A 106,129-nucleotide genomic window follows, 5' to 3' on the forward strand; every position below is an offset into this window, starting at 1 on the left:
ATATCACTATTTCAAATGACTGTATTAAATAAAAAGGAGGAGCAACTATAATGAAAAAGATAGGAAAGACAAACTGGCTATTAACCGGTGTACTTATTTTAGGAACTATAACAGTATTCTTCCCTTTATATATGGCATTGATTATTGCTTTTAAGAAACCTAGTGAAATGACTAATGATGTGGCAGGTTCGCTAACACTTCCTGAAAAATTTAGTTTTAGTAACTTTAGTAAGGCCATGGAAGTAACAGATTTTTGGCACTCTTTATCCAACAGTCTTCTGATTACAGTTGTAACTATTATCTTGGCAATATTAATTCACAGTATTGCTGGATATGTTATAGGAAGAAGTATGAATAAGAAAAAGGGGTATAAATTAACATATTTTTATATAGTAAGTGGTATGTTTGTTCCTTTTTCAATCTTAATGATGCCTCTCGTAAAACAAACAGCTCAAATGCATTTAGGAAATCGTGCTGGCGTTATTATTCTTTATTTAGTATTTTATATGCCAATGAATATATTGCTTTATTCAGGATATATGAAGAATATTCCTACAGCTCTTGAAGAAGCAGCGGAAATAGATGGAGCTACTACTTGGAAAACTTATTGGAAAGTTATTTTTCCAATGATGATGCCTATGCATGCAACAGTAGCAATATTAACAGCTCTTGGAACATGGAATGATGTGATGACTCCATTAGTTATTATGTCAGGGACAGGCGAAAATACTCTTCCATTAGCACAATTAAATTTCCAAACACAATTTGGTACAAATTATAATTTAGCATTTGCATCATATATATTAGCCTTAATTCCAATTTTAATTTTCTATATAATTTGTCAAAAACAAATTTTAAATGGAGTTGCTAATGGTGCAGTAAAAGGATAAAGGAGAAGTAATATATGAAACTTAAAAATGAAATTATGTTGATAACTTATGCTGATAGCTTAGGAAAAAATTTAAAGGATTTGCACACGGTATTAGATAAGTATTATAAAGAAGCAGTGGGAGGAGTACACATTCTTCCTTTCTTTCCTTCTTCGGCAGATAGAGGTTTTGCACCAATGTGTTATGATAAAGTTGATGAAGCATTTGGAAATTATAATGATATTGAAAAAATTGGAAAAGACTATTATTTTTTTTTGCACCAGGGATTCCACAAATATATTATGTGGGAATGTTAGCTGGTGAAAATGATTTAGAGCTTATGGAAAGAACAAAAAATGGACGTGATATTAATAGACATTATTATTCGTTAGAAGAAATAGAAGTTGAGCAAGAGAGACCTGTTGTAAGAAAGTTAAAAGAATTAATGGAATTAAGAAACAATCATCCAGCCTTTAATTTAGATTGAGATATTAAGATTCAGTGTGAAGGCTCAAAAATGAGAATTACTAGATCTTATAATGCTGATAAAATTGTACTTGTAGCAGATTTAATGAACTATGAATTTGAAATTCAATAAGTAGTAAGGGAGAAAGATATATGGCTATTAAAATAGAGAATAGATTATTTCAAATTGAAACAGAGCATACGTCATATCAAATGAAGGTAGATAAGTATGGCGTATTAACCCATCTTTGGTATGGTGCAAAAACTGAATGTTCTATGGATTATTTATTAGATTATCCAGATGTGGGTTTCTCTGGCAATATATATGAAGCAGAAAATCAAAGAACTTATTCACTAAATACATTACCACAGGAATATTCAACTAGCGGTGTTGGGGATTTTCGTATACCAGCTATTACTGTGACCCATGATGATGGTAGTAGGGCGTTAGATTTAAGATACAGTGGGCATAAAATAAGTAGAGGAAAATATAATATTGATGGTTTACCAGCTGTATATGCAACGGAAGAAGAGGCCGAAACTTTAGAAATAGTGATGGAAGATACAGCTACTAATATTGAAGTAATATTAATGTATGGAGTTCTACCAAAGAAGGATATTATTACAAGAAGTACGGTAATAATCAATAATGGAACTACACCAATTACCATAAATAAGGCTCATAGTTTATGCCTTGATTTACCAGAGGGAAACTGGCAAAGCATTCATTTCCATGGAAGACATGCTATGGAACGTCAAATGGAAAGATGTGAGCTAATTCATGGCATTGAAGAATTCAGTAGTAGCAGGGGAACATCAAGCCATCAGCAAAATCCAACTATTCTTTTATGTGAAAAAGAATGTACAGAAACAAGTGGATTTTGTGTAGGAGCAGCCTTAATGTATAGTGGTGGTTTCCAAACACAAATTGAAAAAGATCAATTAAAGCAAGTTCGTGTTGTAATGGGGATAAATCCTGAAACATTTTCTTGGAAGTTAAATGCCAGTGAAAGATTTAATACACCAGAAGTGATATTATCTTGTTCAATGGAAGGAACAGCTAAATTATCACAGCAATTCCATAAGATAATTAGACATAATGTATGCAGAGGAAAATATCAGTTATCTCAAAGACCAATCTTAATTAATAACTGGGAAGCAACTTATTTTGATTTTGATGAAAAGAAAATATTAGATATTGCTAAAGAAGCTTCAAAAATTGGTATTGATATGTTTGTTTTAGATGACGGATGGTTTGGTAAACGAGATTCAGACAATTCAGGCCTAGGTGATTGGTATGTCAATGAAAACAAGATTAAAGGTGGTTTAGCTACTTTAATTTCTAAAATTAATGATTTAGGAATGAAATTTGGTATTTGGTTTGAGCCAGAAATGGTTTCAGAAGATAGTAATTTATATAGAGAACATCCGGAATGGGCCATTAAGATACCAGGAAGAAATCCTATGAGAAGTAGATATCAATTGGTTCTTGATATGTCAAATCCAGAGGTAATTGAATATTTATATAATTCTATTAGTGATATATTAAAAAACAATAATATTGAATATGTAAAATGGGATATGAATAGAAGTATTAGTGATTGGTATAGTACTTGTTTACCAAGCAGTAGACAAGGTGAGCAGCCTCACAGATATATACTTGGCTTATATGAACTGTTGGAAAGATTAATAACTGACTTCCCACATATTCTTTTTGAAGGATGCAGTGGTGGTGGGGGAAGATTTGATGCCGGAATGCTATATTATTCTCCACAGATATGGTGTAGTGATAATACCGATGCTCATGAAAGAACTTTTATCCAGTATGGAACAAGTTTCTTTTATCCAATTTCTACAGTGGGATCGCATGTGTCAGCAGTACCAAATCATCAAACTGGCAGAATAACTTCCCTTGATACAAGAGGAATAGTTGCTATGGCAGGTAGTTTTGGTTATGAGTTAGACTTAAGCACTTTAACTGAAGAAGAAAAAGAGACTATGAAAGAGCAAGTTAAAAAGTATCGTCAGTATCAATTATTAATTCACAATGGAGATTATTATCGTTTGACTAATCCTCATAATAGTAGAATAGCAGCATGGCAGTGGAATGATAATACTAATGGCAATGTTTTAGTGCAAGGAGTTGTTTTTAGAGCTGTAGCTAATATGGTGAGAGATAAAATTAAGCTTATGGGCGTAGATGCTTTAGCAAAATATAAACTTAAAGGTACCGGTGAAATATATTCAGGCATGGCACTGATGACTGGTGGAATTCTTATACCACGTACTACAGGTGATGATGCTGCTTTTGAACTTTTCTTTGAAAAACTAGCCAATGATGAAGAAAAATAATTGGAATAAGAATAGTAAATAAAAAATAATATATTCATAGTAATAAAAAAGAGATGAGGATATGAAAAAGAAAACAATTTTATCTTTAATACTATGTGCAGCAATGATGATTACATGTACGTGTGGTAATTCAAAGGATAAAGAGAGATTTACTCCAGAAGTAAATGAGACAACTGGAGGTGAAGTTGAAGATGTAAGTGGGGTTGCAGCATATATAACAGCTAATGCACCTATAGCAGATAATTGGCAGGAAATGCTTGAGAAAGAAATCAATAGTACTTATGGAGAAAAAATAAGTAAAGTAGAATATTTAGAAGGTGACTTGTACACTGCATATGTTATAAAGGATGGAAAAGAAGTACCTTATGTTACAGTAAATGCAAGAACAGGGTATTTTCATGGATAAATAAGAAGCAGCAGTAGAAATACTGCTGTCTTTTATATAGTTTATAACAGAACATAATTTATAATATATAATAAGGTTAAATGATAAAGGATGTGATATGGAGATGGGTTCAAATAAATGTACTTTAAGAAAAGAAATTAAAAATGAAATAGCAAAATACATAGACAATGAATTTATGAATGAAACCATGAAGGAAATTGTTAATTACATAAATACTACTAGTAAAGTTCTAATTGATGATTCTAATTGATAAAATATGATATAATAAATAAAAACTGTAACGAAGAGGTAAATATATGAGTAAAATATTAGTTTTAGCTGAAAAACCTTCAGTAGGAAGAGATTTAGCAAGAGTTTTAAAATGTAATCAAAATAAAGGTTCATATATAGAAGGAAACAAGTATATAATTACTTGGGCAATGGGACACTTAGTTGGACTTATGGATCCAGAAGGATATGATAATAAATATAAAGAATGGAAGATGGAAACACTGCCAATGCTACCAAAGCATATGAAGCTTACCGTACTTAAAAAAACTGCTAAGCAGTATAATGAAGTTAAAAAGCTTATGAATAGAAGCGATGTTAGTGAAATAGTTATTGCCACAGATGCAGGAAGAGAAGGAGAGCTTGTAGCTAGATGGATTATTGAAAAGGTAGCAGTTAATAAGCCACTTAAAAGATTATGGATTTCATCACAAACTGACAAAGCTATCTTAGATGGTTTTAAAAACTTAAGGCCTGGTAGAGACTATGACAATCTATATAAAGCAGCTGTTTGTAGAGCAGAGGCAGATTGGTTAGTAGGTTTAAATGTGACTAGGGCTTTAACTTGTAAGCATAATGCTCAATTATCAGCAGGTAGAGTTCAATCTCCAACACTTGCCATGATAGTAAATAGAGAAGAGGAAATTAGAAGTTTTAAGCCTAAAACATATTATACTTTAGGGGCTAATGCCAATGGATATAAATTATCATGGGTTAATAAGGATAATAACTCAAGAATATTTGATGAAGAATTTGCCAAGAAAATTGAAAGTAAGCTAAGAAGTGCTGAAGGGAAAATTGTAAATATAGCAGAAGCTAATAAAAAGAAATACGCGCCAGCTTTATATGATTTAACTGAGCTACAAAGAGATGCTAATAAGATTTGGGGATACTCAGCAAAGCAAACCTTAAGCATAATGCAAAGGCTTTATGAAAATTACAAGATATTAACTTATCCAAGAACTGATTCAAGATATATTACTACTGATATAGTTGCCACTATTCCAGATAGATTAAAGGCTATTGCCATTGGAGAATATAGAGCAACAGCTGATACACTACTTAAAACTAAGATAAATGGTCATAAGGGATTTGTAGATAATTCTAAGGTAAGCGATCACCATGCAATTATTCCTACAGAACAAAAACCTAATTTAGCACTACTTTCTTCAGAAGAAAGAAAAATCTATGATTTAGTAGTTAAGAGATTCTTAAGTGTAATGCTGCCACCATTTGAATATGTGCAAACTACCATTGAAGCTAATGTATCAGGTGAAAAGCTAATAGCTAAAGGTAAAGTTGTTAAATCAAAGGGATGGAAAAAGCTATATGATCATTTAGAGGAGGATAATAGCGAAGAGGATATTAAAGAACAGGTACTTCCACAAGTTAATAAAGGTGATAAAGTTAATTTAACTAAGGTAGAATTAAAGACTGGGCAAACTAAACCGCCGGCAAGATTTACGGAGGCTACACTTTTATCAGCTATGGAAAATCCTCATAAATATATAAATGTAGGAAAAGAGGCAGCTAAAACATTAGGTGAAACAGGTGGACTAGGAACAGTTGCCACAAGAGCTGATATTATTGAAAAGTTATTTAACTCTTTTGTTATAGAAAAGAAAGGTAAAGATATAATACCAACGTCAAAAGGAAAACAACTTATAGAGCTTGTACCAGCAGATTTAAAATCACCACTTTTAACAGCTAAATGGGAAAAACAGCTTGATGAAATAGCTAAAGGTAAGAGAAATGATCATGGATTTATTAAAGATATGAAAAATTACTCTGTAGCTTTAGTTGAAGATGTAAAATCAACAAATTCTAAGTTTGTTCACGACAATAAGACTGGTAAAAAATGTCCTAACTGTGGAAAATACCTTTTAGAAGTTAAGGGTAAAAACGGTACAATGAACGTTTGCCAAGATCGAGAATGTGGTTATAGAGAAAGTGTATCTAGAACTACTAATGCAAGATGTCCTGAATGTAAGAAAAAATTAGAAATTAGAGGACAAGGTGAAGGAAAAATATACGTTTGTACGGGAGCTAATTGTAACTTTAGAGAAAAAGCTTCTTCTTTTGAAAAGAGATTTGATAAAAAAGGAAAAGTAGATAAAAGAGAGACTCAAAGAATCATGGCAAAAATGAAAAAAGAAGCAGAAAAGGAAGCAATGGAGGATAATCCATTTGCAGCTTTACTTGGAAATATGAAATTTGATAACAAGTAACAAAAATAAATTATTATATATATTTATTTATTAACTGAAATCGCTAATAGAAATAAATATAATTATAATCTAATAACAAATAAGTCATATCAAAATTTATTTTGATATGACTTATTTGTTTTATTGTTCTTTTTCCACAATTACAGGAATTATCATAGGTTTTCTTTTAGTTTTTGTATATAGGAATTGTCCAAGTGAACTTTTAATCTTAGATTTAATTGAATACCAATCTACAATATCATTAGCTAGACAGTTTTCTACTTCACGTTCTATTAATGTAGTAGCTTCACTCAATAAATCATTAGAGTCTTTTACATAGACAAATCCTCTGGAAATTATGTCAGGTCCTGAAATGATTTCTTTTGATTCCTTATCTATTGCTAGAACAGCAGTAAGGATACCATCTTGAGATAAGACTTTTCTATCTCTTAATACGATATTTCCTACATCTCCAACACCACTGCCATCAACATAAACAGTTCCAGTATGAATAGATTTTGCTTTTACAGCTTTTTTACCTGTAAGTTCAAGAACATCACCATTATCTAAGAGGAAAATATTTTTTTCGTCCATACCTAAAGATTTTGCCAATTCAGCATGTTCTTTAAGATGTCTATATTCACCATGTACAGGAACAAAATATTTTGGTTTTATCAGAGAATGAATAAGTTTTAATTCTTCTCTACATGCATGACCAGATACATGGACTTCTTCCATGGCATCATAGATAACTTCTGCACCTTTGCTTATTAATATATCAATAAGCTTTGTAATGAGTTTTGTATTTCCAGGAATAGGAGAAGCAGAAATAATTATATAATCTCCTTCTTTTAAACCTATATTTTTATGGCTACCTGATGCTATTCTTGATAAGGCAGACATTGGTTCTCCTTGGCTTCCTGTAGTGATAATAGTAACCTTGTTATCAGGATACTTATGTATATCATCAAGTTTTATAATAGTATTTTTAGGAACTTTTAAGTATCCTAAATCCATGGCAATTTGTGAAATCTTCTCCATACTTCTACCACTAAATGCAACTTTTCTTCCGTATGTTATAGAAGAATTAATTACCTGTTGAACTCTATGTACGTTAGATGAGAAAGTAGCAACTATTACTCTTCCTTTAGCATTTCTAAATAATCTTGTAAGATTTTGTCCAATTATAGTTTCAGATATAGTAAAGCCTTCTCTTGTAGCATTTGTACTATCAGCCATTAATAAAAGAACTCGTCTCTTACCTATTTCAGATATACGTTGTAAGTCGATAACTTCTCCATCTACAGGTGTATAATCTATTTTGAAATCACCAGTATGGAAGATTACGCCTTGAGGAGTTGTTATTGCTAGTGAACATGAATCAGCTATACTGTGACATGTTCTGATGAATTCACAGGCAAAGTGCTCTGTCTTTATAGGTTCCTTTAAGGTAATTTCGTTTAATGAGCAGCTTGATACCATATTAAATTCAATTAGCTTGCTTTCGATAAGGCTTAAAGTGAATTTACTTGCATAAACTGGAACATTAATTTCCTTTAATATATATGGAAGAGCACCTATATGGTCTTCATGACCATGTGTTATAAAGATACCTTTAACCTTTTCTCTATTTTCTAAAAGATAAGATATATCTGGAATTACTAAGTCTATTCCGTACATCTCATTGTCCGGGAAAGAAAGACCGCAATCAATTACAATTATTTCATCTTCATATTCAATTGCAGTGATATTTTTCCCGATTTCGCCTAATCCGCCTAACGGAATTAATTTTACTTTGCTTTTTTTAGTTCTCATATAATCTCCAATTCTTAACGCAATTTATAATAATTATTATTAAAATCTATAATTTTTCCATATTATATTAGTAGTTTAATTATATATAATGGTTTCTAATTAATCAATAAAATTTTATTAACTTAAAATAATATAAACTTAATTATATTCTTTTTTTTATTCTATGGAAAAAATTTTTGATAAATGAGGTTGATTTTAAGTATAACATAAAATTAACTATGAAATAAATAAATTTTAATATATAATAGTCATAATTACTTTTATGAAGGTAATCATTGTTTAGGTTTTACAATATACTGATAAGGAGAAATAAGGATGAAGAAAATAATTATGGTTATTATTGTTATATTAGCATTGCTTTGTGCTTTAATTTTAGGAATAGGTGGCAACTATTTATATAATCTTGCTGTGAACCCTAGTGTTTCGAAAGATATGGTTTTTAATTCATCAAAAAATGATGTGGCACAAGAAGAAACTAGTGGTGATGTTACTGAAGAAACAAAAAATTGGCTGGAGGATGAGAGTGGATATAGTGATGTATATATCACGTCAGATGATGGACTAAAGCTTCATAATTATAAGATTATTAATGAATATACCAGTAATAAGTGGGTTATACCAGTACACGGATATACATCTAATGGAGTTGGGATGGCTTTTTATGCAGAGAAATTTTATAATATGGGATATAATGTAATGATTCCAGACTTAAGAGGACATGGAGAAAGTGAAGGAGATTATATAGGTATGGGGTGGGATGATAGAAAGGATATCATGAATCTTATAGATTATATAATTGCTGAAGATAGCAAAGCAGAAATAGTACTGTTTGGTGTTTCAATGGGAGCAGCAACAGTGATGATGGTTTCAGGAGAAGAGCTTCCTTCAAATGTAAAAGCGGTTATAGAAGATTGTGGATATACGTCAGCTTGGGATCAATTTGCCTATCAGTTAAAAGTATTGTTTAATTTACCAGAATTTCCAATGATGAATATTGCAGATATTATATGTAAGATAAGAGCAGGGTATTTTATTAGCGATGCTTCAGCAATTAAGCAAGTAAAGAAATCAGTGACTCCAACACTATTTATTCATGGAGATAGTGATAGCTTTGTACCTTTTGAAATGCAGGAAGAATTATATGAGGCGTGTAATGCTGAAAAGGAAAAGGTTGTAATAGAAGGTGCAGCACATGCAAAAGCTTCTTCTACTAATCCAGAATTGTATTGGACAAGTGTAGTTGATTTCTTAGAAAAATATGTAGAATAGTTAAAGTTAAGTTGTTATAATTAAGATGTAAAAATAATTGTGTATACTTTTATGAAAAAATTATTTTTATAATAAAAAAATTATAATATACATTGACATTAATAAAATAAAGATATATTATATTAGTATAATATAAATGAATAGAATTTTAGAAGACAACGGCGTTTTCAAATGTTTAGGTATCTTGTTTTGAGATAGATATCTAAAATATTTGAGGACGCCTTTTTTGTTTGATGGAGGTACTGTAATGAGTAGATTAAATGAAATATTTGGTTCAAATGTATTTAATGATTCTGTAATGAAGGAATGTTTACCAAAGGCTACTTATAAAGCGCTAAAAAAGACTATTGAAGAAGGCAAAGAATTAGAGCTATCAGTGGCAGAGGTTGTAGCTTCAGCAATGAAAGATTGGGCAATTGAAAAGGGAGCAACACATTTTACTCATTGGTTTCAACCAATGACTGGAATTACAGCAGAAAAGCATGATGCATTTATTAATCCAACAGGTAATGGAGAAGTTATTTTAGAGTTTTCAGGTAAAGAACTGATTAAAGGCGAGCCTGATGCATCTTCATTTCCTTCTGGTGGTTTGAGAGCTACATTTGAAGCAAGGGGATATACTGCATGGGATTGTACATCTCCTGCTTTTGTAAAAGATGATACACTTTGTATTCCAACAGCTTTCTGTTCTTATAACGGTGAAGCATTAGATAAGAAAACTCCGCTTTTAAGGTCTATGGAAGCTATTTCAAAGCAAGCGGTAAGAGTGCTTAGAGCGTTAGGCAATACAAACACCAAAAGAGTTATTACTACAGTGGGACCAGAACAAGAGTATTTCTTAATAGATAAAAAATTATATGATCAAAGAAAAGATTTAATTTTAACCGGGAGAACTTTATTTGGTGCTAAAGCTCCCAAAGGTCAAGAACTAGAAGATCATTATTTTGGAACTATTAAAGAAAGAGTTTCAAACTATATGAAAGAAGTTGATGAAGAACTTTGGAAGCTTGGGATATATGCTAAGACTAAGCATAATGAGGTTGCACCAGCACAACATGAATTGGCTCCTGTATTTACTACTACTAATATAGCAACAGATCATAACCAACTTACAATGGAAGTAATGAAGAAGGTAGCATTAAGACATGGTCTTGTATGTCTTTTACATGAAAAACCTTTTGCAGGGGTTAATGGTTCAGGAAAGCATAATAACTGGTCTATGGCTACAGATGATGGAATAAATCTTTTAGAGCCAGGAAAGTCACCGGAAGCAAATGAACAATTCTTGTTATTTTTAGTGGCTGTAATTAAGGCAGTTGATGAATATGCTCCACTTTTAAGAGCTTCAGCAGCTAATGCAGGTAATGATCATAGACTTGGAGCTAATGAAGCACCACCAGCAATAGTGTCTATGTTCTTAGGGGAGCAACTTACTAATATACTAGAGCAAATTGAAAATGGGGACGAGCTTGCAGTAACAACAAATAAAAAGTTAAGAATAGGGGTAGCAACTTTACCAGTTCTTCCTAAAGATGCAACAGATAGAAATAGGACTTCTCCTTTTGCCTTTACAGGAAATAAATTTGAATTTAGAATGTGCCCATCATCAGGTTCAATAGCTGGTCCAAACTTTATTCTTAATACTATAGTGGCGGAAGTACTTTCAGAATTTGCTGATAGGCTTGAAAGAGCACATGATATAGAATCTGAAGTTAATGACATAATTATTGAAACTGTTAAGAAGCATAAAAGAATTATCTTTAATGGCAATGGATATTCTGAGGACTGGATTGAAGAAGCGGCAAAAAGAGGACTTCCTAATATAGCAACAACAGTTGAAGCAATAAAGTCATTGTTAGATAAAAAAAATATTGAAGTATTAGAAAAACACAAGGTGCTTACAAGGGAAGAGGTTCATTCAAGATATGAAATAATCTTAGAAAACTATAGTAAGACAATTAATATTGAAGCATTGACTATGCTTCAAATGATTAAGAGAGAGATATTACCAGCAGTAATAAATTTTGCAGGAAAACTAGCTAAAGGAATTAATGAAATGAAATCTACTGGATTATCACTTAGATTAAATTGTCAAGATGAACTTTTAGAAAAAATATGTATTTTGACAAATAGTGTCGATGAAAAGGTAAAAGTTCTTGAAAATGTTCTTATTAAGGTTGAAGGTATTGAAGAAAGTTATGAACAAGCATATGCTTATAAGTCTGAAGTTGTTGTAGCAATGGATGATTTAAGAGAGGATATTGATGCTCTTGAAACAGTAGTAGGAAAAGAGTATTGGCCTTTACCAACTTATACAGATTTATTATTCAGCATTTAGTTAAAACGTAGATAGAATTTATCTGAAATTTTTATGAATTCCATCATTGGTATAGATATATTTGATATAACTACAGATGATGGAATTTTATATTCTGTAATAAAATTTAAAAAAATTAAAATATTACAGAATAGAATGTCTAAAAATGCCATAAGATATTAATGTTGCTTGATATTATAAGATATACATAATATAATGAATAATGATATGAAACCAACAGAGGGGGAAGAACATGAAAACAAAAGGCAGAAGTACAATACTGTTTATACTATCCTTTATTGTTATAATCTTTTTAGCATTTGCAGGTTTTAAAGGTTTTGAAATAGGTGGATGGGAAGTTAAAAATTTTGAAAAAAGTATCACTAAAGGACTAGACTTACAAGGTGGAGTATCTGTCCTAATGGAAATAAAAAATGAAAATGTTAGTGCTGAAGATTTAGAAAAAACTCGTGAATTAATTGACTTAAGGGTTAATAAATTGGGTGTTGCCGAAACTACAGTTATCACAGAAGGAAGCAACAGAATAAGAGTAGAAATTCCAGGACAATATGATTCTAAACAATTAGTTGACAGTTTATCTGCTACTGGCGAATTAACATTTAAAGATTCAGATGGAAATGTTGTTATAAGCGGTTCAGATATTGAAAGTGCAAGTGTAGTTATGGATAACCAAACTAATAAACCAGTAGTATCATTAAAGCTTAATGCAGAAGGAAAAAATAAATTTGCACAAGCAACAGCTGCAAATATTGGTAAAACAATAAGTATTTATATGGATGATGAATTAATATCAAAACCAAAAGTTCAAAGTGCAATAACAGATGGTGAAGCTATAATATCTGGTAGTTCAAATGTTGAAGAAGCTAAAACATTAGCAAGTTTAATCAATGCTGGAGCATTACCAGTAAGTATAGAAGTGGCATCAATTAGTAATGTTGGAGCTCAATTGGGGGAAGAAGCTTTACCTAATGCTATTAAAGCAGGGGTTATTGGTATAGCAATTATCTTTATATTCATGATTGTATACTATAGAGTTCCAGGAATTATTGCTTCAATGGCATTAACTTTGTATACAACATTAGTGCTTTTAATATTTGCAGAAAATGGTGTTGCACTTACATTACCAGGAATTGCAGCATTCTTGCTTACAGTTGGTATGGCAGTAGACGCTAATGTACTTATATTTGAAAGAATAAGAGAAGAATTAAAGAAGGGATTATCAGTAAAAACAGCAGTTGATAAAGGATTCCATAATGCATTATCTTCAATTTTGGATTCAAATATCACTACTATAATAGCTGGTTTAGTTCTTTACTATATGGGAACTGGAACTGTAAAAGGATTTGCAGTTACATTAATGATTGGTATAGTGGTAAGTATGTTTACAGCGTTAGTTGTAACAAAGACATTAATGAAATTAGGAGTTAACATGGGATTGTTAAAAACTCCAGCTCACTTTAGAGTAAAGAGGGGGTAAGAAAATGATAAAAATTGTAGAAAAGAAGAAAATATGGTTTTCAATATCCCTTACAGTAATATTATTAGGATTAGTTTTATTATTCACTAGAGGGTTAAATTTTGGAATAGATTTTAAAGGAGGAACTAAGCTACAGATAGAGCTTGGGGAAAAGCTTGATACAGCAGCACTGGATGAAATCATAAAAAAATATGATTCATCCGCATCTTGTAAAATTGTTAATAATACTCAGTATGAAATAAAATCAACAGCATTAGATGAAACAACAACTTCGGAACTTTTAAAAGAAATTAAAGAAACTTTTGGACTTGATGATACAGCATTGGTAGAGCAAAATCAAATAGGGGGTGCTGTTGGTAAGGAACTTACTAGAAAATCATTAATTGCAGTTGGAATATCATGTATAGCAATGCTTATTTATATAGCTATAAGATTCCAACTTGCTTTTGGTGTTGCAGCAATCATCGCTTTATTACATGACGTTCTTGTAACACTAACTGTATATTTAGTTTTCGATATAAATGTAAATACTCCATTTATTGCAGCGATGCTTACAATTGTAGGTTATTCAATCAATGATACAATTGTTGTATTTGATAGAATAAGAGAAAACTCAAAAGGTATGAGAAGATCAAACTACACTGAAATAGCTGATAAGAGTATTAATCAAACTTTATCTAGATCAATTAATACATCTTTAACAACATTAGTAATAATTGGTGCTGTAAATGTATTTGTGCCAAGTGTAAGAGAATTTGCTTTCCCATTATTTATTGGTATTGCAGTAGGAGCATATTCATCAATATTTATAGCATCACCATTATGGGTATTAATTAAGGAAAAAAAGAATAAGCATAATGCAGCAAAAGTAACTTAAGGTAATTTACAAAAAGCAGTCGTTCAAATGAATGGCTGCTTTTATTGCGAAAATAGTAGATAAATAGTATATAAGTAAGAAAGTTGGGAAAAAATTATTTTTTTATATAAAACATTTGTAAAGTTCATTAATATACATTATAATATAACTGTTTTCTTAAATATTGTGGAGGAGTTTGTCATGCGTAAGTTTTGGGAAAGTATATATAGTCCAAATTACATAAGTGGATATAATCCCTTTTTACTTAAAGATATGAATAGAGCAATTGAGCGAATGGTATCAGCAATAAATACTAGAGAAAAAATTGTTTTATATGGGATACCGAATGTAGATGGATTATGTGCTATTTCATCCCTTATACTGGTTTTGAAATATTTAAATGCAGATATTGAATATGTAGTCCATGATGATTCTTCGGGAAATTCAAAAATCAATTGTCAAGATATAGTGAATAATGTTCATTTTTTAGGTGGAGAGTTACTTATAAATTTAGGAATAGATTTAAATTCAAAAGAAGAAGAAGAATTATGCAAAAATCTTGGAATTGATATTATTTCAATTGAGAATAAAAATATAAATACTGATAAAGAATACATATATATAAATCCATGTCAAAAAGGATGTCAATATAGATATAAAAATTTATCTATAAGTGGACTAACATTCAAATTAATGCAGGCTATTGCAATTTATTATAATATAAAAAGTATAAATAAGTATTTAGATTTGATTTTGATTGGAGAAAAATGGGCTAATGTACCATTGAAGGGTGAAAATGGTGTAATATTAAAAGAAGGAAAGAAATTTTTAATAAATACCAATAACTATGGGTTAAGAGCAATAATGGATGCATATGATACTGTTGAAATAGATGATGAATTTATTTGTAAGATAACGGATGTAATTACACCAACAATAAATGTAGTTACAATGATGGATAATGCTCGTATTATAATTGAATTATTAATAACAAATAAAAAGGAACGAGCACAACAAATTACAAAGTATTTAAATAAATCCAGAGAGAATATATAATTATGTATATATAAATATTAGTGATATTGGAGGAAGATTATATGGATCTTAAAGAAAAGATAAGAGTCATTGAAGGGTTTCCTAAAGAAGGAATAAGTTTTAAGGATATTACTACTTTAGTAGCTGATGGAGAAGCATTTAAAGAATCAATAGATAGAATAGCAGAACATTTAAGAGATAAAAATGTAGATGTAATATTAGGACCAGAAGCTAGAGGGTTTATCTTTGGAGTGCCTGTAGCATATGCTTTAGGTGTAGGATTTGTTCCTGTAAGAAAGAAAGGAAAATTACCAGCAGAAACAGTTTCTGTGGATTATTCATTAGAATATGGTGTTGACGTCTTAGAAATTCATAAAGATGCTATAAAAAAAGGGCAAAGGGTAGCTATAGTTGATGATTTATTAGCTACAGGAGGAACTGTTGATGCAGTTGCTAAGCTTGTTGAAAAAGTAGGGGCTGAAGTTGTAGCACTAGATTTTGCTATTGAACTTACTGAATTAAGAGGTAGAGATAAATTAGAAGGTTATGAAATTATGTCATTAGTACAATATGATGTGTAATTTTATTGAAAATAAATGAATTATAATATATAATATTAATAAAAAAATGGCTGGTTAGTTAACCAGCCATTGACTTTAGAGTAATAAATTTATCTTAAGGAGATAAATCTTAATGTTAGAGATGTTAGTAAAAAAAATTAAAGAAAACTGTGTAAATATTAATATGGATATGGTAAATAAAGCTTTTAATTTAGCTTTTGAAGCCCATAAGGAACAAAAGAGAGATTCTGGTGAGCCATACATAATACATCCAATAGAAGTTGCTACTATTTTGGCAGAATTAGGAATGGATACAAGTACTATTGTAGCAGGGCTTTTACATGATGTTATCGAAGACACTGAATATACTTATGATGATATAAAAAAAATATTTGGTGAAGAAGTAGCTAATTTAGTTAGTGGAGTAACTAAAATAACTAAGATGGAATATAAGTCTAAAGAAGAACAGCAAGCAGATAATTTTAGAAAGATGCTTCTTGCTATGGCTGATGATATTAGAGTAATAATAATCAAATTGGCTGATAGACTACATAATATGCGAACACTTAAGTATAGGAAAAAAGAAAAACAAAAGAAAACTGCTATGGAAACGTTAGATATTTATGCACCACTTGCACACAGACTAGGAATTTCTAAGATTAAGTGGGAACTAGAAGATTTATCTTTTAGATACATTCATGAAGAAGAATATTATGACTTAGTTAAGCAAGTTGCAGAAAAAAGAGCAGAAAGAGAAATATACATTAAAAATATTATTGAAGAGATGTATAATAAGCTTGAAGAAGCTGGAATTGACTCAGATATTGATGGTAGACCAAAGCACTTTTTCAGTATATATAAGAAAATGGTCAATAAAAATAAGAGCATAGAGCAAATATTTGATTTGACAGCCATAAGAGTTCTTGTAAACACTGTGAAAGATTGTTATGAAGTCTTAGGTATAGTTCATACAATTTATAAACCTATTCCAGGAAGATTTAAGGATTATATAGCAATGCCTAAACCTAATATGTATCAATCACTTCATACAACAGTAATTGGTCCACAAGGAAAGACATTTGAAATTCAAATAAGAACTTTTGAAATGCATAGAACAGCAGAATATGGTATTGCTGCACACTGGAAATATAAAGAAGGCGATAACAATAGTGAAACTAAGGAAAAGAACTTTGAGAGCAAGCTAGTATGGCTTAGAGATATGCTTGAATTCCAAAAAGAAACAGCAGATGCAGAGGAATTTATTGAAGGGTTTAAAATAGATTTATTTACTGATGAAATCTTTTTATTTACTCCAAAAGGTGTAGTTATTGATTTGCCAAATGGAGCAACACCAATTGATTTTGCTTATAGAATACATACTGATATAGGTAATAAATGTGTAGGGGCAAAAGTTAATGGTAAAATAGTACCTTTAGATTATAAGCTTAAAACTGGAGAAATTGTTGAAGTATTAACGTCAAATAATGCAAAAGGCCCTAATATAGATTGGCTTAATATTGCTAAAAGTAATCAGGCTAAAAGTAAGATAAGATCTTGGTTTAAAAAGTCTAAGAAGGAAGAAAACATCAGTAAAGGAAAAGAAGTATTTGAAAAAGAACTTAAGAAACAAGGTGTTCATTTTGTAGATATTGCAAAAGGGGAAACTTATGAAAAGTTTGTTAAGAGAAATAATATTAATTGTATGGATGACTTATATGCTTTGATAGGTCTTGGAGCAATTTCAGCATCGTCTTTTATATGGAAGCTAAAAGATGAAAATAAAAGTAAAGATGAAAAGGTTATTGAGGAAAATACAAACAAAATTATTGAGGAAAATATTTTTAAGGCAAAAAGAAAAACTGTTGATAATACAGTAGGAATTACCGTAAAAGGTGTTGACAATATAATGATAAGATTTGCGAAATGCTGTAATCCAGTTCCAGGTGATGATATAATGGGGTATATTACCAAGGGAAGAGGGGTTTCTGTACATAGAGCAGATTGTGGAAATTTAAAAAGCTTGATCATGGAAGATGGAGCTAAAGTAGTCGATGTTTCTTGGGGCAGTTCAAATGGAAGAGCTTATATTGCTGAAATACAAGTTAAGGCTGAGGATATAGGTGAATTACTTACTGATATAATGGGAGTAATATCAGAGCTTAATCTTCAACTTAATGCTGTAAATGCAAAATCAGCTAAAGGTAGAATAGCATATGTTAATATAAAAGTTAAAATAGATTCAGTGGATATTTTAAAGAATCTTATGAGAAAGATAAGGCATCTTAAAGGCGTTATTGATGTATATAGAGTAAATAATTAAAGGAAGAAAAATATGAGAGCAGTAGTACAAAGAGTTACAAGTTCTAAAGTAGTGGTGGACGGAAAAATTGTAGGATCTATTAATAAGGGAATCAATGTGCTTATTGGAATAAGCTGTGATGACAATGAAGTAGATTTAAAATATATCAAAGATAAAATAATAAATTTAAGGATTTTTGAAGATGAAAACTTTAAGATGAATAAATCTTTAATGGATATTGGTGGAGAAATGCTTGTGATTTCACAATTTACCTTATATGGAGACTGTAGAAAAGGTAGAAGACCTAATTTTATGGCTGCTTTAGGTGGAGAAGAATCAAAAAAATTATATGATAAATTTATTTTAATGCTTAAAGAATATGGTATAAAAGTTGAAACAGGAATTTTTGGAGCTGATATGAAAGTTGACATTCAAAATGATGGACCTGTTACTATACTATTAGATAGCAAAAAGAACTTTTAGTAAAAGGGATGGTGTTTTGTATGATAATTAAGACTTTTCCTGTAGGGATGCTTCAGGAGAATTGCTATATAATAATAAATGAAGAAGTAAACGAAGCTGTTACTGTTGATCCAGGTGATGAAGGAGAGAGACTTATTGCCAATATAGAAAGACTAGGTTGTAGCTTAAAAGCGATTTTATTAACTCATGGTCATGCAGACCACGTAGGGGCAGTTGTTGATTTAAAAAATAAATTCAATGTGCCTGTTTATATAAATGAAAAGGAAATCCTTTGTATGCAAAATGATAATACTGTGTTTGGTAAATTACCAGAGTGTTATGATTTTATAAAAGATGGAGATGAATTGGCAATTGCAGGATTGAAAATCAAATGTATCCACACTCCAGGACACACTTTAGGAGGAATGTGCTTCCTAATAGATAATGAACTATTTACTGGTGATACATTGTTCCAAGGAGCTGTTGGAAGAAGTGATTTTTATGGAGGAAACCATGTTGAGCTTATTAACAGTATAAATGAAAAGCTTATGATACTTGATAAAAAAATAAATATATATCCAGGACATGGACCAAGTTCAACTTTAATGTATGAAGCAATGAGAAACCCTTTTTTACAAGATGATTTGTTTTAAACAAAGGAGAAGAAATGGAAATTAAAATAGCGTTAAATGACCATAAATATAGATATGATGTTTATCAAATGTTTAATATATATTTTGCCTTAGATGAGCTGAAATTTGTGGAAGATGGTGAATATATAATTAATATTGAAGAAGATAAAATAGTCTTTGCTTTTAAGGAATACTGTAAGGAAAGATTAATTGGTGAAAATATAAAAGAAGATATTAAAAAGGTAGTATTTGAATCTTTAAAGGATATTACAGGCGAAGAATATCCTTGGGGAATACTTGTAGGAATTAGGCCATCTAAAATTGCTTTAAAATACTTAAATGAAGGAAAAAGCAATGAAGAAATAATAGATATTTTCAAGGAAAAACATTTAGCAGCAAGAGAAAAAGCAGAGCTATGTATTGAAGTGGCTAAAGCGGAGGAAAGTTTCGTAAATAAAGATGAAAAGAAAATAGCTATTTATGTTGGGATGGCATTTTGCCCTACAAGATGCTTCTATTGTTCATTTGCAGCTAACCCAATAATGGGCAACAAAAAGATGGTAAATCCATATCTAGAAGCGATTACAAAAGAAATAAGAGCAATGAAAGAATATGTTAATCTTAAAGGGTTAGCAATTGAATCAGTATACTTTGGTGGAGGTACTCCTACTGCAGTAAATAATGATGAGTTTGAAGAAATAATGTCAGAAGTTTATGATGCTTTTGTGAAAGATAAGAAACTTGTGGAATTTACTGTGGAATGTGGAAGACCTGATAGTATAACAAGAGAAAAACTTTTAACAATGAAAAAATTTAATGTTACAAGAATAAGCATTAATCCTCAAACAATGAATGACGATACATTAAAGATGATTGGAAGGGGACATGACTCTGCTAGTGTTATTGAGAAGTTCAATATGGCTAGAGAAATGGGCTTTGATGATATAAATATGGATATGATTATAGGACTTCCAGGAGAAGGTATCAAAGAAGTTAAGCATACTAAGGATGAAATACTTAAGCTTCATCCAGATAGTCTTACAGTACATGGACTATCATTAAAAAGAGCATCAATTCTTTATGAAAACTTCATACTTAAAAAGGGTATCCAAGTGAAAAAGCAAAAGGAACTGGCAGATATGTATGAAGAAAGTAGAATTTTAGCTTCAGAGCTAGGATTAAAGCCATATTATATGTATAGACAAAAAAATATGATAGGTAACATGGAGAATTTAGGGTATTCTAAAAAGGGAAAGGAATGTATTTATAATATTCAAATGATTGAAGATAAACAAACAATCATAGCACTAGGAGCAGATGCTGTTACTAAAGCTGTATTTTTAAAAGAAGATAGAATTGAAAGGTTTGGTAATGCAAAGGATCTTAGAGAATATATTAGTAGAATTGATGAAATGATTGAAGGTAAAATTAAGTTATTAGATAGCCTATATAAATAATAAGAGGATTTTTTATGGACAAAAACATATACACAGTGTGTAGATATGATAAAAGGAGGAATAGTGTAAATGGAAGTTCAAGCACCAAAAGGTACCAAGGATATGTTACCACAAGATGCGTATAAATGGCATTTTGTTGAAAATAAATTTAGAGAAATAGCAAAGTTTTATGGGATGAGAGAAATCAGAACGCCAATGTTTGAGCATACTGATTTATTTTTAAGAGGTGTAGGAGATACAACTGATATAGTACAAAAGGAAATGTATACTTTCAATGATAAAGGAAATAGAAGTATTACTTTAAAACCAGAAGGTACTTCGCCAGTAGTAAGAGCATTTATTGAAAATAGACTATTTAATGAGGCACAGCCTACAAAGCTTTATTATGCAATACCATGCTTCAGATATGAAAATGTGCAAAAGGGAAGACTAAGACAGTTCCACCAATTTGGAACAGAAGTTTTTGGTTCTAAAGAGCCATCAATGGATGCTGAAGTAATAGCTTTTGCCATGGAATTTTTAAAGAGCCTTGGTTTAAAAAGCCTAAGCTTAAACATAAATAACTTAGGATGTCCTAACTGTAGACCTAAGTATAATGAAGCATTAAAGAAATTCTTAGAAGAAAACTATGATGATTTATGTGGATTATGTCAAAGTAGATTTGACAAAAATCCAATGAGAATTTTAGACTGTAAGAACAAAAATTGTGGTGAAATTACAAAAAATGCACCGATAATATTAGATTATATGTGTGAAGAATGTGATAGTCACTTTGCTGAAGTTAAGAAATATTTAGATATATTAAATATACCGTATACAGTAGATCCAGGAATAGTTAGAGGATTAGATTACTATACAAAGACTATTTTTGAAATATTAAATGATGATTTTACTGTTTGTGGTGGAGGAAGATATGATAGACTTATAGAGCAACTTGGTGGTCCAGAAATGCCGGCAGTAGGCTTTGGTCTTGGAATAGAGAGACTTCTACTTACACTTAAAAATGAAGGTATTGAAATTCCAAGTGAAGGATTATATGATTTATATGTAGGAGCTAGAGGAGAAGAAGGAAAGCTTGCATCATTTAAGCTGGCAAATACTTTAAGAACTAGAGGTATAAAAACTGAAATAAATCATATGGGAAGAAGCTTAAAGGCAGAAATGAAGTACGCTAATAAAATTGGAGCTAAGTTTACTGTAGTTTTAGGTGATGATGAGCTTCAAACTGGAAATGCAAAGCTTAAGAGAATGAGTGATGGTGAGCAGTTTGAAGTGAATTTAAACAATATAGAAGAAATAGTAGCAATACTAAATAGTTAGGAGGAGTTTATAATGGGTGAGGCACTAGGTGGCTTAAAAAGAACTATGATGTGTGGTGAACCTAGAGAAGCAAACATAGGAAGTAAGATTACTCTTATGGGATGGGTTCAAAGAAATAGAAAGCTTGGAGGTCTTGAATTTATAGACCTTAGAGATAGAACTGGAATAATGCAAATTGTTTTTGGTGAGGAAATAAATGTTGAAAGCTTTGAAAAAGCTAAAAGCGTTAGACCAGAATACTGTATAGCTGTTACTGGAGAAGTTGTTAAGAGACAATCTCCTAATGAAAATATGCCAACAGGAATGGTTGAGTTATTATGTGAAGAAATAAAAATTCTTTCAGAATCAGATACTCCACCTATATATATAAAAGAAGATTTAGATGCAGCAGAGAATATAAGATTGAAATATAGATATTTAGATCTTAGAAGGCCTGATATGCATAAAATATTTGCTATAAGAAGCAAAACTACTAAGGTAATAAGAGATTATTTAGAAGAAAATAATTTCTTAGATGTTGAAACTCCAGTTTTAGGAAAATCAACACCAGAAGGTGCAAGAGATTATTTAGTACCATCAAGAAACTATCAAGGAAAATTTTATGCACTTCCACAATCACCACAATTGTATAAGCAATTATTGATGATGTCTGGCTTTGATAGATATTATCAAATAGCTAAATGCTTTAGAGATGAAGATTTAAGAGCTAACAGACAACCAGAATTTACTCAAGTAGATATGGAATTAAGCTTTGTAGAGCAAGATGATGTAATGGCATTAAATGAAGGTTTAATTGCTAGAGTATTTAAGGAAGTAGTAGGAGTAGATGTACAATTACCAATAAAGAGAATGACATTTAATGAAGCTATGGAGAAATACGGTAGTGATAAACCAGATTTAAGATTTGGTATGGAAATTACAAATATTACTGAAGCTGTTAAAGATATGGACTTTGTAGTGTTTAAATCAGCTATAGAAAATGGTGGTTCTATTAGAGCATTATGCTTAAAAGGTGGAGCATCACTTGGAAGAAAACCAATTGATAAATTAGGAGAATTTGTTAAGACTTATAGAGCAAAAGGTCTTGCATGGATTCAATTAAAAGAAGAGGGAGTTAAATCTTCTTTAGCTAAATTCTTAACAGATGAGGTAACAGAAAACATAGTTAAAACTATAGGAGCTGAAACTGGTGATGCAATATTCATCGTTGCAGATAAAGATTCTGTTGTATTACAAAGTTTAGGTGCATTAAGATTAGAACTTGCTAAGCAATTTGATTTAATAAAAGATAAAAATGAATTTAACTTTACTTGGGTTACTGAATTCCCATTCTTTGAATACAGTGAAGAAGAAGAAAGATTTAAAGCTTGTCACCATCCATTTACATCACCAATGGATGAAGATTTAGAATTTGTTGAATCTGATCCAGCTAGAGTTAGAGCTAAAGCTTATGATTTAGTATTAAATGGTGAAGAACTAGGTGGAGGGTCTATCAGAATTCATGATTCTGCCATCCAAGAAAGAATGCTTAAAGCATTAGGATTCACTGAAGAAAGAGCTTGGGAATCATTTGGATTCTTATTACAAGCACTTAAATTTGGAGCACCACCACACGGTGGATTAGCATTTGGTTTAGATAGAATGATAATGTTCTTAGCTGGAACTGAAAATATTAAGGATGTTATTGCTTTCCCTAAAAACCAAAATGCCTTCTGTTATTTAAGTGAGGCACCAAACGTAGTTGATGAAAAGCAAATTGAAGAATTAGGATTAGTAATTGATAAAAAAGAAGAAGAATAATTTTAAACGGAGCTATTGCTTTAAAGGCATAGCTTCTTTATTTTATCCTTAAGCATAAAAATAATATATTTGCAAAAAATATTAATAAGCTTTTTTATGCTAAAACTTAGGAGGGATTATAATGAAGAACAATTCTATGAATAAGATGAAGAAAGCCATGAAAAAGAACATGAAAAAAAGTAATGTATTAGTTGAAATGGCAGAAGACTTTAAAGATTTAATTACCGATGCTAAAATATATAAGAAATTAACTAAAAAAAAATAATATGTTTTTTTGACCATGGCCCTAGAAAATCTAGGGCTATATTTATTAATTGATTTTTTATTGATTTGTAAATTTAATAAAAAATGATACAATATAACCTATATAGTTAAGTGTAGGAGTGAAAGAAAATGGATAATGATAAATATAGAAAAGATATTTCCAACAGACTTAAGAGAATTGAGGGGCAGGTTAAGGGAATACAAGGTATGGTAGAAAAGGATGCTTGTTGTGATGATATACTTATTCAGATTTCAGCTATAAGATCTGCTATTAATAAAGTTGGTAGTATGATGATAGAGCATTATGCAAATAATTGTATGGGTGTTGAAAAAGATAGTATTGAAGAAGCGAGAATAAAAAAGCTCGTTAAAACTATAAATACATTTATAAAATAATGATGAATTATATAAATATAGTTCATCATTATTTTATATTATTAAATCATTAATGCTTATTGCTGATTAAAGCGCTTACTGGAATGATTTCTTTTAACTCTGAAAATAAGTGAAGTAATGGTGGATATAAAAATTACACCTAAAGCAAGAGTACCAGCATTAGCTAAGGTATTTATTCCTAAATGAACAGCATTTTGTAGGTCACCATTAATGGTAGCAAGCATTGTATAGTACATGCCGCTTCCAGGAACTAACGGAAATAACGCACAAATTACAAAAGAAGTAACCGGAGTTTTAAAGATTCTAGCTAAAACTTCGCTATATGTACTAAATACTAAAGCTGAAATGAATAATGAGGAAACTTCGCTTAGGCCTAGTGATAGCGGTAAGGAATAGCAATACCAGCTTAGTCCTCCTCCTAAGGCGGCAAAAAGAAGCTTTTTACCTTTTATATTAAAAAGTATTCCAAAACCAAAGGTTATTATAAATGAAACAAAAGACATACGTAATAACATATTAAATACCTCCTAGAACTCTCATACAAATACTTAAACCTGCACCTGTACCTACTGCAATAGAAATAGCAATGAAAAATGCTTCAGCTGCTCGTGTAAGGCCAGAAACCAAATCACCTGCTATAGTATCCCTTATGGCATTAGTAATGGCAAGACCAGGTACTAGAAGCATTATAGAGCCAATGATAGTTTGATGTATACCACTAGCAAGACCAAGCTTTTGTAGAATTACTGCTAAAATGGCAGTAAGGGCACCTGAAATTACATTAATAAAGAAAAAGTTTATTCTAAGTTCGTTGCCTTTTAGAGTAATAAGCCTAATTAATAGCCCTATAATAAAGGCTGAAAACATATCTTTTATTGTGCCACCAAAAAGGATTGCACATGAGCCAGCACCAAAAGCCGAAAAGAATAATGTCACCATAGATGAATATCTTTCCCCTTCATTTATTTTTATGAGCTCTTCTTTAAATTGATCAACAGTTAGATTTCTACTTAGAATATTTCTAGACAAGTCATTTACCTTATCTATTTTGTTCAAATCAACTGTTCTGCTGACCACTCTTTTAGTTAAGGAGTATATTTCTCCTTTATGTAATATAGAGGTCATTATTCCAGTAGGAGTAACAAAGCTTTCTGCTTGTTCCGCTCCAAAGGTTTTGCAAATTCTCAAAATAGTATCTTCTACACGATAAGTTTCTCCGCCACTTTCCAAAATAATTTGACCTGCAAATGTTGCAACTTGTAAAATTTCGTTCATGGTTTTATCTCCTATTGTTTTTTTATAACTATATGTATTATAACATATAAAATAAATAGGTAATATATATAAAAATATAGTTGAATATATTATTGATTATATTTATAATTTTAATAAAATATAAAAAATGGGGTGAAAATATGGATTTTAAAAATTTAGTAAAAGTTGATGAAGAGATTTATAGTTTAGTTGAAAAAGAACTAGAAAGAGAGCAAGATGGTATTGAGCTTATTGCATCAGAAAATTTTGCATCAGAGGCAGTAATGGAAGCAATGGGATCATATTTAACAAACAAATATGCAGAAGGGTATCCAAGTAAACGTTATTATGGCGGTTGTCAAGTAGTTGATGAAGTTGAGGAACTAGCGAGAGAAAGAGCTAAAAAGCTTTTTGGAGCAGAACATGCAAATGTACAACCACATTCAGGGTCACAAGCAAATATGGCAGTATACTTTACAATATTGCAGCCAGGGGATACTGTATTAGGAATGAACTTAAGCCATGGTGGACACCTTACTCATGGTTCAGCTGTTAACTTCTCAGGGAGATTATATAACTTTGTTTCTTATGGAGTTAATAAGGAAACTGAAAGGATAGATTATGAGGAAGTAAGGAGGCTAGCATTAGAATATAAACCTAAACTTATAGTAGCAGGAGCCAGCGCATATTCTAGGATAATAGATTTTAAAAAGTTAAAGGAAATCTGTGATGAAGTAGCAGCATATTTTATGGTTGATATGGCCCATATAGCAGGACTTGTAGCAACAGGAGCACATCCTTCACCAGTACCATATGCAGATTTTGTTACTTCAACAACTCATAAGACACTGAGAGGACCTAGAGGTGGACTTATATTATGTAAGGAAAAGTATGCAAAAGCATTAGATAAAAATATTTTCCCAGGTATTCAAGGGGGACCGTTAATGCATACTATAGCTGCAAAAGCGGTATGCTTCAAAGAAGCACTTCAGCCAGAATTTAAGGAATATATAGATAGAGTAGTGAAAAACTGTAAGGTATTAGCAGAAGAATTAGTAAAATATGATTTTAAATTAGTATCTAATGGAAGTGATAACCACTTAATTCTTATTGATTTAAACAATAAGGATATAACAGGAAAAGATGCAGAAAAGCGTTTAGATAGTATTGGAATAACAGTGAATAAGAATACTGTGCCAAATGAAACAAAGAGTCCATTTGTTACTTCAGGTATAAGAATAGGAACAGCAGCTGTAACAACTAGAGGCTTTGATGAAGAGGATATGAAAGAAGTGGCAGCTTTAATAAATGATGCAATAGAAAATAAGGATGAAGACTTATCATCATTAAAAAATAGAGTAAAAGCATTATGCAGTAAGCACCCTTTATATTAATAATGATATAAGCATAGGAGGAAACAATGAAATTAATTTCTTGGAATGTAAATGGATTAAGAGCATGTGTACAAAAGGGATTTTTAGAATATTTTAATAGTGTTAATGCAGATGTGTTCTGTATTCAAGAAAGTAAGCTTCAGGAAGGTCAAATAGAACTAGATCTTCCAGGTTATGAGCAATATTGGAATTATGCAGAGAAAAAAGGATATTCAGGAACAGCAATATTTACAAAGAAAAAACCTTTAAGTGTAAAATATGGTCTTGGAATTGAAGAACATGATCATGAAGGTAGGGTAATTACCTTAGAGTTTGAAGATGAATATGTTATAACTGTTTATACTCCTAATTCACAAAATGAACTGGCTAGACTTGATTATAGAATGAAGTGGGAAGATGATTTTAAAGAGTATTTAAAAGAACTTTCAAAAAAGAAGTCAGTAATCGTATGTGGAGATTTAAATGTAGCACATAAGGAAATAGACTTAAAGAATCCTAAGACTAACCGAAAAAATGCAGGATTTACAGATGAAGAAAGAGAAAAGCTTACTGATTTATTAAAGGCAGGCTTTATTGATACATTCAGATATTTTAAGCCAGATGTTACAGGGATTTATTCTTGGTGGTCATATAGGTTTAATTCAAGAAAGAATAATGCTGGATGGAGAATTGATTATTTCCTAGTATCAGAAGATATGAAGGATAGATTGGTTTCAGCAGATATACACACAGAAGTTCTTGGCTCAGATCATTGTCCAGTAGAACTAGTAATAGAATAATTTACTCAAAATAGACATAAGCTAAAATTTAGTTTATGTCTATTTTTATGGAAAATGTCAATGGAACGAAAGAAAAAAGTATAAAAAAACATATTTTGTTGAAACTATGTAATAAGTAGAGGATTTTGAAAAAATTAAGGAGGTATAAGTGATGTATTGGATAATTAGGGGAGAAGGAAATGGAGTATGCATAAAAAATCTTATGAAACTCATAATAGTTTTGGCTTTGGTTATAGTAAGTACTAGCTCTCTTTTTACATATGCCTATGAGCCTGCAGAAGCTTCTAATGAAAATGTTAATAATAATTTTAAAGTATGTATTGATCCAGGTCATCAAGCTAAATATGATTCTAGGGGGGAGCCAGTGGCACCTGGAAGCAGTACAAAGAAAGCTAGAGTGTCAGCAGGTACAAAAGGAGTTGCCACTAAGAAGAATGAGTATGAAGTAAATTTGGAAGCAGCATTATTATTAAGAGAAATGCTTAATAATAAAAGTTATAATGTAATAATGACAAGGGATAATAACGATGTAAATATTAGCAATATAGAACGTGCAGAGATAGCTAATGAAAATAATTCAGATATTGCCATCAGGATACATTGTGATAGTTTACTAGATAGCAGTAAGACTGGAGCTACAATTCTTGTGCCTAATAAAGAATGTGAATGGACAAAAGAGATATATGAAAATAGTTATACATTTGCTACAATACTACAGGAAAAATTAAAAGAAGGAAATATTAAGGTGAATGGAGTATTTGAAAGAAAGGATATAACAGGATTCAATTGGTCTAAGGTACCAGTTATAATTTTAGAGATGGGGTTTATGAGTAATTATAATGAAGATACTATGCTATCTAATCCTAATTATCAAAAAAAGATTATGAATTGTGTATCTGAAGCAATAGATGAATATCAAAATGTTATGATAAAAAGATAAATTTATTTCATAAAGCATAAAAATAGGAATAAAAATATAAAAAGAGGATAAAATATAAGATAAATATTATTTTCCAAAATAATAATGTATAGGAGGTATTTGGTGAAAAGGTATAATTTAATTTATTATTGGCAAAACTTCTTGGCTAATCAAGATGATGTCTCACTTAAACCTAATGCATACGTTATAAAGTTTTGTATAGTAAATAAATATAGTTATGATTATTATTGTAATTGGTATTCGTTTGCAAAAGTGGAAAAATTAATAAGTTTCTTAAAATGTGTAGTAATACCTTCAACATATATAACAAAGGCATTTGGCAAAGATGAAAATACAATATTTCTAGATGCTTTAGATAAATATGAGTGTATGGAGTATTTGGAAAGAGCCAGTGTTTTTGATAAAAGAGAATTATTAAGAAGAGTAAATAGGGAATATGATTTTTTAAGTAGAGTTGAAAAATGTAATTTAGGAATTGAAGGAGTTAAAAAGTATTTAGAATTAATTAATAAATACAATGATAAAAACAGCAAAATATTTCTTGAATTAGAATTTTATAAAAATGTAAATATGATTGGTAAAGGGTTAATAGATGAATATGAAAAGGAAAATATGCTCGATGACTTGGAAGAAAATATGGCTTTAAACAAAAATGAAATATTATCAATGTTTGAAAATATAGATAAGAATATGTTTATGTTAAAAAAACTCAATACTTATTTAAATAATACGCTTACATTCTAGTAAAAAACAAGAGATTAATAAATATCTCTTGTTTTTTTATATGAATAATGAAGGTAAATAGATATTGCATATTAACAAGAACAAAATAAAATGGTATATTAATATAAGTTATATAAAGTATTAGAGATACTTTTATTAAAAATTAGAAATGAGAGATGTGATTAAATGGATAAAAATAGATTTTTACCTATTTCTAAAGAAGATATGAATGAAAGAGGTTGGGAGCAGTGTGATTTTATTATTGTAACTGGTGATGCATATGTAGACCATCATAGCTTTGGTACTGCTATCATTTCAAGAGTTTTAGAAAATGAAGGTTATAAAGTAGGGATAATAGCACAGCCAGATTGGCATAGCACTGATGATTTTATGAAGCTTGGTAAACCAAGACTAGGATTCCTTGTTAATGCAGGAAATATGGATTCAATGGTAAATCATTATACTGTAAGTAAAAGAAGAAGAGAAAAGGATCTTTATTCACCAGGTGGTGAAATGGGATTAAGACCAGATAGAGCTACTATTGTTTATTGTAACAAGATTAGAGAGGCTTATGGCAAAATAAATATATGTATAGGTGGAGTAGAAGCTAGCCTAAGAAGATTTGCTCATTATGATTATTGGTCTGATAAAGTTAGAAAATCAATCTTAATAGATAGTGGTGCAGACCTTTTAATTTATGGAATGAGTGAAAAGCAAATAGTTGAAGTAGCTAGATGCATGAATGAAGGTTTTGATGCTAAGTACATACGACACGTGCCAGGAACGTGTTATTTAGTAGACTCAATGGATGAAGTTTACGAAGAACATATAGTTATTCCATCATATAAAGAAGTGACTGCCGATAAAATAGTTTATGCACAGGCTTTTAAAGTTACATATCAAGAGCAAGATCCTATAAGAGGAAGAACTATTGTTCAAGATCAAGGCGACAAGATACTTGTAGTTAACAAGCCAGAAGTAATTTTAAATAGAGAAGAACTTGATGCAGTATATGCACTTCCATATACTAAAGAATATCATCCATCATATAAGGAAGCAGGTGGAATTCCAGCTTTAGAAGAAGTAAAGTTCAGTATTATGAGTTCAAGAGGATGTTTTGGAAATTGTTCATTTTGTGCCATCACATTCCACCAAGGAAGAGCTGTAGAAAGTAGAAGTGAAGAGTCTATAGTTCAAGAAGCTAAAGAAATGACAGAAATGCCAAACTTTAAGGGATATATCCATGATGTTGGAGGTCCTACAGCTAACTTTAGAAAGCCAGCATGTAAGCATCAATTAACTATAGGTGCATGTAAGGTTAAACAATGTTTAAGTCCAAGTCCTTGTAGAAACTTAGAAGTTGATCATAAAGAATTTTTAAGTGTTCTTAGAAGTGTAAGAAGTTTGCCAAAGGTTAAAAAGGTATTTGTACGTTCAGGTATCAGATATGACTATGTAATGGCAGATAAGGATGATACATTCTTCAAAGAATTAGTAGAACATCATGTTAGTGGCCAGTTAAAAGTAGCTCCAGAACACGTATCTGAAGAAGTATTAAAATATATGGGTAAACCAGCTGGTAGAACATATGAAGATTTTAGACAAAAGTTCTTTAAGATAACAGAAAAGTTGGGAAAGAAACAATATATAATTCCATACTTGATGTCAAGCCATCCAGGTAGCACATTAAAAGAAGCAATAAACCTTGCTGAATACTTAAGAGATATTAAGTATCAACCAGAGCAAGTACAAGATTTCTACCCAACACCAGGAACATTATCAACAACAATGTTTTATACAGGACTTGATCCAATAACTATGAAGCCAGTTTATGTACCTAAAACTAAGGAAGAAAAGGCTATGCAAAGAGCACTTCTTCAATTCAGTAATCCTAAAAATTATAATATAGTTTATGATGCATTAATGAAGGCTGGAAGAGAAGACTTAATTGGTAATGGACCTAAGTGCTTAATAAGATCAAAAGAGCAAAGATATATGGATGTTCATGGCTTAGGGTACAAAGGAAAGAGCAAAGGAAAGTCTAAAGATAATAGTGGTAGAGGAAGTAAAAACTCTAAAAATTATAAAGACTCAAAAAAATCAAAAAATAAAAAATCAAATGATACAAGGGATAATAGAAATCCTAGAGATTCAAGAGATACTAAAGCACCTAAGAAATCAAGAGGAAGCTTTAAGGAAAGACAGGCTGCAAAAAATAGAAGAAGCAGATAACAAAAAGATACTACATATGAATGTCAACTGAAAAATGACTTTCATATATAGTGTCTTTTTTGTTTTGTATTTTATAATTACAACAAAATAATGTAAAATATGGTATAATTAATTAAAAAATAAGAAGAAATATGATGAATAATCTATATGTTATTAGTCTATTGGGAGAATAGTCTAAAATAAATAAATCTATTCTCTTATACTCAAAGAGCAATTAATTATTTGAGAAATGGAGAATAATATGAAGTTGAAAAATTAAAGTGAGGATAGTATAAATGATTATAGCTAAAAAGATTGTTATAAAGGGAATAGTACAAGGAGTTGGCTTTAGGCCATTTATCTATAAGAATGCCTTTAAAAATAATTTAAAGGGCTTTGTAAACAATACTAGTAAAGGTGTTTTTATTGAAGTGGAAGGTTACCATGAAGATATAATTTCTTTTATTAAGGAAATAAGAGAAAAACCACCAGTTTTATCTAAGGTTACAGATATAAAGATAATAGATAAGGAAATAGAGGGATACACGGATTTTAAAATAATTGAAAGTGTGGAAGAGGAAGAAGCAATAACGTTACTTTCACCAGATATAGCTACTTGTGATGATTGTCTTAGAGATATCAGTGATGTAAATAATAGACGCTATAGATATCCTTTTACTAATTGCACCAATTGTGGACCAAGATTTTCAATTACTAAGAAAGTTCCTTATGATAGAGGTAATACTACCATGAGTGTTTTTGAAATGTGTACTGTCTGTAGAGTAGAGTATACTAATCCTATAGATAGGCGTTTTCATGCTCAGCCCAATGGATGCTCTAAGTGTGGTCCAAAAGTCTTTATTTGTGATAAAGAAGGACAGGAAATTATCTCTAAAGATCCCATAAAGGATATTGCAAAAGAAATAAAGAATGGTAAGATTGTAGCTATTAAGGGAATTGGTGGGTTTCATCTAGCTTGTGCTGCAAAAAGTGCTAAAGTTATAAATGAAATTAGGAAGAGAAAGAAAAGACCTGGTAAGCCTTTAGCTGTAATGATGAGAGATATTGAGACAGTTAAAAAATATTGTCACGTAAATGAATTGGAAGAAAGAATACTGCTTGGTAATAAAAAACCTATTTTACTTTTAGATAAAAAAAGAAATTCTCTTTTACCAAGGGAGCTTACTAATTATCAAAATGGAAAATTAGGTGTAATGCTTCCATATACGCCAGTACATCATATTTTATTTAGCGAGGATATTGATGTATTAGTAATGACTAGTGCTAATATAAGTGGTGAGCCTATGGTGTATAAAAATCATGAAGCAATAGAAAAACTAAGAGGAATTGCAGACTTTTATTTAATGAATAATCGTGATATCTATATTCCCATAGATGACGCTGTTTCTAGAGTAGTTTTAGGCAAGGAAAGAGTTATGCGTATTGCCCGTGGATATGCACCTAAAGCAATGGAAATAAAAAATATGGCATATACTATTGCCTTAGGATCTAATAGCAATAATACATTTGCTATATCTAATGGAGAAAATGTTTTTTTAAGTAATTATATTGGTGATTTAGTAAATTATAATACTTGGCAGCATTATATAAACTCATTAGAACATATGAAAAAAATTTATAAGATTAATCCTAAAAGCTATTTTTATGATCTTCATCCGAATTTTTATCAAAATGAACTATTAAAAGAAATAGAAATTAGGAAAATTGGAATACAGCATCATCATGCACATATAGTATCATGTATGGCAGAACATTCTTTAGAGGAAGAGGTAATAGGAGTTGCTTTTGATGGTACAGGCTATGGCACTGATGGAAAGCTATGGGGAGGAGAGTTTTTTATTTGTGATAGAGAAAGATTTAAAAGACTTGCCCATATAAATTATATTGCCCTTCCAGGAGGCGAAGGCGCGATTAGAGAGCCATGGAAGATGGCCATAAGTTATTTATATGATACTTTTAAAGAAAATTATACTGTTTATTTGCCTAAGCATTTACAACAAAAGAAACATAAAATTATTACTGAGATAATAAAAAAAGATATCAATTCGCCTAAAGCTAGCAGTATAGGAAGACTCTTTGATGCAGTTGCAGCATTATTAGGATTTGACGATAAAATAACATTTCAAGGAGAAGCAGCTATAGATTTAGAGAATATATCCTGCAAGGACGATGAGTCATTTTATCAATATAATATTTGCTTGGAAGAAGGAAGCTATATAATCGATTGCAAGCCAATAATTAAATCTGTAGTAATTGATATAATAGATGGCATAGATAAAGAACTTATAGCCAGGAGATTTCATAATACTGTTATTGAATTTACCACTGTATTATGTGAAATATTAAGAAAAGAATATCATTTATCTTCAGTTGTATTAAGCGGTGGGGTATTTCAAAATGAAATACTACTAATCAATATATATGAAAAATTAATTAAAAAAGGCTTTAAGGTCTATATAAATGAACAAATTCCTGCCAATGATGAAGGAATAAGTATAGGGCAGATGGTAATAGGTAATGAGATATTAAAAAAGGAGCTTGTTGTTTAGCAAGCCCTTTTTAGTTACTATATAAAAGTTTTGTTATATGCTATTTATCAGTGTTTTTAGTAAAACATAGCTTACATACATTTACCTTGTTGCCAGCACTATCATTAGCTGTCCATGCAAGTTTTACTCTTTTTCTACCACAAAGAGGGCATGTACCTCTCCAGTCAGGAGTAGCTGCTTTAAGATATTTTCCTCTTCTTTGTTTTGCCATAGTATCACCTCCTTAAATTTAATTAATATGGTAAAAGTGTTCTTTAAAGTATATTCATAACTATCTAATAATTGAATAAGAAATATGAAAATTAAGCAAAATAAAATTATTATGATAGCAAGGAGATGATGATGTGAAAAAGATTGACATTGCGTTGCAAAAGACAGTAGCAAAGAGAATGATTGTTGATGGTGAACCCTGGGAAAAGATAATGGATGAAACTCATTTAAGATTGAAGGATTTAAAGAGAATTCAAAGAGATGAAATAAATCCTCATTTTTAATATATAGGAGGGATGAAAAATGCAGAATGATAATAAGAGGACATATAACAAGGAAAATTACTTAAGAAATGGAACTAAGAGACAAAATCAATATGCAAAAAACAGCTTTAATAATAATGTTCAAGAACCAGCTTTAAATGAAAGTGGAGAAGAAGCTAAAAGAAGAGGATTTTAAAATAGCTATTGCTACAGTACTAAATATTTAGTGCTGTAGCTTTTTTGTGATACAAAATAAATGTTAAGTAATATTTTTTACCAACTATGTAATATGAGGAAATATGAAACATATATTTATATTGTAAAAAAGTTTAAATGGGAGGAATCATATGAATTTAATAGTTTTAGCTCCTGTAGGAGCAACGGTGGCATTATTATTTGCAGCATATTTTACTTATACAATTTTTAAAGTAGATGAAGGCACTGACAGTATGAAGCATATTGCAGAAAGTATACGTAAGGGGGCAAATGCTTATTTAAAAAGGCAGTATATTGCTGTAGGTAAATTTTTTGCAGCAATTTTTGTCTTGCTTTTAATTCTTTCTTATTTTGATTATGTATCTATATTTATTCCATATGCCTTTATAACAGGAGGATTTTTCTCTGCACTTAGTGGATATCTTGGAATGAAAATAGCTACTAATTCTAATGCAAGAACTGCTAATGCTTGTACTAAGAGTTTGAACAGTGGTCTAAGAGTAGCCTTTTCTAGTGGAGCAGTAATGGGTTTGGTAGTAGTTGGGCTTGCACTTTTAGATATAAGTGCATGGTACTATATTTTAAATTGGTATTATAATGGTGATGCATCATCTATTGCTTCAACAATGCTTACATTTGGAATGGGTGCCTCTGCCATGGCTCTTTTTGCCAGAGTAGGTGGAGGTATATTTACTAAGGCAGCTGATGTAGGTGCAGACTTGGTAGGAAAGGTAGAAATAGGAATACCAGAAGATGATCCAAGAAATCCAGCTGTTATAGCAGACAATGTTGGTGATAATGTTGGTGATGTTGCTGGAATGGGAGCAGATTTATTTGAATCATATCTAGGTGCAATAGTTTCCTCCTCAGCACTGGCTATTTCAGCAGGACTTAAAGGTAATGGTGTAGCACTTCCTCTTATTATCGCAGCAATTGGAATCATAGCATCAATCATTGGTACTTTTTTTGTTAAGGCAAAAGAAGATGTGTCTCAAAAATCACTTCTTGCAGCTTTAAGACGAGGGACATATTCTTCTGCAATAATTATTGCAATTGTAGCATATTTTTTAGTTTCTAATGTTTTAGGAAGTAAATATATAGGCATATATTTTTCTATACTTTCAGGACTTATAGCAGGTATTTTAATTGGCTTCTTAACTGAATACTATACCAGTGATAATTATAAACCAACTAGAGCTATTGCAGAATCCTCAGAAACAGGTTCAGCTACAGTAATTATTACAGGATTATCTGTAGGAATGAAATCCACAACTTTTCCAGTAATAGTAGTAGGGTTATCAATACTTATAAGTTATGTGGTGGCAGGAGGGCTTGATAGCTATAGTTTAGGGCTTTATGGTATTGGGATTTCCTCAGTGGGAATGCTTTCAACTTTAGGAATAACTTTGGCCACAGATGCTTATGGACCTGTAGCTGATAACGCTGGAGGAATTGCTGAAATGGCAGGATTAGATCCATCTGTAAGAGAAAGGACAGATGCACTAGATTCTTTAGGAAATACTACAGCAGCAACAGGAAAAGGATTTGCCATTGGCTCTGCAGCCTTAACAGCACTTGCTTTTATAGCAGCTTATAAAGATTCAATAGAGCAACTAGTAGAAAGTAACCTTGATTTAAGTTTTCAGTTTGATCTTTCAATTTTAAATCCTAATGTTTTAATAGGTTTGCTTATAGGTACCATGGTTACTTTTGCCTTTTCTTCTTTCACTATGAGTGCAGTGGGTAGGGCTGCTAGTAAGATTGTTATTGAAGTAAGAAGACAGTTTAAGGAAATCAAAGGATTAATGGAAGGTAAAGTAGATCCAGATTATGCATCATGTGTTGATATATGTACTAAATCAGCATTAAGGGAACTTGTAATAATTGCAGCCATTTCACTTATTACACCAATTGCAGTTGGTCTTATCCTAGGGCCTAATGGGGTGGCAGGTTTGCTTGGTGGAGCAACTACCAGTGGTTTTGTTTTAGCAGTTATGATGTCAAACTCAGGTGGAGCATGGGATAATGCTAAGAAATATATTGAAGCAGGTAATTTTGGAGGAAAAGGTTCAGAAAATCATAAGGCAACAGTAGTAGGAGATACAGTAGGAGACCCATTTAAAGATACTTCAGGACCAGCTTTAAATATTTTAATTAAGCTTATGTCAGTAATAGCAATTGTTTTTGGTATGGTAATACTTAAGTTTTCAATTTTTTAATCATTAAGTGAAAAGGGAGCAATTTTTATATTGTTCCCTTTATAATATTAATAATGAACATCTAAAAAATGAAATCTAATGTTGTCATTGCTCCATCCTAAATCATATGGAACCAGTAGTCTATCAGTATTATGACATGTAACTAGAGGATAACCTTTAGAATCTAATCCAGTGACTGTAGAAATATGTGTAATTCTTCCTTTTTTTTCGTAACCTACAAAATCTCCAGGCTTTAAATTAAAGGCTGCTTTATAGATATCATTATAGCTTCCTTTGGCAATATATGATGCTCTATCGCTATTAACCATGTAATTTTTAAATTCCTGAGCATTAACCCAAGCTTTAGTACCAGACTTTCCAGAATAACTCCAAGAAGAGTTTTTCTTAAATTCTCCTCCCTCATATAGTATTTGAGAAGCAAAGTTAGCACAATCACCACCATCAGGATTAAAGTTTTTGTAATTCTTATTATACTTAAATAAATGTTCTTCATCATCGGATACACCACAATAAGTATGGGCGTAATCAATAGCTTTTTTTGTTCTTTCATCAGGTGTATATTTAGGTGCTTTATGTGATAAAATGTAATTTTTAATTTCATTAGATTTTATGTTGTTTAAATCTAGTGAATCAGCTAAAGGGTCTGTATACCATTCTTTTTCAATGATAAATCTGTTATCATCACTTTTTTTTAAATTCAAATAATGGCATGTGCCTAGTTTAAATCTATTTTCTATACATGGCTCATCTTCATATTTGTAGAAAAATTCTGTGGAAACATAACAGATAACTCCATATAAATTTTTCTCTTTTTCAATGGCTTTACTTATATTCACAATAGAATTAATCCTACTAAAATTAGCTCCTTGTTTTTCACACCAGTTGGAAAAGTATTTAATTTTCTTGATTTCATTTTCATAAGCCCACTGACCAGTTTTTTTATCCAAATTATAAAAAGATTTTAAACCTTCACTATCATTAGATAAGATAGATGAATTTCTATTGAGAAATAAGTTATCTAGTAAGGGTTTAAACTGAGACTTTAAATCTTTGTTATCTTCAATGAGATTATTTTCGTCCTCCAGGGTAGTAATATCATCTCTAGGTATATTATAACTGTAGCAAGGAATGGAGCACATATTTAAAAGCAAGTAAAAGAAAGAGATTAATTTAACTAATAAACTAATTTTCAAAGATATCAAACCTTTCTATAGCATTTTAGAATGAAAAATACTAATGAATTCAAATATTTAATTATATTTTATGCAATTATAGAATTTTTATAGGTGTTAAATTAATCTTGTAAATGATGTGGAATATGGAAATGGAAAATCATAAAATAATTAAAGTTAAATATAAAGGAGTAGGATTATGTCAAAGAAGGATTTAAGTAGATTATATGATAATGCCTTTACGATACCTTTTAATGATGAGGATAAAATTGTCTTTATGTCAGATGTGCATCGTGGTGATGGAACATATTACGATGCCTTATTAAATAATAGAAATATATATTTGACAGCACTTAGATATTATCTTAGAAATAATTTCATTTATGTAGAAGTGGGAGATGGTGATGAACTATGGAAAAATAGGGATTTTACTGAAATAGCATATGCATATGAATCAGTATTTAGAGTATTTAATAAATTTAGCAAGAAAGATAGGATTTTTATTATATATGGAAATCATGATATAATAAAGAGTAAAAAAAATTTTAAATTAAAGCAAGAAAAATGTATAAATAAAATTGGCACAAAATATGGCAATGAGTTTATGGAATTTATAGATAATAATATATTTTATGAAGGAATTAATTTTTTATATACTCCACTAAATGAAAAGTTTCTTGTAACCCATGGACATCAAATAGATATTACTAATTCTACCTTTAAAGATATAAGTAAAATATTAGTGAGATATATTTGGAAATTTATGTATGGAATAGCAGGTTTTCGTGATCCAACTAATTCAGCAAAAAGTAAAAATAAAAGAACACTTATTGATAATAAATTACAACAATGGGTTAAAGAAAATGGTAAAATGCTTATATGTGGGCATACTCATAATAGTTATTTTCCAGATATTCATGAACCACCATATTTTAATGATGGATGTTGTGTACTTCCAGATGCAGCAACTGCCATTGAAATTTCAGGAGGAAAGATATCTTTGGTGAAGTGGAGCGTACAGGCTCAGGAGACGGGTATACTTTGGGTGAAGAAAGCAATTATTGGGGGTCCTGTATCCATTGAAAACTATTTGTTATGGGCAAGGAATGAAAGAGATAGGTTAAGAAGAGCAGAAGAGGAAGAAAGAAAAAATAAATAAAATTATGTAAGGAGAATCAGAAGATGAATTTAAGCGGTAAAGTTATTTTGGTTACAGGTGCATCAAGAGGAATTGGCAGAGCTATTGCCATTGAACTTGCATCAAAGGGAGCTGCAATAGCAATAAATTACTCAAAAGATGATGAAGGAGCAAAGGCTACATTGGAAAATGTTATTAAAAATGGAGGTTATGGTAAGCTTTTTAAAAAAGATATTTCTAATTATAAAAATTGCAGAGAGCTTATTGATGAAGTTATAGGGACTTTTGGTAAGTTAGATGTATTAGTAAATAATGCAGGAATATCAAAGTTTGGATTATTGATGGATATGTCTTTAGAAGAAATAGATGATTTAGTAAACACCAACTTGATGGGAGCAATATATCTTTCTAAACTAGCTATTAATAATATGATGAGAAATGGTGGTAATATAATAAATATTTCATCTGTTTGGGGAGAAGTAGGAGCATCATGTGAAGTTATATATTCAGCAACTAAGGGAGGGCTTAATTTATTTACTAAAGCTTTATCAAAAGAAGTAGCTTCATTTAATATAAGGGTAAATTCAGTAGCACCAGGAGTTATTAATACGGAAATGAATAATGTACTTGATAGTGAAGATAAGGAAGTTTTAAAGAATGAAATACCGATGATGAGATTCGGTGAGGCTCATGAAGTAGCAAGAGTGGTTAGCTTTTTATGTGAGGATAAATGTAAATATCTTACTGGACAAATAATAAGAATAGATGGTGGATTTATTTAAATTATAGTAGGAATATATGGTGGAATATTATGATAAAAATAAAGATAGACAAAAATAAAAAAGGTGAGCCTAATTTCAAATTACATTTTAAGAAGATTGATGAAAGAGAAGAAAGGTTTTTAAAGCGAGCATTAATGGAAGGCAGGGAGATAAAGGGAAGTTTTAAATATGAAATTCCTCTTAGGTTTTTTATGCCTATTATCAGGAATATAAAAAAAGAAAATTTAAAGGTTGATAGATATAGTAAAAATACATTTTATGAATTTTCAGATAGGTATGATGAAAAATATTATTATTCATTTGAGATAAATGCAAAGTATATGAAGAAATGGCGTCAGGAAGAGTGTCCAGATATTTTCAAGGTTGAAATAGATAGTGAAACACTAGAGCTAAAAAAAGAAGTTGTATTTAAAAAGATTGATAGAAGAATAAAAGATGCTTAAGATTTTAGCATCTTTTATTTTTAGTTAAGATTATCATTAGCCTTTGATAAGGTAAACTTAAATAACACTCCATTTAAGCTATTGGTCATGGAATAAGCACTATTATGAAGTTCTAAAATTTTCTGAACAATTGCAAGTCCAAGCCCAAAGCTATTGGTAGATCTATCACCAGATTTATCAAGTTTATAAAACTTAATAAATATATTAGAAAGTTCTTCTTCAGGAATATGAGTACCAGTATTTTCAATAGATATTTCAAAGTTATCAGTATTTTCAATGATACTTATATTTATATAATTTCCACAGGGAGTATATTTTATTGAGTTGGTAATTAGGTTTTGAATTACCTGTTCAATTTTAAGAATATCACCTTGTACATAAGCAAAGTCAGGAACAGCTATATAGTTTACTGTAATGTCTTTTTCTTTTAGCTCTAAGTTAAGATTTTTAACTTTAGCACTTATCAGTCTTACTATATTAAAACTTTCTATTTGTAAAAGCATTGAATTTGACTCTAACTTTGAAAGCTCCAGCATACTGGTAACTAGCGTATTCATTTTTCCTGCTTCATCAATAATTGTTTCAAGATATATTTGGGCATTTTCAGGAGAAACAATACCATCTTTTAATCCTTCGGCATAACCACTGATTATGCCAATAGGAGTTTTTAAATCATGGCTTACGCTGGCTACAAAATCTTTACGCATAGTTTCAAGTTCACGTTCTTTTTCTATGTCAGCCTCTAATTTTATATTTTTCTCTTTTAAATCATCAAGAGATTTTTTTAAATTAGCTGATAGAAAGTTCAGTGTCATTGCTAAGCTGCCAATTTCATCATCAGAGGTTATATTACATTTTACACTGAAATCCAAGTTTGACATCTTCCTTGCAATATTATTTAAATTTTTCAATGGTTTAGCTATAAGATTGGCATAAACTATTGAAAGAAATGTTGCAACAATAATAAATCCAATCAGCATATAGAAGTAAAAGGTTTTTATAACTGAACTAGCTTCTTTTATTGGCTGTATTGATGATACAGAAATAAATAATGCATCATTGTTATTTTGTAATGACATAGGTGAAATAATACCAATTTGTTTTGTATTGCTAGAGCGATTAGTAAAAATAGTAGCAAGGGGTGCATTTTCATCTAATACTGTATTAATAAGTTTAGTATTATATAGTAGTTCAGCACAAAAATTTGTAAGTGTAGAAAAAGTATTATCTGAATTTTGATTATTGGATACATAAACAACATCATTTCTATTTAATGGAATAATAGCAACTCTAGAAGAGTTTTTTTCTTCGTAATTTGTTAGTGCAGCAGATAATACCTCATTATTATGTATTTGATAAGAATACATATATCTAAATTCATTAGCTTGATTAAGAAGATAGTCTTTCTTTTTATATAGATAAAATTCTTCAAAAAAAACAAGTTGAAAGAATAAAGTTATAAAAAATACTCCTAATATTAACCCTAAGGTTATGGTAAATAATTTTCTGCTGATACTTTTACTATTGGTTAACATCAAATTTATACCCACTTCCTCTTACAGTTATAATGTAATTTGCTTTTTCTCCAAGTTTTTCTCTTAGCCTTTTAATATTTGTATCTACTGTACGAAGATCTCCATAATAATCTATTCCCCAAACATTATCTAGAATAGTATCTCTAGTTAATGCAATGCCAATATTATCAGATAAATAAACAAGAAGCTCGTACTCTTTTGGTGAAAGAGCAAGTTGAACATTATTAACTTTTATTTCATGAGAAAGCTTATTTATTGTAAGACCATTATAATTTTTTGTAGAAGATTGATTTTCACAAAGATCAGCAGTTCTTTTTAAAAGTGCTTTAACTTTTGCTACAAGAATTTTAGGAGAGAAAGGTTTAGTTACATAGTCATCAGCTCCTATATCATAGCCATAAAGTTTATCTTCTTCCTGACTTTTGGCAGTAAGAAGAATTATTGGAATATCAGATACTGTTCTAATGGTTTCAAGAACAGTTAGCCCATCAATTTTAGGCATCATTATATCTAAAAGGATAAGGTCAACATTATTATTTTTAAAAACCTTAAGACCTTCTTCACCATCACAGGCTTCAATAACAGAAAATCCTTCACTTAATAGATAATCTTTCAGTAAAAAACGTATTCTAATTTCATCTTCAATAATAAGTATTGTTTTATTCATAAATAAGTCCTCCATTATATACTTAATAATAATTATAGTCTAAAAACTTAAAAATAAAAACATGTTAATATATTATTGTAATTAATATTTAAACATATTATTATAAAAAGAAGTGGATTAAAAATGAATTTTAGCTGTCCATAAAGGCATTTAAAACAATTATAGGAGATGGGAAAGGAAATTATCAGATGATAAAATTAAATTTTGATGTTAAAAAACACAAATTAGAAAACGGGTTAGAAGTATTAACAATAAAAAAGGATACACAAATATCTTCTATTAATGTAGGAATAAAGGTTGGCTCATTAAATGAAAGTAAGGATGAAAAAGGGATTTCACATTTTATTGAGCATATGATGTTTAAAGGAACAATTAAAAGAGGTTTTGAAAAGTTAAATGATGATTTAGAATCATTAGGCGGAGAATATAATGCATACACTGATTATTCCATTACTGTTTACTCTATAAGTTGCTTAGAAGAGGAATTGGGAAATGCAATAGAGTTATTGGGAGATATGGTTACTAATTCTGTATTTTTAAAAGAGGAGATAGAAAAAGAAAGAGGAGTAATTCTTGCAGAAATGAAAGCAAGTATGGATAGTGTAGAAGATTTAAGTTTTAAGAGAGTTAATGAAATTGCCTTTGAAAAAAGCTGTTTAAGATATGATGTGGCAGGAACAGAAAAGAATGTAAAGAAATTTACTAGAAAAGATATTATTAGTTATTATGAAAAGTACTATATACCTAATAATACATTAATAACTATGGTTTCATCTTTAGAGCATGAAGAAGCTTTAGAGAAAATAAAAGAAAACTTTGGGCATTGGCAATCAAAAGAATTAGTTGCAGTAGAAATATTTGATGAGCAGAATAAGGCCATTAGGAAAACAACTTATAAGAAAAATATTGAATTAAGTACTATAATGTATCTATTTACTTTTTACGATTTAGAAAAGGATTTAGAATTACCACTTAGAATACTTAATCATAGATTAGGAGAAAGTTCTAATTCACTTTTATTTAGAGAAGTAAGGGAAATTAGAGGGCTTGCCTATGATATATATTCACATCTTGATATGACCAATCATATAAAGTCATTATACATTTATACGGCTGTAGCTGAAGAAGATGTTAATAAAACAATAGAAGCAATAAATGAAATTTTAGAAGGGGTTAAGAAGAAGAAGATAGAAATTGGAGAAAGGGACCTTGATATAATGAAGAAGGTTCATAAAACAGCTGTTATTTCAACTTTAGATGATTCTTCTGAATTATGCAGTTATATTTTAAATCAATCCATAGAAGATGAGGATATTTATGAGTTTTTACATGATATGGAGAGAATTAATAATATTACAAGCGATGAAATTTATGATGTAGCTAATAAAGTTTTAAAAAATCCAACTATTCATATATTAAAATCTTAAAAGGTGGATATAATTATGAATATAATTACAAAAATAGAATGTGGAAATCGTAATAAAAATAGAGTTAATATATATATTGATGAAGAATATGCTTTTTCGGTGGATATGGAAATTGTATATAAAGAAGGATTAAAAGTTAAAGATCCAGTAGACTATGATAAATTAAAGAAGATTATTGAAGAAGATAATTATATTAAATGTAAAAATGCTGCCATAAGAATAATTGAAAGGTCTTATAAAAGTGAAAAGGAAATAAAAGATAAATTATTAAAAAAGGAATTTGATAATAATACTGTTAATAGGACTTTATCATTTTTAAAAGAATATAATTTAATAGATGATGAAAAACTTGTATCTATGTATGTAAAAGATAGATTAAGAAATCAAGGAGAAAAAAAGATAAAGTATAGTTTGATGCAAAAAGGAATAAATGAGGAGCTTATTTATAGAGAGCTAAATAAGATTAATAATGATGATTTGGAAGATATAGCTTATAATTTAGCATTAAAGAAGTACGAAGTTCTAAGTAAAAGAGAAAATGATAAATATAAATTATATCAAAAGCTTACTAGATATTTAATGGGCAGAGGATATGGATATGATTTAGTCTCTAGGGTAGTGAAGAGAATAGTTAATTAAGAATAATTATGAAGGGAGCCTTTATGAGAGAGTTAGTAGCATATATTATTTGTGCTATAATTGTATTATATGGTATAAGGGAAAGTATACTTACAGCATTTGAAGAAAGAACTTTGAAATATTCAATATACAAAGTTTTATATTATTTTTCTATTTTGCTGACATTTTTTCTGGTAATTGTTAATTTAAATTTAGTAATGACTGTAATTATAAGATTTAAATTGCAATACTTGACCTTTATATATAATACAAAGTATACCAATAGCATTATACTAATTATATTTTTCTGTATTAGCCAGAATATTATTTATGTATTGTTAAAGCTATTATCTCAACATGTTATTTCAGCATTTAAAAGCAATGAAAAGAGGGTTATCCCTTTATACATTATTTCAGGATTTTTAGGGTTTATTAAAGGATTAGTAATTATACTAATAGTATTTGTAGGTGTAATTACTTACAATAGAACCATAGGAGCCAATAATAAAATAGATTTATTTAGTGATTTTTCATCCTATAATAAAATAAAGACTATTATATTTACCAATAGTAGTTTCAATCCTGATATGTATCCGGTGAATGACAACACAATTTCTACAGCTAATAATATTATCTATTATAATGGAGTAACCTTAGAAGAAGGTATACAATCTAATGAGGAAATCGATAATAAGGCTAAAGAAATAATAAAATTTTGTGATGATGATAGAAGTAAGGCCAAGAGGATATATACATGGATAGGTACCAATATCCAGTATGATTCAGAAAAGGCATCAAAGGCTTTAAATGAAGAGGAGCTAGATGGTAGTGGCTCAATTACTGCTTGGCATAGTGGTAAAGGAATATGCTTTGATTATGCATGTCTTTATGTATCAATGGCAAGGGCAGCAGGATTAAAGGTAAGGTTAGTTACGGGAGAGGCATTTGATGGTAATAGTTATGGTTCTCATGCTTGGAATCAAGTTTATCTGTCAGATGAAAGAAGATGGATAAATGTTGATACGACCTTTTATATTTCTGGAGATTATTTTGATAGCAATTTATTTGAAGAAGATCATATAGAAGAAGAAATTGCCGGTGAATGGTAAATAAGAAAAGCACTTTAGCTAAAGTGCTTTTTTATTTTTGGAAAGAATAAGTTTTATTGCCTTTTCGCAGTCAAGGTCAGAGCTATCTAAGGCCCAAGCTAAATTGAAATAAATTAGAGCTTTGTTGCTTTCCTGCTTCATAGCATAGCAATATGCTAGGTTAAAATAGTATTTACTTTCTTTTTGAAATTCCAAAGATTTTTTTATCATCTTTATAGCAGAATCAAAATCTCTTAATTTTATATAGCACACACCAATATTATAATAAGAGCATGGAACATTGACATTTGAATCAATTGACAACCTATATGAATTTATTGCTTTTTGAAACTGTTTTTCAGTATAGAATTTATTACCTTCATTGAAGTGATTCATTTTTCCCTCCTATGATTTATAAATATATTTTAATTATGTTCTCCATATGGGAATATTATTCATTAAATTATATTATTTTACAGGGTATATTATGAAAATTATAAAAAAATAGAATGAAAAATTTTCATTAAAATATGTTATAATATAGTAAAAATGGAATATAATATACATAATTGTATATAAATATAAAATAGAAAGAGAGATATATTATGGGGAAGTATAAAGTAGGTATTGATGTAGGCTCAACTACTATTAAAGTATTAGTAATTGATGAAAATAATAATATTAAATATAGCACTTATAAAAGACATTTTTCAGACATAAAAACTACCTTAAAAGAGAGCCTAGAACAATGTTATAAATTTATAGGTAATAGCAATGTTAAAATGATGGTGACTGGTTCAGGTGGACTAGCTGTATCTAAATGGCTAGAGTTATCTTTCGAACAAGAAGTTATTGCTTGTAATAAAGCCATAGAAACCTTTATACCTCAAACAGATGTAGCTATAGAGTTAGGGGGAGAAGATGCAAAGATAACTTATTTTAGCAGTGGGATAGAACAGAGAATGAATGGAAGTTGTGCAGGAGGCACTGGAGCATTTATAGATCAAATGGCAGTACTTTTAAATACTGATGCTATAGGAATTAATGAATTATCTAAAAATGCAGAGATAATTTATCCTATAGCTTCTAGATGTGGGGTATTTGCTAAAACAGACATACAACCATTAATTAATGAAGGTGCAAGAAAAGAAGATATTGCTGATTCAATTTTCCAAGCAGTTGTTAATCAGACTATTAGCGGATTAGCATGTGGTAAACCTATAAGAGGACGAGTAGCATTTTTAGGAGGACCACTTCATTTCTTAGATGGACTTAGAAATAGATTTATTAAGACTTTAAATTTAAAAGAAGGTGAGTACATAGTCCCTAAGGAATCCCACTACTATGTAGCCATAGGAGCGGCGTTATTGGCAAAAAACGAAAAGTATGTACAGCTTGATAATATAATAAGAAAAATCAGTACCATAAAAGTAGAAGATGATGGGAAGGGACATATGGAGCCTTTATTTAATGACAATGATGATTATGAAGAGTTCAAGAAAAGACATGAAGATGATAAGGTTAAGAGAGCTGATTTAAACACTTATAGAGGTAAGGCATTTTTGGGAATTGATGCAGGTTCAACAACTACTAAGGCAGCTCTTATTGGTGAGGAAGGTCAACTGTTATATTCATATTATAATAGTAATGAAGGTAGTCCCTTAAATAAGAGTATAGAAATATTAAAGGATTTATATAAAAAGCTTCCTAAAGAAGTGGAAATAGTAAAAAGTACAGTAACAGGTTATGGTGAAGGACTAATTAAGACAGCCTTAGGAATAGATATTGGAGAAATTGAGACTATATGCCATTTTAAAGGAGCAGAGGCTTTTTTGCCAGGGGTAGACTTTATTTTGGATATTGGTGGACAAGATATGAAAGCCTTGAAGATGAAAGAAGGAAATATTGATAATATTTTGATAAATGAGGCATGTTCTTCAGGGTGTGGGTCATTTATAGAAAGTTTCAGTAAATCATTGAACCTTCCTATTAAAGAGTTTGCGAAACTTTCTATTGAAGCTAAGAAACCAGTAGATTTAGGCTCTAGATGTACTGTATTTATGAATTCAAAAGTTAAACAGGCACAGAAGGAAGGTTATGAAGTTGCAGATATATCAGCAGGTTTATGTTATTCAGTAATAAAAAATGCTTTATATAAGGTTATAAAGATACGCAATTTTGAAGAGTTAGGTAAAAAAGTTATTGTACAAGGTGGAACATTTTATAATGATGGTGTTCTTAGAAGTTTTGAAAAGATAACAGGAATAAATGTAGTACGTCCAGATATTTCAGGTATAATGGGAGCTTTTGGTGCAGCATTAATAAGTAGGGAAAGATATATAGAAGGTAAAGAGACAACATTAGTATCAAAAGAGGAGCTAGGAGATATAAAAATAGCAATCAATACTATGAGATGCGGTGGCTGTGGTAATAATTGTCTTTTAACAATTAATAAGTTTTCCAATGGTAAGAAGTTCATTACAGGAAATAGATGCGAGAAGCCTTTGGGAAATATGAAAGGAAAAAGAGAAATCCCTAACTTATTTAAATATAAGTTAGAAAGAGCTTTTGACTATACTCCTCTAGAAGAAAGTCAAGCGGAAAGAGGGGTAATTGGTATACCAAGAGTACTTAATATGTATGAAAATTATCCATTTTGGTTTACTCTTTTAACAAGTTTAAAATTTAGAGTAGAGATATCACCATTATCCAGTAGGAAGATATATGATAAAGGAATTGAGACAATTCCATCAGAATCAGCATGTTATCCAGCAAAAATATCTCATGGACATATATTGTGGCTTATAGAAAAGGGTATTAAAAATATATTCTATCCATGTGTAGCATATGAATACAAAGAAGACCCTACAGTAGACAACCATTATAACTGTCCAATGGTAACATCATATCCAGAGGTTATTAAGAATAATATTGATGAAATAAAGAAGCAGGAAATAAACTTTATTTCACCTTTCCTTTCATTAAGCAATGAAGAAAAATTAGCAAAAAGAATATATATAGTATTTAAGGAATTTGGTGTATCTATAAAGGAAGCTAAGGAAGCTGTTAAGAAGGCTTTTGAAGAAAGAGAAAAATTTGTAACAGATATAAGGAAAAAAGGTGAAGAGGTTATTAAATATATTGAAGAAAATCATATAAAAGGGATAGTGCTTAGCGGTAGACCTTATCATGTAGATCCAGAAATTAATCATGGATTAACAGATATAATTACTTCTTATGGGATGGCAGTTCTTACAGAAGATAGTGTTGCTCATTTAGATAAGGTTGAAAGACCTCTTAGGGTTGTGGATCAATGGATGTATCATAGTAGATTATATAGGGCAGCATCTTATGTAAAAAATAATCCAAACTTAGAACTTATTCAAATTACTTCCTTTGGCTGCGGACTTGATGCCATAACATCAGACCAAGTTAATGAAATTTTATCATCAGCAGGAAAGATGTATACCCTTATAAAGATTGATGAAGGAAGTAACCTTGGAGCAGTAAGAATTAGAATTAGGTCATTAAAAGCAGCGATTGAAGAAAGAGAAAGAAAAGGTATTAAGCTAAAGCCGGTGACACAAGTGAATAAAAGAAATATTTTTACTAAGGAAATGAGGAAATATTATACAATCCTTTGCCCTCAAATGTCACCAATACACTTCGATTTTGTTGAAGCAGCAGCTAAGAGTATTGGATATAATGTAGAAGTAATGCCATCCATTGATAAGGAAGCAATAGAGTATGGATTGAAATATGTGAATAATGATGCCTGCTATCCGTCAATTATTGTGGTAGGACAAATGATTCGTGCTTTGATGTCAGGAAAATATGATTTAAATAAGACTGCTGTAATAATGAGTCAGACAGGAGGCGGTTGTAGGGCTACAAATTATATAGGATTTATTAAAAAAGCCTTAAGGGAAGCAGGTTTTGATAATATTCCAATAATATCATTAAATGCTTTGGGTATGGAAAAGCAGCCAGGATTTGAAATAACACCAGCTTTTGTTAATAGAGGGCTTATGGCTATATTATATGGAGATTTATTTATGAGAGTCTTATATAGGGTAAGACCGTATGAAAAAGTTAAAGGAGCAGCAAATACTTTATATAAGAAATGGAAAGATGTTGCATGCCAAAATGTGAAAAACGGAAAATGGATAGAATTTAGCAAAAATGTTCAAGATATAGTAAAAGATTTTGATGAGTTAGAATTATTAGATATAAAGAAACCAAAGGTGGGAGTAGTAGGAGAAATTCTTGTTAAATTTCATCCAACAGCAAATAATGACATAGTTTCACAATTAGAAAAGGAAGGTGTTGAAGCTGTTGTACCAGATCTTCTAGATTTTTTCTTATATTCATGTTATGATGCTGAATTTAAATATAAATATCTTTCTGGAAGCTATAAATCCATGCAGTTAAATAAATTAGCAATTAGGATAATAGAGTTATATAGAAAGAAAATTAAAACAGAATTAAGCAAGAGTAAGAGATTTGAATATCCAATGCATATAAAGGATTTAGGGAAGAAAGCATCAAAAGTATTGTCTCTAGGCAACCAAACAGGTGAAGGGTGGCTTCTTACAGGAGAGATGCTAGAACTTATTGATACAGGTGTAAATAATATTGTATGTGTACAGCCTTTTGCATGTTTACCTAATCATGTTACAGGTAAAGGAATGATAAAGAAACTTAAGGAACTTTATCCTTTATCAAATATAGTAGCAGTTGATTATGATCCTGGTGCATCAGAGGTAAATCAGATCAATAGAATTAAACTTATGCTGGCTGTGGCATTTAAAAATATAGATTTAGAAAATAAGTATAGTGAAAAGTATGAAATTAATCAAGAAGCAGTAAGTGAAGTTGCAATAAAATTAAATAATTAACAGTGAAATAAGAGAAAAATAAAAAAGATACGACATTTTTTTATTTTTCTCTTTATTTTTTTCGGACTTTTGACTATAATGTATGTATGTTTTAAAGGGAAAATTAATGGCAGGAGAGATAATATGAACGAAAATAATCCATATATACTAGTACTGGGGGCATCAATAGTAGATATAATTGGTTTTAGTAAGAGAGAATTTAAGGCAAAGGATTCAATTCCAGGATCTATAAAGATTTCGCTTGGGGGAGTTTGCAGAAATATTGCTGAGAATTTAGCTAGGGTAGGTATAAACACAGAATTCATTTCTATATTGGGAGATGATGCTAATGGGAGAAATATCTTAGAACATTCTAAGAGAATAGGTTATAAGATGGACAATTCATTAATATTAAAAGATGAATGTACACCTACATATATGGCAATACTAAATGAGCATGGTGAAATGGAGTCTGCAATAGTAGATATGGATAGCTTAGATAAAATGGAAAGTAGTTTTATAGATTCAAAAGCTGAAATTTTTGAAAATGCTGAGTATACTATTGTAGATTCAGACAACCCTGAATTATTAGAGTATGTTTTAAAGAAATTTCAAGGAAAAACTAAATTTATATTAGATCCAGTTTCAGCAAATAAAGCAACAAAAATAAGCCACTTGATGAAGTATTTCCATACAATAAAACCAAATAGATTAGAGACTGAAGCTTTATGTGGTTTTAAAATCAATGGTTATGAGGATTTGCAAAAAGCAGGAAGATACTTCTTAGAGCAAGGGGTTGAAAATGTATTTATAAGTTTAGATGCAGATGGGATTTACTATCTTACAAAAGGTGAAGAAGGTACTATATGCCAAAATGATAAGATAGACATAAAAAATGTAACAGGTGCTGGAGATTCGTTTGTAGCTGGATTAGGATTAGGATATATGAATGGGTTATCTATAATTGAAACATTAAAGTATGCAATTGCAATGTCAATAATTACTATTACACATGAAGATACTATTAATCCAGCAATAAGTAATGAATACGTTGAAAATTACATGAATAAAATGAGTTGGAAATAATTGTTTTTAAGAGATGCTTAGCGTCTCTTTTTTTTATGCTTAGGAAATAGTTAAAAAGAAAGTATGATTTTACATAATAAAAATAAAGGGATATTTATATAAGAGAGAAGAAATAAAAAAAGTATATAGTCGTAAATAAAATACTCGTAAATGAGTATAATAATTAATAAAACACTGCACAAATAAACTTTCAGTATAAATACTAAATAGATGGACAAAATATTTATGAGGTGATAAGTATGGGAAGTAAATTAAAAATTAATAAGAAAGAAAATAAGAATATAAGTCATAATCCTCGAGCAGAAAGTGTTAAATCATGTTTTGGAGAACCTAAAGCAAAGCCATATGATCCAACAGATTTTAAGATTTAATTTTTTGAGCATTCTAGCAATTTTTAGTCAGTGTTTAAGGCTGTAAAAAATAAATTTAATTATTGGGAATAGTTGAATGAAGATAGATAATAATAAAAAAGTTATAAGATTTATCAGTTGATGAAAAATAAATAAAATATATAAATGAACTAGAACCTATAAGATAGACACTTATAAAATAGATTCTATCTATATAGGTTCTTTTTGTGTACAATAAATGTTGATATACATATTAAGTATTTAATATAATTATATTATAAATAATACATAATGCTTATTATTTGGAGGGGACTATATGGAACATGATGTTGTAACTAAAGAAAAAGGTAAAATAAAAGTAAAGGAGCCTAAAAAATATAGTGTCATTATGGAAAATGATGATTTTACAACAATGGAATTTGTCATTGATGTATTGATGAGCGTGTTTAATAAAGATAGTGTAGAAGCTAATAGAATAATGCTTGATGTACATTCTAAAGGAAGAGGAGTAGTAGGAACTTATCCATATGATATTGCTGTTACAAAAGTATCAATAGCAATGGATATGGCTAAAGAAGAAGGATTTCCCTTTATGATAACTATTGAGGAGGTTTAATGTATGCAGGTGACAAAAGAAGTTAATGAAGTAATAGTTGCTGCAATTGAATATGCTAGAGAAAATAAGCATGAATATGTGACAGCTGAACACATATTATATAAATGTACTTTTATAGAAAAAGTACAAAATGCCATGGAGAAATGTGGTGCAGATATTGAAAATTTAAGAAAAAATCTAAATGAATATTTTAATGAGTATATAAAGACTACAGAAAATACAGGTATTCAAGAAAGCTATAGTTTTCAGCAAGTGATATTAACATCTGGAGAGCAGGCTATGGCTTCTGGTAAAAATGTCATAGAAATTGAACATATTTTATCAGTTATATATATGATGGAAGATAGTTATGCTTTATATTTTTTAAATTTAGAGGGAATAGATAAAAGAAATCTTCTTTTTACTTTATGTCATAAAGAAGGGAATGTAAAGTCAGAAGAAGGTGGAGAAAAATCATCAAAAAATAAAGGTGAGCAAAAAGGCAGTAATAAATCTATAATTGAGAAGTATACTGTAAATTTAAATGAATTTGTTAAAGAGCAAGATAGTAATTTGCTTATAGGGCGTCAAGATATTTTAGATAGAACTATACAGATTCTATGCAGAAGAACTAAAAATAATCCTATTCATGTTGGAGAGCCAGGTGTAGGAAAGACATCTATAGTGTTAGGGCTTGCTAGACTTATTAATGAAGGTAAGGTTCCAGAAAAACTTAAGAACTCAGAAATATATTCTCTTGATATTGGTGGGTTATTGGCAGGAACTAAGTATAGAGGCGATTTTGAAGAGAGAATAAAAAAAGTGCTAGAGCAGATTAAGCATAGAGTTAATCCAATAGTTTATATTGATGAGATACACTCAATAGTAGGAGCAGGAGCTTTAGGTGGTGGTTCTTTAGATGCATCTAATCTTCTTAAGCCATATTTAATGGAAGGAAAGATAAAATTTATTGGTGCAACTACTTTTGATGAATATAAAAAACATTTTGAAAAGGACAAAGCTCTTACAAGAAGATTTCAGACAGTGGAAGTAAAGGAGCCTAGCATTAACGAAACTGTTGAAATTATTAATGGAATTAAAAAGTCGTATGAAGAATATCATAATGTATCTTATACTGATAAGGCTATTGAAAGTGCAGTTATTTTAAGTAATAAGTATATAAATGATAAATTCTTACCGGATAAGGCTATTGATGTTATAGATGAAGCTGGTGCATCTATTTCTATGGAAAATAGTGAAGAAAGAACATTAATTGATGATGTTAAAATTGAAGAAATAATTTCAAAAATGTGTCATATTCCTAAGAAAACAGTTGAAAAGGATGAAATTGAAGCTTTAATGACTTTAGAAAATAAATTAAAGCTTAATATTTTTGGACAAAATGTTGCCATAGATGAAGTTGTAAAATGTATAAAGATGTCAAGAGCTGGACTTAAAGATGAAGGCAAACCTGTTGCTTCAATGCTTTTTGTCGGACCTACAGGTGTAGGGAAAACAGAAATATGCAGAGTGTTATCAAAGGAATTAGGGATAAAACTTATTAGATTTGATATGAGTGAATATGGTGAAAAGCATGCAGCATCTAAGCTTATTGGAGCGCCACCAGGTTATGTAGGGTATGAAGAGGGTGGACTACTTACGGATTCAGTCCGTAAGAATCCATATTCTGTATTACTATTAGATGAAATTGAAAAAGCTCACCCAGATATTTTAAGTGTATTACTTCAGGTAATGGATTATGCTACACTTACAGATAACCAAGGTAGAAAAGCTGATTTTAGAAATGTAATACTAATTATGACTTCCAATGCAGGTGCCAAGGAAATTGGCAAAAATAAGGTAGGCTTTGGTGAAAGAGTAGTACAAGTAGAAGCCATCAAGGATGAAGTAAAACGATTCTTCACTCCAGAATTTAGAAATAGATTAGATAAAATTGTGGTATTTAACCATATAGATAAAGAAATGGCAAGAAATATAACTATAAAAGAAATCGGTTTATTTAAAGAACAATTATTAAGTAAAAATATAATATTAGAATTTGATGAGTCTGTTATAAATCATATAAGCAATGAAGGGGTTTCTAAAGAATATGGAGCAAGAGAAATCAGTAGAATAATAAATTCAGAAATTAAGGCATTGTTAATTGATGAAGTATTGTTTGGTAGATTAAAAGATGGTGGAAAGGCTAAAGTTGTATTTAATGATAGTAAATATGATATAGAGTTTTAGAAAATATAAAATTAACTATTTTTAAAGAAAAATTTTATTGACAAAAAATATTTTATAGAATAATATAAAAACAAATAATATAAATTAAAAACTGTGATAAAGAGGAGTACGGATTAGGAAGTATTAAGAGAGGAAGGTCTTGGCTGAAAGCCTTCTATATAGAATATCCCGAAGGTAGCTTTTGAGTTTCTTTGCTGAAAGTTTAGTAATTAGTAGGCAAAGACGGCGTTCATAGCCGTTATTGAATTAAGAGCCCATAATAATGGCCAATATTTATTTAGTATAGTTTAAAGTTGAAATGCTAAAATAGTATTGTGCCTGTGGGAATAAAGGTGGTACCGCGAGTCTTCGTCCTTTTTTAGGACTTAGGCTCTTTTTTATTTGTACAATTTATTAAACTAAGGAGGTTTCTGTAATGGAAGAAAAAAACAATTTACCTACCACGTATAATCCAAAAGAATTTGAAGAAAGAATTTATAAAATTTGGGAAGAAAAGAAATATTTCACACCAGTAGTTGATAAGAGCAAAAAGCCTTTTTCAATTGTTATGCCACCGCCAAATATAACTGGTAGATTGCACTTAGGGCATGCATTAGACAATACTCTTCAAGATATGCTTATTAGATTTAAAAGAATGCAAGGATACTGTACTTTATGGTTACCAGGACAAGATCATGCATCTATTGCTACAGAAGTTAAAGTTGAAAATGAGTTATTGAAGCAAGGATTAGTAAAAAAAGAAATGGGAAGAGAAGCTTTCCTTGAAAAAGTTTGGGAATGGTCTGATGAATATAGAGGTCATATAAGAGAACAACTTAAGAAGATGGGAGTATCTGCGGATTTCTCAAGAGAAGCGTTTACAATGGATGAAAATTTAAACAAAGCTGTAAGAACTGTCTTTGTTAAGTTATATAATGAAGGACTTATATATCAAGGAAACAGAATAACTAACTGGTGTCCTAAATGTACAACAGCATTGTCAGATGCAGAAATAGAATACGAAGAAAAAGAAGGAAGCTTCTGGCACATAAATTATCCATTATCTGATGGTTCAGGATTCTTAGAAATAGCAACAACAAGACCAGAAACATTATTAGGAGATACAGCAGTTGCTGTTAACCCAAATGATGATAGATTTAAACATTTAATTGGTAAGACATTAAAGTTACCGCTAACTGATAGAGAAATACCAGTAGTTGGTGATGAATATGTTGATATAGAATTTGGAACTGGTGCTGTTAAAATAACTCCTGCACATGATCCAAATGATTTTGAAGTTGGTAAGAGACATAACCTTCCACAAATAAGAGTTATGGATGACCATGGTATAATAAATGAATTAGGTGGAAAATATCAAGGGCTTGATAGATATGAAGCTAGAAAACAAATGGTTGAAGATTTAGACAAATTAGGTCTATTAGTTAAGATAAAACCGCATACTCATAATGTTGGAACACATGATAGATGTGGAACAGTTATTGAACCAATAATATCTAAGCAATGGTATGTTAAGATGGAATCTTTAGCTAAGCCAGCTATTGAAGCTGTAAGAGGGGGAAAAACTAAATTTGTTCCAGAAAGATTTGATAAAATCTACTTCAACTGGATGGAAAATATTCAAGATTGGTGTATATCAAGACAATTATGGTGGGGACATAGAATACCAGTTTACTACTGTAATGATTGTGGACATATGATGGTTGAAGTTGATGCACCATGTAAATGTTCAAAATGCGAAAGCACTAATTTAAGACAAGAAGATGACGTTCTTGATACATGGTTCTCATCTGCACTTTGGCCTTTCTCAACTTTAGGATGGCCTAATAAAACAGAAGATTTAGAATACTTCTATCCAACTAACGTTCTTGTTACAGGATACGATATAATCTTCTTCTGGGTAGCTAGAATGATATTCTCAGGGATTCATAATATGGGAGAAACTCCATTTGATACAGTATTAATCCACGGTATTATAAGAGACTCTCAAGGTAGAAAGATGAGTAAGTCACTTGGTAATGGAGTAGATCCATTAGAAGTTATTGAAGAATATGGTGCTGATGCCTTAAGATTTATGCTTGTAACAGGTAATTCACCAGGAAATGATATAAGATATATTCCTGAAAGAGTTGAAGCAGCAAGAAACTTTGCTAACAAAATGTGGAATGCATCAAGATTCGTTATGATGAACTTAGATAAAGAAGTTATGGCTAAATATGCTGAATGCAAAGAATATAGCTTAGCTGATAAATGGATTTTATCTCAAATGAATACTCTTGTTAAAGAAGTAACTGAAAATATGGAAAAATACGAATTAGGAATAGCACTTCAAAAAGTTTATGACTTTATGTGGACTGAATTCTGTGATTGGTATATAGAACTTGTTAAACCAGTATTCTTCAGCGATGATGAAAAGCAAAAAGGAATAGTATACAACGTATTATATACTGTATTAACTACAGGATTAAAATTATTACATCCAGTAATGCCATTCATTACAGAAGAAATATATACTACTTTAACTGATGGTGAATCAATAACTATCTCAACTTGGCCAAAATTCAACGAAAGATTAGTTGATGCTAAGGCTGAAAAAGATATGGAATACATCATAGAAGCTATTAAATCTTTAAGAAATGTTAGAGCTGAAATGAATGTACCACCATCAAGAAAAGCTAAAGTAATAAGCTATATTAATGATGAAGCTAGAGATGCATTTAATGCAGGTACAGCTTATATTGAAAAATTAGCTTCAGCTTCAGATGTTGAATTTATAAATGATAAAGCATTAGTTCCTGAAAATGCTGTATCAGTAGTAGTTAAAGGTGGAGAATTATTTATGCCACTACTTGACCTAGTTGATAAGGAAAAGGAACTTGAAAGATTAAATAAAGAAAAGAGCAAACTTGAAGGTGAAATAACTAGAATAGAAAAGAAACTTTCTAATGCAGGATTTGTTGCAAAAGCTCCAGAGGCTGTAGTAGAAGGTGAAAAAGCAAAAATGGCTAAATATCAAGAAATGCTTGATGCTGTTTTAGTTAGAATAGATACTTTAAAATAGTTTATAAAAAATGGATATCTACGTTGGTAGATGTCCATTTTTTGTAAGGAAAATTTAAGATGAATCTGTTAAATAGTAGAGCAGTAAATTTTGCATTTTTGTTAATTATACATTATATTTAAATAAAGGTGAAAATAAAAAATAAAATTTTGGGGTGGTTTGATGAAATACCAAGAAGCAATAAAATATATAACAGAAGTAGGGAATTTTGGCTCTAATTATGGCTTAGAAAGAACATATAAATTATTGGAATTTCTTGATAATCCTCATGGGAAACTAAAAATAATCCATGTAGCAGGGACAAATGGTAAGGGGTCTACCACGGCAATGATTACTTCTATGTTAAAGGAAGCTGGATATAAAGTAGGCATGTACACTTCTCCATTCTTAGAAGAATTTGAAGAGAGAATTCAAATTAATGGGAATAATATACCTAAGGAAAAACTTGCACAGCTTATGACAAAGATTAAGTATGCTGTAGATAAGGTGATAGAAGAGGGGTATAATCATCCTACGGAGTTTGAAATAATAACAGCATTGATGTTTTTATATTTTGCTACTGAAAAGGTGGATTTTGCAGTAGTGGAAGTAGGCCTTGGAGGAAGACTTGATTCTACCAATGTAATAACACCTATCTTGTCTGTAATTACTTCTATAAGTTTTGATCATACAAATCTTTTAGGAAATACCTTAGAAGAAATTGCTAGAGAAAAGGCTGGTATAATTAAGGCAGGTATACCCACTTTAATATATCCTCAAGAAGAGATAGTAAAAAAAGTGCTGAGCGAAAAATGTGAGGAGTTAGGTGCAAAGCTTTATAAGATAAATAAAGATGATGCAAAATTAGTTGAGATAATTAAGGAAGATAAGATATATCAGCTAGTAAAGGTGAAGTTAGATGATGAATATGATGTTAAGCTTCCACTATTAGGTGAGCATCAGATTTTAAATTTAGCAGTGGCTTTGAAGGCCTTAGAAATTATTAAAGATAAAGCAGCAAAGTTAAGTAAGGAAAGTATAATAAAAGCCCTGTCAGAAGTTAGATGGAATGGAAGACTAGAAGTAATGAGTAATGAGCCATGTGTTGTAATAGATGGAGCACATAATATTCAGGGAATAACGCAACTTGATAAAAATATTAAAAAATATTTTAAATATGATGATTTATATTTAATATTAGGAATATTAGCAGATAAAGACGTTGATTATATGGTTAAGGTTATTACTCCTCAAGCAAAGAAGGTCTTTACAGTAACACCTAATTCAATAAGAGCTGAAACATCAGAAGAGTTAATGGGAGTGGTAAAGAAATATAATCAGGATTGTCAAGCTTATAGTGATTATAAAAATGCTTTTGAAGATGCTTTAAAGCTTTGCAAGAAGGATGATTTACTGCTTATAAGTGGTTCATTATATATGATAGGTGAAATGAGAGGAATAATAAAAAAACATTTTAGTAAATAATACTTTGTTTACTAAAATTCACTAATATAGTATACTGATATAAAAAAATATATTAAATAAATATGTTCAATTTGAGGAGGCAAAAATATGGCAGCACATTTACATATTATGGCTAAGGAAGGCTCTATAGCAGAAACAGTATTATTACCAGGAGACCCTTTAAGAGCTAAATTTATAGCAGAAAACTTTTTAGAAGATGTAGTTTGTTATAATGAAGTAAGAGGAATGTATGGATATACTGGAACCTATAAAGGAAAGAGAGTTTCAGTGCAAGGAACAGGAATGGGATTACCATCACATTCTATTTATGTAAATGAACTAATTAAATTCTATGGAGCAAAGAGACTAATTAGAATAGGTTCAGCTGGATCTATAAATGACAATGTAAACGTAAGGGATTTAGTTTTAGCTCAAAGTGCATCAACGAATTCAGGAATTAACAAAAGAAGATTCCAAGGACTAGATTATGCACCAACAGCCAACTTTGAGCTATTATATGATGCATATAATATTGCTAAAAATAAAGGTGTTAATGTAAAAGTAGGAAATGTATTATCTAGTGATTTATTCTATGATGATACAAATGGGTTTGGAGCTAAGAATTGGGCAGAGTATGGCTGTCTTGCTATTGAAATGGAAACAGCAGAGCTTTATACATTAGCTGCTAAATATAATGTTGAAGCACTTTCAATATTAACTATATCTGATCATGTATTTAGAGGAGAAGAAACATCTCCAGAAGAAAGACAAAATACATTTACTGATATGATGGAAGTAGCTTTACAATTAATAAAATAAACTTTAATACAAAAAAAGATGATTTTATATATCATCTTTTTTTGTATATTATGATTTTATTTTATTTTTAATATTAATGAACATTGATAGATATTTATTAGATTTAGCATTTTGTGTTTTTGAAATAGTAAAGCAATAAAGAATACAATTAAGAATTGAAACAAAACCACTAATAATAACACCTACTTTTAGAGAAAGATTAATTATAGTTCTTTGAGAAGAGTATAATTTTTTATTTCTTTCGTAATCTTCAATTAGGAAATTATTTACTCCATCAATAAAAGCTCTATAATCATTTTCAGAAATTTCCTCTCTATTCATAAATTCATTGTAATATTTAATATATTTTTCTTCTTCAGTATTTACAACGTCTAATACTGTATCTATATGGCTTATAAATACAGAATTAAGCACCTTATAGCCTACGAATAAAAATGTACAAAATATTAAACATGCAATAATTCTAAATATAATTTTAAAAGTTTTCACATTTATTCTCCCTAAGTTTTAATATTTTCCACTATATTATCGGTTAATATATGAAAAAATTAATATTAAATTTATTAATAATTTTAATTTTTTTAGTTAATATATTTAAGTAAAGGGAGAAGTGAAAATATTAAAAGTGCATTTAAAAATATAAGTGATATTTTTATAATATTTATTTCTTGTATTACTATGTATAATAGGTTATAAATATGGAGTTATTAATGTAAAAAAGTAGTTATAATGATATTTAATAATATATTATATATGTATAATAAATAAAATAAAAAGACAATCTTCTAAAAAGTATTACAAATAGCACCCATTAAAAGGATACAACATATAATGAAATTACAGTGTATCTTTTAAAGGAGGTGTAATATTGAAATCATTAATTCTATGCACAACAGCAAGTGATTCAATTTGTAAACTAGTATTAGATAGCTTAGATATGAAAAAAATAAGGTTAAAACATTGCGATAAACCAGTTGGGCCACATGGTATAAGGTCATATTCAGATACTGTTATTACAGCGAATAGTTATAATGATTCTGTATCTTTTTTTTATGGTGAAAATCTTATTGAGGACAAGGTTATAAGTGTTGGGCCAAAGCCAAATGATTTATTAATGCATGATTATAAAGTTTATGTAATTTGTGGAGAGTCTAATTCAATGGTTATATATGACCTTAAGGAAGATAAAAGTATAGGTGAAGTAGCTACTGAAAGTTGGCCGCATAGTATTGACATGGATTTTAATAATAAATTATTATTTGTGTCAAACTTGGAAAGTGATAGTATTACAGTAATATCCATGGATAATTATGATACTGTTGAAAATATTCAAGTGCCGGAATATCCTACAAAAATAAGGGTATCCAATGATAAAAAGAGGATTTATATCTGTTGCAGTTATTTAGGAAAAGATAAACGAGGATATATAGATGTAATTAATATTGGTAATTTTCAAAAAATAGCAAGGATTATGGTTGGATATTCACCAATAGATATGATTGAAGATGATGATAATATTTATGTTTCTAATTTTACCGATGGAACAATTAGTGTAATAGCCAAAAGAACATATATGGTAGAAAAGGTTATTTATGTAGGTGGAATGCCAAAGGGAATTTTTAAGTATGGATCAGTGTTATATGTAGCTGATTATTTAAAGAGTAAACTTATTTTAATTGAAGATGATAAAGTAATAAAAGTCATAGCAATCGAGTCTGAACCCAATGCCATGACTTTATTTTAATCATTGTCATCAAATAAGCTTTGAATTATTTTTGTATAAATAGTAGAAGGATCATCTTTCCATTTTGAACATAAAGAATTGGCTTGTTTTTTGCTAGGAACAGATACCTTTAAATCAATTAATAAGCTTTCATCTTCAAAGGCTCTTAAATTTACAATATAGGAATCATTATTATCAATGGTATAATCGCTATAAATTGTCAGCTCCTTTTTTATATTTTCAATAGTTGCGGAGATATAATTATTGATTATATCTCTTTTTATTGGAGCAATCCTGTCGGTGAAAAATGATAAAACATTTTCTCCTTTATCAGTTATGGAAATTAATTTTTTCTCATTTTTTTCAATATACTTTACAAAGTTAGAATATTCTAACTCGCTTATGTATTGTTGAAGAGTAAAGTAATTTATAAAGTTATTTTCTAAAATTATTTCTGTTAACTGTGTATTTGAAATGGGTTGTTTTAATGATTTTATAACATATAAAACTAAAAGTTTATTTTCTGCTAGTTCTGCTGAGTTTTCGTACATATTAAACCTCCAATTTGAAAGTATCTATATTATTATAACATAAATTTTAAACACTGTAATATTATTGTCATTAAAATTATACATTAAGAATATAAATTAGTAAAAATTAAGTTAAGAGGTTTTTTATGCTTAAAGGAAAAAAAGTTGTTATAGAAGTAATTTTGCTTGTATTTATAATTATTCTGTCATTTGCTGTAAATAAACGCAATATTAGTGTAAGCACTAATAATCAAGCTAAACTACCTATATTTAGAGTGAATACAGAAGAAAAAGAAATAGCACTTACCTTTGATATTAATTGGGCAGAAGAGGAGCATTTAGATGAAATTCTACAAGTATTAAAAAAATATGATGTAAAAGGTACTTTTTTTATTATGGGTGGTTGGATAAATTATACAGATGATAATAAAGAAAAGCTTAAAAATATATATAATGATGGTCATGAAATAGGTAATCATAGCTATATACATCCTAACTTTGTAAATATTACAGAAGAAAGAATGAATGATGAATTACAAAAGACGGAAGATATTATTTATGAAACAATTGGATGTAATACAAAATTATTTAGATTTCCAAGTGGCTCATATAATGAAAAAGCATTAAATTATGTTTTATCAAAAGGATATAAATGTATTCAGTGGGATGTTGATTCAGTTGATTGGAAACAATCGGGGGCAGATGTGGAATATAACAGAGTAATGAAAAATGTAAAAGCAGGGTCAATATTATTATTTCACAATAATGCTAAATATACTCCAGAGAATTTAGAGAGGATTATTAATAAATTGACAGGTGATGGCTATAAATTTTTAACAGTTAGTGAATTAATTTATGATGATGATTATTATATTGATGAAAATGGAGCACAAAATAAAAAATAAATATTATAAATATATTGAAAAGTACACATGATTTGTATTATAATGGAAATAAATTCTTATATGGTAATAAATTTATAAATAAGCTAAAAAATTACTAATGGAGAGAGGGGTAAAGATGGACAATTTGATGTTAAATAATAAAATTTATCTTGAAGGGAAGATTGTAAGCAAACTTGAATTCAGTCATGAAATGTATGGAGAAGGATTTTATACATTTTTTATGGAAGTTACTAGATTAAGTGATTCTGTTGATTTACTAAATATAACAGTATCAGAAAGATTAATTAGTAATATGGACTTAAGTATTGGAAAAGAAATAATAGTATTAGGACAATTAAGGTCGTATAATAAGTTTGTAGATGGATCTAATAAGCTTATACTAACTGTATTTGCTAGAAACATAGAACCATGCATTGAAAAAAGCAAAAATCCTAATGAAATATTCCTAGATGGATATATATGTAAGGAACCTGTTTATAGAAAAACACCTTTTGGTAGAGAAATTGCAGATGTATTATTAGCTGTAAATAGAGCTTACAATAAATCAGATTATATACCAACAATAGCTTGGGGAAGAAATTCAAGATTTTGCCAAACTTTAGAAGTTGGAGATAATATAAGGGTATGGGGAAGGCTTCAAAGCAGAGAATATCAAAAGAAAATCAGTGAAACAGAAGTAGTTAAGAAGATAGCATACGAAGTTTCTATTTCTAAGATGGAAAGAGTAACTGAAGAAAATGATGAAAACTTCAATAGTGAAGAACATGAAAATACGCATGTAACTGAAAAAGGTGCTATATAATTTTAAAAATATATAGCTTAAATAATAACAAGCTCCGTAGTGGAGCTTGTTATTATTTTCTTAAATCACTAAGTATTTGAGTTTTATTTTTTGTTTTGTCATCTACAGATTTAACAATCTTTGCAGGGCTTCCAGCAACGACAACTCCAGAAGGTACATCACTTATAACTACAGAACCAGCAGCTACTACAGAGCCATTACCAATTTTAACACCTTCTAATATTACTGAATTAGCACCTATCATTACATCATCACCAATTTCACAAGGAGATTTGCTTGGTGGTTCTAATACACCAGCTACGACGGCACCAGCACCTAAGTGAACTCTTTTACCAATCTTTCCTCTAGCTCCAATAACAGCATTCATATCAACCATAGAGCCTTCACCGATTTCTGCACCTATATTAATAACGGCACCCATCATTATGACAGCATTTTTACCAATAACAACTTTATCTCTAATAATTGCACCAGGTTCAATTCTTGCATCGATAGCCAGCAAATCAAGCATAGGAATAGCTGAATTTCTTCTATCATTTTCTACTCTGAAATTTTTAATTCGATCTTTGTTATTCAATATAAGTTCAGATATTTTTTCAGATTCACCATATAGTACATAAAAATTATTAGAACTATATACTTCGATATTTTCAAAATTTACATCATCTAAATTACCATTAATATAAACCTTCACAGGAGTAGATTTCTTAGATTCTTTTATAAATCTTGCAATTTCATATGGATCAGTTAAATTATAATTCATATTATCATCCTTTCTTCTTGTGAATTTGAATTAAATAGATATTATTAATTATAATAGACAAAAAAGGTAATTTAAAGAGTAAATAGAAAAAATATGAAAAAACTTTACGAATCATTGTATGTTAATGTACAATGATTTAAAGGAGATGATTTAATGAAATTAAAGAAAGGATTAGTACAAATTTATACTGGTGACGGAAAAGGAAAGACAACAGCAGCAATAGGGCAAGGGATAAGAAGTGCAGGATATGGATTAAATGTTGTAATGGTCCAATTTTTAAAGGGAGGATATACAGGAGAACTTTCAACAATAGATAAAATTGATAATTTTAATATTTTTAGATTTGAAAAAGAAAGGGATTTCGTATGGAATTTATCAAAAGCTGAAATTGAGGAATTAAAAAAAGAAATTAGAACAGGATATGAATTTATTAAGAAAATAGTTGATGAAGGTTCTTGTGATGTTCTTATTATAGATGAGATAATGGGAGCTCATTATAATAAATTTATAAGTACTGATGAGATAATATATTTAATTAAGAATAAAAAGGAATCAATGGAAATTGTTTTAACAGGGAGAAATGTTCCAATGGAAGTTATTGATTTAGCAGATTTAGTGACTGAAATGAAGATGATTAAACATCCTTTTGAAAAAGGAATAGGTGCCAGAGAAGGTATAGAGTATTAAAAGATGGTATAAACATTGGGGGAGAATTTAATGAATTTAAACTTAAAAAATGTTCAAATTTCTGGGATAAGGAAATTTTATAATGAGGTAAAGAAAATAGATGGTGCTATATCGTTAACTTTAGGGCAACCGGATTTTCCAGTACCAAAGGTAGTAAAAGAGGCATTAATAAATGCTGTAAATGAAGATAAGACAGTGTATACAGAAAATGCTGGAATATTACCACTAAGAAAAGAAATAAGCCAATATTTAATGAAGAGAGGTATTGATTATTCAGCAGATGAGATATGTATTACTGTAGGAGGTAGTGAAGCTATTTTTACTATTTTGACAGCACTTATAAATGAAGGTGATAATGTGCTTATTCCAACTCCAGCATATCCGGCATATGAAAACATTGTTAATATATTAGGTGGAAATGTTGTAAGTTATGGTTTGAATGATGATTTTTCAATTAATATTGAAAATTTAAAAGCGCTTATTAAAGAAAATCAAATAAAGGTTCTAGTCTTATCACTTCCTTCTAATCCTTTAGGAACAATATTAACAAAAGAGGAAAAAGATGAACTTATTAAAATTATTGCTAATAATAATATTTTTGTTGTTACTGATGAAATATATGAATCACTTATATATGAAGAATACTATAGTGTTGCTGAAGAAAAGGAAATATTAGATAAGGTGATATATATAAGTGGATTTTCTAAGATGTTTTCTATGACAGGGCTAAGAGTTGGATATTTTGCAGCTCAAAAGCAATTGATGGATGAAATAATGAAGGTACATCAATATAATGTATCTTGTGCAACATCTATATGTCAATGGGCCGCCTTAGAAGGTCTTAGAAATGGGTTAGATGATGTAGAGAATATGAGAAATGTCCTTAGAGAAAGAAAGGATTATGTAATTTCTGAACTCAGAAATATGGGACTTGAAGTAAATGAGCCTAAAGGTGCATTTTATGTATTCCCGTCTATTAAAAAATTTAATATGTCTTCAGAAGAGTTTTGTTTAAAGCTATTAAATGAAGAAAAGATTGCTTGTGTGCCAGGGAGTTCTTTTGGAATAGGTGGCGAAGGATATATTAGAATATCATATTGTTATTCAATGGAAGAGCTAAAAAAAGCTCTTTTGGGATTAAAAAAGTTCATTAACAAAATATGATAATAAGCGCTGCACAAATTCATTTGCAGCGCTTATTAATTAATTACCAGCAGGATTAAAATTATCGCTTGATACACCTTGTCTCTTTACTGATTTATGCTTTCTATTTGGATTGTGGTTTAAACCTTCTTCAGTTATTGGAGTCTGATAATTACATTTTTCCATACGGGCCTTTTTGTTATCAGGTTGGCTATCTTTTGTCATAATAAAACCTCCTATAAGTCTAATCAATTCCTTCAGAAAATAGTATAACCAATAAAGATACATTAATACTAAACTAGGTATTTATAAATTAAACATATACAATAAGAATATTAAATTAAAATTGTGTATTTTTAATAATATCTATAAGCCTAATACATCATCCATGTTATATAAGCCTGCTTTAGTTACATTAGCCATAAATGAACAAGCTTTTAAAGCACCGACGGCAAATACTTCTCTGGAAATTGCTTTGTGACTTAGTTCTATTACTTCACCAGATCCAGCAAAGATGATTTCATGGTCTCCAACAATTGAACCCCCTCTAACAGCGTGTATTCCTATTTCTGCTTTTTCACGTTTCTTTTCTCCATTTCTTCCATGAACATAGTAGGTATCATCAGAAATAGATTCCTTGATGGTGTCAGCCAGTAGTAGAGCAGTTCCACTTGGTGAGTCCACTTTTTGGTTATGGTGTTTTTCAATTATTTCTATATCATAATTTTGATATAGTAGAGGTGAAATTTTCCTTAGTAAAGAATTTATTAAATTAATACCTAATGACATATTGGCAGATTTAAAAATTGGAAGAGTTTTACTAGAATCTTCAATTAACTTTAAATCTTCATCAGTGTAACCAGTGGAACATAATACTAAAGGCTTTTTTGTACTAGTTGTTAAAGCTAGTAAGTCTTTTAAAGCATCAGCTCTAGAAAAATCAAGAAGAACATCGTAATGAATATTTACGTCTTCAGTATTTTTAAAAATTTTAAACTCAGATTCTTTAGGAAATTTATCAATTCCAGCAACTATTTTTAAAGATGGAAATTCGCTTATAACATTTTGTATTACATTTCCCATTTTTCCGGAACATCCACTTAATAAAATTTTAACCATTTAAAAACTCCATTCTATATTAAGCCGTAATTTTTTAAAGTACTGCATAATATTGTTTTATTTTTTTCGTCCATTTCATAAAGAGGCAATCTTAATTCTCCAACTTCTTTTCCCATCAAGTTAAGAGCAGTTTTTACTGGTATAGGATTTGTCTCCATAAATAAATCATTTGTTAGTTTGAGATATTTTAACTGCAAAGCTAAAGATTTGTTAATATCACCAGTTAAATATGACATTACCATTTCATGAACAGCTTTAGGAACTATATTTGCTAGTACAGATATAACTCCAATACCACCTAGTGCTAGAATTGCAGTAACTTGATCATCATTACCAGAATAAATATCTAATTTATCACCACATAAAGCTTTTATCTTTGCAATTTGGCTTATATTGCCACTGGCTTCTTTTACAGCTGTCATATTGGAAAGTTCAGATAATTCTAGTAAAGCTTCAGGTGTGATATTCATATTCGTTCTTGAAGGAACATTATAAAGGATTATTGGTGTGTTTACAGCATTGTTAATAGCTTCAAAGTGTTTAAATAATCCTTTTTTATTTGTTTTATTATAATAAGGAGTTATAACAAGAAGTCCATCTACACCAACAGATTCTGCAAACTTACTCATTTCAATTGAAGCAGCTGTATTATTTGAACCAGTTCCTGCAATTACAGGTATTCGTCTATTTACAGTATTTATAACAAATTGGATAGCATCTTTTCTTTCAGATTCACTCATTGTTGTAGCTTCACCGGTAGTACCACAAACTATTATTGCATCAGTACCTTCAGCAATCTGCCATTCAATTAGTTCTTTAAACTTAGGAAAGTCTATTCCATTTTCATTGAAAGGTGTTATTATAGCAACACCAGAACCTTTAAAAACTGTCATATTAACCTCCGTATAAAATAATTATTTAATTATTTCTTCTGCAATTTGTATTGCATTAAGAGCAGCACCTTTTCTTATGTTATCCCCTACAACCCATATATTTAATCCGTTATCAATGCTGAAATCTCGTCTTATTCTTCCAACATAAATTTCATCTTTTCCTGAAACTTGAAGTTGTGTAGGGTATTTAAGTTCTTTAGTATCATCATATACCACTATGCCTTTAGTTGATTCTAAAAGTTTAACTACATCGTCAAGTTCATATGGTTTTTCTAATTCTATATTTATGCTTTCGGCATGACAGTTTAGTACTGGAACTCTTACGGCAGTAGCTGTAATCCTTATGGAATCATCATGAAGAATCTTTTTAGTTTCGTTAATCATCTTTATTTCTTCTTTTGTATATCCATTATCTAAAAATACATCAATATGAGGAAGACAATTTTCTGCAATAGGGTAAGGGAATTTTTTAGGTTCTACTCCTTTTAATCCATCTTTTAAATCAGCAATACCTTGCATACCTGCACCAGATACCGCTTGATAAGTTGAATAAACGACTCTTTTAATACCGTAGGCATCTTTTAATGCTTTTAAAGGTAGCATAGCTTGAATAGTAGAACAATTTGGATTGGCAATTATACCATTGTTCCATTTAATGTCTTCCGGATTTACTTCAGGAACTACTAAAGGAACATCTTTAGCCATTCTCCATGCACTGGAATTATCAATTACTGTTGCACCATACCTTACAAAGATTGGTGCAAATTTTAAACTTGCATCTCTGCCAGCTGAAAATAATGCCAAATCTATTTTTTTATCTTTTATATTTTCTTCAGAAGTTTCATTTACTATATATTCTTTATCTCTGAACTTTAGATATTTTCCAGCTGAACGTTTTGAAGCAAAAAGATATAACTCATTTATTGGAAAATTTCTTTGTTCAAGAATTTCTAAAAATTTTCTTCCAACATTACCTGTTGCACCAACAACTGCTACATTATACATGTAAATTCCCCCTTAAATTTAAACGCTTATTAGCGTATTAATAATAAAAAATTAGAAGCTTTGAGCAAAATCACTCAAAGCTTCTAATTTTTTTATATTTTATATAAATATTTATTAGATTTCTTTAAATGATAGCTCTCCACAAAAATGTGACAGGAATACATATATTATATGAACCCCCAGTAAATAGCTGTAAAGCATAGGCTATTTACTTCGGCGATAAATCCTTTCCCATTAAATCATTGTGCTTAGCTCTTTAATAGTACTGATAAGTATCGCGCCTCTATCTTGCAATTATTTATTAGATTAGTTTGATTATATATGTTATTTATAAACAATGCAAGATTAAAATTGAAATAAATATATATAATACAATATATGTATAAAAATGTAATTTAATCTTTGAATATTTTATATTTTTATGGAGAAAATACATATATTACTTTGTAGGGGGAATAGTTATGAGCAAGACACCGCTAAAAAAAATTATAAAATCTAAAATTAAAACTAATAAAGAGCTTACAGCACAAGAACTTTTAAGAGAAAAAATCAAATATGAAATTGCTGACGAATTAGGATTAAAAGAAAAAGTTGATCAATATGGATGGGGAGGACTCACAGCTGAAGAAACAGGAAGAATAGGAGGTATTATGACCCGTAGAAAAAAAGAACTAAAAATTCCAACTAATGATGAGATACTAGGAAGAAAATAATGGATTGACTAATTAGTGGAATACATATATTATAATTCTTAGAAATTATAGATTAATGTAGAAGAAATATTTCTTCTACATTAATTTTTAAGTAGCTGTAAAATTTATAGCAAGGGGGAATAGTATGGCTTATGGAGAATTTGCTAAAATTTATGATGATTTAATCAATGAAGATATTAATTATGACAATATGATTAGCAGAATAATTGAAATATGCAATGAATATAATATTGAATACAAAGATTATCTTGATGTTGCTTGTGGTACTGGAAATGTTACTGTAAGACTAGCAAAGTATTTTAAAGATGTATATGCCGTAGATTTATCTGAAGATATGCTGAGAGAAGCTTTTAATAAATTTAAGGAAAATAGAATTAAAGGTAGGATAATTTGTCAAGATATGACTGAAATGCAGCTAAATAGGAAGTTCGATTTAATTACATCAGTTTTAGATTCTACAAATTATATTACTGACGAAGATGATTTGAAAAAATATTTCAGTTCTGTTAAAGAGCATTTAAAAGATGACGGGATTTTTATTTTTGATGTTAATTCATATTATAAGTTATCAGAAATATTAGGTAACAATATTTATACATATAGTGAAGAAGATGTTTTCTACATATGGGAAAATGTTTTTGAAGATGATATGGTTTCAATGTTTCTTACCTTCTTTGTAAAGCAAGGAGAACTTTATGAAAGATTTGAAGAGGAGCATTTTGAAAGAGCATATAGGGAAGAAGAGCTTGAAAGTGCTCTATCAAATTGTGGATTAGAGATAATAAATAAGTTTGATGGATATAGTAATAATAAGGTTCAAGCAAGTAGTGAAAGAATAGTATATGTAGTTAAAAAAATATAACTATATTAAATTTAGGAGGAAGTATAGATGGAAGATAAGATTATTAATGCGGTAGCTATGGATGGAACTGTTAGAATAATAGCAGGAACAACTACAAATTTAGTAGAAAAAGTAAGAGAAATTCATGAATGTACACCAGTAGCAGCTGCAGCACTTGGAAGAATGATTACTGCAGGAGCATTATTAGGTACTACTTTAAAATCTGATAAAGAAATTATGACATTAAGAATTAATGGTGGTGGAGAAGCAGAAGGAATTACTGTAACAGCTCATGAAAATGCTGTTGTTAAAGGATTTATTGGAAATCCTTATGGAGATAGACCATTAAACGAAAAAGGTAAGCTCGATGTAGGTGGATATGTAGGCAAAAATGGTAACCTTATAATCATAAAAGATTTAGGAATGAAAGATCCATATGTAGGCCAAGTTCCAATATTCTCAGGAGAAATTGCAGAAGATTTAGCATATTATTATACTGTATCAGAACAAACTCCATCAGCAGTATCTTTAGGTGTATTAGTAGATACTGATTATTCAATAAAGGTTGCAGGTGGATTAATAATTCAAATGCTACCAGGTGCTGAAGAACATATTGCAGATATAGTAACATTTAGATTGGAAGAAATTCCTACTTTAACTGAAATGTTAAGTGAAGGAAAGACTATAGAAGATATCTTAAACTATTTATTTGATGATATGGGATTAAAGATATTAAAAGAAACTAAGCCTGAATTTAAATGTAATTGTTCAAGAGAAAGAGTGGAAAAAGCATTAATATCAATTGGTGAAAAAGATTTAAAAGAGATATATGAAGAAGGTAAGGATGAAGAAATCAAATGCCACTTCTGTAATACTAAATATGTATTTACTAAGGAACAAATTGGAGAGTTATTAACTAAGATTAAATAATGAAAAAGGCTGCTATATTGTAGCCTTTTTCATTATTTTTTAAGAAAGATGTTTTAAGTATTTTATGCAACAAATGTTAGGGATATACGTACTATATTATAGATTATAAAACAAAGAGACTTCCTCTATCAGTAAGCTTTCCGCTTTTTAAGTAAATAGGTGTGATATTGTGATTATTAAGAAAATTTAACACTTCTTTGCCATAAGAATAATGATTTAAGTCTCCAAATAGTGCTAATTTATCGTGAGAAATCATTCCTCCAACACCACCTATAAATCCATATTCAAAACCTTCTAAGATAATATCTCCATAAGGCAATAAAAGAACATGAAAATCATCATTTGAAAGAGTCTTATATATTCCAGGATCATTAGTAATTAAAACTTTTTCTCGCAAGGGAAGAATGGAACACTTTGTATAGCCTTGCTTTACATTAATAATTTTTTTGTGAGTAATATATTTTTTAAAAGCATCATCAGAATACTTTAGGTTATGTATGAAATACTCCTTGCTATTTAGTGCGTTTATAGATATATTTTCAGGGTATTTATGGCCAAGGGTGCTAGAACTTTCAATATATTTTATATTATTTTCTTCCAGTTGTTTTTTAAACTCATCAGGCATATGCTTATTTATTAAGATTAATCTATTTTCTTTATGAAGAATATTTATTTGTATATCTACATGGCCATCAATTGCATTATACAAAGCTTTAGATTGAGGAATTTTAATTATTTTAAGCCCTAGCTTGTTTAAATTATTACATTCTTCATCTGTAGTTTTATAATCAACAAAACAAATCATTAAATTAACTCCTTTTATTTATAATATATATAAAATAAACAAAATTTATCTAAAAATCAATAAATTTAAACAGTTACTATTTATAAATGTTGAATATAGAAAACTTTTTAATACATACTATTATTAAGGAAGGAGTGAAATCCATGCTGGTAATGAAGTTAGTACACAATAATGACTTAGATTTTGTAAAAGAGTTACAAGAGTTACGACAGTTATTAAAAAAGAAGAATATAACAATGGGAATTGTTGAAAGCGGAGAGGGAAGCTCTAATATAATTAAGATAATATGTAATAATGAAAGTTATAATGATAGGATTAGAAACACTATTTATTTATATATAAGTAATATTTTGTATTCGGTAGTGGTTAAGGAATATAGAAAAAAAGAATTGTTTAATTATTTAATGGAAAACTATTTTTTCTTGAAGCAAAATGAGGTTATGGAAGTGGAAGAAAAAATAGTTAGGGTATTACAAAATGAAGAAAAAGTTACCGATGAAAAAATGTTTTATTGCATTAATAAGATAAATTGTATAATTGAAAAGATAAAGGAATGCTTAGAGGAAAATGAAGTTATAAATATTAAAGGTTTTATAACCTTTAGAATGAAAGAGCTTAGGGAAGATATTGAGTGTATCATTGATAAAATAGTTGAAGATTATATGATTGAAAAGGAATACAAAGAGTTTATAAAATTATTAAAATATTTTGTAGATATTCAAGAAAGTAAAATAGAAAAGATTGATATATATATACAAAGTGATGGGGGATATGTATTAAAAGATGGCCTTGATAATGATGTTTTTGAAGAGTTTGTCAAGGAAATATATGAATGTAAGATTGATACGGAAGCTAATGTAGAAGATATAATTATTAGTGGTCTTATTACAAATGCACCAAAAGAAGTAGTAATTCATAATAAAGACAAAGCCTTAAACTTAGAGTTTATTGATACTATTAAAAATGTATTCGGTGAGAGGGTAACTTTTTGTAATGGCTGTAGTAAGTGCTTGGCAAGTAAGTTGAAAATTTAAAAAAATTAATAATTGACAACTAAAAGATAGCATGATAGAATTTAAAATGTTAAGAAGGAACTGCCGTTTCTCACCTTACGGCAAAGCTTAGTAAGGTAATACGTATGAAATTTGTATCTAGTAATATATTATTATGTCTAGATTTAGTTTGATAATAATGGATGGCAGTAATGTCATCCATTTATTATATAAAAATGCTTTTTTCATTGGTACATTTTATCGGAGGTGAACGATATCAGTAAAAATTTTACTTGTAACGAAAGTATAAAAGAAAAGGAAGTAAGAGTTATTGATGCAGAAGGTAATCAATTGGGAATACTTCAAACAAAAGAAGCTCAAAGAATGGCAGATGAGAGTGAATTAGATTTAGTTATGATCTCGCCAAATGCAAAACCACCAGTATGTAAAATAATGGATTTAGGTAAATATATTTATGAGCAAGCAAAAAAGGAAAAAGAAGCAAAAAAGAAGCAAAAAGTAACAGTAATTAAAGAAATCAGATGTGGAATCACAATTGAGGAAAATGATATTGCTATTAAAGCTAAAAATGCTAGAAAATTCCTAGTGGATGGGGATAAAGTTAAAATAACTATAAGATTTAAAGGTAGAGAAGCAGCATTATCTCATTTAGGTGTTAAAATACTTGATAATTTTGTTTCTAAACTTGAAGATGTTTGTGTAGTAGAAAAACCTGCTAAACAAGATGGAAGAAACATGACTATGGTTTTAGCCCCAAAAAAAGCATAATCTGAGAGGAGGATATTTATCATGCCAAAAATGAAAACTCACAAAGGTGCAGCAAAAAGATTTAGAAAAACAGGTACAGGAAAGTTAAAGAGAGCAAAGGCTTTCAAGAGCCACATCTTAACTAAGAAAAGCGCTAAGAGAAAGAGAAACTTAAGAAAAGGTGCTTATGTTTCAACTACTCAAGAAAAAGCAATGAAGAAATTATTACCATACCTATAATTTAAGAAGGTTTAGGAGGACTAAAGAATGGCAAGAGTTAAAAGAGCGGTAAATTCACGTAAGAATCATAAAAAAGTATTAAAGCTTGCTAAAGGTTACTACGGTGGAAAGAGCAGATTATTCAAAACTGCTAACGAAACTGTAATAAGAGCTTTAAGAAATGCATATGTAGGAAGAAGATTAAAGAAGAGAGATTTCAGAAGATTATGGATAGCAAGAATAAATGCTGCTTCAAGAATGAATGGACTTTCTTATTCAAAATTCATGAATGGAATAAAATTAGCTGGTGTTGATATCAACAGAAAGATGTTATCTGAAATAGCTATAAATGATCCAAAATCATTTGCTGAATTAGTTGAATTAGCTAAGAAAAACTTAAATGCTTAATTAATACATAATGCGACTTATGTCGCATTTTTATTATATAAAAAAGTAGCATCTTTATTTATTAAGAGAGATGCTGCTTTTTTGTAATTAAAGTTTTCATTAGATAAATTAAAAAAATATACTTATACTTTTAGTAGGATAGTGTATAATAATTTGGTAAAGTATTATTTTGGTATTTAAAATTTTTGTTTAGCAGAGGTGTATATATGCAGTATAGGTTAAATAAAGGTTCTAAACTTAATCCAATGCAGATCCTTTCACTGGGATTTTTAGCAATAATACTGGTAGGTGGAATATTGCTATCATTACCTATTTCATCATCTACTGGAGAATATACTAGCTTTATTGATGCTGTATTTACTTCGACTTCAGCAGTATGTGTAACAGGACTAATAACTGTAGATACAGGAACTCATTGGAATTTGTTTGGTAAAACTGTAATTATGATATTGATTGAAATTGGTGGATTAGGATTTATGTCTTTTACTACTTTAATAGCAATTTTACTTGGTAAGAAGATAACCCTTAGAGAAAGATTGATTTTACAAAATGCAATGAATACATTTAATATTCAAGGAGTAGTAAAAATGGTTAAATATATACTGTTATTCACCACTTCAATTCAATTAATTGGTGCACTTATATTTTGCACACAATTAATACCTGAATATGGATTAAGTAAAGGGTTATTTTATAGTATATTTCATTCTATTTCAGCATTTTGTAATGCAGGCTTTGATATTTTTGGTGGCGGGGTGAGTTTAACGACTCACAATACAAATACTGTGGTAATACTAACAGCAGCAGCACTTATAATTATAGGTGGATTAGGTTTTAGTGTATGGACAGAACTATATAATGTAAGAAGGATAAGAAGGTTTTCAGTACATACAAAAATAGTTCTACTGGTTACTGGATTCTTGGTAATAGGAGGCACTGTTTTAATGCTTTTATTTGAATATAATAATCCTGAAACCTTAGCATATATGGATGGTGGAGAAAAGGTTTTAAATTCTTTCTTTTCAGCTGTAACACCTAGAACAGCAGGATTTAATAGTATATCTACGTCTGGCATGACTGGTGCTGGTAAGTTTTTAACAATGATTTTGATGATAATTGGAGGTTCACCTGGATCAACTGCTGGTGGAATAAAAACAACAACTGTAGGTGTATTAATATTAACAGTAATTTGTGTTATAAAAAGAAGAGAAGATACAGAGGTTTTTTCAAAGAAAATATCAAAAGATCTTGTTTATAAAGCATTTACCTTATTCTTTATAGGTTCAGGTCTTGTTATAGTGGTAAGTTTAATATTATCATTTACTGAAGCGGGGGCATCTTTTACAGCTATTTTATATGAAACTGTTTCTGCTTTTGGTACAGCAGGTTTGACTATTGGTCTTACACCAAATTTAAGCATCATTGGAAAAGTGTTAATTATGATGATGATGTATATTGGAAGAGTAGGACCTTTAACTGTAGTATTATCATTGACTAAAGAAAAAGTTAGAAGTGGAATTAAATATCCAGAAGGAAAAATATTAATAGGTTAGGAGAAAGTAATAATGGCAAGTGGAAAACAATTTGTAGTTATAGGTCTTGGTAGATTTGGTCAATCTGTGGCAAAAACATTATATGATCTAGGCCATGATGTATTAGCTATAGATATAGATGAAGAATCAGTAAGAGAAATTTCAGAAAATGTAACTCATGCTGTGCAGTTAGATGCAACAGATGAAACATCTATAAAAAGCTTAGGACTTAGAAATTTTGATGTTGCAGTAATTACTATTGGTTCAAATATACAAGCGAGCGTAATGATTACACTTTTAGTTAAAGAACTTGGAATTAAATACATTATAGCAAAGGGGCAAAGTGAACTTCATGCTAAGGTATTATACAAAATTGGTGCTGATAGAGTAGTGCTTCCAGAAAAAGATATGGGTATAAGAGTAGCTCATAATTTAGTGTCTTCCAGTATAGTGGATTATATAGAATTATCATCTGATTATAGCATTTTAGAAATTAAGCCACTAAAGGTATGGGACAATAAAACTTTAAATGAACTAAATTTAAGAAGTAAATATGGAATTAATGTTATTGCCATAAAAAAAGGTGAGGAAATTGATATAACACCAAGTGCAAATGCTGTTATAGAAAGTGAAGATGTTCTGGTAGTTATTGGACCAACAAATAACTTAGGTAATTTAGAAGAAATAATTGTTAAACAGAAGTAAGAGGTGCTGCACTTTGATAGTCATTGAAAGTAAAGAAAATTCTTTATTTAAGAATATTAAAAAGCTTAAAGAAAGAAAAAATAGATCTAAAGAAAAGAAATATATTATAGAAGGTTTTAGGTTGGTAGAAGAAGGGTTTAAAGCTGGTGCAGATATTGAATGCTTAGTTATAGAAGAAGGAAATGAGCAGAAAGTAAATGAATTCTTAAAAGAATACTTAACAGTATCTAAAATTTATTTAATGAAAAAAAGTTTGTTTGGTCAGCTTATTGCTACAGAAAAGACTCAAGGTGTATTAGCTGTTGTGAAGATGAATGATAGTACAGAAGAAATAAAAGGAGATTTTTATCTTTTATGTGATAAAGTTCAAGATCCAGGAAATTTGGGAACTATTATTAGAACTGCCCATGCAGCTGGTGCTTCAGGAATAATTTTAACAAAGGGTACAGTTGATATATATAATGATAAGACTATAAGGTCAACAATGGGATCAGTTTTTTATCTGCCAATTATATATGATAATGACCTCAGCTTCTTAAAGAAACTTAAAGAGGATGGTTTTAGCTTAGTTACTACATCACTTCAGGAATCAAAGGATTTCTTTCAAGAGGATTTAAGAGGTAAGGTAATATTAGGTGTTGGTAATGAAGGTAATGGCATCAGTGATGAGATATTTGCTATGGCAGATAAAAAGGTTAAGATACCTATGCCAGGTGGTGCAGAAAGTTTAAATGTGGCAGTGGCTTCATCAATAATACTTTTTGAGAAAGTTAGACAAGGAATGCTATAAAAGTATTTTTTAATAAATACTTGAAAAAAATAATCTTTATTTGTATAATAAGTTGAAAAGAATATGTAAATACTGTGAATGAGAGAGTAATTATAAGGAATATTTCAGGGAGAAAAAGTCTAAGACTGGAAGCTTTTTTAATAAAAATTATAATGAAGTTCGCTCAGGAGTACTAGTTGTGAAGTAATAGTAGTAACTAGCGGTTTAACCGTTATTTTAATTAAGAGGATATTGTACCATTTGTATAATATCAACTAGGGTGGTAACGCGGATATTCCGTCCCTTTTGGGATGAATATCCTTTTTTTTATTTACAAATTATTTTAGTTGCATAGCAATTAAATTAAAAGTATTTAATATTCGTAAGATACTGATTAAAAAAGAAGGGAGTAATATTATGGAAGAAAAATTAACCGCCATTAAAGAAGCAGCACTTAATGAAATAGCTTCAGTAGAAAATAGTGCAGCTTTAGAAGAAATTAGAGTTAAATATTTAGGAAAAAAAGGTGAACTTACTACTATATTAAGAGGAATGGGTTCTTTATCACCAGAAGAAAGACCAGTAGTTGGTAAGTTAGTTAATATAGCTAAAAATGAAGTTGAAACTAAACTTGAAGAAGTAGGAAGCAAAATAAAGGAAAAAGAAAAAAAAGCTAAACTAGCTAGTGAAGTTATCGATATAACTTTACCAGGAAAGAAACAAGTAATAGGAAAGAGACATCCATTAGATCAAACATTAGAAAGTATGAAGAACATCTTCATTTCTATGGGATTTACAATAGAAGAGGGGCCAGAAGTAGAATTAGATCATTACAATTTTGAGGCTTTAAACATTCCTAAAAACCATCCTGCAAGAAGTGAACAAGATACTTTATATATTAATGATAGTTTAGTTTTAAGAACTCAAACTTCACCAGTTCAAGTAAGAACAATGGAAAAGCAAAGCTTACCAATTAAAATGATCTCACCAGGTAAGGTTTATAGATCAGATGATGTTGATGCAACACATTCACCAATATTCTATCAAATGGAAGGATTAGTTGTAGATAAAGGAGTAACTTTTGCAGATCTTAAAGGTACCTTAGAATTATTTGCTAAGAAAATGTTTGGGGATAAAGTTAAGACTAAATTTAGACCTCACCACTTCCCATTCACTGAACCTTCAGCAGAAATGGATGCAACTTGTTTCGTTTGTGAAGGTAAGGGATGTAAAGTCTGTAAAAATAGTGGATGGATTGAAATTTTAGGATGCGGTATGGTTCACCCAGATGTACTTAGAAATTGTGGTATTGATCCAGAAATATATAGCGGATTTGCCTTTGGGTTCGGTGTAGATAGAATGGTTATGCTTAAGTATGGAATAGACGATATTAGATTATTATACGAAAGTGATATGAGATTCTTAAATCAATTCTAATAATTATAGTTATTGTAGGAGGTAAAATGCAATGAAAATACCATATAATTGGTTAAAAGATTATGCAGAAATAAATGTTGATGCATATGAATTAGCAGATAAATTAACTCTTTCTGGTTCTCAAGCAGAAGAGGTTATAATGCAGGGAGATACAATTAAGAATGTTGTAACTGGAAAAATTACAAAAATTGAAAAGCATCCTGATGCAGATAGATTAAATGTTTGTCAAGTAAATATTGGAGCTGAAGAAGAAATTCAAATTGTTACAGCTGCTACAAACATGAAGGAACAAGATATAGTACCTGTAGCTCTTCATAAATCAATATTAGCTGATGGTACCGAAATTAAAAAAGGTAAGATGAGAGGCGTAGTATCTAATGGTATGTTCTGTTCTGAAGAAGAATTGGGAATTGCTGGAGATAAACCGGTTCATGGATTAATGATTCTTCCAGAAGATGCACCATTAGGAATGGATATAAAGGAATATTTAAAATTAAATAAAGCAATAATTGATTTTGAAATAACTTCAAATAGACCGGACTGTTTAAGTATTGTTGGTATGGCAAGAGAAGCAGCAGCAACTCTTGGAACATCTTATAAAATGCCTAGCTTCAAATATGAAGTTAAAAATTCAGATAATATCAATGATGAATTAAAAGTTGAAGTTAGAGATGAATTATGTAATAGATATATGTCTAGAGGGGTTAAGAATGTTAAGATAGCTCCATCACCTTCATGGATGCAAGAAAGATTATTAGAAGCTGGAGTTAAACCAATAAATAATATGGTTGATATAACTAACTTTGTAATGCTTGAACTTGGTCAACCAATGCATGCTTTTGATGCAAGAGAAATTGAATCTGGAAAAATAGTTGTGGAAAGAGCTAAAGGCGGTGAAAAGTTCACAACTTTAGATGAAGTAGAAAGAACTTTAGATTCAGAATGCTTATGTATAAAAGATAAAGATAAGACTATTGCTTTAGCTGGTATCATGGGTGGATTAAATTCTGAAATAAAAGAAGATACAACAGAAGTATATTTTGAATCAGCAAATTTTGATGGTACAAACATTAGAGTAAATTCTAAAAAGGTTGGACTAAGAACTGAAAGTTCTTCTAGATTTGAAAAGGATATAGATCCTAATTTAGCAAAGCTTGCTATAGATAGAGCTTGTAGCTTAGTATGTGAGCTTGGTTGCGGAGAAGTTATGGAAGGAACTATCGATGTATACAACAATGTTAAAGAAGAAGGTCACTTAACTGTTGATACTAATTGGATAAATGCTTTCTTAGGAACTGATATATCAAAAGAAGAAATGAAGAAATCTTTAGATTCTTTAGATATAAAGACTGAAATAAATGGGGATATGTTAGAAATTACTACACCTACATTTAGAATTGATTTAACTATTAGAGAAGATATTGCAGAAGAAGTTGCAAGAATTTATGGATATGATAAAATTCCTACAACTGTATTTAGCGTATCTACTGAGAGAGAGCCTAAGTATAAGAAAAATATTTTAGAAGATAAAGTTATTGAAATAATGATAGGAAACGGATTAAATCAATCAATAAGCTACTCATTTGTTTCTCCTAAGGTATTTGACAAAGTTAATATACCAGCAGATAGCCAATTAAGAAATGTTGTTAAGATTAAGAATCCTTTAGGCGAAGATTTTAGTGTGATGAGAACAACAACAATTCCTTCAATGATGGAATGTTTATCTAGAAATTATTCAAGAAATAATGATTATGTTAGATTATTTGAAATTGGTAAAGTATATATTCCAAATGAAGACGAAAATCAAGTTCCAACTGAAAAAAATATATTAACTATAGGTATTTACGGAGATTGTGATTACTTAGATATGAAGGGAATTATTGAAAATCTAGTAGATGGTCTTGGAGTTGAAAAAGCCAAATATGTAAGGGAAAGTGAAAATGCTAGTTACCATCCAGGTAAGACAGCTGCATTATTAGTAAGAAATAAAAAGACTGCAGTTTTTGGAGAAGTGCATCCAGATGTAACTGAAAATTATGGTATAGATATTGATTGCTATATAGCTGAAATAGATTTAGATCAATTATTTGAAGCAGCTAAAATGACAAAATCATATAAAGCATTACCAAAATTCCCAGCTGTAACAAGAGATATAGCATTACTAGTGGATGATTCTGTATTAGTTGCAGATATAGAGGAAGCTATAAGAAAAGCTGGTGGAAATTTAGTTGAAAAAGTTCAATTATTTGATATTTACAAAGGTGAACAAATTCCAGCTGATAAAAAATCAATAGCTTATGCAATAGCATATAGAGATGAAAATAAAACATTAAATGAAAAAGATATTACGAAAGTTCATGATAAGATATTAAAAGCTTTAGAGCATAAGCTAGGTGCTGTGTTAAGATAATATTTAAACAATTATAAAAATCAAAAGCAGATTTAATTTGCTTTTGATTTTTTATTTTATTAGGTGATAATTTTAATCAGTAATTTTTATAAAACATTTTTTTATATAACCAATAGGGTGATATGATACTTTAGACTTTCGTAGTCCTAAATCACCACAGTCTTCTTGTCTATTTACATATAAAGTATCACTAAAATACATATCTAAAAATGTTCTATTTAAAAAAGAATAAATACCTTTAAAAGAAATATCACAGCGCTCAATGTGGATTATAGCTGTATCACCATATTTTTCTCCAATAGAAAAGCCTGCAAGAGTATCATTAACATAAATTGTTATGGATTTTAAATCTAATTTTTGAAAGTTTATTAATACATCCCTAATGACATCGTATTCTATTTTTAGTTCAGTACAGAGAGAGTTTTTTGATTTTTCCCATTTTTTTATTAAGTCTAAGCAGTCGTTGATTATTTTAGGGCTATTTATTTCAGATATTTTGAAAGAATAGTTTTTATTAAAGAAGTTATATAGATTTTTTTTAGCATGATACCTTTTTCCACTTAAGTTAATTAAATCTTTGGTAAGATATATATATTCATAATCTTCCGGTGTATAAACAATTTCAAATTTATGAGCACAATATTTCTTTAAATCATTAATAAAAAAGTTTTCTACATCTCCAAAAAGATAGAGTTCATGGGCGTTATTAGATAAGAAATTAGATTGCGAATTATTATTATTGTTGTTTTTATATGATAGTAATAATTCGATGATTGAATTTAGTTTATTGGGAGTGTAATTATATGGAATCATAAAAAAATCACCATAATATTCTTCACTTTTCTTAACAATTAAGGTATTATCTATTATAGCAAAAGTGGTTTTTGATAAATTTCTCCATAAATATAATGAAGCAAAAGTGTATTCATATGAAGAAAAGTTACTTTTATAACAATAATCATTAAATGTTTCTTTATCTTGGAGAGTTAAGGTATGGAATATATCCAAGATATCATCTCCTTTGTAAAAAATAAGCCATATATTATATTTTATTAAAAAAAGATAATACGGTTAATTGAAAAGAACTTTTATAGAAAAAATCCTATGTCTAATAAGAATTTATCAAGACATAGGATTACCAAAAGCTAATATTTGAATTTTATTAATACTTCTTTAATTTCACCTTTAGAATTTTTTCTTATGCTAAAGTTTTTAATATCGCTAAATTCATGATTTACCTGATATGTTAATTCATTGATTGTTGCTTTACATTTTTTTGAAAGTTCATTATCTTCAATAATTTCAAATCTTGATTTTTTACAAGTAGTTTCGTTTTGCTCATCATCAATTATTACATAATAATCAGAACTTTCTTCTAATACATAGTATTCTTTATTTAAAGTTAAAGTAGAACACAAATCATTATTTATACATTTTAATAACATTTTACCATACCTCCCTTTATAAATTACATTATACATTTATTTAATAAATGTTAAAATTGTAAGAATATATAAAAATATAATTATTTTCGTATATTTAATTAATTTTTTAATAATTTAATTTTTGCAACACTGAATAAAATCTTGTATAATTTATATGAATTTATTAGAACTAATGAAGTACTTATATAAATAAGGGAGATAAAAATGAGTAAATTTAAAAATAATAAACTGATAGAAAAATGTAATCAATTAAATAAAGCTATAGAGATAGTTGGTGGAAAAGAGTTTTTAAATACGAAAATAACAGATGATATTGATATGGCAGAATACATAATAAGCAGTGTTTTTGAAGGAGAAGAAGTGAAGTTTAATTTTGCTGGTGAGGAGTATAGTATTCCTGCATTATTTAAAGCAAAGCTTGAATATGAAAAAAATTTTCTAAGAAATAAAAGTAAGGCAATTGATTCAATCGCATACAAGATAAAAAAATATGATACAAGCTTAGATTCGGAAATAAGAAAATATAAGAAAAGCAGTGGAATTGAAGAATATAATAAAATATATGATATAGTAGAAAAGAGATATAGAAGAGATATCAATATGTTAGTATTAAATTCTATGGATAGTAACCTAGTAGAGAAGCTTTCAGCAGAAGAAGAGGATAAATACTATGGAGAGTATCTTACTCAAAAGAAAAAACAAATAATATATGGAGTATTTAGCAAAATGGGTATAGTTTAATCTATGCCCATTTTTAATGTTAATTAAACGCCTTCGTTTTTAAAGGATGGTACAAAATCTGTGGTGTTGGCTCCTTCTCCTTGAATAAAGCCATTTTTTACACCAATGGACAATGCATAATCTATGATAGAATCGTAATGCTTAGGATTTAATTTGCTGTTTATCTTTGGATATTTATAAGCATTATGCATAGGTACATATTGATTCATTAATGAGATATAGATATCATCATGAAATGTATTGTATAAAAGGTCAATAACTTTCTTAGAATCAAATAAAAGTCCAGGTAATAATAAGTGACGTACAATTACACCTTTTTGTATTATTCCATTATCATTAAAGGAAGGAGCACCTACTTGACGTACCATTTCCTTAATTACATTTAAAGCATTTTCACGGTAGTTGTTAATTTTTGAATATGCTAAAGCATATTTATCATCAAAATATTTAAAATCTGGTAGATAAACATCCACAAGTCCATCAAGAGATTTAATAGTTTCTAAAGAGTCTATTGAATTAGTATTATATAGTATTGGTAAAGTTAAATTATTATTTCTTGCAATTTTAATGGATTTAATGATTTGAGGTACATAATGAGTAGGAGTAACTAGATTTATATTGTTAGCACCTTGTTTTTCAAGTTCTAGGAATATTGCAGCCAATCTTTCAATGGAAATGGTTTTACCGTTGAATTCCTGTGATATGCAATGGTTTTGGCAAAATACACATTTAAGATTGCAATGAGAAAAGAAAACAGTTCCTGAGCCATTTTTGCCAGAAACACAGGGTTCCTCCCAAAAGTGTAATTGAGCCCTGGCTACTTTTAAATGATTATCTGCTTGGCATACACCAAGATTTATATCTCTGTCAACATTACAATTTCTTATACATAAGTTGCATTTTTTTGTTTCTAAATTTATTATCAATTTTAAACACCTCATAAAAGTATATCTTTTATTAAGATTCTATCAAATTTAAATATATTTTCAATAAATTTAAAATAACTAATATAAAAATAGACAATATATGTGGCAGAATATAGTTATTCAAAGATAAATATGATATAATATCAGTAATTATAATATAATTTAGAGGTGTATTAAATGAATACTGTAACAGTTAAAATAAATGGGATGGAGTATAATTTAAAGGGAAAAGAAGATGATGAATATTTACTAAAGGTTTCAGAATATGTTGATGGTAAATTTAAAGAAGTATCAAGTAATAATAACAAATTAAGCATTAGTTCAGTTGCAGTATTAAGTGCATTAAATATAGCAGATGAACTTTTTAAATGTAATAATGAAGTTGAGGATTTACTTAAGGAAAAAAATTCTTTAGAAGAAAGAAACCTAACTTTAAAGGAAAGAATACGAGAAATAAAGCAGGAAGTTGAAGAAACTATTAAAAATAAAAATCAAGAAATGGCTTCTTTAAAAGAGATGTTGTACTCAATGGAGCAAAAGTCAAGAGAAGCTGAAATTTTAAATGATAAGGTTGCTGATTTAACTGAAGAGTTAGAAGAAAAGAGCAAATTAGAAGAATTAGTAGTGCTATTAAAGGAAAATATGGCAGTTTTAAAAAAGGAAAATGAAAATTTAGTCAAGAAAATTGAAGTACTAGAATCAAATCTTACATCTTCAGATGAAAATAATAAAAAACTAAGCATGAGCCTTCTAAATACACAAGATGAATTTTTAAAGGAAAAGAAGGAAAATAAAAAATTAAATGCGAAAATATTTGAATTAAATGAAGATATAGCTAATAAAGTTTCACTTGAAGAGTATAATAATGTATTGGATAGTTATAATGCTTTAAAGGAAAACGTTGAACAAATATCGATGGAAAAAAGTGGAATTGAAAACATGTTAGAAGAGTTTAAAATAAATATAAATTATATTGAACTTGAAAATAAAAACCTAAAGGATAGCGAAAATGTATTAAAAGAAGTTATTTCATCAAAAGAAGATGAAATTGAGGAATATAAGAGTAAAGCATCTGTAGATGAAGAAGAGGCTAAAATTTTGAAAGATAAGATACTTGAACTTGAAGCTGTAATTGCTAAGGGAAAAGAGCAAAGAAAGGCTTTATTAAATAGGGATAAAGCTATAAAATTCCAATTACAAAACTTTAAATATAAGGTTTTAGATTTAGAGAAAAAGCTTATTGATCTACAAGTTGAATTGGCAGTGGAAAGAAGAAAAGCAAATCCATTATTAAAATAGAGTCTGTTCAGAGTGGAACAGGCTTTTAACATAAGATGAAGAATATACAAAAAAAGGAGACGTAAAAATGGAAAAGGTGGAAATACTTGCACCAGCAGGTACCATGGAAAGTTTGGTTGCAGCAATAAATAAAGGCGCTGATGCAGTATATTTAGGAGGAAATAAATTTTCGGCAAGAGCATATGCATCTAACTTCGATAATGACAATATGTTAAAAGCTGTTGATTATGCTCATAGCTATGATGTGAAAATATACGTAACATTAAACACAATTTTAAAAGAAAATGAAATTGAAGAAGCAGTAAGATATGTAGGATATCTATATGAAATTGGTGTTGATGCCTTAATTATTCAAGATTTAGGTTTATTAAAAAGAATTAAAGAAGAGTTCCCATTGATGGAAGTGCATGCATCTACTCAAATGACTATACATAATGGTGAAGCAGCAGTATATTTTAAAGATAAGGGGTTTCACAGAATAGTATTATCACGTGAGATGACATTAGAGGAAATAAAGTATATATCTAAGGATTTAGCTATTGAAACAGAAATGTTTGTTCATGGAGCTATTTGTGTGGCATATTCAGGACAATGCTTAATGAGTTCTATGATTGGTGGAAGAAGTGGAAATAGAGGAAGATGTGCTCAGCCATGTAGAATGGAATATACTTTAAAAGGGGAACACAGTGGGGAAACAAAAGGACATTTATTAAGTCCTAAAGATATGTGTACTATTGAAGATGTAGAAGACATTGTAGATACAGGAGTATACTCTTTAAAGATAGAAGGTAGAATGAAGAGAGCTGAATATGTTGCTGGAGTGGTAGATAACTATAAAAAGGCCGTAGATAAAGTATTATATAATAATAAATATGATGATCAAGCTGGAAAGAGGCAACTTTTACAATTATTTAATAGAAGTGGATTCACTAATGCATATTTAAAGAAAAATACTGGTAAAGATATGATGAGTTTTAATTCACCCAAAAACTCAGGAATATCACTGGGAGTAGTTGATAAAAATGGTGATATAGTAATAAAAGAAGATTTAAATGTAGGTGATGGTATCAGATATAGAGATAAAGGATTTACATTAAGTAAGATACTATATAAAGGTAATGAAGTAAAGAGTGCTAAAAGAGGTGATAAAGTAAAACTTTATCCAATTGATTATAAAAAAGGTGATGAACTATTTAAGAGTCTTAATAAACAATTATTTGATGAACTTGAAGAATACTTAAAGCCATACACTAAAAAGATTGCTTTAAATGCTATAGTAGATTTTTCTGTAGATAAACCTGTAACTATCAGAATAAATTATAAAGGAAATTTTTATGAAGTACAGGGAGAAGTAGTTCAAAAAGCAGAAAAGAGACCATTAGATCAGGAAAGAATTAAAGAAGCTTTAAAGAAATCAGGGGATGTTGCTTTTAAAATTGAAAATATAGAATTTGAAAACTTTGAAGATGGATTTATGAGAGTTTCTGACTTAAATAATTTAAGAAGAGATATAATTGAGAAAATAACAAAAGAAGTATGTAGAAAACATAGAAGAAAGAGACCAGCTAAAGGAGAGAAGCATAAACCATCTTATGAAAAGACAAAAGTTGACGTTATTTGTAGCTGTATAACAAAAGAGCAAGTTGAAGCATTAGTAGAAATGAAGTGTCAAAATATAGCTGTAGATTTATTTAGCAGGGAAAAAAATTCCATTAAGAAGAAAGATTTAATTGAACTAGCTGAAAAATATAGAGATATTAATTTTTATCTTAAGACTTCTACAATTGTTAAAGGAGAATTTAAGAAGGTGGTTAAGACTATTGAGGAAGTTTCTTCTTATATCAAGGGTATTATAACATCTAATGTTGGTATAATAAGTGAGTTTAAAGATAAATTGTACATCATTGGTGATTATAAATTAAATATAGTTAACTCACAATCTTTAGCTTTCTATCAGGAAGATGTGGATGTTCCTACTTTAAGTTTAGAACTTAATAGAGTAGAAATCAAAAATCTAATGAAGAATGCTAATGGAAACGCTGGAGTGGTTGTGTATGGTAAGCCAGAGCTTATGATTAGTGAATACTGTCCAATTGGAAGTACATTTGGTGGAAGAACTAAGGATAGCGGATGTAATGGAATATGCTCAAAAGATAAGTTCAAATTAATAGATAGAGTAAATGAAGAGCTTAGGGTAATGACAGATTTATATTGTAGAAGTTATATTTTAAATCCAGTACCTTTAAATATAATTGATGAAATTGAAGAGTTAAAAGGATTTGGTATAACTACTTTCAGATTTGATTTTAGAGATGAAACATATAAAGAAGTTAAGAATGTAATATCAATATTAAAAAATGGTGATGATTTTGATAGTAAAGAATATACTAAAGGACATTATAGAAGAGGAGTAGAATAAAATTTATATGGTTATAATAGCAATTGTAGTTTTACTTGCAGTTTTTATTTATGGAATATTAGAAATGAATAAAAGTAGCAAAAAAATAAGTAAAGACAAAATTAGAGAATTAACCACTGCAGAGAAAAATGCTGCAGTGGGCATAGTAAAGAGTTATTGGAGAGTATCAATGATTTTATTAGCAATAATAATTGGATTTATCGTTATTATGATTTCACAGATTATTGGTAAAACAGTTATATATAGTAATGCAGTAAGCGTTATAACAATGGTATATTCTTTGATAGCTTATGTTATTATTACAATTAATAAGAAAAAAATGGAAAATGAATTTAATAAAATTATGAAATAGCAAGAGGGAGAGAGTGATGAAAGAAAGAACTCTAAGAATTTTAGAATTTAATAAAATTAAAGATAAAGTTGAAAAATATGCAATTACCTCAAGCGGAAAAGAAATGGTACATTCTCTAAAACCTTGTAAATCAATTTATGAGGTTGAAAAGAAACTTGAAGAAACAAATGAGGCATTGGAATTATTAATTACTAAAGGTGCACCTCCTTTTGAAGGATTATATGATACGAGAGAGGCCATTGAAAGAGCAGGAAAGGGAGGAGTTCTTACACCTGAGCAATTATTAAAGATTGGTGGTATGCTTAGAGTTTCACGCAGGTTTAAAGAATACATGAATAGGAAAGATGATGAAATTGCATATAAGAACTTAGAGGATTTAGCTTATATATTAACTCCTGTAAAATCTCTTGAAAATGATATTGAAACAGCAATAATATCTGAGGAAGAAATAAGTGATAAGGCAAGTGCCACACTTTATAATATAAGACGAAGCTTAAAAGAGAAAAATTCTTCTGTTAGAGAAAAGATAAATTCTATTGTAAGATCTAATTCTAAGTATTTACAAGATGCAATTTATACTATGAGAGGTGAAAGGTATGTACTTCCAGTTAAGGCTGAATATAAAGGTGCTGTTCAGGGACTTGTACATGACCAAAGTTCTACAGGAGCTACGTTGTTTATAGAACCACTGAGCCTTGTTAATCTAAATAATGAAATAAAAGAGTTAATGTTAAAAGAAAAAGCAGAAATTGAAAGAATTTTAACAGCATTGTCAGCAAAGGTTACAGAACATATAAATGAATGCGTAAATAATTCAAAGATATTAACAGAGCTAGATTTTATTTTTGCAAAAGGTAAATATGCTTCTGCTATAAATGCATTAAAGCCTAATGTTTCAAAGGATAGAAGTTTCGAAATATTTGGTGCTAAGCATCCACTGATCAATCCTAAGGAAGTAGTACCATCAGATGTATTTCTAGGTAGGGATTTTACCACATTAATGATTACAGGGCCTAATACAGGGGGAAAAACAGTAACATTAAAGACGGTAGGGCTTCTGCATTTAATGGCTTTAAGTGGCCTTTTAATTCCTGCAAAAGATGGATCTACCATAGGGTTTTTTAAAGAAATATACGCTGATATTGGTGATGAACAAAGTATAGAGCAATCATTATCAACTTTCTCATCTCATATGACTAATATAGTTTCTATATTAGAAAAGGCTGATAGAGATTCACTGATAATTATTGATGAGTTAGGTTCAGGAACAGATCCGGCTGAAGGAGCTGCTTTAGCAATTTCAATTATTGAAGAGCTAAAGAGTAGAGATTCAAGAGTTATGGTCACAACTCACTATAGTGAGTTAAAAGGATATGCTCTAAATACTGAAGGTGTGGAAAATGCATCAGTAGAATTTGATGTTGAAACATTAAGACCAACTTATAGACTACTTATAGGAATACCAGGAAAGTCTAATGCCTTTGAAATATCAAGACGATTAGGTTTAAATGATGATGTAATATTTAAAGCAAAGGAATATATGTCAAAGGATAATCTTCAATTTGAAGATCTTATAAGAGACTTACAAGAAAAAAGTATTATTGCTAATAATAATGCTCGAGAAGCAAGGATTTTAAAGGAACAGGCAGAAAAGTTAAAGATAGAATATGATCAAAAACTTGCTAAGATAAATAAAGTACGGGAAAAAGCTTATGAGGAAGCTAGGCAAGAAGCTAAAAATATCATAAGTAATGCTAAGGATGAAGCAGATGAAATTGTAAAAGCTATTCGAGAACTAGAAAGAATGGGTATAGCTGAAGGTGGAAGAAATAGACTTGAAGAAGAAAGAAAGAAGCTTAAGGATAGTCTTGAAGCTAAGGAAGCTGCACTAAGAATTGCTAGAGAAGAAAAAGGTGAGGCAATAACAAAGGTTACATTAGGTATGGAAGCTATGTTACCTTCTTTAAATCAAAGGGTAGTCATTATATCTATGCCTGATAATAAAGGTGAAGTTCAAGTTGAAGCAGGGATTATGAAGATAAATGTTAAGCTTAAGGACCTAAGAAAAGTTGATGATGTACCTGTTAAAAAGGAAAAGAAAAAGAGAGAACTTAAATTAAATACTAAATCTATTGAAAGTAGAATTGATTTAAGGGGAATGGATTCAGAAGAAGCTTGTTATAGAACAGACAAATATCTAGATGAAGCCTATATGTGTAATTTAGGTGAAGTTACAGTAGTACATGGAAAAGGTACTGGTGTTTTAAGAAAAGCAATTAACGATATGTTAAAAAGACACCCACATGTTAAATCATATAGACTTGGTGTATATGGCGAAGGTGGAGACGGAGTTACAATTGTTGAATTAAAATAATATAAATTATTTAAAAGGCCTCTCTACTATGCTATAATTATGCATAGTAGGGAGGTCTTAGCTATGTATTTGATAAGTGCATGTTTATGTGGAGTTAACTGTAAATATGATGGTGCAAACAATTATAATGAAAAATGCAATGAATTATTTATCAGTGGGAAAGCAATATTAATATGTCCAGAACAATTAGGGGGACTTACTACGCCAAGAGTGCCAAGTGAACTTCAGGCAAAGGCAAAAGATATTCTGGAAGGCAATGGTAAAATTGTTACCAAAGAAGGAATGGATGTCACAAAGCAATTTATTAAAGGGGCAAAGGAAGTGGTGGAAATTGCAAAAAAGCTTTCTATTTCAACAGCTATATTAAAAGAGAGAAGCCCGTCTTGTGGAGTTAATTTTGTATATGATGGAAGTTTTAATGGAAATAAAGTTAAAGGAAAAGGCATTACTGCCGAAATGCTAAATGAAATAGGAATTAAGACACTAAGTGAAAAAGATTTGGAGGTACAGGGTTTAAATGTTTGATTTTTTTAAGAAAAAAAAGAAAAAAGAAAATGTTAAAATAGATGAGCAATTGAAAGCAAAGGATATTTCTGAAGCAGAGAAATCTAGTGAAAATAGCGAAAAATATATGTATGATTTTAAGGTTGCAAATACAGATTTTTATGAAAGTATTTCAGAGAAGAGTGAACAAAATTCATATATTGAAGTAAAGGAAAAAAGCTATACAGAAGAAGAAATTCATAAAATAATTGTACAGCAAATTTTAAGAGTAATAGATAGTGGCCAAGACTTTAATTCTATGCAAAGCGCTGCAGAAGAGGCTTGTAAAATTATCGGTAAAGAACATATTCAACTGATAAGCACATATATAAAAGATAAAGTATCAAAACCTACATATATGAAAGGAAAATTTGATGAATTAGGTCAATGGCCAATAGCTGTTGAAAATTCAGTATTATCGATTTTATATAGTTTTAAAGAAGATGGTGTAGATGAGTTACTAAAAATTGTTGATAATGGAGGTAACTCTTGTTTAAAAGCAATTAATTTATTATGTAAACTTGCAGGTAAAGGAATAGAAATAGAAAAGATAGTTGATTCATTAATTTATTTAATGAAGTCATTTAATGAAGAAGATAAGTATAAAGTTTTAGGATATTTTTCACAAATTAAGGGTTATGGAAAAATAGAGAGACTATATGAATTATATTATAAAAAGTTTATTTTAGAAGGTAATTTAGATGCTGCTTATGATATAATATTAAACTTAATAAATATTAGAGAAAGATACACAAGAGAACAGCTTATATTTATAAAGGCACTAGCATTATTTGATAGTGAATTAGATATGGAGATGATTTTAAAGGGTGAAAATGGAAGAGTTAGCTTTGAAAATATTGATGAGAAACTAAGAATTAAAGCAGCTATAAGTTTCTATTCACTAAACAAAATGGATAGTGAAATAAATGATAGATTATATTATTTAAAAAATAACTCTTTAGATTCTGAACTTAGAGCTTTTTTAAGTGAAACATTAGAATAATAATAAAGGATTAAGTGAAATGAATCACTTAATCCTTTATTATTTTATTCAACAGTAACTGATTTAGCTAAATTTCTTGGTTTATCAACATCACAACCTTTAAGTTTTGCAATATAGTAGGATAATAATTGAAGAGGTATTACACTTAAGAGAGGAGTTAATAAATCAATAGTCTTTGGAATATATATGACATCATCTGTGATGTTTTTTGCAGATTCATCACCATCATTAACAATGGCAAGAATATTACCACCTCTAGTGGTTACTTCTTTTACATTACTAATCATTTTATCTTTTAATCTTTCTTGAGTTAATAAGGTAATAACAGAAGTACCCTTTTCAATTAAGGCAATTGGTCCATGTTTAAGTTCGCCACCAGCATATGCTTCAGAATTAATATAAGAAATTTCTTTAAGCTTTAAGGAGCCTTCAAGAGCTACAGCGAAATCTAATCCACGTCCTAGGAAAAACAAATCTTTTTGATTAAAATGATAAGATGCATATTTTTGAATATTATCTTTATTTTTTAATAATTCATTAATCTTATTAGGAATAGCTATAAGTTCCTTCTTAATGGATTCTATTTCTGATGAAGCTAAAGTTCCTTTCACTTCTGCAAAGTGTAATGCTAATATATAGAATGCTACTAGCTGAGTTATATAAGCTTTGGTAGAAGCCACAGCAATTTCAGGCCCAGCTAAGGTGTAAAATACATCATCAGCTTCTCTTGCAACAGAAGAACCTACTACATTTGTAATGGCAAGAACTTTGGCTCCTTGTTTTTTAGATACTCTAAGAACGGCTAAAGTATCAGCTGTTTCGCCAGATTGAGATACTACAATTACTAAAGTTTTATCTGTAATTATAGGCTCTCTATATCTAAATTCTGAGGCAATATCAGTTTCAACAGATATATTTGCAAGTTTTTCTATAGCGTATTTACCTACAAGGCCAGCATGATAGGCTGTTCCGCAAGCAACAATATATATTTTATCAAATTTATCTAAGTCATTTTTTGTAAATTTAATGTTATCAAAAGAAATCTCTTTATTTAAGATAATTTTACCAGCTAAAGTATCTCTGACAGCTTTTGGTTGTTCATGAATTTCTTTTAGCATGAAATCTTCATAACCACCTTTTTCAGCAGCATCAACATTCCATGTTACATGGAAAATTTCTTTTTTGATAATTTCTTTGTTTCTAGTACGTATATCGACACCATCTTTTGTTAATATTACAAATTCATTGTCATTTAGTAAATATACATCTTTAGTATGACTTAAAACAGCAGGAATATCTGAGGCTATAAAGTATTCATTCTGTCCAATGCCTACGATTAAAGGACTATCCTTCTTTACAGCTATAAGTTTATCAGGTTCATTCTTACTTATAACTCCAATGGCAAAACTTCCTTCAAGTTTGGCTGTAGCTTTAATAACTGAATCTAATAAATCACCATTATAATAATAATCAATTAAATTTGGAATAACTTCAGTATCAGTTTCGGAATAAAAGTTATATCCTTTTAAAATTAACCATTCTCTTAGCTTTAAGTAGTTTTCGATGATACCATTATGAACTACGCTAAAAGTTATCTTTTCGTTAGAATGAGGATGAGCATTTACATCAGAAGGCTCACCATGAGTAGCCCATCTTGTATGTCCAATTCCAACTGTTCCTTTAATAGGATTAGCATTTAAACTTTGGGCTAAATTAAGTAATCTTCCTTTAAATTTACGAACTTCAATTTTATCATTTAAGATTGCTACTCCAGCAGAGTCGTAGCCTCTATATTCTAATTTATTAAGTCCTTCTAATAGTATATCAGATGCTTGGTTATATCCTATATAGCCAACAATTCCACACATATTATTCTTCCTTTCAAAAATATATTTTAGCTTTGGGAAAATAAGGTGCATTCACTTCTAAATATTGTATAATGAATTATTTTAACATTATCTAAAAAATAAATCTACTTTATTAATATAAGTATATAAATAATATATTGATATTGATACAAGGTAATACAAGATAACCTAAAATATTGATGATATTTTAGGTTATCTATATTCAAATATTTAAAATTTTTATATTTTCTACAGTAGGATCTTCAGTACCTTGAACATAGAGATTTGCTTTCTTTAAATCGTTAACATAATCTATTATGTGGGAGGTAATGATTTCACCAGGGCAAAGTAGCGGAATTCCAGGGGGATATGCAAGTAAGAATTCGCCAGAAATTTTTCCAAGACTTTCGGAAAGTGGTACTGATTTTTTATCAGCATAAAATGCTTCACGAGGGTTAATAATTTTGGTAGGAATAGGGGGAATATCTAAGAAATCAGCAATAGGTTTGTTTACCCCATAGTATTCTTTGGATATTTCTTTTAAAGCTGTAAGTAATCTATCCATACCTTCTTTTGTATCACCAAAAGAACCAACAGCAAGCACATTATAAAAATCAGATAGTTCCATCTGAATAGCATATTTTTCATAAAGTATCATATCTAGTTGAAATCCAGTGATTCCCAAATTCCTACAACAAATAGTTATTTTAGTAGGATCAAAGGCAAATGAACCGGGTTTTCCAAGAATTTCTTTGCCAAAACAATAGAATCCTGGTATTTTATTAATTTCATTTCTAGTATAGTTAGCTAATTCAATGGCTTTATTTAATAAATTTTCACCATGTAATGCTATTTGCCTACGAGCGCAATCTAAAGATGCCATGAGGATATAGCTAGGAGAAGTAGTTTGTAAAAGATTAAGATTTCTTTGTACTCTATTAGGATTTATAAATTTGCTTTTTATATGTATTAATGATGCTTGAGTAAGAGAACCAATAATCTTATGAGTGCTTTGTGAACAAATATCTGCACCAGCTTCTAAGGCTGACATAGGCAATTTTCTTGAAAATGCTAAATGAGGTCCATGGGCTTCATCAACAATTAAAGGGATATGGTAGCTATGAACTATTTCAGCAATTTTTTTAATGTCTGTGGCTACTCCATAATATGTTGGATTAATTAAAAGCAATGCTTTTGCATCTGGATTATCTTTTAAAGTTTTTTCAACAGTTTTTGGTGATACACCATGGGCTATCCCTAATTTTTTATCTAATTCAGGTTGCATGAAGATTGGAATAGCACCACTTAAGATAATGCCACTGGTAACTGATTTATGAACATTTCTTGGAACTATTATTTTGTCACCATCAGATACCACTGACATGATCATAGCTTGTATTGCGCCAGATGTTCCATGAATTGAAAAGAATGAAGCATCAGCACCATAAGCATCAGCTGTAAGTATTTGGGCTTTTTTTATTGGTCCTGTTGGATGATGGAGGCTATCTACTAATTTAAAGACTGTTACATCAATTTTAAATGGATTTTCCCCAATGAAATTTTTAAATTCTTCATCTATACCAACGCCTTTTTTATGTCCAGGTACATGAAAAGGTAATGTATCTCTATTTACATACTCCATCAATGCATTAAATAAGGGAGTTTCATTTTGATCAAAGTTATACAAAAAATACACCTTCTTTCAAGTTATTGACAAATTTTTCTTAGAATGAAAATATAGATACTTTATAAAGATAGTATATGCAGAATTGTAACTTTACTACATGTTATTTTAATCAAATGCTGGTATAAAAAATAATAATGCATAAAAATAATTAAAATTGAGAATAATTACTTAAGAAAGTAATTAAGGAGGTATATATCGTGTCAGTAATCGAATTAAATAAACGAGATGGCAGTGTTGCTAAAAGTGCGAAAAAATGTCGTAAGAGAGGCAAAATACCAGGAATATTATATGGAAAGAATATTAATAACTTTATGTTTGAAATTGGAGAAATGGATTTAGTTGACGAAATTACTGCCAATGGTCAATATGGGGTTATGAATGTCAATTATAATGGCAAAGAACATAAAGCATTAATAAAAGAGATGCAGAGAGATCCTGCAACAAATAAAATAATACACTTAGATTTAGAAGAGGTATCTGCTGGAGAAAAAGTTATATCTACGGTACCAATTCATTATATTGGAGAAGAATATATAAATAAAAAAGGGATTGTTTTACAAAAAGAAAAGGATAGTGTTAAAGTTGAAGGAAATGTAGATTCTTTACCTAAATATTTAAATATCAATATTGGTACTGGTACAGTAGGCGATGTTTATAAATTTGGAGATTTGGAAATAGGATCTGAAATTTCAATAGTGGATGATTTAAATTCAGTTATTGCGTCAGTAATTTATGAAAGAAAGAGAGTGGCTGATGATATGGAAATGGCAGTTGAAGAGAATGAAAGTTAAAATATCTTTTTAAAATATAAATTTTAAAGAATAAAATATTGATTTTTATTAAGCTACAAGTAATAATATACATGTAGCTTTTTTTTTTATATGATTAAAAATATTTTATAGTATAAGATGTAAGTTTAATGACTTAATTTAGGAGGTATGAGTATGATATACAAAGAGAAATTTAATGAGTGGTTAAATTCAGCAGTTGTAGCTGAAGAAGTTAAAGAAGAATTAAGGTCAATCAAGGATGAAAAAGAATTAGAAGACAGATTTTACAAAGATTTAGATTTTGGAACAGGCGGACTTAGAGGAGTTATAGGTTTTGGGTCTAATAGAATGAATGTATATACAGTATCAAAAGCAACTCAAGGTTTTGCTAATTATTTAAATAAAAGTTTTGAAGAGCCATCTGTGGCCATTGCATATGATTCAAGAAATATGTCAAAGGAATTTGCTGAAGCAGCTGCTTTAACTTTATGCAGCAATGGAGTAAAGGTATTCTTATATGAAAGCTTAAGACCTACACCAATGTTATCTTTTGCAGTTAGACATTTAAATTGTAATGGTGGTATTATGGTAACTGCTTCACATAATCCTAAAATATACAATGGTTACAAGGTTTATGATGAATTTGGTGGACAAGTAACAGATGAAAAAGCAACTATAATAATAAATGAAGTAAATAATATAAAATCTTTTGATGAAATCAAGACTATATCAAAAGAAGAAGCTATAAGGGATAATCTTTTAACTTATGTAGGTGAAGAAGTTGATAAAGCTTACTTAGAACAAGTAAAATCTTTAACAATAAGAAGAGAATTAGTAGAAAAAAATGCTAAGGATTTAAAAGTGATTTATACACCGATTCATGGTACTGGAAATATTCCAGTAAGAAGAGTATTAAAGGAATTAGGTTATGAACAAGTTCAAGTTGTTAAAGAACAAGAGTTACCAGATGGAAATTTCCCAACAGCACCATATCCAAATCCAGAAGATCCACAAGTTTTTGAAATAGCATTAGATATGGCAAAAACTTCAAATCCAGATATAATATTTGGTACAGATCCTGACTGTGATAGAATTGGAGTTGTAGTAAAAGATAGCGAAGGAAATTACAGAGTATTAAATGGAAATCAAACTGGATTATTATTAACTGAATATATTTTATCATCATTAAAGGAAGAAAATAAGCTTCCTGAAAATGGTGTTGTAATTAAAACTATAGTTACAACAGAAGGAGCTAGAGCTATAGCTACACATTATGGAATAGAAATAATGGATGTTCTTACTGGATTCAAATATATTGGAGAAAAAATAAGAGAATTCCAAGAAGCTGGAGATAGAAAATACTTGTTTGGCTTTGAAGAAAGCTATGGGTACCTAGCAGGAGAATTTGTAAGAGATAAAGATGCAGTAATAGCTTCAATGCTTATTGCTGAAATGACTTTATTCTATAAACAACAAGGAAAGAGCTTATATGATGGATTAATAGATTTATATAATAAATATGGATTCTTTAAAGAAGGTCTTGTTTCAATAGATTTAAAAGGTAAGGAAGGACAAGAAAAGATTGCTAAATGTATCGATGAATTAAGAAATTCTTCATTACCAGAAGTAAACGGAGTTAAAATTGCTACTAAGCTTGATTATAAATTAAGCAAAGAAGAAAATTTAATTACTGGAACTGAAAGCGTAATTAACTTACCAAAATCAAATGTATTAAAATATATACTTGAAAATGGTTCTTCATTTGTTGTTAGACCTTCAGGTACAGAACCAAAAATGAAAATATACATTGCAGTTAAAGGCTCAAGTTTAGAAGATGCACAGAAGCAATTAGAAGTATTTAAAGGTAAAGTAATGGATATAGTTAACGAAAAATTAGCATAATTAATTTTAATAAAAGCTACTGATTTTTTTCAGTAGTTTTTTTGTTGTATTAATTCATAAATATATCGCTTTTATTTGAAAGTTTTTCTATAATAATGTATTATGTAATGAGATAATTTGCAAAGGAGTGTTAATAATGGATTATAGGTCGCAAATTAAAGAAAAAATGGGGAAATTGCTATTCTTAGAAATGAATATTGAAGGTTTTAAGGAAAGCATAAACATTCCAAAATATGTAAAATTCAAAAACAAGGATTTATATCTTCCAATAAGTACAGAATATATAAGTTCTAATATTGAAAATGAAATAAAGATTAAAAATCTTCCAATATATTATTTTATAGAAGGCATGTTCATAGCTTTTGGTTGTGATGAAAATTTAAGGTTTAATGACGATTATGAACTTATATTAGATTATATAAAAGATACTGAAAATTGTATAAAATCTTTAATATCCAAGAGTGTTAATGAAGAAAAATATTTAGAGGCTTATATTTTACTTAAGGGTTATTATTATTACTCAAAAGATAATGAAGTGCTTAAGAAGCTACTTTTAGTTGGAGAAAATATTAGAGAAAAGGATAAAGAATTTGGTGAAGTATTATTAGATGATATAGAGTATTGTGAAAAAAATAAAATAAAAATAAATGATTATCATTTATATAAAGCACTTATTTTAAAGGATAATGGTGAATTTGAGAAATCTAAAATAGAATTAAACGAGTATATTAACAAAGGCGGTAATATCACTGAGGAAATAAAAGTTTTAACAAAGGATATTGATAATATTACCAAGTATGAGAAAGCTATTGAGATGCTAAATGAAGTCCCTGAAAAAAGCCTTCAGTCATTATTAGAATTGGTAGAAGAATTCGATAGCAATCCACTTATTTATTATTATATAGGTGTTGCTTTTAGGAGATTGCAAAAATTTGAAGAAGCAATTCATTACTTAAGAGAAAGTATAAAGATTGAAAGTGGAATACTGGAAGTGGTAGTAGAGCTAGGATTAAACTATGCTTGCTTAGGAGAATATGAAGAAGCACTTATATACTTTAAAAAGGCTTTTGAAGCTTCAAGAGATGTTGAAATCTGTACAAATATTATTATGTGCTACATAAACTTAAAAGATATGAAGAATGCAAAATTACATCTTGCTATAGCAAAGGAATTAAATTCTGAGGATGAAATTGTAAAAGAAATAGAAAATTTAATAAGTAAATAAAGGATGAGAAATATGAAGAGGAATATGAAGGAAAATTATATTTCTATCTTAAGATATAGGATATATTCATTAAGTAAAAAGGAATGTCTAAATGAGATTTTTAAAAGAAAAAAGGTCCATATCATATCAGGAAATCCAGAAGTATTATATAGAGGGCTAGATGATAAAGTTTTATTTAATAATTTTATTAGTGATGATGCATTAATTATTCCGGATGGAGTAGGCACACAAATTGCTGCCAAGATGCTTAAAACACCTGTTAGCGAAAAAATTGCAGGAATAGAGATTATGAAGGAAATAATAACTAAATGTGAAGAAGCTGGTGATTCTATATATCTTGTAGGTGCAGAAGAAGAAACATTAAAGACATGTGTTGAAAATTTAAAGAAAGATCATCCAAAACTTATTATTGCAGGATATAAAAATGGCTTTTTTGATTTAGACAACTGTGATGAGTTATTGGCAGATATAAAGAGAAAAAAACCTAAAGTGTTATTTGTAGCAATGGGATGCCCAAGGCAAGAAAAATTTATTATTAAATATTTTAACGAGCTTCCTGTGGAAATATTTATGGGTGTTGGAGGAAGTTTTGATGTTATAGCTGATAAAGTAAAAAGGGCTCCAAGATGGATGATTAATGTTGGTTGTGAATGGGCATACAGAGTAGCTAAAGAACCGTGGAGAATAAAAAGATTAGGAAGTATTCCAAAATTCCTTTTGAAAGTAGCTAGTAGCCGAGGTAATCAGGATGAAAAGTAAAAAAATATTTAAAGCAACATTTTTAGTAATGGTAATTACCATTGTCAGTAGATTTTTAGGGCTTATAAGAGATTCGCTAGTAGCGTATTATTTTGGTGCTAGTGCTATAACTGATGCATATAAAGCAGCGGTTATGGTGCCTGAAACATTATTTACCATAATAGGACTCGGTGTTTCAACTGTCTTTATCCCTATGCTTAGTAAAATAAGATATAGGGATAGTAAAAAAAAGATGTTTGAGTTTGCCAATAATGTAATTGGTATTCTCGTAATTTTATCCTTAAGTATATTTATTTTAGGAAATATATTTACAGAAAATATAGTAAATATAATTGCACCGGGATTTTCAAGGGAAAATATGGAGTTGGCAATTAATCTAACAAGGATAAGTCTTATAAATCTTCTTTTTATGTCAATCAATGTTTGTTTTTTATCTATACTGCAAGTATGTGAAGATTTTGTAATACCATCAATCTTAGGAATGTTCTTCAATGCACCAATAATACTATACTTAATAATATTTAAAGATGTGAATATCTTAGGTGTTACTATTGCCAATGTTATTGGAAACATATTAAGAGTGGTAGTACAAATACCATCCCTTTATAGACAAGGATACAATATTAAATTTAGGTTTAAAATTAATGATAATGATATAAAGAGAATGTTTATATTATTAGTTCCAGTAATAATTGGTGCTGGTGCAAACTCTATAAATATGGTGGTGGATACTAATATTGGTTCAACTTTAGGTGTTGGAATAATGTCTAATCTTGAATATGGACAAAAGATTATATCTTTTATTAATACAGCAATTACAACTTCAATTGTATCTGTTATGTATCCATTAATGGCTAATAAATTAAATGAAAAAGATAATAAAGAATTTTTACAATATCTAGTTAAAAGTATTGTTGTTATTGCATTTATTTTAATGCCAGTTACAGCAGGAATAATGATTTTAAATAAAGATGTAGTTACAATTATTTTTGCAAGAAATCAATTTGATGCTACTGCTGTAAGATTGACATCTTTAGCTATATTAGGATATTCATTTTCAATTCCATTTACAGGTATAAGAGATATATTAAATTCATCACTATTTGCCATGGAAAAAACAAAAACTACCGCTTTTAATGGAATAATAGGTGTTGCAACAAATATTATTTTGAATATATATTTATCTAAAAGGTATGGAATAATAGGTGTTGCGTTGGCTTCATCTATTTCATCAGTGATAATAGCGTTGCTTTTATTTAGGGCAATAGTGAAATATACAGGACAAATTGATTTAAAGATTTTATTAGTAAAGTTAGCTAAAATCACATTAACAACAATTATGATGTTTTTAGCTCTTTTAGTATTTAATTATTTAACAGGAATTACAGGAGTAATTAAAATAATTATTGATGCAATAGTTGGAGCAGCATTATATGTGATAATTTCAATTGTGCTAAGGATAGAAGAACTTAATGAAGTACTAAGTATGTTAAAAAACAAAGTGGCAAAAGGGGAGAGATAATATATGAAAATTTTATTTATAGCTTGTTATTCTCCATTAATAAATAATTCTGCATCTATAGAAACACTACAGTATCTTAATAATTTAGTTAATGAAGGTAACGATATACATTTGCTTACAGTAGATTTTCCAAAGAACTCAATATATTATGATGAATATATTTTAAGCATGCTTAATCCGAAGGTTAAGATTCATAAAGTATCTGGTGGAAAGATATTTGAAAAAATAATGCCTAAGAAAGGTAATAATGGAGTAAATTCTAATAATAATTCTAGCAAATCAGCTTTAAAAGAATTATTAAAGAAAGGTAAAAAAATTATTGCCATACCTGATATGTATTTAAATTGGGCTAGAAAAGCTTCTAAAGTAGGTCTTGAATTAATGGATAAGGAAAGGTTTGATGTAATATTTTCAATGCATGAACCTCCTTCAAGTCATATATGCGCAATGTATATAAAAAAGGAAAATAAGGGTGTTCCGTGGATTACATATTGGAGTGACCCTTGGTTAAAGGATTCTACTAGAGAAAATATGGGATATATAAGACGAAAAATAGAAGGAGGATTTGAAAAAGATATTATAAATCTTGCTGATAGACATATTTTTGTTACTAAATCAAATCGTGATGATTATCTTAATAGTTATAATATACCGAAGGAAAAGACTTTCATTTTAACAAGAGGGTATGATGAAAAAGCATATGAAAAGATAAAAAGCACTGTGCCAGCAGAAAAGATAAATAAAGATAAAATAAACTTTATTTATGCTGGAGAAATTTTCTCAAAGCTTAGAAATACAAATCCTTTTGTCGAGGCATTAAAGATACTTGAGAAAAGAGATCCAGAAAGTTTTAAGAAATTAAATGTTTTATTCTTTGGTAATATTGACAATGAAGGTATGAAAAAAAATTTAGTTGATGTAACAGTTGTGGATGTTTCACCAAGGATACCTTACGACAAAGCGATATCTTATATGCTTAATGGTGATGTGCTAATGATTTTTGGTAATAAGAACTCAAGACAAATCCCTGCTAAGATTTATGATTATTTTGGAGCAGATGGAATAATATTTGTTATTTTAGGCGATGAAAATGATCCTATATTAGATGTGGTAAGAGATAAAGAAAAATGCATTGTTGTAAATAATAATCCAGAAGAAATTGTAGGTGGTATATATAAAATTTTTAATCATTTGGATAATGAAGATAAATTCCATCCGCTTAAGGAATATAAGTGGGAAAATATTTCAGGTAAACTTAATGATATATTAAAGGGGTAAAAGAATATGCATATTATGTTCATACCATCATGGTATTCCAATGTTAGAAATAAGGTTCATGGAAGCTTTTTTAAAGAACAAGCTTTAGAGTTACAAAAAGCTGGTGTTAAAGTAACAGTAGCATACAATGAAGTGTGGCCACTTACTATGCTGGGAAAAATTCATGAAGAAAAAGGTCTTAAGTATAATGTTGAAGATGGATTAAAGACATATAGATATAAAAATTATAACTATATTCCTAAGAATCCTTTAATGTTTAAAGTGTTTAACAAAAGGATGGAAAAATTATATAAAGAAATAGTGAAAAAAGAAGGAGTTATAGATATAATTCATGCTCAGTCTTCTCTATGGGGAGGAATAAGTGCTGCTTATATAGCAGAAAAATATAATATACCTTTAGTTATTACTGAACATTCCTCTGTAGAGAGAGGACCATATGTAAAGAAAAGCTATATACCATTTATTTGTGATTCTTATAAGAAAGCTCAAAAAGTGATAACTGTAGGTAATGGCTTAAAAAATGAAATAGAATCTTTAAGTGGAAGACAGGATATAGAAGTCATAGGAAATTTAGTGGATCTATCAAAATTTACTATTAAAAAAAGAATTAAAAATGAAAAGTTTATTTTCTTTTCACTGGCATTTTTAGAAGGTGAAAAAGGATTTGATACATTAATAAAGTCTTTTGCAAAGAAGTTTAAAGATAAAGAAGCAGTATTATATATAGGCGGGGATGGCAGTCAAAGATCTTGGTTAGAAGCTTTGACTGTGGAGAATGGTGTTAAAGATCAAATAATCTTTTTAGGAGCTCTTTCAAGAGATGATGTTTCAAAATGGATGAATAAATGTGACTGTTTTGTATTACCTTCTAGATATGAAACATTTGGTGTAGTGTATATTGAAGCTCTTGCCAGTGGAAGACCGGTTATAGGGGCTTTAAATGGTGGAGCAGAAGATATTATAAATAATCTTAATGGATATCTTATTCCAATAGATGATATAGATATATTGGCAGAAAAAATGATAGAAGTTTATGATAATATTGAAAGTTATGATGAAGAAGAAATAAGGATTGACTGCTTAAAAAGATTTAGTCCTAAGGTTATAGTAAATAAGATAATTTCTGTGTATAAAGAAGTTTTAAAAGATAGTGTAAAGTTTCGTATGAAAAAATAGCATAGGGCTAATTTGGCATAATAATAGAAAAATAACTTTGAAATATCAATTAAAATTCGAAAATTGAATATGACAAAAAGACCTTCGGT

Annotated in this window: 97 protein-coding genes, 1 pseudogene, 1 riboswitch and 2 other annotated features (1 of these 101 running past the window's edge); of the genes and pseudogenes, 77 read left to right on the forward strand and 21 right to left on the reverse strand. The window is 29.4% G+C overall.

The genetic code is table 11. The features are described from left to right. From H8R92_RS03615 to H8R92_RS03645, 8 genes are all read left to right on the forward strand, one after another. A protein-coding gene (locus H8R92_RS03615) for a carbohydrate ABC transporter permease (RefSeq protein ID WP_366461205.1) crosses the window boundary here: on the forward strand, nt 1-51 show its 3' portion. Its footprint begins 813 nt before the window's first position; only the last 51 of its 864 coding nucleotides appear in the window; the start codon falls outside the window, past its left edge; it ends in the stop codon at nt 49-51. After that, nucleotides 51-890 (forward strand): carbohydrate ABC transporter permease, encoded by an 840-nt coding sequence (locus H8R92_RS03620; RefSeq protein WP_022211730.1) that lies wholly within the window; start codon nt 51-53, stop codon nt 888-890. Before H8R92_RS03615 ends, H8R92_RS03620 begins: the two co-directional genes overlap by 1 nt. Before the next feature lie 14 nt (nt 891-904). Further along, nucleotides 905-1,186: a hypothetical protein gene (locus tag H8R92_RS13440; protein ID WP_330606868.1), complete on the forward strand. Its 282-nt coding sequence runs from the start codon at nt 905-907 to the stop codon at nt 1,184-1,186. Beyond that, on the forward strand, nt 1,180-1,356 hold the full coding sequence (locus tag H8R92_RS13445; RefSeq protein ID WP_330606869.1) for a hypothetical protein: 177 nt from the start codon (nt 1,180-1,182) through the stop codon (nt 1,354-1,356). The genes H8R92_RS13440 and H8R92_RS13445 overlap by 7 nt, the downstream gene beginning before the upstream one ends. A gap of 131 nt (nt 1,357-1,487) precedes the next feature. Next, nucleotides 1,488-3,686 (forward strand): alpha-galactosidase, encoded by a 2,199-nt coding sequence (locus tag H8R92_RS03630; protein ID WP_186834774.1) that lies wholly within the window; start codon nt 1,488-1,490, stop codon nt 3,684-3,686. Nucleotides 3,687-3,747: 61 nt separating this feature from the next. Next, on the forward strand, nt 3,748-4,092 hold the full coding sequence (locus tag H8R92_RS03635) for a hypothetical protein (RefSeq protein WP_186834775.1): 345 nt from the start codon (nt 3,748-3,750) through the stop codon (nt 4,090-4,092). A 97-nt stretch (nt 4,093-4,189) separates the two neighbouring features. Beyond that, the gene (locus H8R92_RS03640; RefSeq protein ID WP_022211735.1) at nt 4,190-4,342 is read left to right on the forward strand and encodes a hypothetical protein; all 153 of its coding nucleotides are present in this window, start codon (nt 4,190-4,192) and stop codon (nt 4,340-4,342) included. A 46-nt stretch (nt 4,343-4,388) separates the two neighbouring features. Continuing rightward, a complete protein-coding gene (locus H8R92_RS03645; protein ID WP_022211736.1) occupies nt 4,389-6,587 on the forward strand; it encodes a DNA topoisomerase III in 2,199 nt (732 codons plus the stop codon). A 120-nt stretch (nt 6,588-6,707) separates the two neighbouring features. Here the strand turns inward: H8R92_RS03645 and H8R92_RS03650 are convergent, their stop codons facing one another. After that, the gene (locus H8R92_RS03650; RefSeq protein ID WP_022211737.1) at nt 6,708-8,381 is read right to left on the reverse strand and encodes a ribonuclease J; all 1,674 of its coding nucleotides are present in this window, start codon (nt 8,379-8,381) and stop codon (nt 6,708-6,710) included. A 315-nt stretch (nt 8,382-8,696) separates the two neighbouring features. Between H8R92_RS03650 and H8R92_RS03655 the strand changes: the two genes are divergently transcribed. The 15 genes from H8R92_RS03655 (at nt 8,697) to H8R92_RS03720 (ending at nt 24,546) form a co-directional block, all read left to right on the forward strand. Further along, the gene (locus H8R92_RS03655) at nt 8,697-9,650 is read left to right on the forward strand and encodes an alpha/beta hydrolase (protein ID WP_022211738.1); all 954 of its coding nucleotides are present in this window, start codon (nt 8,697-8,699) and stop codon (nt 9,648-9,650) included. A 247-nt stretch (nt 9,651-9,897) separates the two neighbouring features. Continuing rightward, nucleotides 9,898-11,988: a glutamine synthetase III family protein gene (locus H8R92_RS03660; protein ID WP_186834776.1), complete on the forward strand. Its 2,091-nt coding sequence runs from the start codon at nt 9,898-9,900 to the stop codon at nt 11,986-11,988. A 33-nt stretch (nt 11,989-12,021) separates the two neighbouring features. Then, nucleotides 12,022-12,150, forward strand: a complete 129-nt coding sequence (locus tag H8R92_RS13310; RefSeq protein WP_279287096.1) for a hypothetical protein — start codon at nt 12,022-12,024, stop codon at nt 12,148-12,150. A 70-nt stretch (nt 12,151-12,220) separates the two neighbouring features. Then, a complete protein-coding gene (gene secD, locus H8R92_RS03665) occupies nt 12,221-13,465 on the forward strand; it encodes a protein translocase subunit SecD (RefSeq protein WP_022211740.1) in 1,245 nt (414 codons plus the stop codon). Nucleotides 13,466-13,469: 4 nt separating this feature from the next. After that, nucleotides 13,470-14,342, forward strand: coding sequence for a protein translocase subunit SecF (secF, locus tag H8R92_RS03670; RefSeq protein ID WP_022211741.1), 873 nt, complete (start codon nt 13,470-13,472; stop codon nt 14,340-14,342). A 180-nt stretch (nt 14,343-14,522) separates the two neighbouring features. Beyond that, entirely contained in the window at nt 14,523-15,377 is an 855-nt protein-coding gene (locus H8R92_RS03675; RefSeq protein ID WP_022211742.1) for a DHH family phosphoesterase, read from the forward strand. 41 nt (nt 15,378-15,418) lie between these two features. Further along, nucleotides 15,419-15,937 carry an adenine phosphoribosyltransferase gene (locus H8R92_RS03680; protein ID WP_022211743.1) on the forward strand — a complete coding sequence of 173 codons (519 nt, stop codon included), beginning with the start codon at nt 15,419-15,421 and terminating at the stop codon, nt 15,935-15,937. 112 nt (nt 15,938-16,049) lie between these two features. Continuing rightward, the gene (locus tag H8R92_RS03685; RefSeq protein ID WP_022211744.1) at nt 16,050-18,236 is read left to right on the forward strand and encodes a RelA/SpoT family protein; all 2,187 of its coding nucleotides are present in this window, start codon (nt 16,050-16,052) and stop codon (nt 18,234-18,236) included. A gap of 12 nt (nt 18,237-18,248) precedes the next feature. Continuing rightward, a complete protein-coding gene (gene dtd / locus H8R92_RS03690; protein ID WP_022211745.1) occupies nt 18,249-18,698 on the forward strand; it encodes a D-aminoacyl-tRNA deacylase in 450 nt (149 codons plus the stop codon). A gap of 20 nt (nt 18,699-18,718) precedes the next feature. Next, a complete protein-coding gene (locus H8R92_RS03695; RefSeq protein WP_186834777.1) occupies nt 18,719-19,330 on the forward strand; it encodes an MBL fold metallo-hydrolase in 612 nt (203 codons plus the stop codon). A 14-nt stretch (nt 19,331-19,344) separates the two neighbouring features. After that, nucleotides 19,345-20,766: a coproporphyrinogen III oxidase gene (locus tag H8R92_RS03700; RefSeq protein ID WP_186834778.1), complete on the forward strand. Its 1,422-nt coding sequence runs from the start codon at nt 19,345-19,347 to the stop codon at nt 20,764-20,766. Between the two features lie 69 nt (nt 20,767-20,835). After that, nucleotides 20,836-22,086, forward strand: a complete 1,251-nt coding sequence (gene hisS / locus H8R92_RS03705) for a histidine--tRNA ligase (protein ID WP_022211748.1) — start codon at nt 20,836-20,838, stop codon at nt 22,084-22,086. A 12-nt stretch (nt 22,087-22,098) separates the two neighbouring features. After that, nucleotides 22,099-23,886, forward strand: coding sequence for an aspartate--tRNA ligase (aspS, locus tag H8R92_RS03710; RefSeq protein ID WP_186834779.1), 1,788 nt, complete (start codon nt 22,099-22,101; stop codon nt 23,884-23,886). A gap of 121 nt (nt 23,887-24,007) precedes the next feature. After that, complete coding sequence (locus H8R92_RS03715; RefSeq protein WP_022211750.1) at nt 24,008-24,151, forward strand: hypothetical protein; 144 nt, start codon at nt 24,008-24,010, stop codon at nt 24,149-24,151. Nucleotides 24,152-24,279: 128 nt separating this feature from the next. Further along, entirely contained in the window at nt 24,280-24,546 is a 267-nt protein-coding gene (locus tag H8R92_RS03720; protein WP_022211751.1) for a metal-sensitive transcriptional regulator, read from the forward strand. A gap of 56 nt (nt 24,547-24,602) precedes the next feature. Here the strand turns inward: H8R92_RS03720 and H8R92_RS03725 are convergent, their stop codons facing one another. Both H8R92_RS03725 and H8R92_RS03730 read right to left on the reverse strand, forming a co-directional pair. Then, nucleotides 24,603-25,061: a threonine/serine exporter family protein gene (locus H8R92_RS03725; protein WP_022211752.1), complete on the reverse strand. Its 459-nt coding sequence runs from the start codon at nt 25,059-25,061 to the stop codon at nt 24,603-24,605. Between the two features lies 1 nt (nt 25,062). Further along, the gene (locus H8R92_RS03730) at nt 25,063-25,821 is read right to left on the reverse strand and encodes a threonine/serine exporter family protein (protein WP_022211753.1); all 759 of its coding nucleotides are present in this window, start codon (nt 25,819-25,821) and stop codon (nt 25,063-25,065) included. Between the two features lie 140 nt (nt 25,822-25,961). On the opposite strand from H8R92_RS03730, the gene glyA reads away from it, so the two are divergent. The 6 genes from glyA (at nt 25,962) to hypF (ending at nt 34,417) form a co-directional block, all read left to right on the forward strand. Continuing rightward, nucleotides 25,962-27,194 (forward strand): serine hydroxymethyltransferase, encoded by a 1,233-nt coding sequence (gene glyA / locus H8R92_RS03735; RefSeq protein ID WP_186834780.1) that lies wholly within the window; start codon nt 25,962-25,964, stop codon nt 27,192-27,194. Between the two features lie 26 nt (nt 27,195-27,220). Further along, nucleotides 27,221-27,973, forward strand: a complete 753-nt coding sequence (locus H8R92_RS03740; protein ID WP_022211755.1) for an exodeoxyribonuclease III — start codon at nt 27,221-27,223, stop codon at nt 27,971-27,973. Between the two features lie 151 nt (nt 27,974-28,124). After that, on the forward strand, nt 28,125-28,913 hold the full coding sequence (locus tag H8R92_RS03745; RefSeq protein WP_186834781.1) for an N-acetylmuramoyl-L-alanine amidase family protein: 789 nt from the start codon (nt 28,125-28,127) through the stop codon (nt 28,911-28,913). A 102-nt stretch (nt 28,914-29,015) separates the two neighbouring features. After that, on the forward strand, nt 29,016-29,657 hold the full coding sequence (locus H8R92_RS03750; protein WP_022211757.1) for a hypothetical protein: 642 nt from the start codon (nt 29,016-29,018) through the stop codon (nt 29,655-29,657). A gap of 165 nt (nt 29,658-29,822) precedes the next feature. After that, nucleotides 29,823-31,868: a YgiQ family radical SAM protein gene (locus tag H8R92_RS03755; RefSeq protein ID WP_186834782.1), complete on the forward strand. Its 2,046-nt coding sequence runs from the start codon at nt 29,823-29,825 to the stop codon at nt 31,866-31,868. Between the two features lie 275 nt (nt 31,869-32,143). After that, nucleotides 32,144-34,417 carry a carbamoyltransferase HypF gene (hypF, locus tag H8R92_RS03760; RefSeq protein ID WP_186834783.1) on the forward strand — a complete coding sequence of 758 codons (2,274 nt, stop codon included), beginning with the start codon at nt 32,144-32,146 and terminating at the stop codon, nt 34,415-34,417. A gap of 40 nt (nt 34,418-34,457) precedes the next feature. On the opposite strand, the gene H8R92_RS03765 is transcribed toward hypF, so the two are convergent. Beyond that, nucleotides 34,458-34,628, reverse strand: a complete 171-nt coding sequence (locus tag H8R92_RS03765) for a hypothetical protein (RefSeq protein WP_186834784.1) — start codon at nt 34,626-34,628, stop codon at nt 34,458-34,460. 133 nt (nt 34,629-34,761) lie between these two features. On the opposite strand from H8R92_RS03765, the gene H8R92_RS03770 reads away from it, so the two are divergent. The 3 genes from H8R92_RS03770 (at nt 34,762) to H8R92_RS03780 (ending at nt 37,325) form a co-directional block, all read left to right on the forward strand. Beyond that, nucleotides 34,762-34,911, forward strand: a complete 150-nt coding sequence (locus H8R92_RS03770; protein WP_022211761.1) for a hypothetical protein — start codon at nt 34,762-34,764, stop codon at nt 34,909-34,911. 19 nt (nt 34,912-34,930) lie between these two features. Then, nucleotides 34,931-35,086: a hypothetical protein gene (locus H8R92_RS03775; RefSeq protein ID WP_022211762.1), complete on the forward strand. Its 156-nt coding sequence runs from the start codon at nt 34,931-34,933 to the stop codon at nt 35,084-35,086. Between the two features lie 151 nt (nt 35,087-35,237). Beyond that, the gene (locus H8R92_RS03780) at nt 35,238-37,325 is read left to right on the forward strand and encodes a sodium-translocating pyrophosphatase (RefSeq protein ID WP_186834785.1); all 2,088 of its coding nucleotides are present in this window, start codon (nt 35,238-35,240) and stop codon (nt 37,323-37,325) included. 47 nt (nt 37,326-37,372) lie between these two features. On the opposite strand, the gene H8R92_RS03785 is transcribed toward H8R92_RS03780, so the two are convergent. Then, nucleotides 37,373-38,464 (reverse strand): amidase domain-containing protein, encoded by a 1,092-nt coding sequence (locus H8R92_RS03785; RefSeq protein WP_186834803.1) that lies wholly within the window; start codon nt 38,462-38,464, stop codon nt 37,373-37,375. Nucleotides 38,465-38,696: 232 nt separating this feature from the next. Between H8R92_RS03785 and H8R92_RS03790 the strand changes: the two genes are divergently transcribed. The 3 genes from H8R92_RS03790 to H8R92_RS03800 are packed head-to-tail and all read left to right on the forward strand — an operon-like array spanning nt 38,697 to nt 40,860. Further along, nucleotides 38,697-39,656 (forward strand): metallophosphoesterase, encoded by a 960-nt coding sequence (locus H8R92_RS03790; protein ID WP_186834786.1) that lies wholly within the window; start codon nt 38,697-38,699, stop codon nt 39,654-39,656. Nucleotides 39,657-39,679: 23 nt separating this feature from the next. Further along, a complete protein-coding gene (ymfI, locus tag H8R92_RS03795; protein ID WP_186834787.1) occupies nt 39,680-40,417 on the forward strand; it encodes an elongation factor P 5-aminopentanone reductase in 738 nt (245 codons plus the stop codon). Nucleotides 40,418-40,446: 29 nt separating this feature from the next. Further along, nucleotides 40,447-40,860, forward strand: a complete 414-nt coding sequence (locus H8R92_RS03800) for a hypothetical protein (protein WP_022211767.1) — start codon at nt 40,447-40,449, stop codon at nt 40,858-40,860. Between the two features lie 20 nt (nt 40,861-40,880). Here H8R92_RS03800 and H8R92_RS03805 read toward each other — a convergent pair whose 3' ends face one another. Together H8R92_RS03805 and H8R92_RS03810 are read right to left on the reverse strand one after the other, a co-directional pair. After that, on the reverse strand, nt 40,881-42,410 hold the full coding sequence (locus tag H8R92_RS03805) for a sensor histidine kinase (RefSeq protein ID WP_366461203.1): 1,530 nt from the start codon (nt 42,408-42,410) through the stop codon (nt 40,881-40,883). Then, nucleotides 42,382-43,062, reverse strand: a complete 681-nt coding sequence (locus H8R92_RS03810) for a response regulator transcription factor (RefSeq protein ID WP_186834788.1) — start codon at nt 43,060-43,062, stop codon at nt 42,382-42,384. Before H8R92_RS03810 ends, H8R92_RS03805 begins: the two co-directional genes overlap by 29 nt. A 188-nt stretch (nt 43,063-43,250) precedes the next feature. Here H8R92_RS03810 and H8R92_RS03815 point away from each other — a divergent pair, with 188 nt between their 5' ends. The 3 genes from H8R92_RS03815 to H8R92_RS03825 are packed head-to-tail and all read left to right on the forward strand — an operon-like array spanning nt 43,251 to nt 46,216. Further along, the gene (locus tag H8R92_RS03815; protein WP_186834789.1) at nt 43,251-44,489 is read left to right on the forward strand and encodes a M16 family metallopeptidase; all 1,239 of its coding nucleotides are present in this window, start codon (nt 43,251-43,253) and stop codon (nt 44,487-44,489) included. Between the two features lie 15 nt (nt 44,490-44,504). After that, nucleotides 44,505-45,128, forward strand: a complete 624-nt coding sequence (recX, locus tag H8R92_RS03820) for a recombination regulator RecX (RefSeq protein ID WP_186834790.1) — start codon at nt 44,505-44,507, stop codon at nt 45,126-45,128. A 23-nt stretch (nt 45,129-45,151) separates the two neighbouring features. Next, entirely contained in the window at nt 45,152-46,216 is a 1,065-nt protein-coding gene (locus H8R92_RS03825) for a transglutaminase-like domain-containing protein (RefSeq protein ID WP_243166575.1), read from the forward strand. 18 nt (nt 46,217-46,234) lie between these two features. Here the strand turns inward: H8R92_RS03825 and H8R92_RS03830 are convergent, their stop codons facing one another. Continuing rightward, a complete protein-coding gene (locus H8R92_RS03830; protein WP_022211773.1) occupies nt 46,235-46,591 on the reverse strand; it encodes a tetratricopeptide repeat protein in 357 nt (118 codons plus the stop codon). A gap of 209 nt (nt 46,592-46,800) precedes the next feature. Here H8R92_RS03830 and H8R92_RS03835 point away from each other — a divergent pair, with 209 nt between their 5' ends. The 8 genes from H8R92_RS03835 to deoD all read left to right on the forward strand — a co-directional run bounded on the left by H8R92_RS03835 (nt 46,801) and on the right by deoD (nt 60,673). Then, nucleotides 46,801-51,093, forward strand: a complete 4,293-nt coding sequence (locus tag H8R92_RS03835) for a 2-hydroxyacyl-CoA dehydratase (RefSeq protein WP_186834791.1) — start codon at nt 46,801-46,803, stop codon at nt 51,091-51,093. Between the two features lie 123 nt (nt 51,094-51,216). Beyond that, the gene (locus H8R92_RS03840) at nt 51,217-52,158 is read left to right on the forward strand and encodes a carbohydrate kinase family protein (RefSeq protein ID WP_022211775.1); all 942 of its coding nucleotides are present in this window, start codon (nt 51,217-51,219) and stop codon (nt 52,156-52,158) included. A 239-nt stretch (nt 52,159-52,397) separates the two neighbouring features. Then, nucleotides 52,398-52,529, forward strand: coding sequence for a CPC_1213 family protein (locus H8R92_RS13315; RefSeq protein WP_022211174.1), 132 nt, complete (start codon nt 52,398-52,400; stop codon nt 52,527-52,529). Nucleotides 52,530-52,824: 295 nt separating this feature from the next. Next, nucleotides 52,825-53,124, forward strand: coding sequence for an ATP-dependent Clp protease adaptor ClpS (locus H8R92_RS03845; RefSeq protein ID WP_022211173.1), 300 nt, complete (start codon nt 52,825-52,827; stop codon nt 53,122-53,124). A gap of 3 nt (nt 53,125-53,127) precedes the next feature. Continuing rightward, nucleotides 53,128-55,353 (forward strand): ATP-dependent Clp protease ATP-binding subunit ClpA, encoded by a 2,226-nt coding sequence (gene clpA / locus H8R92_RS03850; RefSeq protein WP_186834792.1) that lies wholly within the window; start codon nt 53,128-53,130, stop codon nt 55,351-55,353. 84 nt (nt 55,354-55,437) lie between these two features. Beyond that, nucleotides 55,438-55,712, forward strand: a binding site (T-box leader). Nucleotides 55,713-55,768: 56 nt separating this feature from the next. Continuing rightward, entirely contained in the window at nt 55,769-58,411 is a 2,643-nt protein-coding gene (locus H8R92_RS03855) for a valine--tRNA ligase (protein WP_186834793.1), read from the forward strand. Nucleotides 58,412-58,573: 162 nt separating this feature from the next. Beyond that, nucleotides 58,574-59,875, forward strand: coding sequence for a bifunctional folylpolyglutamate synthase/dihydrofolate synthase (locus H8R92_RS03860; RefSeq protein WP_186834794.1), 1,302 nt, complete (start codon nt 58,574-58,576; stop codon nt 59,873-59,875). 87 nt (nt 59,876-59,962) lie between these two features. Next, complete coding sequence (gene deoD / locus H8R92_RS03865; protein ID WP_022211169.1) at nt 59,963-60,673, forward strand: purine-nucleoside phosphorylase; 711 nt, start codon at nt 59,963-59,965, stop codon at nt 60,671-60,673. A gap of 48 nt (nt 60,674-60,721) precedes the next feature. On the opposite strand, the gene H8R92_RS03870 is transcribed toward deoD, so the two are convergent. Next, complete coding sequence (locus H8R92_RS03870) at nt 60,722-61,162, reverse strand: hypothetical protein (RefSeq protein WP_186834795.1); 441 nt, start codon at nt 61,160-61,162, stop codon at nt 60,722-60,724. A gap of 379 nt (nt 61,163-61,541) precedes the next feature. Here H8R92_RS03870 and H8R92_RS03875 point away from each other — a divergent pair, with 379 nt between their 5' ends. After that, the gene (locus H8R92_RS03875; RefSeq protein WP_186834796.1) at nt 61,542-62,417 is read left to right on the forward strand and encodes a YncE family protein; all 876 of its coding nucleotides are present in this window, start codon (nt 61,542-61,544) and stop codon (nt 62,415-62,417) included. Here H8R92_RS03875 and H8R92_RS03880 read toward each other — a convergent pair. Then, complete coding sequence (locus H8R92_RS03880) at nt 62,414-62,947, reverse strand: DUF4364 family protein (protein WP_186834797.1); 534 nt, start codon at nt 62,945-62,947, stop codon at nt 62,414-62,416. The two genes, H8R92_RS03875 and H8R92_RS03880, sit on opposite strands and share 4 nt — an antisense overlap. Before the next feature lie 125 nt (nt 62,948-63,072). On the opposite strand from H8R92_RS03880, the gene H8R92_RS03885 reads away from it, so the two are divergent. Then, entirely contained in the window at nt 63,073-63,831 is a 759-nt protein-coding gene (locus tag H8R92_RS03885; RefSeq protein WP_022211165.1) for a polysaccharide deacetylase family protein, read from the forward strand. A 115-nt stretch (nt 63,832-63,946) separates the two neighbouring features. Further along, nucleotides 63,947-64,633 (forward strand): single-stranded DNA-binding protein, encoded by a 687-nt coding sequence (locus tag H8R92_RS03890; protein ID WP_022211164.1) that lies wholly within the window; start codon nt 63,947-63,949, stop codon nt 64,631-64,633. Between the two features lie 52 nt (nt 64,634-64,685). On the opposite strand, the gene dapD is transcribed toward H8R92_RS03890, so the two are convergent. Then, nucleotides 64,686-65,396, reverse strand: coding sequence for a 2,3,4,5-tetrahydropyridine-2,6-dicarboxylate N-acetyltransferase (gene dapD / locus H8R92_RS03895; RefSeq protein ID WP_022211163.1), 711 nt, complete (start codon nt 65,394-65,396; stop codon nt 64,686-64,688). Nucleotides 65,397-65,549: 153 nt separating this feature from the next. Here dapD and H8R92_RS03900 point away from each other — a divergent pair, with 153 nt between their 5' ends. Both H8R92_RS03900 and H8R92_RS03905 read left to right on the forward strand, forming a co-directional pair. Continuing rightward, complete coding sequence (locus tag H8R92_RS03900; protein WP_022211162.1) at nt 65,550-66,083, forward strand: cob(I)yrinic acid a,c-diamide adenosyltransferase; 534 nt, start codon at nt 65,550-65,552, stop codon at nt 66,081-66,083. A gap of 30 nt (nt 66,084-66,113) precedes the next feature. Next, entirely contained in the window at nt 66,114-67,247 is a 1,134-nt protein-coding gene (locus tag H8R92_RS03905) for a pyridoxal phosphate-dependent aminotransferase (protein WP_022211161.1), read from the forward strand. Nucleotides 67,248-67,286: 39 nt separating this feature from the next. On the opposite strand, the gene H8R92_RS03910 is transcribed toward H8R92_RS03905, so the two are convergent. From H8R92_RS03910 to H8R92_RS03925, 4 genes are all read right to left on the reverse strand, one after another. Then, a complete protein-coding gene (locus H8R92_RS03910) occupies nt 67,287-67,451 on the reverse strand; it encodes a hypothetical protein (protein ID WP_022167862.1) in 165 nt (54 codons plus the stop codon). Between the two features lie 141 nt (nt 67,452-67,592). Next, nucleotides 67,593-68,345: a 4-hydroxy-tetrahydrodipicolinate reductase gene (gene dapB / locus H8R92_RS03915; RefSeq protein ID WP_022211160.1), complete on the reverse strand. Its 753-nt coding sequence runs from the start codon at nt 68,343-68,345 to the stop codon at nt 67,593-67,595. 14 nt (nt 68,346-68,359) lie between these two features. Continuing rightward, the gene (gene dapA, locus H8R92_RS03920; protein ID WP_022211159.1) at nt 68,360-69,238 is read right to left on the reverse strand and encodes a 4-hydroxy-tetrahydrodipicolinate synthase; all 879 of its coding nucleotides are present in this window, start codon (nt 69,236-69,238) and stop codon (nt 68,360-68,362) included. Between the two features lie 21 nt (nt 69,239-69,259). Then, nucleotides 69,260-70,243 carry an aspartate-semialdehyde dehydrogenase gene (locus H8R92_RS03925; protein WP_022211158.1) on the reverse strand — a complete coding sequence of 328 codons (984 nt, stop codon included), beginning with the start codon at nt 70,241-70,243 and terminating at the stop codon, nt 69,260-69,262. Between the two features lie 124 nt (nt 70,244-70,367). Next, nucleotides 70,368-70,537: riboswitch (Lysine riboswitch) on the reverse strand. A 167-nt stretch (nt 70,538-70,704) separates the two neighbouring features. On the opposite strand from H8R92_RS03925, the gene H8R92_RS03930 reads away from it, so the two are divergent. From H8R92_RS03930 to hslO, 3 genes are all read left to right on the forward strand, one after another. Beyond that, nucleotides 70,705-70,956, forward strand: a complete 252-nt coding sequence (locus H8R92_RS03930) for an alpha/beta-type small acid-soluble spore protein (protein WP_022211157.1) — start codon at nt 70,705-70,707, stop codon at nt 70,954-70,956. A 124-nt stretch (nt 70,957-71,080) separates the two neighbouring features. Then, entirely contained in the window at nt 71,081-71,818 is a 738-nt protein-coding gene (locus H8R92_RS03935) for a class I SAM-dependent DNA methyltransferase (RefSeq protein ID WP_022211156.1), read from the forward strand. A 27-nt stretch (nt 71,819-71,845) separates the two neighbouring features. Then, entirely contained in the window at nt 71,846-72,727 is an 882-nt protein-coding gene (gene hslO, locus H8R92_RS03940; RefSeq protein ID WP_022211155.1) for an Hsp33 family molecular chaperone HslO, read from the forward strand. Between the two features lie 103 nt (nt 72,728-72,830). Here the strand turns inward: hslO and H8R92_RS03945 are convergent, their stop codons facing one another. Beyond that, nucleotides 72,831-73,532 (reverse strand): DUF6873 family GME fold protein, encoded by a 702-nt coding sequence (locus H8R92_RS03945; protein ID WP_022211154.1) that lies wholly within the window; start codon nt 73,530-73,532, stop codon nt 72,831-72,833. A gap of 143 nt (nt 73,533-73,675) precedes the next feature. Here H8R92_RS03945 and ytxC point away from each other — a divergent pair, with 143 nt between their 5' ends. The 9 genes from ytxC to pheT all read left to right on the forward strand — a co-directional run bounded on the left by ytxC (nt 73,676) and on the right by pheT (nt 82,772). Continuing rightward, nucleotides 73,676-74,566 (forward strand): putative sporulation protein YtxC, encoded by an 891-nt coding sequence (gene ytxC / locus H8R92_RS03950; RefSeq protein WP_022211153.1) that lies wholly within the window; start codon nt 73,676-73,678, stop codon nt 74,564-74,566. Between the two features lie 225 nt (nt 74,567-74,791). Beyond that, complete coding sequence (gene infC, locus H8R92_RS03955; protein ID WP_022211152.1) at nt 74,792-75,313, forward strand: translation initiation factor IF-3; 522 nt, start codon at nt 74,792-74,794, stop codon at nt 75,311-75,313. Between the two features lie 21 nt (nt 75,314-75,334). Then, nucleotides 75,335-75,532 (forward strand): 50S ribosomal protein L35, encoded by a 198-nt coding sequence (rpmI, locus tag H8R92_RS03960; RefSeq protein WP_022211151.1) that lies wholly within the window; start codon nt 75,335-75,337, stop codon nt 75,530-75,532. Between the two features lie 27 nt (nt 75,533-75,559). After that, on the forward strand, nt 75,560-75,919 hold the full coding sequence (gene rplT, locus H8R92_RS03965) for a 50S ribosomal protein L20 (protein WP_022211150.1): 360 nt from the start codon (nt 75,560-75,562) through the stop codon (nt 75,917-75,919). Nucleotides 75,920-76,125: 206 nt separating this feature from the next. Continuing rightward, nucleotides 76,126-77,472 (forward strand): TrkH family potassium uptake protein, encoded by a 1,347-nt coding sequence (locus tag H8R92_RS03970; RefSeq protein WP_022211149.1) that lies wholly within the window; start codon nt 76,126-76,128, stop codon nt 77,470-77,472. Between the two features lie 12 nt (nt 77,473-77,484). After that, on the forward strand, nt 77,485-78,156 hold the full coding sequence (locus tag H8R92_RS03975) for a potassium channel family protein (protein WP_022211148.1): 672 nt from the start codon (nt 77,485-77,487) through the stop codon (nt 78,154-78,156). A gap of 13 nt (nt 78,157-78,169) precedes the next feature. Further along, on the forward strand, nt 78,170-78,946 hold the full coding sequence (locus tag H8R92_RS03980; protein WP_186834798.1) for a TrmH family RNA methyltransferase: 777 nt from the start codon (nt 78,170-78,172) through the stop codon (nt 78,944-78,946). 65 nt (nt 78,947-79,011) lie between these two features. After that, nucleotides 79,012-79,233, forward strand: a binding site (T-box leader). Between the two features lie 109 nt (nt 79,234-79,342). Continuing rightward, nucleotides 79,343-80,362 carry a phenylalanine--tRNA ligase subunit alpha gene (gene pheS, locus H8R92_RS03985; protein WP_022211146.1) on the forward strand — a complete coding sequence of 340 codons (1,020 nt, stop codon included), beginning with the start codon at nt 79,343-79,345 and terminating at the stop codon, nt 80,360-80,362. Nucleotides 80,363-80,393: 31 nt separating this feature from the next. After that, nucleotides 80,394-82,772 (forward strand): phenylalanine--tRNA ligase subunit beta, encoded by a 2,379-nt coding sequence (pheT, locus tag H8R92_RS03990; RefSeq protein WP_022211145.1) that lies wholly within the window; start codon nt 80,394-80,396, stop codon nt 82,770-82,772. Nucleotides 82,773-82,844: 72 nt separating this feature from the next. Here pheT and H8R92_RS03995 read toward each other — a convergent pair whose 3' ends face one another. Beyond that, nucleotides 82,845-83,780, reverse strand: coding sequence for a DUF2156 domain-containing protein (locus tag H8R92_RS03995; RefSeq protein ID WP_186834799.1), 936 nt, complete (start codon nt 83,778-83,780; stop codon nt 82,845-82,847). Nucleotides 83,781-83,917: 137 nt separating this feature from the next. Further along, nucleotides 83,918-84,217 carry a hypothetical protein gene (locus H8R92_RS04000; protein WP_022211143.1) on the reverse strand — a complete coding sequence of 100 codons (300 nt, stop codon included), beginning with the start codon at nt 84,215-84,217 and terminating at the stop codon, nt 83,918-83,920. Between the two features lie 204 nt (nt 84,218-84,421). Between H8R92_RS04000 and H8R92_RS04005 the strand changes: the two genes are divergently transcribed. Beyond that, nucleotides 84,422-84,958 (forward strand): hypothetical protein, encoded by a 537-nt coding sequence (locus H8R92_RS04005; RefSeq protein ID WP_022211142.1) that lies wholly within the window; start codon nt 84,422-84,424, stop codon nt 84,956-84,958. A 23-nt stretch (nt 84,959-84,981) separates the two neighbouring features. On the opposite strand, the gene H8R92_RS04010 is transcribed toward H8R92_RS04005, so the two are convergent. Next, a complete protein-coding gene (locus H8R92_RS04010) occupies nt 84,982-85,899 on the reverse strand; it encodes a radical SAM protein (RefSeq protein ID WP_186834800.1) in 918 nt (305 codons plus the stop codon). A 162-nt stretch (nt 85,900-86,061) separates the two neighbouring features. Between H8R92_RS04010 and H8R92_RS04015 the strand changes: the two genes are divergently transcribed. The 6 genes and pseudogenes from H8R92_RS04015 (at nt 86,062) to H8R92_RS04040 (ending at nt 93,874) form a co-directional block, all read left to right on the forward strand. Continuing rightward, complete coding sequence (locus tag H8R92_RS04015) at nt 86,062-87,183, forward strand: cell division protein ZapA (RefSeq protein ID WP_022211140.1); 1,122 nt, start codon at nt 86,062-86,064, stop codon at nt 87,181-87,183. A gap of 67 nt (nt 87,184-87,250) precedes the next feature. Next, complete coding sequence (locus tag H8R92_RS04020) at nt 87,251-89,602, forward strand: U32 family peptidase (protein WP_022211139.1); 2,352 nt, start codon at nt 87,251-87,253, stop codon at nt 89,600-89,602. A 7-nt stretch (nt 89,603-89,609) separates the two neighbouring features. Continuing rightward, nucleotides 89,610-89,954: a hypothetical protein gene (locus H8R92_RS04025; RefSeq protein WP_022211138.1), complete on the forward strand. Its 345-nt coding sequence runs from the start codon at nt 89,610-89,612 to the stop codon at nt 89,952-89,954. Between the two features lie 16 nt (nt 89,955-89,970). Beyond that, a complete protein-coding gene (locus H8R92_RS04030; protein WP_022211137.1) occupies nt 89,971-92,328 on the forward strand; it encodes an endonuclease MutS2 in 2,358 nt (785 codons plus the stop codon). A 63-nt stretch (nt 92,329-92,391) separates the two neighbouring features. Next, a pseudogene (locus H8R92_RS04035) lies at nt 92,392-92,832 on the forward strand (2-thiouracil desulfurase family protein); the annotation flags it as partial. A gap of 13 nt (nt 92,833-92,845) precedes the next feature. Further along, complete coding sequence (locus tag H8R92_RS04040; RefSeq protein WP_022211135.1) at nt 92,846-93,874, forward strand: hypothetical protein; 1,029 nt, start codon at nt 92,846-92,848, stop codon at nt 93,872-93,874. Nucleotides 93,875-93,918: 44 nt separating this feature from the next. Here H8R92_RS04040 and glmS read toward each other — a convergent pair whose 3' ends face one another. After that, on the reverse strand, nt 93,919-95,742 hold the full coding sequence (gene glmS / locus H8R92_RS04045) for a glutamine--fructose-6-phosphate transaminase (isomerizing) (RefSeq protein ID WP_022211134.1): 1,824 nt from the start codon (nt 95,740-95,742) through the stop codon (nt 93,919-93,921). Between the two features lie 202 nt (nt 95,743-95,944). After that, on the reverse strand, nt 95,945-97,408 hold the full coding sequence (locus tag H8R92_RS04050; protein ID WP_022211133.1) for an aminotransferase class I/II-fold pyridoxal phosphate-dependent enzyme: 1,464 nt from the start codon (nt 97,406-97,408) through the stop codon (nt 95,945-95,947). A gap of 197 nt (nt 97,409-97,605) precedes the next feature. Here H8R92_RS04050 and H8R92_RS04055 point away from each other — a divergent pair, with 197 nt between their 5' ends. The 7 genes from H8R92_RS04055 to H8R92_RS04085 all read left to right on the forward strand — a co-directional run bounded on the left by H8R92_RS04055 (nt 97,606) and on the right by H8R92_RS04085 (nt 106,040). Next, nucleotides 97,606-98,199: a 50S ribosomal protein L25 gene (locus H8R92_RS04055; protein ID WP_022211132.1), complete on the forward strand. Its 594-nt coding sequence runs from the start codon at nt 97,606-97,608 to the stop codon at nt 98,197-98,199. 153 nt (nt 98,200-98,352) lie between these two features. Further along, nucleotides 98,353-100,080 (forward strand): phospho-sugar mutase, encoded by a 1,728-nt coding sequence (locus H8R92_RS04060; RefSeq protein ID WP_022211131.1) that lies wholly within the window; start codon nt 98,353-98,355, stop codon nt 100,078-100,080. A gap of 136 nt (nt 100,081-100,216) precedes the next feature. Beyond that, on the forward strand, nt 100,217-101,305 hold the full coding sequence (locus tag H8R92_RS04065; RefSeq protein ID WP_186834801.1) for a tetratricopeptide repeat protein: 1,089 nt from the start codon (nt 100,217-100,219) through the stop codon (nt 101,303-101,305). 12 nt (nt 101,306-101,317) lie between these two features. Further along, complete coding sequence (locus H8R92_RS04070; protein WP_022211129.1) at nt 101,318-102,064, forward strand: WecB/TagA/CpsF family glycosyltransferase; 747 nt, start codon at nt 101,318-101,320, stop codon at nt 102,062-102,064. Next, a complete protein-coding gene (gene murJ, locus H8R92_RS04075; protein WP_022211128.1) occupies nt 102,054-103,586 on the forward strand; it encodes a murein biosynthesis integral membrane protein MurJ in 1,533 nt (510 codons plus the stop codon). The genes H8R92_RS04070 and murJ overlap by 11 nt, the downstream gene beginning before the upstream one ends. Nucleotides 103,587-103,589: 3 nt before the next feature. Continuing rightward, a complete protein-coding gene (locus H8R92_RS04080) occupies nt 103,590-104,864 on the forward strand; it encodes a glycosyltransferase (RefSeq protein ID WP_022211127.1) in 1,275 nt (424 codons plus the stop codon). A gap of 6 nt (nt 104,865-104,870) precedes the next feature. After that, nucleotides 104,871-106,040, forward strand: a complete 1,170-nt coding sequence (locus tag H8R92_RS04085) for a glycosyltransferase (protein ID WP_022211126.1) — start codon at nt 104,871-104,873, stop codon at nt 106,038-106,040. The last annotated feature ends 89 nt before the right edge of the window (nt 106,041-106,129 follow it).

This window comes from Clostridium lentum, assembly GCF_014287815.1.
GTDB lineage: Bacteria > Bacillota > Clostridia > Clostridiales > Clostridiaceae > Clostridium > Clostridium lentum.

Coding starts and splice junctions, on each gene's coding strand:
- H8R92_RS13315 (WP_022211174.1), top strand. CDS start 52,398: ATGGGAAGTAAATTAAAAATTAATAAGAAAGAAAATAAGAATATAAGT.
- H8R92_RS03635 (WP_186834775.1), top strand. CDS start 3,748: ATGAAAAAGAAAACAATTTTATCTTTAATACTATGTGCAGCAATGATG.
- H8R92_RS03845 (WP_022211173.1), top strand. CDS start 52,825: ATGGAACATGATGTTGTAACTAAAGAAAAAGGTAAAATAAAAGTAAAG.
- H8R92_RS03970 (WP_022211149.1), top strand. CDS start 76,126: ATGCAGTATAGGTTAAATAAAGGTTCTAAACTTAATCCAATGCAGATC.
- H8R92_RS03765 (WP_186834784.1), bottom strand. CDS start 34,628: ATGGCAAAACAAAGAAGAGGAAAATATCTTAAAGCAGCTACTCCTGAC.
- H8R92_RS03840 (WP_022211775.1), top strand. CDS start 51,217: ATGAACGAAAATAATCCATATATACTAGTACTGGGGGCATCAATAGTA.
- glmS (WP_022211134.1), bottom strand. CDS start 95,742: ATGTGTGGAATTGTTGGCTATATAGGATATAACCAAGCATCTGATATA.
- H8R92_RS03660 (WP_186834776.1), top strand. CDS start 9,898: ATGAGTAGATTAAATGAAATATTTGGTTCAAATGTATTTAATGATTCT.
- H8R92_RS03800 (WP_022211767.1), top strand. CDS start 40,447: ATGATAAAAATAAAGATAGACAAAAATAAAAAAGGTGAGCCTAATTTC.
- aspS (WP_186834779.1), top strand. CDS start 22,099: ATGGGTGAGGCACTAGGTGGCTTAAAAAGAACTATGATGTGTGGTGAA.
- H8R92_RS03855 (WP_186834793.1), top strand. CDS start 55,769: ATGGAAGAAAAAAACAATTTACCTACCACGTATAATCCAAAAGAATTT.
- H8R92_RS03640 (WP_022211735.1), top strand. CDS start 4,190: ATGGAGATGGGTTCAAATAAATGTACTTTAAGAAAAGAAATTAAAAAT.
- H8R92_RS03860 (WP_186834794.1), top strand. CDS start 58,574: ATGAAATACCAAGAAGCAATAAAATATATAACAGAAGTAGGGAATTTT.
- H8R92_RS03775 (WP_022211762.1), top strand. CDS start 34,931: ATGCAGAATGATAATAAGAGGACATATAACAAGGAAAATTACTTAAGA.
- rplT (WP_022211150.1), top strand. CDS start 75,560: ATGGCAAGAGTTAAAAGAGCGGTAAATTCACGTAAGAATCATAAAAAA.
- dapB (WP_022211160.1), bottom strand. CDS start 68,345: ATGGTTAAAATTTTATTAAGTGGATGTTCCGGAAAAATGGGAAATGTA.
- H8R92_RS04085 (WP_022211126.1), top strand. CDS start 104,871: ATGCATATTATGTTCATACCATCATGGTATTCCAATGTTAGAAATAAG.
- H8R92_RS03825 (WP_243166575.1), top strand. CDS start 45,152: ATGAGAGAGTTAGTAGCATATATTATTTGTGCTATAATTGTATTATAT.
- H8R92_RS03835 (WP_186834791.1), top strand. CDS start 46,801: ATGGGGAAGTATAAAGTAGGTATTGATGTAGGCTCAACTACTATTAAA.
- H8R92_RS03945 (WP_022211154.1), bottom strand. CDS start 73,532: ATGATTTGTTTTGTTGATTATAAAACTACAGATGAAGAATGTAATAAT.
- H8R92_RS03790 (WP_186834786.1), top strand. CDS start 38,697: ATGTCAAAGAAGGATTTAAGTAGATTATATGATAATGCCTTTACGATA.
- ytxC (WP_022211153.1), top strand. CDS start 73,676: ATGCTGGTAATGAAGTTAGTACACAATAATGACTTAGATTTTGTAAAA.
- H8R92_RS03810 (WP_186834788.1), bottom strand. CDS start 43,062: ATGAATAAAACAATACTTATTATTGAAGATGAAATTAGAATACGTTTT.
- H8R92_RS03725 (WP_022211752.1), bottom strand. CDS start 25,061: ATGTTATTACGTATGTCTTTTGTTTCATTTATAATAACCTTTGGTTTT.
- H8R92_RS03930 (WP_022211157.1), top strand. CDS start 70,705: ATGAGCAAGACACCGCTAAAAAAAATTATAAAATCTAAAATTAAAACT.
- H8R92_RS04010 (WP_186834800.1), bottom strand. CDS start 85,899: ATGAGGTGTTTAAAATTGATAATAAATTTAGAAACAAAAAAATGCAAC.
- H8R92_RS03630 (WP_186834774.1), top strand. CDS start 1,488: ATGGCTATTAAAATAGAGAATAGATTATTTCAAATTGAAACAGAGCAT.
- H8R92_RS04020 (WP_022211139.1), top strand. CDS start 87,251: ATGGAAAAGGTGGAAATACTTGCACCAGCAGGTACCATGGAAAGTTTG.
- H8R92_RS13440 (WP_330606868.1), top strand. CDS start 905: ATGAAACTTAAAAATGAAATTATGTTGATAACTTATGCTGATAGCTTA.
- H8R92_RS04080 (WP_022211127.1), top strand. CDS start 103,590: ATGAAAATTTTATTTATAGCTTGTTATTCTCCATTAATAAATAATTCT.
- dapA (WP_022211159.1), bottom strand. CDS start 69,238: ATGACAGTTTTTAAAGGTTCTGGTGTTGCTATAATAACACCTTTCAAT.
- secD (WP_022211740.1), top strand. CDS start 12,221: ATGAAAACAAAAGGCAGAAGTACAATACTGTTTATACTATCCTTTATT.
- H8R92_RS04015 (WP_022211140.1), top strand. CDS start 86,062: ATGAATACTGTAACAGTTAAAATAAATGGGATGGAGTATAATTTAAAG.
- H8R92_RS03885 (WP_022211165.1), top strand. CDS start 63,073: ATGCTTAAAGGAAAAAAAGTTGTTATAGAAGTAATTTTGCTTGTATTT.
- H8R92_RS03675 (WP_022211742.1), top strand. CDS start 14,523: ATGCGTAAGTTTTGGGAAAGTATATATAGTCCAAATTACATAAGTGGA.
- H8R92_RS03655 (WP_022211738.1), top strand. CDS start 8,697: ATGAAGAAAATAATTATGGTTATTATTGTTATATTAGCATTGCTTTGT.
- H8R92_RS03780 (WP_186834785.1), top strand. CDS start 35,238: ATGAATTTAATAGTTTTAGCTCCTGTAGGAGCAACGGTGGCATTATTA.
- dtd (WP_022211745.1), top strand. CDS start 18,249: ATGAGAGCAGTAGTACAAAGAGTTACAAGTTCTAAAGTAGTGGTGGAC.
- H8R92_RS03745 (WP_186834781.1), top strand. CDS start 28,125: ATGTATTGGATAATTAGGGGAGAAGGAAATGGAGTATGCATAAAAAAT.
- deoD (WP_022211169.1), top strand. CDS start 59,963: ATGGCAGCACATTTACATATTATGGCTAAGGAAGGCTCTATAGCAGAA.
- H8R92_RS04065 (WP_186834801.1), top strand. CDS start 100,217: ATGGATTATAGGTCGCAAATTAAAGAAAAAATGGGGAAATTGCTATTC.
- H8R92_RS03925 (WP_022211158.1), bottom strand. CDS start 70,243: ATGTATAATGTAGCAGTTGTTGGTGCAACAGGTAATGTTGGAAGAAAA.
- H8R92_RS03695 (WP_186834777.1), top strand. CDS start 18,719: ATGATAATTAAGACTTTTCCTGTAGGGATGCTTCAGGAGAATTGCTAT.
- secF (WP_022211741.1), top strand. CDS start 13,470: ATGATAAAAATTGTAGAAAAGAAGAAAATATGGTTTTCAATATCCCTT.
- glyA (WP_186834780.1), top strand. CDS start 25,962: ATGGATTTTAAAAATTTAGTAAAAGTTGATGAAGAGATTTATAGTTTA.
- H8R92_RS03755 (WP_186834782.1), top strand. CDS start 29,823: ATGGATAAAAATAGATTTTTACCTATTTCTAAAGAAGATATGAATGAA.
- hisS (WP_022211748.1), top strand. CDS start 20,836: ATGGAAGTTCAAGCACCAAAAGGTACCAAGGATATGTTACCACAAGAT.
- H8R92_RS03975 (WP_022211148.1), top strand. CDS start 77,485: ATGGCAAGTGGAAAACAATTTGTAGTTATAGGTCTTGGTAGATTTGGT.
- H8R92_RS04060 (WP_022211131.1), top strand. CDS start 98,353: ATGATATACAAAGAGAAATTTAATGAGTGGTTAAATTCAGCAGTTGTA.
- H8R92_RS04040 (WP_022211135.1), top strand. CDS start 92,846: ATGTTTGATTTTTTTAAGAAAAAAAAGAAAAAAGAAAATGTTAAAATA.
- H8R92_RS03890 (WP_022211164.1), top strand. CDS start 63,947: ATGGACAATTTGATGTTAAATAATAAAATTTATCTTGAAGGGAAGATT.
- pheS (WP_022211146.1), top strand. CDS start 79,343: ATGGAAGAAAAATTAACCGCCATTAAAGAAGCAGCACTTAATGAAATA.
- H8R92_RS03910 (WP_022167862.1), bottom strand. CDS start 67,451: ATGACAAAAGATAGCCAACCTGATAACAAAAAGGCCCGTATGGAAAAA.
- H8R92_RS03935 (WP_022211156.1), top strand. CDS start 71,081: ATGGCTTATGGAGAATTTGCTAAAATTTATGATGATTTAATCAATGAA.
- hypF (WP_186834783.1), top strand. CDS start 32,144: ATGATTATAGCTAAAAAGATTGTTATAAAGGGAATAGTACAAGGAGTT.
- H8R92_RS04005 (WP_022211142.1), top strand. CDS start 84,422: ATGAGTAAATTTAAAAATAATAAACTGATAGAAAAATGTAATCAATTA.
- H8R92_RS03740 (WP_022211755.1), top strand. CDS start 27,221: ATGAAATTAATTTCTTGGAATGTAAATGGATTAAGAGCATGTGTACAA.
- H8R92_RS04070 (WP_022211129.1), top strand. CDS start 101,318: ATGAAGAGGAATATGAAGGAAAATTATATTTCTATCTTAAGATATAGG.
- H8R92_RS13310 (WP_279287096.1), top strand. CDS start 12,022: ATGAATTCCATCATTGGTATAGATATATTTGATATAACTACAGATGAT.
- hslO (WP_022211155.1), top strand. CDS start 71,846: ATGGAAGATAAGATTATTAATGCGGTAGCTATGGATGGAACTGTTAGA.
- H8R92_RS03900 (WP_022211162.1), top strand. CDS start 65,550: ATGAAATTAAAGAAAGGATTAGTACAAATTTATACTGGTGACGGAAAA.
- H8R92_RS03785 (WP_186834803.1), bottom strand. CDS start 38,464: ATGTGCTCCATTCCTTGCTACAGTTATAATATACCTAGAGATGATATT.
- H8R92_RS03830 (WP_022211773.1), bottom strand. CDS start 46,591: ATGAATCACTTCAATGAAGGTAATAAATTCTATACTGAAAAACAGTTT.
- ymfI (WP_186834787.1), top strand. CDS start 39,680: ATGAATTTAAGCGGTAAAGTTATTTTGGTTACAGGTGCATCAAGAGGA.
- H8R92_RS03715 (WP_022211750.1), top strand. CDS start 24,008: ATGAAGAACAATTCTATGAATAAGATGAAGAAAGCCATGAAAAAGAAC.
- H8R92_RS03680 (WP_022211743.1), top strand. CDS start 15,419: ATGGATCTTAAAGAAAAGATAAGAGTCATTGAAGGGTTTCCTAAAGAA.
- H8R92_RS03685 (WP_022211744.1), top strand. CDS start 16,050: ATGTTAGAGATGTTAGTAAAAAAAATTAAAGAAAACTGTGTAAATATT.
- H8R92_RS03730 (WP_022211753.1), bottom strand. CDS start 25,821: ATGAACGAAATTTTACAAGTTGCAACATTTGCAGGTCAAATTATTTTG.
- H8R92_RS03650 (WP_022211737.1), bottom strand. CDS start 8,381: ATGAGAACTAAAAAAAGCAAAGTAAAATTAATTCCGTTAGGCGGATTA.
- H8R92_RS03880 (WP_186834797.1), bottom strand. CDS start 62,947: ATGTACGAAAACTCAGCAGAACTAGCAGAAAATAAACTTTTAGTTTTA.
- H8R92_RS13445 (WP_330606869.1), top strand. CDS start 1,180: ATGTTAGCTGGTGAAAATGATTTAGAGCTTATGGAAAGAACAAAAAAT.
- H8R92_RS04025 (WP_022211138.1), top strand. CDS start 89,610: ATGGTTATAATAGCAATTGTAGTTTTACTTGCAGTTTTTATTTATGGA.
- pheT (WP_022211145.1), top strand. CDS start 80,394: ATGAAAATACCATATAATTGGTTAAAAGATTATGCAGAAATAAATGTT.
- H8R92_RS04030 (WP_022211137.1), top strand. CDS start 89,971: ATGAAAGAAAGAACTCTAAGAATTTTAGAATTTAATAAAATTAAAGAT.
- H8R92_RS03645 (WP_022211736.1), top strand. CDS start 4,389: ATGAGTAAAATATTAGTTTTAGCTGAAAAACCTTCAGTAGGAAGAGAT.
- H8R92_RS03720 (WP_022211751.1), top strand. CDS start 24,280: ATGGATAATGATAAATATAGAAAAGATATTTCCAACAGACTTAAGAGA.
- H8R92_RS03620 (WP_022211730.1), top strand. CDS start 51: ATGAAAAAGATAGGAAAGACAAACTGGCTATTAACCGGTGTACTTATT.
- recX (WP_186834790.1), top strand. CDS start 44,505: ATGAATATAATTACAAAAATAGAATGTGGAAATCGTAATAAAAATAGA.
- H8R92_RS03905 (WP_022211161.1), top strand. CDS start 66,114: ATGAATTTAAACTTAAAAAATGTTCAAATTTCTGGGATAAGGAAATTT.
- murJ (WP_022211128.1), top strand. CDS start 102,054: ATGAAAAGTAAAAAAATATTTAAAGCAACATTTTTAGTAATGGTAATT.
- dapD (WP_022211163.1), bottom strand. CDS start 65,396: ATGAATTATAATTTAACTGATCCATATGAAATTGCAAGATTTATAAAA.
- H8R92_RS03700 (WP_186834778.1), top strand. CDS start 19,345: ATGGAAATTAAAATAGCGTTAAATGACCATAAATATAGATATGATGTT.
- H8R92_RS03815 (WP_186834789.1), top strand. CDS start 43,251: ATGATAAAATTAAATTTTGATGTTAAAAAACACAAATTAGAAAACGGG.
- H8R92_RS04000 (WP_022211143.1), bottom strand. CDS start 84,217: ATGTTATTAAAATGTATAAATAATGATTTGTGTTCTACTTTAACTTTA.
- rpmI (WP_022211151.1), top strand. CDS start 75,335: ATGCCAAAAATGAAAACTCACAAAGGTGCAGCAAAAAGATTTAGAAAA.
- clpA (WP_186834792.1), top strand. CDS start 53,128: ATGCAGGTGACAAAAGAAGTTAATGAAGTAATAGTTGCTGCAATTGAA.